Here is a 115,343-nt window from a genome sequence, read left to right on the forward strand (position 1 = left end):
GTCAGTTGGCCTTGCGCCAGGCCGTAGGCCCCGAGCATCAGCAGCACTGCCATGCCTAGCGTCGCGAGCAGCCCGGTGAACGGTGCAAACCAACCGGAGCGCAGGTTGCCGCCAATCAATGCCTCGTTGAAGTCTTCCAGCAGGCGTCGATAACGCAGGCGGTTGGGTTGCTGTTGCACGCACTGTTGGATCATGCGCGCACCGGCCACGGTTTCCACCAGGTGCGCGGTGAAACGGCTGCGGTTTTCCGCGACCTTGGCCCAGGTGCGCTGGGAGATTTTCTTGAAGCTCCAGGTGGCGAAAAACAGCAGCGGTACGATGGCGGCCAGGCTGAGGAAGAACACCGGGGAAATCAGCCACAACATGATCGACGCGACGCTACAACGCAGCAAAGCGCCGAGCAGCTCCGGCGGGCCCTGGATCAGCAACGCTTCCAGGCTGTCGACGTCGCGGTCTGCGCGGGAGATGATCCGCCCAGCCTTGGTCCGGTCAAAGTAACCGATGCTCAGCGCCTGCACATGGCTGAACACCCGCACCCGCAGGGCGTTCAGCACCCGAATCGCTGCGCTGCCGGCGATGTATTGCGAAACGCCGGCCAATACGAAACGTGCGCCCCAGGTGGCCGCCAGACCCAACCCCAGCAGACCGAGCAGTGTCGAATCCAGCAGCCATGTGTTGCCGTGTTGAACCAGGCCACGGTCGAGCAGTTCGCGCACAAACCAAGGGCGCAGGAACACGGCGAACACCAGCACCAGTTCCAGGGCGATCACCGCCAGAATGCGTGAACGCACCGGGCCCAGCAGTGGCAGCAGGCGGCTGAACATGCTGCGATCGAGGCCCTTCTTGGCCAGCGCCTCTTCGATTTCGATGTCGCTGAGGGCTTTGCCGGGCAATGGATTAGTCATGTTCGACTCCCAGCAGCTCGCAATAGAAGCCATTGCGCTCGACCAGTTCGGCGTGGGTGCCGCTGTCGGCGATGTGCCCGTCGTCGAGTACCAGGACGCGGTCCGCCAACTTGATGGTCGACAGCTTGCTGGAGACGATCAACAGGGTGGTGGTATGCCCATCGCCTTGCAGCAGATGGCGAATGTTATGGATCACCCGGCGCTCGGTGAGGGTGTCCAGCGCGCTGGTGGCGTCATCCAGGCAAAGAATATCGGGGCGCGCTAACAGTGCGCGGGCCAAGTTGATGCGTTGGCGCTGGCCGCCGGACAGCGTCACGCCACGGTCACCGAGTGCGGTGTCCAGTCCATGGGGAAGGCGTTCCAGCACATCCTCGGCGGCGGCCAGGTGCAAGCCTCGGCGCAGCGCTTCGTCACTGGCTTCGGGTGCGGCCAGGCGCAGGTTGGCGGCGAGGGTATCGGAAAACAGGAAGCTCTCCTGTGGCACCACCTGCACGCGGCGGCGCAGTGAGTCCAGGTCGAGCGAGCGCACGTCCTGCCAGCCCTCGCGGCTGGAGCCGAGCATCACCGCCCCGCGTCGGGCGTCGGCCAGGCGTGGCAACAGGCTCGCCAGCAGGCTTTTACCCGCACCGGTCGAACCCACCAAGGCTACGACTTCCCCAGGCTCCAGGGTGAAACTGCAATTGCGCAGGATGCTACGGCCACCTCCGGGTGCCTGGACGGTCACCTGCTCAAAGCGCACACCCAAAGGGCGTGGCGACAGGGCTTGAGTGCCGCTCTGGATCGCCGGCTGGGTATCGAGCAGTTGCCAGATCCGCTCGGCGGACGCGCGGGCATCGGCGAACACCTGCATCACGCGGCCGATGCCTTCGATGCGAAACACCAGAGTGGTCGCGATCAGCAACGAGGTCACCCATTCACCGATACCCAACTGCCCGTCGCGAACCAGCGTGGCGCCATAGATAAAGATCCACACATGGCCGAGTGCAACGATGACCTGCGGTAACGGAATGCGTGAACTGGCAAACGCCAAAGCAAGGCGCGCCTGCTCGGCAAAAAACGCCACTTGCTGGCTGAACCGCTCAATACGCCCAGCCTCCAGCGCAAACGACTTGATCACCCGCACACCGCCAATGCCCTCGCTGAGGTCCTGGTTGACGCGGTCATAGGCGGCGCCGACTTCACGGTCCAGAATCAGCAATCGCTCGGTCTGGCGCACGAAAATCCACAGCCCCAACCCGGTCAGCAACAATGGCATCAGCGCCAGCCAAGGGTCGTACCAGGCCAGCAGGCCGACAGTGGCCAGCAGGATCAGCGGGGTTTCCACCAACTGGCGCCAGAAGCTGATCAGGGCATCGCGCAGCTTGTCGGCATCGCGCGTGGTGCGGCTGATCATCTCGCCCATGCCATGTTCCCAGTGATAACCCAGGTGCAGGCTCTGCACTTGCACCAGGATGCGCTCGCGCAGGCGCGTCAACAGCGCCTGGCTGAGAATCAGCGACAACACCCCGCCAGCGTACTGGGCCACACCGCGTACCAGCGCCACGGCGAGCAGCGCCCACAACCAGAACCAGGCGCGGTGGGCATCCAGCCTCCCGTCGGCGAGTCGGGTGACGGCCTGGCCGCTGTTGACTTCATTCAGCGCATGCCCGATCAGCCACTGCTGGAGCGCCAGGCCTGCGCTGACGACGATGAACAACAAACCGGTCAACACAAAGCGCCCAGGCATTTCGCGATAGATGAGGAGGCTGCGTAGCAGCGGGTAGTGCTTGATCATGGATTCGCTTCTGAAAAGACGCCAAGCGTCGGAGCCGAGTTTTTGCTCTGTTGTTGATTTTGATCCCGGGCGCCCCGCCAACCACGCTGGCGGAACGCAGGGGGTGTCAGCTAGACACTGCTCAGCTTGATGGGCGTGACCGGTGCCAACTCCCTTGCCACAGGACGCTGGTGGACCAATGGCAACACTTCCTGGCCAATACGCAGCGCTTCTTCCAGGTGCGGATTGCCCGCCAGAATGAAGGTCGAAAACCCCGCGTCCCGATATTCCACCAACCGCTCTGCGACGTTCTCATGGCTGCCCACCAACCCAATTGTCGGTCCAGGCTTGGCCTTGCCGAACCCTGCCCACAGGTTGGGCCCGATGATCAGGTCTTCAAAGCGCTGGGAATTCTGGTGATACGCCGTCTGACGCGCCGCGCCCACCGAATCCGAGCCACTGGCAAAGCCCTTGATGAATTCACTGGTCTTGGCATCGATACGCTCGTACTGGCGCCGCAGCTCCGACCACGCTGCCTCTTCAGTCTCGCGGGCGAACAAGTCGATGCGAATCCCAAAGCGCACTTCACGGCCTTGTTTGTCCGCCAGTTCCCACACCCGCTCCATGTGCGGCTTGAGCTTGTCGATCGGCTCCGCCCAGTTCAGATACACATCGGCATGCCGTGCGGCAACGTCCAGTGCCGGGTCGGAAAAGCCGGAGAAGTACACGCTGGGTTTGCGCTCCTGGGTCAGGCCACGCGGCAGCGAGCCGTTCTCCAGTTGATAGATGTCGCCCTTGTACGAAAACGAGTCGTTCTCCCACAGGCCCTTGATGATGTCGAGGAATTCGCCGGTGCGCTGGTAGCGCAGGTCGTGCTCCAGGAAGTCACCGTTGGCCCGCTGTGACGCCGGGTTGCCGCCGGTGATGATGTTCCAGTCCAGGCGCCCGCGACTCAGGTTTTGCAAGATTGCTGCTTGCTGGGCGGCGTAGGCGGGCAGGGTCCAGGTGGCCTGGAAGGCGATCAGGAATTTGATCCGGCGGGTCTCACGCGCCAAGGCTGCGGCGGCAATCCACGGCTCCGGGCCGGTGGGCAGCAGGGCACCTTCGAAACCGGCGATTTCGGCGGCCTTGGCCACTTGGGCGATGTAGTCGATGTAGGTGAAGCCATCCGGCTCACCGTTCGGCAGCCGGCCGGGGGCGATATTGCCGGGGCGGTGAATCGCGCTGCCACGGGTGTTCTTGTCGGTAGCCAAGTGATGCCCGTCACTGCCCAGGGGCAGGCGCCAGAAAAATTCGGTACTCATTGCAAAACTCCAGGTTCACAAAACTCGGGCCTGTCGGGACGAGAGCCGCGTTATCGGAGTAATTGCAACGGCTGTGCCAAACGCCTGGAGCCCAGCGGGGCTGGAGTTACAGGGCACAGAGAGGCGCGACTGCTGATGTAGCAGCAGTTGATCAGCAGGTCATGCTGGTGTTGCAGCAAAAGTGTGCGGGCTTTCATTCATTATCGTTAAAAAGTCATTTAAAACATATGCTTATGCAGGTGGCACAGGAAATGCTCTGTCGCATGTCATGCCAGGGCTGCGGTCCGGCATTCTCAATCGATTAGCTGGAGTGTTTGCCATGACTCACGTGTTGACTGCCGAACAACTGACCTACCTGGACCAGGCCAAGCGCGATTTTGCCAAGGCTTTCCGCGTGCTGAAAAACACGCGCACCCTGACTGCCACCAACACGTTCCAGGCTTACCTGCGTGTACCTGAAACCCGCCTGGTGATCGCCCTGCATGCGCCTGGCCCATGGGCTGACGACGAGGAGATCCGTGCAGTGGTCGCCGACTACGACGGTGAAGTGCACCTGGACGAATCCATCGCCGGCAGCTCCCCCCTGAGTGGCAGGAAAGCCGGTGGCAACGGCAAGCGCTACGCGAAGATCTTCGCTGAGCGTCCGGAGGTCAACCTGGTGATCCATGTGCACACGCCATGGCTGGGCGGCTGGGCCAGTGCGCACCGGGTATTACCGATCCGTTATGCCGCGTCGCAGCGCGTGACGCTTGCCCGTGAACTGCCGATCTACGTGGACCGCCGTCAGCCGGAACCGGAGTTCATCATCGAGAGCCTTGAGCGCAACCCGCACCTGCAGGCGATTCTGGAAGCCAACGGTGGCGCGACCTTCTGGGGGCCGGACATCCTCTCGGTGGCCAAGCTGATTCTGCTGATCGAAGAAGGCGCCTGGTTCCAGGGCCTGGCCGAAGGGCTGGGGGGCTCGAAAGAGTTCGGCCCGGGCGTGATTGAACAGCAATGGAACATGACCGGCCTGTGGGAACAGGGCAAGAAGCTGCTGGAAAACGCCGCCTGAATTGCGCGGTGCAAGGCCCACCCGCGGGGTGGGTCTCACCGCCGCTGGTTTACTTCCACTCACCTTCCAGGTTCAAGTCCTTGAGGCCCTGTTCGACGAAGCGGTTATCGAGCAGGTCATCGACCTTGATGTCCTTGCGGATCAGCTTGGCCTGTAGGCTATAGGCGATTCCATCCTGATAATGCTGGCGCAGTGAGGCGTTGATCAGCGGGCTGAAATGATTTTTCCAGGACTCTCCCTCCACCTCCCGCAATAGCACGCTCTGCGGCTGTCCAGAGCGCGACAGCAGCTCGATGTATTCAGCCTTGTGTTGCTCCTCCGACGCCCATTTCAACGCTTTGAGATAGGCATCCACCACCAGTTGGGTAACTTCCGGCTGCTGGGCCACAAAGTCGCTGGCGCCGAACAGTTCAGCGCGCATCTTCCAGTCCGCTGGCGCCTCTTTGCTGGACCAGATGATCTTGCCGACCTTCTTGTCTTCCAGCAGATAGGCATCGCTCAAAGTGAAAAAGCCGTCCACCCGACCGGCACTGAGCGCCGCGCCGCCCGCCTGTGGGTTGAGGTTGAAGATGCGGAAGTCATCAAAGCCGAGCTTGCGTGATTCCAGCAATTTGGCGAACGATAATTCCCAAGGCCGTCCACGGTGCAGGGCGATGCGCTTGCCTTTTAAATCATCGATGGAGGTTGCAGTGGAGTCGGGCGGCACCACCAGGTACACGTTGTTGCCCAGGCCGCCTGCCGCCAGCAGTTTGGTCGAAATACCCGAGGCGTTGAGGATGATGGTCGGCAAGTCGCCATAGAACGCAAAGTCGATGCGCTTGTTGGCGAACTCTTCATTGACGAAGGTGCCCACCGACGCGGTCGCCGCCGGTACCCACTGCAACTCGATGCCGCGTTTGGCCAGTTGCTCCTTGAGCCAGGGGTCCTTGTCCATCAGATAGGTGGGGCCGTTGAAGGTGGTCTTGCCCGCGTTGGAAAACGCCACAGTGGCGATACGTACGGTTTTCAAGGGTTCGGCGGCCAGGCTTAACTGGCTGCCGAGCAGCCCGAGCACCAAGGACGCCGGCATCAGCAGCCGAGTAGACAGCAAACGTGAAAGCTTCATGAAGGTTCGCCTTATTGGGCAGTGGCCGACGGTGGTCGGCCACCAGGGTTGATCAGAATCGGCTGGTCAGCGACAGGCCAAAGGTGCGTGGGTCGCCAAACATCACGCCCGCGCTTTGGAAACCGCCCGGCAGGGTGTGGCTGCGGTACTGCTTGTCGGTGAGGTTGTGTACATAGGCGGTGATCTCGGTTTTATCTCCCGGCAGTTCATAGGTCAGCCGTGCATTGCCAAGGGTGTAGCCGCCACTGCGCATGTTCTGGGTTTGATCGTTGGTGAAAAAGTACTGGCGGCTACGGGTGTCCCAGTCGGTACCCACGACCACCGCGCCGCCCACACTCAGCGGGATGCGGTAATCGGCACCGAGCACCGCCGATACGTTTGGCGCGCGCACAAAGTTGTTGCCCGAGTAATCGTTGGGTCCGGAGGTGTAGTCGGTGAACTCGGTGTGCAGCAGGCCGAGGCCGAAGTTGACGTGCAGGTTGTCCAGCGGGATCGCCTCCAGTTCGAATTCGGCCCCGTAGGCTTCGCCTTGCGCACCGTTGGCCAGGCGCGAAACGGTCTGGTTGTTGACGGCCGTCACGATGTTTAGCTGGATGTCCTGGTAGTCGTAGTAGAACAGGTTGGCGTTGGCGTTCAGGCGGCCGTTGAACCACTCGGACTTGAACCCCAATTCGTAGGCGGTGAGGTATTCGGGGTTGACCGTGGCCACCGTCGATTGGGTGGTGACACCGGCGTTATAGCCGCCGGAGCGGAAGCCTTTGGAGTAGCGGAAATACACCCGGGCGTTTTCCGAGAGTTTGTATTGCGGGGTGAGGTCGTAGGTCCAGTCGCTCCAAGTATTGCTCTCATCCTGCAATGCAGTGACGGCCAGCGGTGAGGTGACGGTGCCTGGGTTCCACCAATCACCCGCGCCAAAGGTGGCAGCGCCGACGCTGGCGACTCGGTTCAGGTCGATGGACTTACGCTCCTGGGTCCAGCGCAGGCCGCCGGTGAGGCTGAAGTCGTCGGTGAAGTTGTAGGTGACGCTGCCGAATACCGCGTAGCTCTCGGTTTTTTGGTTGTACGCGGTGCGGTTGTAGCTGCGGTTGATGTAGGTGTTGTTCAGCGTGCCGTTGGCGCTTTTGGCATCGAGGTCTTCGTTGAAGTAATGCAGGCCCGCTACCCAGTTCAGGCGGTCGGTGCTGGGGGAGGCCAGGCGAAACTCCTGGGAAAACTGGCGGCTGTCTGCATAGCTATAGCCACGTTGCAGTTCCAGCGGGGTGCCGTCGCTGTCGCCAAGGGCGTCGCGCTTGAACGATTCGAACGCGGTGATCGAGGTCAGTTGCAGGCCACCCAGCTGCCAGATCAGGTTGAGGTTGCCACCGTCCTGCTCGACGCTCGCGGTGTTCTTGGCGTTGTAGTACACGTCGCCTTGCTTGGGGTCGACGTGGTAGCCGAACTGGTTATTCCCGTTCAGCCCAGTGCCGTAGTTCACGGTGCTGGAGCTGCCGGTGTCGTGGTAGCGGCGGCTGTGGAAGTTGACGTTGGCTTCCAGGTCATCCGACAGCACGGCGAGCAATTGCAGGCGGATCGCGTCATCTTCCAACGCGCCGCGATCGTTGCCATTGGCCTTGTTTTCGTTGTAGCCGTCGTTAGCCTGGTGACGGATCGACACCCGAGCAGCGAGCTTGTCATCTACCAACGCACCGCCAATCGCGCCTTCTACGGCGCGGTTGGCGTAGTTGCCCACGTCCAGCTTGTAATAGCCGTCTTCCTTGAAAGTCGGTTTTTTCGAAATGAAGTTGATCGCGCCGCCCGTGGTGTTCTTGCCCCACAAGGTGCCTTGCGGCCCGCGCAGCACCTCGACACGGTCCAGGTCGAACAAGGGGAAGCCGGTGGCGCTGATATTGGAGATGTACACGTCGTCCATGTAGATCCCCACCGGGCTGACGGTGTTGGCGCCCTGGTCGCCGGTGCCCAAGCCGCGAATCCACCAGCGTGGGCGGCCATGGCCATCGGTGGTACCTGCTGAGGCGTTGGGAATGTAGCGGGTGATCTCATTGGCGGAATTCAACGACGCCTGGCGGATTTTATCGCCGCTCAACACCGAGATTGGTGCGGGCACTTCCTGCACGGTTTCTTCGCGCTTCTGGGCGGTGACGGTGACCTTTTCCAGGGTTGATGTGTTGCCGGTGTCGAGGGTTTCTTCAGCCTGGACGGTGCCAAGGTAAAGGCTCCCCAGGCTGACGGCCACGGCCATGGATACGTGTGTGCGCTTGAACATAGTGCTCCCCATTATTGCTTTTGAAGAGAGATCAAAAAGCTCTCGAAAGGCTGGCGTCGGGTCTGTGTGGCAGCCCGTTTATGGGGGTATCGCAACAAACGTACCGGAAATGACAATGAACGAAATAAAACGTAAGTATCTGAAAAATATATAAAAAATATAATTTTTTAGGCGCGGTTGTACCGTTTTCGAAAGGCGGGCTGCTGGCCAGGAAGCACCTGCTGGGAGGCTGCTGCTACAGCAGCAATCGCTTGTAGTGAGCGGGCTTGTCCCGCGCTGGGGGGCGAAGCCGCCCCAACAAAACCTCCGCGCAGTATCTGTTAAGCCGCGGTGGCCGGTATTAGGGCGGCTTCGCCCCCCAGCGCGGGACAAGCCCGCTCACTACACATCGCGATGGGTTGATAGCGGTTAGGCATTGGTCGGCTTTGATGACGATATCAGACCAAAGTATGACGCTCCCAGGCTATTTTCGGACGACGCAGGCCGCGTAAGGTGACCCCATCATTAAAAATGATGATCGCCTGACTCTTTAGTCAGTAGGCCTTACGTCGATCACCGAGAATAAGAAAACAATGAATAGCCCGACCCCGAACCACTCCAACGCCCAGTTGGCGCAGGGCTTCAAGCCGCGCCATGTCACCATGCTGTCCATCGCCGGCATCATCGGTGCGGGGTTGTTTGTCGGCTCCGGGCATGCGATTGCAGCGGCTGGGCCGGCGGTGCTGCTAGCGTATTTTTTCTCCGGCCTGTTGGTGGTGCTGGTGATGCGCATGCTCGGGGAGATGGCGGTGGCCAACCCCGACACGGGGTCGTTCTCGACCTATGCCGACCAGGCCATCGGTCGCTGGGCCGGGTTCACCATCGGCTGGTTGTACTGGTGGTTCTGGGTGCTGGTGATTCCCATCGAGGCCCTGGCCGCCGGGCATATCCTCAACCAGTGGTTCCCGCAGATCGACGCTTGGCTGTTTGCCTTGTTGTCGATCTTTTTGTTGGTGGTCACCAATCTGTTCAGCGTTTCCAAATACGGCGAGTTCGAGTTCTGGTTTGCCATGGCCAAGGTGGTGGCGATCATCGGCTTTATCGGCGTGGGCTTCGCGGTGTTGATGGGTTGGGTGCCCGAGCGCGAGGCCAGTGGGCTCAGCCAGTTGATGCAAGACCATGGTGGTTTTGCACCCAATGGGTTGTCGGCGGTGGTGGGTGCGTTCATCACCATCATGTTCAGTTTTATCGGCACTGAGGCTGTGACCATCGCGGCGGCCGAGTCCAGCAACCCGGCGCAGAACATCGCCCGTGCCACGCGCTCTGTGATGTGGCGCATCGGTGTGTTTTACGTGCTGTCGATCTTCGTGGTCATTTCCGTGGTGCCATGGGATGACCCGCTGCTGGCGTCGGTCGGCTCTTATCAGCGGGCGCTGGAGCTGATGAACATTCCCCACGCCAAGTTGTTGGTGGACGTGGTGGTATTGATCGCCGTGGCCAGTTGCATGAACTCCTCTATCTACATCGCCTCGCGCATGCTGTTCTCCCTGGGCAAGCGCGGCGACGCCCCGGCGATGCTGAAGAAAACCTCGGCGGCCAGTGTGCCGAGGGCGGCGGTGATTGCCAGCACGATTCTGGGGGCAGGGGTGACGTTGTTGAGTTACTTCATGCCGGCCGGGCTGTTCCAGTTCCTGCTTGCCAGCTCAGGCGCCATTGCCTTGTTGGTGTATCTGGTGATCGCCGTTTCCCAGCTGCGCATGCGCAAGATCCTGCTGCGCCGCAACGTCAAATTGACCTTCAAGATGTGGCTGTTTCCTTGGCTGACCTGGCTGGTCATTGCCTTTATCTGCACGGCCTTGACGGTGATGTTGGTGACGCCCGAGCACCGCTTTGAAGTGTCCTCGACCATTGGCCTGGCCCTGATTATTTCCTTCATCGGGTTGATCACCGCGCGGCATCCTGAGGGTGCGCCAAAGTCGGTTGCCGCAGCCTCGCAGCCATGAGTGCAAGGCCTGTCAGCAGCCTGGTGTTTTTGCTGCTGGACCAATTCACCCTGATCTCGCTGGCGTCTGCGTTGGAGCCGTTGCGCATGGCCAACCAACTGTCGGGCCAGGAACTGTACCGTTGGCACACCGCAAGCCCGGACGGCAACCCGGTGTGGGCCAGCGACGGCGTGCCGGTCACCCCTGACGGTTCGATCACTGGGGTGCCGTCCGCGGACACCGTGATCGTGTGCGGCGGTATCGGTATCCAAGGCACGGTGACCGCCGAACTGGTCAAGTGGCTGCGCAGCCAGGCGCGTTATTCCAAGCGCCTGGGCGGCATCTGCACCGGCAGCTGGGTACTTGCCCGGGCCGGGCTGCTCGACGGCTTTGAGTGCAGCGTGCACTGGGAATGGTTGGCGGCCATGCAGGAAGCCTTTCCACGGGTGAGTGTCAGTTCCAGCCTGTTTACCCTCGACCGCGACCGCCTCACCAGTTCCGGCGGCACCGCGCCGCTGGACATGATGCTGCACCTGATTGGCCGTGATCATGGGCATGAATTGTCTGCGGCGATCTCCGACATGTTCGTGTACGAGCGCATCCGCAACGAACAGGACCACCAACGCGTGCCCCTCAAGCACATGCTCGGCACTCAACAACCGAAGTTGCAGGAAATCGTCGCGTTGATGGAGGCCAACCTCGAAGAACCGATCAACCTGGATGAACTGGCGGCGTATGTCGCCCTGTCGCGTCGGCAACTGGAGCGCATGTTCCAAAAGTACCTGCACTGTTCGCCTTCGCGCTACTACCTGCGGCTGCGACTGATTCGGGCACGGCAGTTGCTTAAGCAGACGCCCATCTCGATCGTGGAACTGGCGGTGCTCTGTGGCTTTATCTCCACGCCGCACTTTTCCAAGTGCTACCGCGAATACTTCGGCGTGCCGCCCAGTGATGAGCGTTCGGCGACAGACAGTGAGCGGTCTATCGTGGTTAAGCCGATCATTCACCGCCAGCCCGTGCCCGCGCCAATGAATCCATTGGAGCAGGCGCGGGGTGAGTCGACGTTTGCCAGCGTAAAGCGGTTGAAGTCCTGAGGCCCCCCGCAGCTAATCATTTGTTCTTAGCGGAGCGGGTTCAGGGGGCCTGGACCACGCGGTTTTCGATGTGGCCCAGTTGCTCGATTTCGGCGCGCACCACATCGCCCACCTGCAACAGCTTGCCCAGGGCCACGCCGACGCCCGACGGTGTGCCGGTGGCGAGGATGTCACCCGGCTCCAGGGTCATCACCGTGGAGAGGTAGGCAATTTGCTGGTAGATGTCGTAGATCATGTCACCGGTGCTCATATTCTGGCGCTCTTCGCCATTGACCGTCAGGCGCATGTTCAGGGCTAGCGGGTCTTTGATCTCGTCATCGGTGGTCAGCCACGGACCTACCGGGCCATGGCTGTCGAACGACTTGCCAAGGGTGAAGGTGGGCGAGCGTTGCTGCCAGTCACGGGCGCTGACATCGTTGGTCACCAGGTAGCCGGCGATCACGGCACGTGCGTCCGAGGCCTTGACGTTGCGGCAACGCTGGCCGATGACCACTCCCAGCTCGATTTCATAATCCAACTGCTTGACCGCCGAGGGGAACTGGATCGGATCGTAGGGGCCGCTCAGGCACGACACCTGTTTGTTGAACCACAACTGGCTGGTAGGAATCGGAATGCCAGCGACCCGTGCCTCCTCGGCATGGGCCTTGTAGTTGAGGCCAATCGCCAAATACTTCTGCGGGTCGTTGATCGGATTTTCCAGGCGTACCGCTGCCAGTGAATAAGCTGGCGTAACCGCCGCCTCAAGGGCAGGGCGCAGTTCGCCTAGGCGCCCCAGCAATTGGCGCATGGAGTCCCCGACGCCAGGCACAGGGGAAAGGTCAACGACATGATCGCCTTGCAGCTTGCCGATCCGCGTGCGGCCGTTCTCGGTGAAACGAACGATTTTCATAAGGTAACTCTGCTGTTTTGTTGTTGGTTTTATGACGCATGCGCGACCGTGAGTTGGAAACTGATGAACTTCCAGCCCGCTGCCGTATGCCGCAGGACTTGTGTAACGAAACCGCGCATCACTTCTTCGGCACCTTCAGCGGTGCGGATGTGATTGACGATAGGTCCGGTCATCACGGCCATGTCCGCGTCGCCACGAATCTGCAATGGCCCGCGCTGCACATCGACAAACCCGCGCTTGCGCCCGATGTGCGTGATCAGCTCAGCCTTGCCGTGCACCAGCCCGGTACTGTGGACATGCACCAGGTCGTCATCGAACAGTGCATCCAATGCCTCTAGATCCACCGCCACCAACGCCTGCTGCCGCCGACGCTCCAATGCCAGGATGTCAAGTTCCGTCTGTTGGTCGAGCATGTCAGATCAGCCCCTCGTACGAACCACCGTCCAATTGCAGGTTTTGCCCAGAAATATAACTGGCCTGGCTACTGCACAGGAACGCGCAGGCATCGCCAAACTCTTCGGGGCGGCCCAGGCGTTTGGCGCTGATGGTCGAGGCAATCTGGCGGCGTGCGTCTTCGTGGCTCACGCCTTGCTCTTTCATCAGGCGTTGGGCCATGAATTCCTGGCGTGGGGTGTCGATGCGCTCGGGCAGCAAGTTGTTGAGGGTCACGTTGTCCTTAACGACCTCGACGCTGATGGCCTTGCTGATGGCCGTCAGGGCGGTGCGTGCGGAGGTCGATAACCCCATGATGTAGTGCGGCGACTTCACCATGGCCGAGGTGATGTTGATGATCCGACCAAACCCGCGCGCCTGCATGCCTGGAATATAGGCGCGCATCAGTTGCACGGCGGGGATCATGTTGGCCTGCAGCGCGTCGAGCAGGGCGGTTTCGTCCCAATCCTGCAGACGCCCCGGAGGCGGGCCGGCGTTGTTGTTCACCAGGATATCGACCTCGGGTATCGCCTCGACGATCTCGGCGCGGCCTTGGGTGGTGCTCAGGTCGGCGACCACAATCAGCACCTTCGCGCCACTGACCTCGGTGCGCAACTGGTCGGCGGCGCGTTGCAGTTTTTGTTCATCGCGACCATTGAGGATCACCGTGACGCCCTCACGGGCCAGGGACCGTGCGCAGGCATAGCCCAGCCCTTGGGACGACGCCGAGATGAAAGCGGTGCGCCCTTTGATGCCTAAATCCATTGCTGTGTACCTCTAGTGGGAATGGTCATGACCGTGGGGGTGGCTGTGGTCATGGTCTTGCGGATGGTCATGGGAGTGATCGTGGGCATGCCGCGCGATGTGCGCCGAGCCGTGGCGGTGTTCCTTCTGATAGTGCTGGCGCAGCAGGTCCTTGCCGTAGTCGTTGCCGTTGGGCGTACGGACCACGGTGTGGATGTGGAATTTCTGCGGGGTGGTGTTGTTCAGCCACACGCCGCTGTGATGGTCGAACTCCACCATGATCAGTGGGCTGTGCACGCGGTAATAGAACGGGTCTTCGTCACCGTGGCCGCCGATCCAACTGAAATACGTGCGTTCCAGCATCGCCTCGACCTGGCGCAGTCGCACTTCCCGTGGCCCTTGGGGCAGGTATTCGATAAACGCGTCGACGATCTTCAGCAACTGCTCCTGCTGCCCGGATGAAAACTGCGTGGCACACACGCCTTCGTACGGGATGATCCGGTTGTCGCGGTACGCGGCGCCCAGCTGGCGCTCGTCGGCAAAGTGCCAACGGTCGTCGGGCATCGCGGGGTCTTTCATCTGGTGGTAGGTGGTGGCCTTTGCACGCAGGGTGGGGGAGAGCGAGCGCATCAATTGCAGGCCGAAGCTTTCTTCGTTCTGGAACAGTGAAAACGCGCGTTGGGCACCCCGGTCGATATGGGTGGGCTCGGCACCCATGAACGTGGGGGAAATGATCATCTGGCCGCCGATCATGAAGCAGTTCAACGCCAGGTGGTGCCCATACAGGCTCCAGCCCCAGGGCTCGGTGGTCGATGGCGTGCCGAACAACAGAAAGTGGTAGCTCCACTCGTTCATGATGTTGCGCAAGTCATACAGCTCGCCGAGGAACAGGTTGGCGATGCGGCAGCGTTCGGTCTTGAGGTAACCCTCTTCGCTCAAACTGGCGCGCAGCACGGCCATGACGGCTTCGCGGGCAGTGCCGGACAGGTAATCCAGGCGCACCCCATTGGCATTCATGGGGAACTCCGGGTTGTACCAGTCACGCCACTGCGGCGCGTCAATCGGGTACTGCAAGGCCTGGCGCTCGCCATCGGTCACGCTCGCCAGCAACGCCTGGGCGGTCGCCACCACTGTGCGCGTGTCGAGCCCTTCGTCGCCGAGCTGGAACAGCCCAGGCTCAACGTGGCCATCCGCCGTCAGCCCCTTGAACGGTTGCTGATACAGGGTTTGCCAGGTATCAATCAGCGCCTTGGCCTTGTCGGAAGCGATGATCGGCTTGGCGTATTCAAACGGGTCCAGGCCCCGGGCGTTGACGAGCCTGGGCGAGTCCAGGGCCAGTAGGTAATCGCGAAAGTGCTTGCTGCTCATGATGCCACCATCAGGCTTTCTTCAAGGAAACGCTGCAATGCGGCCCACGCACGCTTATCGCTTTGTGCGTGATAGGCGATGACCTGCGGCTTGTTGGCGCGGTCCGAGTCCGGGCGGGTGAAGCCGTGTTTGGTATGGCCGTACAGGTTGACCTCCCAATCCACACCGGCGTTGTTCATGCTCTGTTGCAGCGCCGCCAGCTTGGGTAATGCCGCCATCGGGTCTTCGAAGCCAGTGAGCAACAATGCCTTGCGCAGGGACGGGGCGTGCGTCCAGTCCTCCGATACCAGGTCGAGCCCGCCGTGAAGGCTCACGGCGCCGCGCACATCGCCTACGGTGCGCAAGTATTCCAGGGCTGAGGCGCCGCCGAAGCAGTAGCCGATGATGACGATCCGTTCGCCGTCCACCTCAGGTTGCGCGGCCAAGGCTGCACGAGCGGCCTGCAAGCGACCCATCCAGGCTTTGCGATCGCCAGCGAAGCGGCCGATCAGCGGGCCGATCTCGCTCTCGGCGGTCAACACTTTGCCCTCGCCCCAGACGTCGGCGGCCAAGGTGGCATAGCCTACGCCCGCGAGTTTTTCGGCGATGCCCTTGATGAAATCGCTGACGCCAAACGCATCGTGCACCAGCAACACGGCGGGCAGTCGGTCGCCCTCGGGCACGCTCAGGTAGCCGAGTAAGCGGGCATCGTCGTGGACGTATTCAAGGGCTTTGCTGACGGTGTGTTTCACGCGTGCTCTCCACTTTTTTATTTGAGTGAAGGCAACGATAACGTGGCTCAGCGCCGTATCGGCGGCGCTTTCCACTCTGCGGAAATCAAAAGTGTTCGATCAATACGCGGCGTGAAGCACGCATGGATTTTTCGATCAACAGCACCTGTTGCTTGAGCAGTTGCACGATGTTTTTGCGGCGTGGCTCCTGCAGCCTGGAATCAATCGTGCCGACACTGATGGCCCCGATAGGCCGCAGCATGGAGTCGCGAAAGGTCATGCCCAACGCAGTGACGCCCAGGTTCAGGCGATTGCGGATCAGCGAATAGTGCTGGTGGCGGGTTTCCAGGATCGCCTGGCGCTGTTGTTCAATCGTGAGTTGATGAAATTGCCCCAGGCGCGGTGCGGTGGCTTCGAGGATGCGCTCGCACTCGTCATCCGCGCATGCCGCCAGGATCGCCAGGCCGCCGGCGCCGACGCCCAGAGGCCGGCGACTGCCGATATCAAGGGAGATGGTGCGTGTGGAGAACGGCCCTTCGATGCGGTCCATGCATACGGCGTCGTAGCCGCTGCGCATCACAAAATACGCGGTGGCTTCACTCTCCTGGCACAGCCGCTCCAGGGCCGGACGGCACACACTGCGAAAATCGAAGATCTCGGCCGCCGCCAGGCCCAGCTCGTAGGCCACCGGCCCCAGCAGGTAGCGCCTGGACTCTTCGCTTTGAAAGGTGAGCCCGGTGTCGCCCAGTTGCTTGAGCAGGCGATGCACCGTGCCATAGGGCAGGGCGCTCCGGCTGGCGATATCCGTGAGGGCCAGCCCGCGCTTACCGGCCGTAGCCAGCAAACGCAAGATGGTGCTGGAGCGGTTGAGCGTTCCGATCTCGGTGGTGTTCGTCGACATGGCTAAACCTGCTTTGTAATTGTTGGTCAGGTGTGAGCGTTCCCCGCATACCGGTGGACCCCATGACGGGTTTGTCTTTAGGATGGGCGGGGATTTTAATTATGGAACCTTGTGGTTTCTTAAGTCAACGAGGTCGCAATGGCACGTACCGGACGTCCTTTGGCCATGCCGGCCGAGCAACGCAAACAAGAAATCTATGCGGCGGTTGAACAGCTGTTGGCCGAGCATGCCTATGAAAAGGTGACCATGGCCGAGATCGCAGCCAGGGCCGGCATGTCGAAAAAAACCCTCTACGTGTACTTCGCCGACAAGAACGCGCTGATGGAAGCGCTCGTCGCATCGTCCTATGCCTGGCCGCAGCAGACGGTGGAAGCGGTCGCTGCTGACCCGGTCGAAGCGCTGCGAGCCAAGTTGCAGGGCATCGCCGAACAGGTGCTCAGTGAGCAGCACCTGCGCCTGTGCCGCCTGGCGATTGCGGAGGGCGCCGGGCCCGGGAAGATTGCCGAAAGCTTCCAAGAGATGGGTATACGCGCCAGTCGTGCCTCATTGATTGCGGCCGTGGAGCGTATCGACCCGGCGCGGCGCCACCTGAACCTGGACAGCCTGCTGCTGGTGGAGATGATCTTTGGCGCGTCCATCGGGCACCACTTGATGGATGCCTTGCTCACCGGTTGCCTGCCAGATAAGCAGCCCACACTGGATGCTATCGACGCAATCATCGCGGCGCTGTTCCACCGGTAAAAATCGTTTCCACCAGATGGAAACGCTCCCAGGCGTGCTGCCTGTGCCACGTTATGGTCACGGCCCCTTTACTCGGAGCTGTCCCATGAAAAAGATCGTGACCTTCGTCCTGCTGTTGATTGCCATGCCGGTGTTTGCCCATCCCGGGCATGGCACCAGCCCATTGAGCGACGGCCTGTTGCATCCTTTGACCGGCCTGGATCATCTGCTGATGCTGCTCGGTACTGGCCTGCTGGCAGGCTGGTCCGGGCGCACACTCGCCGTGCCTGCTGCCACCTTGATGGCGATGGTTGGCGGGGCGCTGTTGGGGTATTTGCTGGGCGACGTGACGGGCGTGCAAAGCCTGATCTTCGCTTCGCTGCTGGCGCTGTGCGCGGGTGTGCTGCTACCCCAGCGTCGGGCGATGCTGGTGTTGGCCATGCCGGTGTTCGCGCTGTTCCACGGCTGGGCCCATGGCGCCGAGGCCAGCCCCGGCGGGTTCTGGTGGTTCAGTGCCGGGTTCACCCTGGTCAGCGGTTTATTGCTGTTGGCGGGCTTCGCGGCGGGTCGGTACGTCGAGCGGACGCAGCTGGCGGCGCCTGCTCGATCGACCGCGCGTTAGTCCATTCGATAGCTGACCGCCTGCGGCGTGTAGAACGGCGCAGGCGTGAGAATCTTGCTCTCCTGGTGCTGGATCAACGGCATCAACTGCGCCACATAGGTGTTCCAGCGCGGGTCGGCCTTGAGCCGGCTGCGCGCTTGCTGGCGTTCGTTCAAGTCGCTGTACCCCCACAAGTGAATGATCTGATTGAGCGGCCCGATCTCGGTGGTGTAGTAGCCCAATGGCTGGCGTAAATACTCCAGCTGGATGGGCAGGCCGCAGCCCCTGTACAGGTTGAAATAGGCAGGTACTTTGCCGGGGTGCAGCAGGTAGGTGCGGTGTTCGATCAGCATGGGGTCTTCCTGTGGTGGAGGGTTTCGCCGCGCCATCGTGGCCGTTCCCGAGGGGCCGTGCATGCTCGTTTCCGGCAGGCGGAAAAGCCGTATCTGCGCCGCATTTTGTCTCGTAAGTTAGTGATCAACCGCACTCACCCCGTGTGTGATCACCGTAACGTTCGACTACCGGAATGCATGTATGAAACTGGCTTCGCTCAACTCTGAAAACCGTGATGGTGCGCTGATTGTGGTGTCCCGCGATCTGTCCCGCGCCGTCTCTGCTGCTGATGTCGCACCCACGCTGCAATGGGCGGTCGAGCACTGGCAGTCGGTACAGCCGCGCTTGCAGGAACTCTCCGATGCGCTCAATGCCGGTGACGTGCCGGGCAGTTTCGCCTTCGACCAAACCCAGGTGGCATCACCACTGCCACGGGCATTTCAATGGTTGGACGGCAGCGCCTACCTCAGCCACGTCGAGCTGGTGCGCAAGGCACGTGGTGCGCAGATGCCGGAGTCGTTCCTGCAAGAGCCTTTGATGTACCAAGGCAGCTCCGACTACTTCACCGGCCCCCGCGACCCGGTGATCGTCGCCAGTGAAGACTGGGGTGTGGACCTCGAAGCCGAAGTGGCGATCATCACCGATGACGTGCCGATGCTTTGCACGCCCGAGCAAGCCAAGCAGCACATCAAGCTGGTGATGCTGGTCAACGACACCTCGCTGCGCCATATCATCCCGGCGGAGTTGAACAAAGGCTTCGGCTTCCTCAATGGCAAAGGCGTGACCGCGTTCTCGCCAGTGGCCGTGACGCCGGATGAGCTGGAGGCACACTGGGACGGCGCCAAGGTCGACCTGGCGCTGAGCGTGCATGTGAACGATGAACTGCTCGGCGCACCCCTGGCCGGGGTCGATAACTACTTCGACTTCTCCCGCCTGATCGCCCACGCCACCCAGACCCGCACGCTCACCGCTGGCACCATCATCGGCTCCGGCACCGTGTCCAACCACGACCGCAGCCGCGGCTTCTGCTGCCTCTCGGAAAAACGCGCGCTGGAAGTGGTGAACACCGGCAAGGCGAGCACGCCGTTCTTCAAGTTCGGTGATCGCGTACGGGTCGAGATGTTCGACGCGGCGGGCCGTTCGATCTTCGGTGCCATCGATCAGCAGGTTCAAGCCTTCAAGCACTGAGTCATGGCGGCGGCCGGCTCGTCGGGAGTTGGCCGCTTACTCCCACTCCTTTGAACCGTGTGGAATAACAATGACAACACCACCTCTGAGCTACATGAGCGGCTTCGGCAATCAGTTTGCCAGTGAGGCGCTGGAAGGCGCGTTGCCCAAGGGCCGTAACTCGCCACAAAACGCGCCCCATGGGTTGTATGCCGAGTTGATCTCCGGCAGTGCCTTTACCGTGGCCCGCGCGGAAAACCGCCGCACCTGGGTCTACCGCCTGTTGCCTTCAGCCGTACACGGCGCGTTTGAGCCGATGCCCCATGCCAGTTGGGAGTCGGCGCCGTTCAAGGCCGTGGCCACGCCGGCCAATCGGTTTCGCTGGGACCCGTGGCCGCAGCCGGCCCCTGGCACCGATTTTATCGATGGCATTGCCACGGTCGGCGGCAATGGTGATGTGGATGAGCAATCCGGCATCGTTGCGCATGTGTACCGGGCTAACGCGTCCATGCAGGATCGCTACTTCTTCAATGCCGATGGCGAGCTGCTGATCGTGCCGCAACAGGGCCGGTTGCTGATCCAAACCGAGATGGGGGCCCTGCAGATCGTCCCCGGAGAGATCGCGTTGATTCCCCGTGGCATTCACTTTCGCGTCGATCTGCCGGACGGCACGGCGGCGGGCTATCTCTGCGAGAACTATGGGTTGCCGTTCCGCCTGCCGGAGCTGGGCCCCATCGGCTCAAACGGCCTGGCCAACCCACGGGACTTCCTGGTGCCGGTCGCGGCCTATGAGGCGGGTACGCGCACTGTGCGCGTGGTGCGCAAGTTCCTCGGCCAGTTCTGGCAGGCTACCCAGGAGTATTCGCCGCTGAATGTGGTGGCCTGGCACGGCAACCTGGCGCCGTGCAAATACGACCTGGCCCACTTCATGGTGATCGGCAGCATTTCGTTCGACCACCCGGACCCGTCGATCTACACCGTGCTGACGGCTCCTTCGGTGCACCCCGGTACCGCCGACTGTGACTTCGTGGTGTTCCCGCCGCGCTGGCTGGTGGCCGAGGATACGTTCCGTCCGCCGTGGTTCCACCGCAACGTGATGAGCGAAATGATGGGCCTGATCAAAGGCATCTACGACGCCAAGGCCGAAGGCTTCGTGCCCGGCGGCGTGAGCCTGCACAACTGCATGCTGCCCCACGGCCCGGATGTCGCGACATTCGAAAAAGCCAGCACCGCCGAGCTGGTGCCGCACAAGGTGGATAACACCATGGCGTTCATGTTCGAAAGCCGGCGGGTGTTCCGCCTGAGCCGCCAGGCCCTCGACGCCGAGCATCGCCAGGGTGACTACGACGGAGTGTGGGACGGCTTTCACAGCCCGTTGACGACCCCAGTGCCTTGAACAAGAAGACGACCATCATGCAGACATTCGACGCAATCATCTCGGGCTACGGCCCCACCGGCGCCACCCTGGCCAACCTGCTGGGCAGCATGGGCATGCGCGTGGCAGTCATCGAGCGCGAGAACGCCATTTTCGACAAGCCACGGGCAATCACCGCCGACCACGAAGCAACCCGTGCCTTTCAGGCGGCGGGTCTTGCCGAGGCAATCATGCAAAGCACCTGCGCCCATCCCGGCACCGATTTTGTCGGGGTGCAGGGGCAGGTCATCAAGCGTTTCTATCCGATGCCGGCACCTGGTCCGTTGGGGTGGGAGCCCACCTATATGTTTTACCAGCCGGCGCTGGAAGCCACGCTGCGCGAGGGCGTTGCCCGCTTCAACGATGTGCAGGTGCTCCTCGGCCACAGCCTGGTGGAGTATCGCCAGTCTGAACACCGTGTCGAAGTGGATATCGTTGATGGCAACGGCCAAACGCAGACATTGGCCGGGCGCTATCTACTGGCCTGTGACGGTGCGCGCAGTGTGGTTCGCACACAGATGAATGCGGCCATCCACGACCTGGACTTTGATGAGTGGTGGGTGGTGGTCGACGTGCAATTGCTCGGCGATATCGAGCTGCCCGAGCGTTGCGTGCAGTACTGCCGGCCATCGCGGCCGGGCACTTACATCGTTGGGCCGGATCAGTTGCGCCGTTGGGAGATCAAGGTGCTGCCGGGGGAATCACCGGAGTCGTTCAACGATCCGGCGCACCTCGACGCGGTGCTGTCGATGTTTGTCGATACTGCGTCGGTGCAGGTGCAGCGTGTGGCCATTTATCGCTTTCATGCGGTGGTGGTCGAACAATGGCGCGATCGCCGGGTGTTTTTGCTGGGGGACGCTGCGCACCAGATGCCGCCGTTCATGGGCCAGGGCCTGTGTGCCGGGGTCAGGGATGCCTATAACCTAGCTTGGAAGCTCGACGCGGTGTCCCGTGGGTTGGCCGATCCCGCGATGCTCGACAGCTATACCGCCGAACGCCGCCCCCACGTGCAGCAGGTGGTCGCCACCGCCAAGTCCTTCGGGCTGATCATCGGCGAACTGGATGAAGACGCCGCCCGATTGCGCGACCAGCGCCTGCAAGCGGAGCTGGATTCGGGTGTCGCACAAACCGTGCGCCAGGCCTTTATTCCGGGGCTCAGCGCTGGCCTGTTGCATTTCGACGACAACGGTACGTTGGGCGCCGGGGCCGGCCAACTGTTCCCCCAACCCTGGGTCAGTGGGCCGGCGTTGCCACGGGCGCGTCTGGACGATGTTACCCGTGGCCAGTTTTACCTGGTGTGCCGGGACAGCCGTTGGGTTGAGCAGGCCAACGCGTTGTTTGCCGACAGCACCTGCCTGTTTGCCAGCGCCGTGGTGTGCCTCGACAAAAGGCGCCAGGGCGGTTTCGAAAACGACGCGGTGTATTGCACGGAAGAGGGCGGTTTCATCCAGCAATGGCTTGCCTCCTTCGAGGCTGGCGCCGTGTTGGTTCGCCCGGATGGCGTGGCGTTTGGCATTGCCCGCGATCCCGCAGGGTTGGCGGCATTGATCGTGGATGCCGATCAGAAAATGGGCAGTGTCTCGTTTGTTCGGGAACTGGCTATTTAAGTTGTGCTGTTAACGTTGTCTCAATAATAAAAATGATCGTTAAGGACAATAACAATGAATACCTTGTCGAAACAGGCCGTGCGCCTTGCGCGCCCTGCCAGCGTCACCCTGTTGGCTGCATTTGCCTTGGCGGCACAGGCTTCAAGTTATGAGCCGGTGGGGATTAACTTGGGCGGTACCAGTTTTATGGATGGTTTTGGTCGGTTTGATCCGGGCTTCACCATGATTGAACTGCTGCAATATAAAGCCATTGATAAGATCAGTGATCATGCCGGTGATCAAAAGCCGATCTTCAATGATCCGCGCGTGGACTCCACGGTATTGATCTCGCACTTGGCCTATACCACACCGTATAAGTTGTTTGACGGGCATATCGGTGTCGAAGCCCTGGTGCCATTGGTTTACAACAAGGCCCGGGAAGACGCCGGCAGCATGGTGGAGTTCAAGGATGACCCAGGCGTGAACTTCGGCGATATCACCTGGGGGGCGTTCTTGCAGATGGACCCGGTGATGCAGGACGGGCGCCCGGTGTTCGTACAGCGCTTTGCCTTGAACGTATTGTCGCCCACCGGCAGCTACGACAATGCCAAGGCAGTCAACGCCAGTTCCGGGTTTACTTCGATCAACCCGTACTGGGCCATGACGTACTTGCCGACGCCAAAAGTCGAGCTGTCGACGCGTATCAACTACCTCTACAACTTCACCAACAACGACCCGAACGCGGTACCGCCTGGGGTGGATGACTTCAAAGCGGGTGATGCGCTGTGGGCCAATTTTACCGCCTCTTATGAGTTCTGGCCGAGTGTCCGGTTGGGCCTCAATGGCTATTACTTCCAGCAACTTTCAGAAGACAAGGAAAACGGGCATCGCGCCACGGACAGTCGCACAACGGACTTTTCCATGGGCCCCGGCGGCGCCTGGCAGATTGATCGTAATAACGTATTGCTGAGTAACGTCTATCTACCGGTGACTGAGAAAAACACCATCTCCGGGTTTCATATGAATCTGCGCTTTATTCATATGTTCTGATCGTTTACCGCCTGCGGTAGATGTTATTGCGCTGCACTTTATCCTGGAGTCATACATGAACAAGTTGTTTGAGTCAGTGGTTTTTCGCGTGGCCGTAATTTATAGCCTCGGGGTATTGGCGGCCATGACCGTGGGCGGGGCGGTGCCACAACTGGATGCCATCGCGGGCGAGTTTCATCCCGACAGCCCTTCGGTGATCGGCCTGGTGATGTCGTTGCCTTCGGTGATGGTGGTGCTGGGGGCCTTGCTGGTGGGTTACCTGGTGGACCGTTTTGGTGACAAGTTGGTGCTGCTGATCGGCAGTGTCGCGCTGGTGATTGGCGATGGTGTAGTGGTGACGGCGCCAACCCTGCAGACCTTGTTGGTGGGGCGCGGTATTTCCGGCCTGGGCTATGTGTTGATGGCGGTGTCGGCGATTACCTTGCTGATCCGCATTACCCATGAAAAACAGCGGCACATGGCGATCGCCGTGTGGGCCACGTTTGTGCCGGTCAGTTTCATCATTCCGTTCCTGACCGCCGGCTGGGTCGCCAGTGCTGGCAGTTGGCGCTTTGCATTCACCGGGCATGCCGTGGTCACGGTGGTGGTCGCCCTGATCGCCTTCGTGGGTGTGCCGGCGCGGGCCAAGGTGTCGGAGCAACCATCGCGCACCAGTGGCTTGATGTCGGTGCTGCGCTCGCCGTGGCCTTACCTGCTGGGCATCTCGATTGGCGGCGATGCGTTCCTGCATGTCGGCGTGATTGCCACGCTAGCGCCTTACTTGCAAAGCCATTACGGCGCCGACCCGATGGCAATCAACGCCTGGAACATCGGCGCCATGGTGCTCAACGCCATGGGCTGCCTGCTGTTTGGCAAGTTGCTCAACCTGGGCTTCTCGCCAGTGCGGGTCGGCCTGGTCGCCATCGTGGCCACGGGTGTCCCAGCGTTCGCCATCTATGCCTTGCCCATTGGCATCGGTGCCTCGATTGCCTGTTCGTGGGTGCTGATGTTCTTCAGCGGCATTCTCACCGGCATGTGGTCGTTCGTGCCCAATGTTTCGCCGTCGGCGAACAGCATCGGTGCCACCAGCGGGCTGGTGACACAGTTGACGTTGCTGGGGGTGTTGCTCAGCGGGCCGGTCTGTTTTGCCGCGATGAGCGGGGACCTGCCGATTTCGATGCAGGGCGTGATCCTCATCGCGTTGCTGGCGTGTGTTGTGCGCCTGCCGATCCTGGCCAGGGGCATCGTGCCCAAATGGTCCGATGGCGCGCGCGTGGTGGCGGTCGGGCACTGATTCATTTATCCGGGCTGGCTTCCCAGGCGCATCCTGAGGAGGTTGGCCCACCCCTGAAAAGTATTGAGGTTGGCCAGTATCAACCTCGCCATTGGCTGGAGAGAACTGATGTTGAATATCGCGATAGTCGGTGCGGGTATCGGCGGCTTGATGACCGCGTTGCGCCTGCACGAGCAAGGCTTCAAACCGCGTGTGTATGAAGCGGCCCCGGAACTGCGGCCGCTGGGTGTAGGGATCGTCACCCAGCCCTATGGCACCCGTGAAATCACTGAGGTCGGGCTGTTGGACGAGCTCAATGCGCGTTCGGTGGATGCGGTGGAGTCCTCTTACTTCAACCAATATGGCCAGCAGATCTACACCGAGCAATGCGGCGTGCACATGGGCTATCCCCATGGCCAGCGCTTCGTGCATCGGGGCATCTTGCAGATGATCTTGTACAAGGCGGTGATCGAGCGCCTGGGTGCGGATTCGGTGGTCATGGGCGTGCGTTGTACCGGCTTCGACCAAGACGATACCGGCGTGACCCTGCGCTTTGCCTCCACCACCAACGATGCCATGAGCCTGCCCATCGAAGTACGCGCCGACATTGCTATTGCCGGTGACGGTATCAAGTCGGCGATACGCAACCAGATCTTCCCCGACAAAACCGAGCCGCATTACTCGGGCATCACCCTGTGGCGCGGTGTGACGTTGATGAAGCCGTTCAAACAAGGTGGCACCATCCTGCACATCGGTGCACCGAGCAAGGGCAGCCTGATCGTCTACCCGATCCTCGACCACGCCGACGACAGCGGCCTCACCCTGGTCAACTGGGTGGTGGAGCAGAACGGGCGCCCGGAAAGCATGGAAGACTGGAACCAGGAAGCCGATGTGGCCGAGATCGCGCACATGTTCGACGAGTGCGAGCTGGACTTCATTGATGTCGGCGAAATGCTGCGCAACGCCCGTGAGGTCTACCTGTTCCCGTTGGTGGACCACGACCCCTTGCCACAGTGGTCGTTCGGCCGCGTCACCTTGATGGGCGATGCCGCCCACGCCATGTACCCACGCGGCGGCAACGGCGCGTGCCAGGCACTGGTGGATGCCAAGGTCATCGCCGACGCCTTGGCGACCATCGCCGACCCGGTCGAAGCGCTGAAACACTACGAAGCGCAACGTCGTGAAACCGCCAACCGCATCGTCATGGCCAACCGCGGCGACGGCCCGGAAGTCGTACGTCGCATCGTCGAAGAACGCACCGGTGGCCAGCGTTTCGATGACATCGAGCACGTACTGCCGTTTGCCGAAGCGGACGCGATTTTCAACGAATACCACCGCATGGCCGGTATGAAGCGCCCAACGGAAGAAACCCCGTCTGGCACCTTCGCATCGGTGTTCTCCCACAGCGCGTGAGAACAAACGCTCTTGCTCTGCTTTTGATTTTGATCTCAGGCGCTCCGTCAACCACGCTGGCCGCAGCGAGGTGCTGAGTGGTGGGGCAAGAGCGTTTTCTTACGTTTGACCGTGTCATCCCAGACAAAAGCTGGCCAGCCATCAGGCCACCGCGCGAGCCTGCTCCCTCGCCACAGGATTGAAGGTGCATCCCATGATCGAACTTCGCAACATCAGCGCCTTTCAGCACCAAACCCAAGTACTGGACCACTTCTCGCTCAGCATAAAAGCCGGCGAACGCGTCGTGATACTGGGCCCGAACGGCGCAGGCAAAAGCACCTTGCTCAAACTCATCGCCCGCGAACTCTACCCCGTCGAACAACCCGGCAGCTCATTCAAACTGTTCGGCAGCGACCGCATCACCCTCTGGGAACTGCGCGAACGCATCGGCTTCATGTCTCAGGAATTCCAGGAAGACTACACCCCCTTCACCCAAGCCCTGGACGTGGTGGTGTCAGGGCTGTTTGGCTCAATCGGCTGCCACGAACGCTTCATTCCGTCACCCGAGCAATACGCCCACGCGCGGGCCATGTTGGCGCTGGTCGGCATGGCGGGTTACGAATACATGATGTTCCAGCGCTTGTCGGCCGGGCAGCAGCGCCGGCTGATCCTGGCCCGGGCATTCATTCACCGGCCTGAGCTGCTGATCTTTGACGAACCCACCAACCACCTGGATGTCGGCGCCAGTAAAATCGTGCTCAACCTGATGCGCGACTTTTGCCAGGCCAGCCGTGGCGTGATGCTCACCACCCATGATGTGCATGAAATCATCCCGGAAATCGACCGGGTGATCTTGCTGCAACACGGCCATATCCTGGTGGATGGTCCCAAGGATGAAGTGCTGACCGCGCATTATCTGTCCGAGCTTTATCAAGTGCCTTTGCGCGTCGAGAAGGACAGGGGTTGGTACCACCTGCGCCATGGGTAAATGTAGCCTGGATCTTTACCTTGGCTTACACACCCTTTACACCCATCGACGCTATCATCCCGCGCCCTCGAAACCCTGAATAACCACCCCGCAACCCTGGACGCCCCCGCCTTGAAAACCCTGATCCATCGCTACGCAACGCCCCTCACCACCGGCTTCTTCCTGGTCTCGACGATTTCCGGTGTCGCGCTGTTCTTCCACTGGTCTTCCGGGCTGTTCCACAGCATGCATGAATGGCTGAGCATGGTCTTGCTCGTGCCGATTGCGCTGCACCTGTGGAAAAACTGGGGCCCGTTGATGGGCTATATCAAGCGCAAGACGCTGTTCATTCCGCTGGTGTTATCGCTGGTGGTGGCGCTGCCGTTTGTGGTGGCCAATTTCAGCACGCGGTCAGCCGGCAACCCGGCAGTGGCGGTAGTGCAACTGGTGGGCAATGCGCCGTTGAGCGACAGTGCCGCACTGTTCAAGGCCACGCCGGATGAGTTGGTGGCGCGCATGCGTCAACATGGGTGGGCGGTGGAATCTGCCAGCGCCAGCCTCAACCAGGTGGCGCAGACCGCGCATATGCCGCCGGTGCAGATGATTGCCGCACTGTTGCGCGATCGTCCCTAAATAGCCTGGGTTGGCGAACACAAATCACCTGATACATGGCGATCAAAATGTGGGAGCGGGCTTGCTCGCGAAAGCGGTGTATCAGTCAAAGATATTTCGACTGACCCACCGCATTCGCGAGCAAGCCCGCTCCCACAGGTACAGTGTTCGCCCTTTAATACGCAGCCGTATAGATCGCCAACGCGTCCGCTTCACTCACTTCACGCGGGTTATTCACCAGCAGTCGCTGTTGCTGCATCGCACTGCGGGCCAACTCCGGAAGGCTTTCGAGGGTGACCCCGGCATCGCGCAGACGCAACGGCAAGCCCACAGCAGCGTGGATGCGCTGCATCTCGGCGATGAACTGCGCCGCGCCATCGCCCGCTTCCAACCGCTCACCTAATACACACGGCGCAAGCTGCGCATAAAGCGCCCCGGCATGGGACAAGTTGAACGCCAGCACCGGGTTGAGCACCAACGCGTTGGACAGCCCGTGGGGCAAGTGGAACGTAATCCCCAACGGATACGCCAGCGCATGCACCGCCGCCACCGGCGCGTTGGCGAAGGCTTGGCCGGCCAGGCACGCGCCTAGGAGCATGGCTTGGCGTGCCTCCAGGTTCTGTGGCTCACGTACTGCCAGCTCAAGGTTGGCACTGAGCAGGCGCAAGGCTTCACGGGCGAGAAGGTCCGAGATCGGGTTTTTGCGCAGCTTGCTGGTGTAGGCCTCGATGGCGTGCACCATCGCGTCGATACCGGTGGCGGCGGTGACCGGGCCGGGCAGGCCTACGGTCAGTTGTGCATCCAGAATCGCCAGGTCGGGCAGCAACTGCGGCGACACCACACCGGACTTGCCGGTGGCGGTGGTCACGATGGAAATCGGCGTGACTTCCGAGCCAGTGCCCGCCGTGGTCGGCACCTGGATCAGCGGCAGGCGCGTACCGCTGGCCTGGTTGACGCCGTAGATGTCGCTCAAGCCTTGGCGCTGACCGGGGTGGGCAAGGTAGGCCACCAGTTTGGCTGTGTCCATGGAACTACCGCCGCCGAAGCCGACGATCAGGTCGGCCGCCATTTCGCGGGCCTGGGCGGTGGCTGCCAGCACCAGTTCTTCGGCGGGGTCGGCGAGGACTTCGCTGTAGACCTGCAGGTTGATATCGGCGGCGGCAAAGCCGGGCAACACCGAATCCAGCAGGTTATGCCGCAGGATACCGGCGTCGGTCACCAGCAGCACATTGCGCGCGCCACGCGCAGCGCAATGCTCGGCCAGTTGGGCGGCAGCACCGCTGGCGCAGATCAGGTGGGCGGTGGTGCTGAAATTGAAGGCTTGCATAAGTAACCTCTGCTTATTCTGATAGTGGGGGCAGGCCGGCTTCGATGATGGCTTGGGCCACCGCCTCCATGCTGGTGCGGCTGGCCATGGCATCCCGTTGCAGGCGGCGGTGGGCGTCGTTTTCACCGATGCGATGGCGGGCCATGAGCAAGGCCTTGGCCATGGAAATCTTGGAAACCGCCGGTTGCCGAGTCTGCAACTTGCGCAGTTGTGCCAGCATGTCGATGCGTGCGCGCCAAGCAGCGCGAGCCATCAGCAATTGGGTCAACAGGCCGAACGGCCGAAGCGGGCGCTCGATGACCGCAGCCGGCTGGGTTTCCAGCACCAGTTGCAGCATCGAGGGGTTTTCATAGCCCACCACAGCGATGATCGGCGGCGCCTGTTCGCTGAGGCCTTCCACCAGCGCCTGGGTGTTCAGGCGCTGGCTGAGTTCCACGGCCAGCAGCACCACGTCGGTGTGTTCCGGCAAGTGCGCGGGCACTGGCCAGCATTGCTCGACGATGCAGCCGATGCGCTGCAACTGGTCCAGTACCACGCGGGCTTCGGCGTCCACCGGGTGAATCACCAGCACGCGCAGGCCCTTGAGTTCGCGCAGCAATGAAGGTGCGCTGCTGCCGCTCATGGCTGCCCATCCAGTTGGTAGTCGACCATATAGGGGCTGGGTTTGACCGGATGCTCGCTTTGCACCACCAGCTCGAAACGGCGCTGGTGGTCCAGGCGGGCAATGCGTGGCCAGAGCCAGGTGTGTTGGGTGTCGGCGTCGATCTGCACGCGGCCCTGGGGCGCGTCGAACTGCGCACCGGCCAACGCCTGGCGCAGTGCTTCGATAGATCCACCCTCTGCGCGCCGCGCTGCTTCGGCGAACAGATGCACCTGGAAATACGCGGCCTCGGCCCCCGCTGTCAGCGGTGCTTCATCACCAAAACGCGCCCGATAACGCGCCAAGAAGGCTTGGCTGGCGGGCGTCTGCAAGGTGGAAAACCACGGTGCCGCCGACACATGCCCTTCGGCCTCTTCGGTGCTCATGCGCAACACATCCACCTCGTTGGTGGCCAGGCTGACGATGGGCATGCGCGCCGGATCGAAACCAGCCTGGCGATAGGCCCGGTGCAGCGCCGGGATATCGCTGCCGACGATGGTCGAGTAGATCGCATCCGGTGCCGTGGCCCGCGCCTGTTGCATCACCCGTTCGAAGTCTTCGGCGGTGGCGTGGAACGGTAGGTAGATCTCGTCCACCACTTCGCCGCCGGCCTGTTCGAACAGCTCGCGCATGATGCGGTTGGACTCGAACGGGTACACGTAGGAACCGCCAACAAACAGCACGCGGTTGCCGAAGTGTTCCAGTACATAGCGCGCCAGTTGCACCGAGTTCTGGTTCGGTGCCGAGCCGGTGTAATAACACCACGGCGAGTATTCAAACCCTTCATAGAGCGTGGGGTAGAACAGCAGGCGGCGACGGCTCTCGACCACCGGCAGCACGGTTTTGCGCGTGCTCGACATATGAGTACCGAACAGCACTTGCACCTGGTGTTCGTCACACAGGCGCACGGCGCTGTCGCGATAGTCCGCAGGCTCGGCGCCGGGGTGGCCATCTACCGGCACCAGCAACCGGCCATGGATGCCGCCCGCGTCGTTGACCTCGGCGATGGCCAGGTGAGTGGCATTGGCCTGGGTGGTTTCCGAGGCAGCGGTGAGGCTGCTCTGGGAAAACAGCAGGCCGACTTTGTAGTCAGGGGTGCTCATGACGTCAGGCTTTCCCAGTCGATATGTTGTTCAAACGCGTGCGCCACTTGGTACAGCATGGCTTCATCGTAATCCCGCGCCACCAGCATCATGCCTACCGGCAGGCCACTGGCAAGCCCGCAGGGGATCGACAGCGCAGGGTGGCCGGTCACGTCGAATGGCGCGGTGTTGGCGTTCATTTCCAGGGCCCGTTGCACCCACTCGCTGGGCGAAGCGTCTGCTGTGGGCAGTTTGGGCGCCTTGAGCGGCACGGTGGGCATCAGCAACACGTCGAAATCCTGCAAGTGCTGGTCGTAAGCCGCACGCAGTTGTCGGGCGGCGTTCTGGGCCTTGGCGTAGTACTGGCCGCCAAAGCGCTGGTAGGCATACCCGCCGGCCAGCAGGCAAGTTTTAAGGTCGTGGGGAAATTGCCCGGCCTTGCTGTGCCAGTCCTGTTGGGCGCGCATCAGGCTTTCCACATACAGGCCTTTCCAGTTCGAGCCGTAATTGTAGCCGCGCAGCAATTGGGTGGTGCCTTCTACTGCAATCGGGGTCCAGATGGCGTGACCCAGGGCGTGCAGCGGGATCGAGATGCCCTCGACCCTGGCGCCGAGGCCTTCGAACATCGCCGCAGCACGCCGCACCGCCGCGTCCACATCGGCTTCGGAGTTGGCGTGGCCGAAGCCCTCGCGCACCACGCCGATGCGCAACCCCTTGCAGCCTTTGCCCAAGGCCTGGGTGTAGGCCTCGGTAGGCACCACCCGATCCTGGCGCGGGTCGAGGCCGTCGGTGCCGGCCAGCACCTCCAGCATCAGGGCGTTGTCGGCCAGGTTGGCGCTCATGATCCCGGCGTGGTCCAGGGTCATTTCGATGGGCATGATGCCGGTGTAGGGGATCAACCCGTGGGTTGGCTTCATTCCATAAATCCCTGAATAGGCCGCCGGAATGCGCACCGAGCCGCCTTGGTCGGTGCCGATGCCCAGGTCCACTTCGCCGGCGGCAATCAGCGCAGCGCAGCCCGACGACGAGCCGCCGGTGGAATGCCCCGGATTGCGCGGGTTGTGCACCGCACCGGTGGCGTTGGTATGGCTGCTGCCCGACACACAGAAAAACTCGCAATGGGCTTTGCCGAGGATCTGCCCGGCGGCGTCCAGCACGCGGGTGGCCACGGTGGCGTCGATGTCCGGCACATAGCCGTGCAGGGTGGAGGCCCCATTCATCATCGGCACGCCGGCCAGGCAGATATTGTCCTTGAGCGCCACGCGCTTGCCGGCCAGCTTGCCGGTGGCGGCGCCCTGGATATCGGTGCGCACGTACCAGGCGTTGTAGGGGTTGTGTTGCGGCACTTGGCCGGGCCCGCGTGGGTAGCGGGGCGGCGCGGGCGGGGTGGCGATGGCATCGAGGCGGTCGTAGTCCTGCCACACAGCTTCGAGGATGTGTGCGTACTCATTCAGCAGCGGCTCGGCCAGTTCCAGGCCAAGGCTGCGGCTGACTTCAGTGAGGTCGGCCAGGGTAGGGCGTTGAATCGACATAGCAGGTTCCTTATGCATGAAAGCCCATGAAGCGCTCGGCGATAGCCTCGGCACTGGTGTGGGCCGGGTCGACCTCGTCCACCAGTTGGCCGTTCTCGATGATCAGGATGCGGTCGGACAAGGCACTCAAGAATTCAATGTCCTGTTCCACCAGGATCACCGCCAGGTTTTGTTCCACTCGTAGCCGCTGCAGGGTTTCGATGATTTCGTCGCAGATCGAGGGCTGGATGCCTTCGGTGGGCTCGTCCAGCAGAATGATGTTCGGCTCGCCGCACAGGCAGCGGGCCAGGGCCAGCAGTTGCTGTTCACCGCCGGACAGCGCGCCACCGGGTTGGTCGAGCAGGCGTTGCAGGCGCGGGAAGTACGCGAGGATGCGTTCGATGGTGGCGTCGGCCTTGGCAAAGTCCTTCACGCAGCCCATGCGCAGGTTTTCACGCACGCTCAGGAACGGGAAAATCTGCCGACCTTGGGGCACATAGCCGATACCGGCGCGGGCGCGCTGGTGGGCGGCGGCGCGGCTCAAGTCCTCGCCATCGAAATGCAGGCTGCCCGCCATGGCGGGAATTTCCCCCATCAGCGCGCGCAGCAAGGTGGTCTTGCCCATGCCATTGCGCCCCAGCACGCCCACGCAGGTATTGGCAGCGCAGCTCAAGCGAATGTCGCGCAGCACCGGAATACGTCCGTAACCGGCGGATAAACCAATGACTTCAAGCATGTTTGATCTCCTGCTTGCCCAGGTACGCTTCGCGCACAGCGGGGTCTTGGGTCACGTCGGCAAAACTGCCTTGGGCCAGGATCGCGCCTTGGTTGAACACGGTGACAGTGCCGGCGATCAGGCGGATAAATTCCATGTCGTGCTCCACTACCACCACGGTGCTGTGGGCGTTGATTTCCTTGATCAGTGCGGCGGTCTTGCGCACTTCCTGGTAGGTCATACCCGCCGCCGGTTCATCCAGCAGCACCAACTCCGGGCGCGAGGCGAGAATCATCCCCAGCTCCACCCACTGGCGTTGGCCGTGGGCCAAATCGCCCACTAGGCGCGTGCGCAACTCGCTCAGGCCGATGCGTTGCAGGGTCTCTTCGGCGGTGGCGCGTGCCTCGCCAGGTGATTGTCGGCGACTGGCGGCCAGGCGCAGGTTTTCCAGCACATCCAGACCGTCGAACACGCTGGGGGCCTGGGTCTTGATGCCGATGCCGAGCTGGGCGACTTTATGCGGTGCCAGCCCTGAAATGCGCTGGCCCTTGAAGTGGCACACGCCACGGGTGGGTTTGAGCTGGCCGCTGAGCATCTTGAAAAAGGTGCTTTTGCCGGCGCCATTGGGGCCGATCAGGCAGCGCAGTTCGCCGCTTTCCAGGGTGAAATCCACTGCCTTCACCGCATGTACGCCGCCGAAGCTGACGCCCAAACCTTGGGTTTGCAACAGGCTCATAGTGCACGCTCCTGTGCCGGCAGCGCTTGCTGGCGACGTTGGAAAACACGGGATACCCAACCGCTCAAGGTCGGCAGCAAACCACGCGGCAGCAACATCACGAAGGCGAGCAGAATCAGGCCCAGTACGAAGCCGCTGTCCACCTGCTGTTGCTCACCCAGTCGCGCCATCAGCGCCTGAATGCCGATGCATGCCAGGATCGGCCCGAACAAGGTGCCGCGCCCGCCGACGATCACCCAGATGATGATCTGCGCCGACTGCGCCAGCCCGAACACGCCAGGGCTGACAAACGCGCCCCAGTTGGCGAACAGACAACCCGCCAGCCCGGCGATGCCACCACCCAGGCTGAATACGATCAGCTTATGCAGGCGCGTGTCATAGCCCAGCAGACCGGCGCGTTGTTCGTTCTCGCGAATCGCTACCACCACCTTGCCGAAGCGACTGGCGAGCAGTGCGCGCAGGCCCAGGTAGCAGAGGATCAACGCGCCACCGATCACCTGGAACAGGGTTTCCGGCTCCAGCACACGGTCCGGGTTGAACGGCACATTCAACGTGGGAATTGCCGGGATGCCGTTGAAGCCACCGAGCAAGGCACTGCCGATGTGGTACTCGGCGCCGGACGTGGAGTTCATCACATTGAACAAAATCAAGGTGACCGCAAGGGTAATCACCCCCAGGTACACGTCACTGATGCCGCCGTAGAACATGAAGTAGCCCATGGCCGCCGCCACCAGCGCGGGTACGGCGATGGCCAGCAACACCGGCCAGGTGCTGTCGCCGATGTTGAGCACACCGATGGCATAGGCGTAGGCCCCCAGGCCGAAAAACGCCGCCTGGCCAAAGCACAGGATGCCGCCAAACCCCCAGATAAACGCCAGGCTCAAGGCCAACAGCGCCATCACCAGGTAGATGGTCAGGGACAATAAGGTAAACAGGTCCAGCCACTGCGGCAGGACCGCCACCAGCACGGCGGCCAGGGCGCAGCCGAGCACCGGTAGCAGGGTGCGGGTATCAACAGGCATCAGAACGCCCTCCGAAAGAAACGACCGGTAATGCCCTGGGGCAGAACCCGGATCAACACAATGGCCGCCAACAGCAATGCCACTTCACCGAATACCGGGGTGCTGAAGAACGTCACCACCTGGCTGATCACCCCAAAGCCAGCGGCGGCGCTCAGCGTGCCGGTGATTACCGCACTGCCGCCGCCGATCACGGTGATAAACGCCTTGGCGATGTAGCTGGCGCCCAAGGTCGGAATCACTCCGGTAAGCGGCGCCAACACCGCACCACCCAGACCGGCCAGCGCCGCGCCCAGGCCAAACGTGAGGCTGTAGATGCGCCCCGGATTGGCCCCCAACGCCGCCGCCATCTTGGCGTTTTGCATGGTGGCGCGGGCACACAGGCCAAAGTGGGTAAAGCGCAGCAGCGCCCACATGCCCAGCAGTACGGCCACCGCCACGCCGATCACAAACAGGCCGTAGCCGCTGGTTTGATAAGCGCCGATGCTGATGCCCGGCAACGGCGAGCTAATGCCCACCGTGGTGTTGCCAAACAGCATGGTGGCGGCGCCAGTGAGCGCCAGGCTCAGGCCCCAGGTGGCGAGCATGGTGTCGATCATGCGGCCATACAGGTGACGCACCAGCAGGCGCTCCACCAGCATGCCGAACAACCCCACGGTCAAAGGCGCCAGCACCAGGATCGAAATCCAGATGGGCACATGCAGGTGGTGGGTGGCGAGCACGGCGACGTAACCGCCGAGCATCATGAATTCACCGTGGGCCAGGTTGATGATCTTCATCATCCCGAATACCACCGCCAGGCCGATGCTCAACAGCACCAGCGTGGCGATGGCGCCCACGATTTGCAGGGAGAAAATGGCAGCCCAATCCATGTCGGCCTCCTTACAGCGCGATGCTGTATTGTTTGGCGTCACGCGGGTTCTTCACCAAATCGCACACGGCGGCGGTGTCGGACGGCGCTTGTTGGGCAAAGCTTTCGACCACTTCCAGGCGGCGGTCGCGCACCTCGGCGATATGCACGTCGAGCACGCAGTGGTGGGTGGCCGGGTCAACGCTGACCTTGCCGCTGGGCAGGTCCAGGCTGATGCCTTTTTCCAGGGCCTGGGTCACGGCCATGCGCTCCACCGTGCCAGCTTGGCGCACACCTTCGGCCCACAGCATCATGCCTTGGTAGGCACCCATGGCCAGTTCGGTGATGTAGGGGTAGTCGGCGCCAAAGCGTTTGTGGAAACGCTCGACGAACGCCTGGTTCTGCAGCGTGGCCAGTTCCTGCACATAGTTCTGGCAGATCAGGATGCCATTGCATTCCTCTGGCGAGAGCACGATGTGTTCGTTGCCGCCAGCGAAGGTGGTGGAGGCAATCGGCAACTTGCCGGTCATGCCTGCGGCTTTCCATTGGCGGTAGAACGACATGTGCGCGCCACCCACCAAGGCGGACCAGACGAAGTCCGGCTTGGCCTCCTGGATCTTCGAGATGGTGGCGCCGAAGTTGGTCACGTCCAGCGGGAAGAACTCGATGCCCACGGTTTCGCCACCGGCTTGCTCGATATACTTCTTCACCCAGGCGGTGACGATCTGCCCGTAGTTGTAGTCGGCCGCGACGATGTAGACCTTCTTGCCCCACTTTTTCGTGACATGGGACACCAGCTTCTCCACGGTCTGGCCTGGGGTGACGCCGGTGGCGAACACGTTGCGGTCACACACGCCGCCTTCGTATTGGTTGTTGTAGAAGTACAGGGTCTTGTAGCGGTCGAGCACCGGGCGCACCACTTCCCGTGAGGCCGAGGTGATACCGGCGTGCACCACTGCGGCGCGGTCCTTGAGGGCCGCCTGCTGGGCGTATTGGGCGTAGAGCTGCATGTTCGACTGGGTGTCGTATTTGATCAGGTTGAGCGGCCGACCGAGCAGGCCGCCAGCGCCGTTGAGTTCTTCGACGGCGAAGGTGAGGGCGTCGACGATGGGCTTGCCATAGATGTCCAGGCCACCGGAGTTGTCGTAGAGCGAGGCGATATTGATCGCGTCATCGGCAGCAAACGCCGAAAAACTCTTCAAGCTCAAGGTGGACAATGCAGCAGCAGAAATAGCGGACGTACGCAGGAAAGCACGACGATTCATAGCCATTCGGAAGACTCCTGGAACCCAGGCCCAAACGTCCACCGCAGCCTTTGGGCAGGTGCGCTGAAAGAGGAAAGGTCTGGGAAGAAATGCAGGCGGGGGAAGGAGGGCCTGATTTCACATACCGACGACGCTGTCGGCTGAATGTGTGAGTCGTTTCGCTTGGAGACATCAGCCGCATCGTTGAGGCTGGGTCGCCCATCGCAAGGGGATGGGGGAAACGAGTACCGCAAGGCGCGGCGCTGTTTCAAAAGCAAGCTTCAGGCCATAAACCTTATGTTTATGTTTCTAAAGGGAAAGCCTGGTTTTTTGCGGCTGTAGCGACGCCCCTAAAATTGTCACCTGGGTAGAAACGACGCACGTTTGAGGTGCGCGTTTGTTAGAAGGTAGCAGGCGTGTTGATCCACAGAATGCGCACAACGCTGTCAGTCCCATTGCGATAACCATGGGGCACATTGCTCGGAAAGTGGAACGAATCTCCAGCGTTCAACGTGTACGTGGTTTCACCCAACGTCAGCTCCAGGCTGCCCTCGATCACGTAGCCCATTTCTTCACCGGCATGCTCGATCATCTCACTGACCATGCCGGGCGACACGATATGGATATCACCCTGCAACAATCCGCCTTTTTGCAGGTGGGTAATACGCTCCAGGTCGATGTAGCCTTTCTTCGCACCATTGGCGAAGCGGTTGACCTGCCGCGCACCGGCGCGCAGTACCGGCTCTTCGGATACCCACTCTTCAGACGTCAGCTCGGACACGTTGCTGCCCAGTGCGATGGCCAGGCGGTGCAGCATGGCCAGGGACGGCGAGGCGGCGTCGTTTTCCAGCTTGGAGATCAGGCTTTCGGAGCAACCGGCGGCCACTGCCACTTGCTTGAGGGTCAGTCCGGCCACTTTGCGCGCATGGCGCAGGCGCACGCTCAGGCTGGGCAAACCATCGGAATGCAGGGGTTTGGTGACGGGCGGTTTGCTGGGTGTGGACATGCAGGCCTCGGGTGAAAAGGGGCATTCAATGGTGCGACAGGCATCCTAGGGTCACGGATGCCTGTCGTCTAGTCAGGCGTGAACCGAGAAGGTCACTTCTACCGGGTTCAGGTCGTTGATCGGCACGATGTCCTGCGGGCAGGCCGACATCACCACCACCACATCCATCTCGGCGCGGATCTCCACGTAGTCACCGGCCTTGGACACCGGTGGCAGCCACTCGACGCTGTAGTCCGGCTTGACCGGAATGTTCATCCACAGGTTGAACGGCTGCGGCACTTCATGCGAGCGCAGGCCGATGGCGGCCAGGGCCAGGCGCATGTTGTCGGCGCAACTGTCGTGATACCCCACCACGCCGAGGTTGGTGTAGCGATGCAGGTCGCAGGCGGCCATCAGGGTGTCGTGGATGCCCGGTGAGGTGTCGACGAGCAGGGTGCCGATGCTGCGGCGGCGGTTGCTGAACAGCTCATCGCCGGCCTTGGGGATGATGCTGTTGCAGTGGGCGCGGGCGTGTTCCATGGAGAGGAATTCGCTCAGGTCTTCACTGTTGAACAGCCAGGTGTCGCACACCTGGGTGCCGTGGGTGTTGACGATCTTGATCACTTCACCGGCCTTGAGGCGCACGGCGCGGCCGCAGCGCGCGGGTACGGTGTAGGTTTCGCCGAGCACCGGGGTGCCGTCCAGCGAGATCGGTTCCTTGAGAGTGGCGTTGATGCCCAGGGAGTCGCCGTTGTCGGGTTGGCAGCAGGCTGGGTAGTCGTGGCTGTGGGTAGCGTGGCTCATAAAGATTCCTATGGGTTCAGGGTTGTTCGGCAAGTGCAACCAGGCTCCAGGCCAGAGCCTGGGCGCCCGCCAGCAGTTGCGTGGGTTCGGTGAATTCCAACGGGTTGTGGCTGATGCCGTCGCGGCTGGGGACGAACAGCATGGCGGTGGGGCAGTGCTCGGCGAGGTACATGGCGTCGTGGAACGCGCCGGAACGCAGGGTTTCCCAGGGCAGGCCGGAGGCGTCGCAGGCTTGCTCCAGTACGCTGAGGATCTTGGGGTCGAACGCGGTGGGCGCATGGCTGAACAGGCTTGTCAGCTCGGCCGTGGCCGGCAGGCAATCGCTCAACTGTGCATCGAACGCCGCGAGGACGGCCGGATCAGCGTGGCGGAAATCGATGCTGAAGGTGACTTCGCCGGCAATCGTATTGATCGCATTGGGGAACACATTCCAGCGGCCGAAGGTCAGGCGCTTGTCGTCGCGCGCCAGTGTGTCTGCCAGTGCATCGATGTGCCGGACAGTGTTCATCGCCAGCAGCATCGCATCGTTGCGCATCGCGTGCGGCGTGGTGCCGGCGTGGGCCGAGGCGCCTGTGCAGCGCACCTGGTACCAGCGCACGCCTTGGATGCCCGAGACCACGCCCAGGGGGATATCGGCCTGTTCCAGCACCGGGCCTTGTTCGATATGCAGTTCGACGAAGGCGTGGGTTTGGATCTTGTCGCGCAACGGGATGTCGGCAAATCGCAGGGCGTGGGCGTCCAGTGCCTGGCCCACCGACACGCCGTCCTTGTCCAAATTGTTGCGATAGGCAGCCAGCCGCGCCGGTTCGATGTAGGCGCTGGACCCCATGGCACCGGGGCTGAAACGGCTGCCTTCTTCGTTGGTCCAGACCACCACTTCGATGGGGCGGCGGGTGAGCACATTGGCGTCGTGCAAGGCATGCAGGCATTCGAGGCCGGCCATGACGCCGTAGCACCCGTCCAGCGTGCCGCCGGTGGGTTGGGTGTCGATGTGGCTGCCGGTCATCACCGGCGGCAGGTCTTCACGGCCGTCACGGCGCAAAAACAGGTTGGCGCAAGCGTCGGTCCACACGGTGCAGCCGAGCTTGCGCGCTTCGTCGATCAGCCAGGCGCGGGCCTGGAGATCTTCTTCCGACAAGGCCTGGCGGTTCATGCCGCCATTGGCGCTGGGGCCGAAGGTGGCCAGGGTATCCAGCAGGCCTTGCAAGCGCGTGGATGAAACGGCGAGTGCGGTCATGACGTCACCTGCAGGCTGCGGTTGAACCAGGGTTTGAGGAACTGTTGCAGGCGCTCGGTCTTCGGCGCATTGAACAGCCCTTGGGGCGCGCCGGTCTCGATGATCTGCCCGGCTTCCATAAACACCACCACATCGGAAATCTGCGCGGCGAAGCTCATCTCGTGGGTGACCATGACCATGGTCATGCCGTCGTCGGCGAGGCTGCGGATCACTTGCAGCACTTCTTCCACCAGCTCCGGGTCGAGGGCCGAGGTGGGCTCGTCCAGCAGCATCAGGCGTGGTTTCACCGCCAGTGCGCGGGCAATGCCGACGCGTTGCTGCTGGCCGCCCGACAGCCGCGCCGGGTAGGCATCGGCCTTGGCGGCCAGGCCGACGCGGGCCAGTGCATGATCGGCCAAGGTGCGTGCTTCGGACTTGGCCATGCGCTTGCCCAGTACCAGCGGGGCCATGACGTTTTCGCGCACGCTCATGTGCGGCCACAGGTTGAATTGCTGGAACACCATCGACAACGGGTTGCGCACTTCATCGACCTTGGCTTCGCTGTCGCAATCGCTGACTTGCCGGCCAGGGCCGCTGTAGCCCAGCAGTTGGCCGTCGATCCACACTTCGCCTTCGTCGTAGCGTTCCAGGAAGTTCATGCAGCGCAGGGCGGTGGTCTTGCCCGAACCCGAAGGCCCGATCAGCGAGACGATTTCACCGGCCTGCACCTGCAGGTCAAAGCCGCGCAGTACGCGGTTGGCGCCATAGGACTTGCCGACGCCGCGCAGTTCAAGAAGCGGTAGGTTGCTCATCCGGTCAGCCTCGTAGATGACGGGTCATGCGCCGCGCCAGGCTGCGGGCTACCGCCGCGACCGTGGTGGTCAGCAGCCAGTAGCTCAACACCAGCAGGGCGTAGGGCATGACATAGGAAAAGGTGGTGGACACGATGCGCCCGGCGGTCAGCGTCAGTTCCGGCACGGTGATGATCGAGGTCACGGCGCTTTCCTTGATGGTCAAGATCACTTGGTTGCCCAGCAAGGGCAGGGCGAAGGCCAGTGCCTGGGGCGCTTGCACATGCCAGAACACCTGGCGTTGCGACAGGCCGTGCACCCGCGCCGCTTCCACCTGGCCGTGGGGCACGCTGGCCCAGGCAGAGCGGAACAACTCGGCGAAATACGCTGCGCTGTACAGCGCCAACGCGAGGACGCTGGCCTCCACCGCCTCCAGGCGCAGGCCTATCGCCGGCAAGCCGAAATAGATCACCGCCAGTTGCGCCAAAAACGGCGTGCCACGGATCAGCCACACATACACGCGGTACACCAGGGCAAACCCCGGCACCCGCAGGCGCAAGGCGTTCAGGCCGAAGCCCAGGGCCAAACCGATCACGGCGGCAGCCAGGCTGATGCCCAGGGTCACCAGCAGTGCGTCGGCAAAATCCGGCAGGTAACTCAATACATCCTGCATCAGGTGCGCTCCTTCCAGCGGCGTTCCAACAGGCTGCCGAGCACGCTCAGCAGGCTGGTCAGCACCAGGTAAAACAGCGCTGCCACCAGGTACACCTCAAGCGGACGATAGGTCTGCGACACCAGCTGTTGGCTGACGCGCATCAGGTCGGTGATGGAAATCACCGAGACCACCGCCGACACCTTGATTACATCGATCAGCTCGGAAATCAGCGCCGGCAAGGTCAGGCGCAGCACTTGGGGCAACTGGATGTGCACCAGGGTGTTGTACTTGCCCAGGGCAAAGATCGATGCCGCTTCCAGTTGCCCACGCGGGATCGCCGCAAAACCGCTGCTGAGGATCTGCGACTGGTAGGCCGCCGTGTTCAAGGCCAGCGCCGCCGCTGCGGCGACCATGGGTGGAATGTCCAGGCCCAAGGCCGACGGCAGGTAAAACAGCAACAGCAGTTGCGCCAGCATTGGCGTGCCGCGAAAGAAACTCACGTAGACCCGGGTAAACGCCACGCCCACCCGGCTGTGGCCGTTGGCCAACAGGTGAATGAGCACTCCCAGCACAAAACCCAGCAGCATGCCGATGATGCACAGCCACAACGTGGTCCATGCGCCCTCGAGCAAGGCCGGCCAATACAGGGCGAGACGGCTGCTGAAATCGTTCATCAGATGCTCGGCACCGGCATGGCGTCGGTCGGCAGTTGCATGGTGAAGCCGAACCACTTGTCTTGCAGGGTCTTGAGGGTGCCATCCTTCGAGGCGCGGGCGATGCCGTCGCTGAACAGTTTGACCAGGCTGGCGCTGTCGGCGTCTTTGCGGCCGACCCAACCGAAGTAGGTCACTGGGCCGACCATCTCAGGCAGGGTACTGAACACGCCCGGACGGGCCTTCATCAGCGGGCCGAGGTTGGACAGTGATTGGGCCACGCCGTCGAGGCGACCGGTGGCCAAATCGGCATAGGCTTCGTCAAAGCCGACGTATTCCTTGATGCGCTTGAGGCCCGGCTGGCCTTCGGCCTTGAGCTTGGTATCCAGGGCCTGCAACACTGCCAGTTGGCCGGAGCCAGCTTGTGATCCGATCACACGGCCGTTGAGGTCGGCCAGGCTCTTGATGCCCGCGTCGTCGGCGCGCTTGAGCAAGGCCACGGTGGATTCGGCAATCGGCACGGTAAAGGCGAACTGTTCGAAGCGTGCCTTGTTGACGGTGACCGAGGTGACCACGAAGTCGAACTTCTTGGTGTCCAGGCCCGGCAGGATGCCCTGGAAGGGCAGGTCCAACTGGCGCACCTTGACCCCCGGCAGGTCGGCGTCGAGCACGTAGTGCATCAGGTCGGCGCCGTAGCCGACGATCTTGCCGTTCTCAACGGATTCGAATGGCGCGAAACGCGCTTCCGTCGCCACCACAATCTCGTTTTTCTGCTTGATCCGCTGCAACAGATCGTCGGCGTGGGCCACGGACACACTGCACAGCGCAGCCAGCGACAAGGACAGTGCTTTTAACGTGAATCGCATCATCGTCATTCCCCTTGAAAGGTCGGTAATTTCATTCAAGTAGCTTGAATAAATATACAGAGGCATGAAGTGTGCCAATTCTCCGGGGCCTTTGATTTACGGGAGAGGGAGGATTCAGGACGGGCGATAGGGCACTGAACGTGCACCGAAGAGAGGCTGTTGCTTTGTTGTGGTGCGCTGATACCTTGAGCGGGTGCATCCTTGCGGCCGTGCAGCGCCTACAACAAGAAGAGCAGAGTTTCCATGATCACCGAGCGTTCGCCGATTCCCAACATCAATATCGGCCAAGTCTATGACCAGCGTTACAGCGACGCCGACATCCACTACGACCGCCTCAGCAACCTTGCGGGGTTCTTCGGGCGCAATATGCCGGTGCATCGGCACGACCGGTTTTTCCAGATGCACTACGTGAAAAACGGTGCGGTGCGGGTGTACCTGGATGACCAGCAATACGTCGAACGCGGGCCGATGTTTTTCCTCACGCCGCCTACCATCCCCCATTCCTTCGCCACCGAGCCCGACAGCGAAGGCCATGTGCTGACGGTCAAGCAGCAGTTGGTATGGAGCCTGTTGGAACAGGACCCGAGCCTGGCACCTGCACCGAGTATGGCGCCGGTGTGCGTGGCGTTGGACAAGCTCGACGCCGCGTTCAAGCCCGAAGCCGAGCGCCTGAGCCTGCTGCTGGATGAACTGCGCCGTGAATTCGATGGCCGCGCCGTAGGCCGTGGGCCGGCGCTTGAGGCGCTGACGCGGTTGATCATGACCGGCCTGTTCCGCTTGGCTGGGCAGACGCTGGCGGCGCGTCCGGCGCGGCATGAGGACCTGCAGGTGTTTTATCGCTTCAATGCGCTGATTGAAGAGCGCTATCTGGAACACCTGCCGCTGGCGGTGTACGCCAGTAGCCTGGGGGTCAGCGAAGCACGCCTGAATGATATTTGCCGACGCGTCGCGGCGTTGTCGTCCAAGCGCCTGGTGCTGGAGCGCTTGATGCAGGAAGCCAAGCGGCTGCTGTTGTTCACCGGGCATTCGTCGAATGAAATCTGCTACCGCCTGGGCTTCAAGGACCCGGCGTATTTCAGTCGTTTTTTCCAGCGTTACGCGCACATGGCACCGGGTGAATACCGTGCGACCCAAGGCGGGTTCAAGTAGCCCTATGGAAAGTACAAGCGTCCCCATGGAACATCCATTCCGCCCCTGACCTACGCTGGCAATACTGGACACCAACTCCAATAACAACAGGTGTCCCATGCAACAGCCCAACCCCTTGCTTGAAGACCTCAAGGCCCTGCTGCCGACCATCGCGGCCAATGCAACGCAGGCCGAGAAAGATCGGAAAGTGCCAGAACAAAACATCGCCTTGCTCAAAAGCATCGGCCTGCACCGTGCCTTCCAGCCCCGCGTTTATGGTGGACTGGAGATGTCTCTGCCGGCGTTCTGTGACTGCATCGCCTTGCTGGCCGGAGCCTGTGCCAGCACCGCTTGGGCGATGAGTTTGCTGTGCACCCACAGCCACCAGTTGGCGATGTTTTCCAAGCAAATGCAGGACGAGTTATGGCTGGAAAACCCCGACGCCACTGCCAGCAGCAGCATCGCGCCGTTCGGCAAGGTCGAGGAGGTCGAGGGTGGCGTGTTGTTCAGCGGCCAGATGGGCTGGAGCAGCGGCAGCGACCACGCTGAATGGGCGATCATGGGCTGCCGTCGGCACAACACCGAAGGAGGCCAGGACTACTGCTTCGCAGTGTTGCCACGCAGTGATTACCAGATCCTGGATGACTGGTTTGCACTGGGCATGCGTGGCAGCGGCACCAAGACGCTGAGCGTCGACAACGTGTTTGTGCCCAACCATCGCATCCAAAAGGCCAAGGACATGATGGAAGGCAAATCCGCCGGGTTTGGCCTGTACCCCGACAGCAAGATCTACTACACGCCGTATCGCCCGTATTTCGCCAGCGGTTTCTCCACCGTCAGCCTCGGCGTGGCCGAGCGGATGCTGGAAGCGTTCCGCGACAAGACCCGCAACCGCGTGCGTGCCTACACCGGTGCCCAGGTCGGCGCGGCCACCCCGGCCCTGATGCGCCTGGCCGAGTCCACGCACCAAGTGGCGGCGGCTCGCGCGTTTCTCGAAAAGACTTGGCAGGAACATGCCGAACACGGCGAACGCCATGTGTACCCGTCCAAGGACACCCTGGCGTTCTGGCGCACCAACCAGGCGTACGCGGTGAAGATGTGCATCCAGGCCGTGGACCGCTTGTTCGAAGCGGCCGGTGGCGGCGCGTGGATGGAGAACAACGAGCTGCAACGGCTGTGGCGCGACGCGCATATGACCGGGGCGCATGCCTACACCGACTACGACGTCTGCGCGCAGATCCTGGGCCGCGAGCTGATGGGGCTTGAGCCTGATCCGACGATGGTCTGAGGGGTTTCTCAACAATAATAATCAAGGGTGCTGCGTGTGCGGCGCCAGGAGTCTTGCATGTCTACGCCATTTGATTCGCGCGCCTTTCGCCGTGCGCTGGGCAACTTCGCCACGGGGGTCACCGTGGTCACCGCCGCCACTGAGGGCGGTCAACAGGTGGGTGTGACCGCCAACAGTTTCAACTCGGTATCGCTGGATCCACCGCTGGTGTTGTGGAGCATCGACAAGCGTTCCACCAGCCATGGGGTGTTTGAGCAGGCCAGCCATTTTGCGGTGAACATCCTGGCGGCGAACCAGATCGACTTATCCAATAATTTCGCCCGGCCCCGGGAAGACCGCTTTGCCGGTATCGCCCATGAGCGCGGTGAAGGGGGTGCCCCGGTATTTGCCGATTGTGCGGCGCATTTTCATTGTGAGAAGTACCAACAGGTGGACGGTGGCGATCACTGGATCATGATCGGCAAGGTGGTGCGCTTTGACGATTTTGGCCGCGCGCCGTTGCTGTATCACCAGGGGGCTTATTCGATGGTGTTGCCGCATTCGCAACTGGCCCAGGGCGAATCCGTCGACCAGCCCGTCAGCGACTTCCAAGGGCGTTTGCGCGGCAACCTGTACTACCTCATGACCCAGGCGGTGCGCAGTTACCAGTGTGATTACCAACCCCGGCAACTGGCGACCGGCCTGCGCACCAGCGAGGCTCGCTTGTTGATGGTGTTGGAACGGGACGCCGGCCTGAGCCCGAGTGAACTGCTGCGGGAAGTCGCGATGCCCCAGCGTGAGGTGGACGAGGCTATCGTCAACCTGACCCGCAAAGGCTTGGTGAGCGAGGCGGGAGGGCGTGTGCACCTGACAGGGCAGGGCATCGAACAGACCGAAGGCTTGTGGGAGATTGCCCGACAGCAGCAAGAGCGGGTGTTTGGCGAGTTTGACGCGCAAGAGCTGGAGCACTTCAAGCAAGTCTTGCTCAAGGTGATCTTGTAGTGAGCGGGCTTGCCCCGCGCCGGGCTGCGAAGCGGCCCTAAAACCTGCCACCGCGATGTACCTGATACAGCGCGGCGGTCTTGTTGGGGCTGCTTCGCAGCCCAGCGCGGGGCAAGCCCGCTCACTACAGGGCAATGTTGCGCAGGTGACTTCTTACCCACCGCTTTCGCAGGCAAGCCACACAGTTGGATTGGTGCCAGGCTCGGGAACTGGGTACACCGCTGATCCCCTGTGGGAGCGGGCTTGCTCGCGAAGGCGGCGTGTCAGTTAATACAAGTGCTGGCTGACCGACCGCTTTCGCAGGCAAGCCAGCTCCCACATTTGGATTTGTGTCAGGCTCGGGAACTGGGTACACCGTTGATCCCTGTGGGAGCGGTGTGTTTGGGGATCAGTACACCCCACCTGCTGCGGGTGCAGGGGGTTCGATATTTTTGAAGCGACCCGCCAGGGTTTGCAGGCCGCGCATCAACACGGTGGTATCCACGCCGACGGCCACAAATGTAGCGCCCAATTCCAGGTAGCGGCGCGCCAACGTCTCATCAGCACTCAAGATACCCACGGCCTTGCCCGCTTTACGCACGCGTGCAATCGCATCCTCGATAGCCGCTTGCACGTCCGGGTGGCCAGGGTTGCCGCGATGGCCCATGGCGGCCGACAGGTCCGCAGGCCCGATGAACACGCCATCCACACCGTCCACTGAAGCAATCTCATCCAGGTTCGCAAGGCCCACGGTGTTTTCGATCTGCACCAGCAGGCACATTTCTTCATCGGCCTTATCCAAATAGTCAGGCACGCTGTTCCAGCGTGATGCCCGCGCCAGGGCACTGCCGACGCCGCGTACACCGTGGGGCGGGTAGGTGATGGCGCGCACCAGTTCGCGGGCTTGTTCGGCACTTTCAACCATGGGCACCAGCAGGGTTTGCACGCCAATATCCAGCACTTGCTTGATCAGCGCCGTGTCGCCCACCACCGGGCGGATGATCGGTTGCGACGGGTAGGGTGCAATCGCCTGCAACTGGCCAAGCAGGCTGCGCAAGTCATTGGGGGCGTGCTCGCCGTCGATCAGCAACCAGTCAAAGCCGGCGTTGGCCGCCAGCTCCGCGCAGTACGCATCGGCCAGGCCCAGCCACAGGCCGATTTGCGGTTCACCGGCCTTGAGGCGGGCCTTGAAGGCGTTTTTCAGCATGGTTCAACCCTCAGACGAAGCGGCAGGCGATGCTGCCCAGTTGGTCGTAGTCGACATGGAAGGTGTCCCCTGGATTGGCCGCTACCGGCCGGGTGAAGGAGCCGCCAAGGATGATCTGGCCCGCTTCCAGGGTCACGTCGTAGGCCGCCAGCTTGTTGGCCAGCCATGCCACGCCTTTGGCCGGGTGGTTGAGCACGGCGGCGCTGACACCGGATTCCTCGATCACTCCGTTGCGGTACAGCACCGCCGGAATGCGCCGCAGGTCGACGTCGGTGGGGCGCACGGGGCGGCCGCCCATCACCACGCCGGCGTTGGCGGCGTTATCGGAAATGGTGTCGAACACTTTGCGGGTCGTGCCGGTCTGCGGGTCGATCTGCTGGATACGAGCGTCGATGATTTCCAGTGCCGGGATCACCCATTCGGTGGCGTCCAGCACGTCGAACACCGACACGTTCGGGCCCTTGAGCGGCTTGCCGAGGATGAACGCCAGCTCCACTTCAACCCGTGGCACGATAAAACGCTCGAAAGGAATGTCGGTGCCTTCGTCGAAGAACATATCGTCGAGCAAGGCGCCAAAGTCAGGTTCGGTGATGTTCGATGACACTTGCATGGCGCGCGAGGTCAGGCCGATCTTGTGGCCGACGAGCTTGCGCCCGTCCTTGATTTTCTGTGCCACCCACGCGCGCTGGATGGCGTAGGCGTCTTCGATCGTGATGTCGGGGTAGGCCAGGGAAAACTGTGGCACCTGCTGGCGGGTGCGTTCGGCGGTGTTCAGGCGATCGGCCGCCTGTTGGATCAACGTTGAATCGAGCATGGCGGGTTTCTCTGCAAAGAAGCATTCAGCGGTTGAACAGCGGGTGCAGGCTGCTGTGTTTGCCGTCGTAGACTTGGCCTGGGCTTTCGTCGATCTGCAGGGTGATGCCGATCGGTCGTTCCAGCAGCAGGTGGCCCAGGCGCGCGTTCAACACCGCCAGCAACTGGTCGCCGACTTGCTTGTGCACCGTGGCGCTGCGGCCTGCGCCCATGCGCAGGTTGGCGTACAAAAAGCCGTAATTACCCTGGCCATCCGCCACGGCGCTGTGGGCGGCGGGGTAGGCCAGCACGCGGGTGCCGCCCTTTGGGAAAACGGTTTTGCCGCTTTCGTCGTGTTGTTCAAGCATGGTGTCGGCAAGTGCGCGGCACAGGCCTGGGATATCGGCGCAGTGTTCCAGATCGGCGGTGTAGAGCAGCACGAGATGGGGCATGTGAAGCTCCTGGTCAAAGGCGGCTGGTGGACGCCACGGCGGAAGGGTTGGACGCACTGGCCGGCGGCGTCGCCGAACCGTCTTGTGGCGTCACCGGGAACACTGCGTTGATCTGGCCGGTGCCGGAGGCGGCGAAGTAGGGCGTGAGCACCTCGACCTTGGCGTCGTAGTTCGACCAGCCCATGGCCCCCAGCAGCATCGCGGTGTCGTGCATGAAGCCCTCGCCATGCCCCTTGGCCGCATACTCCGGAAGCATGCCGCAGAACTCGGCCCACTCGGCGTGTTCCCACATCTGCACCACGCGCTCGTCGAGGGTTTCGAGGAACGGGCTCCAGATTTTGGTGGCGAACTCCGGTGCCTGGCCGTTCTGCGCAAAACGGTGCGACAGCGAGCCACTGGCGAGGAACGCCACGGTGCCGTCGTAGTGGTCTTCCACCGCCTTGCGCATGGCCCAGCCCAGACGCGCGCTGTCGTTGAGGTAGTGCGAGGTGCACAGCGACGACACCGAGATCACCTTGAAATGCTGGTCGGCGTTCATGTAACGCATCGGCACCAGGGTGCCGTATTCCGGTGCGAGGGTGGTGGCGTGGTGGGCCATGGTTTCCACGCCCAGGCGGTTGCATTCATCGGCGAGGATCTTGCCCAGCGCCGGGTTGCCCGGGAACTCGTATTCCATGTTGCTGATGAAATGCGGCAGTTCGTTGCTGGTGTACAGGCCTTTGAAATGCGGCCCGCAATTGATGTGGTAGTTGGCGTTGACCAGCCAATGGGTGTCGAACACCACGAGGGTGTCCACCCCCAGTTCGCGGCAGCGCCGGCTGATTTCGAGGTGGCCGTCGATGGCGGCCTTGCGAAACCCTTGGCGTGGGCCGGGCAGTTCCGACAGGTACATCGAGGGAACGTGGGTGATCTTGGCAGCGAGAGCAAGCTTGCCCATGACGGTTCTCCTGGCGGGGCCCTCGGGGGCCCGTATTCTTGTGATGGTCTGCGCGAAGGTAGCCGGTGACCCTTGCCGTTTTATAAACCCGGCAGGGTCACGATTGCGAGTCGATCGTTACACACCCCAGCGTGGAATGTGGTGGCTGCCCATGGAGATGCAGATGTTCTTCGCTTCAGTGAACACTTCGAAGCTGTACTCGCCGCCTTCACGGCCAGTGCCCGAGCCCTTCACGCCACCGAACGGCTGGCGCAGGTCGCGTACGTTCTGGCTGTTGATGAACACCATGCCGGCCTCGATGCCGTAGGCCAGGCGATGGGCCTTGCCGATGTCCTGGGTCCAGATGTAGGAGGCCAGGCCGTACTCGGTGTCGTTGGCCAGGCGCAGGGCCTCGGCTTCGTCCTTGAACTTGATCAGGCACACCACCGGGCCGAAGATTTCTTCCTGCGCAATGCGCATGCGGTTGTCCACATCGGCAAACACGGTGGGTTGGATGAACTGGCCCTTGGACAAGTGCGCCGGCAGGTTGGCCGGGCGCTCCAGGCCGCCGGCCAGCAGGTTGGCGCCTTCCTCGATGCCGATCTTGATGTAGCCGGTGACCTTGTCGTAGTGGGCCTGGGTGATCATCGAGCCGACCTGGGTTTTCGGGTCTTGCGGGTCGCCGACGATCAAGCGCTTGGCGCGGGCTACGAACTCGGCGACGAACTGGTCGTACACGGTTTCCTGGATAAAGATGCGGCTGCCGGCGGTGCAGCGTTCGCCGTTCAACGAGAAGATGGTGAACAGCGCCGCATCCAGGGCGCGATCGAGATCGGCATCGTCAAAGATCAGCACCGGGCTCTTGCCGCCCAGTTCCATCGAGTACTTTTTCAGGCCGCCTGTCTGCATGATCCGGCGCCCGGTGGCGGTGCCGCCGGTGAAGGAGATGGCGCGCACATCCGGGTGGCGCACCAACGCATCGCCGGCCGTGGCGCCGTAGCCTTGCACCACGTTGAGCACGCCGGGCGGGATACCGGCTTCGAGCGCCAGGCGCCCCAGTTCATTGGCGGTCAGCGGCGACAGTTCGCTCATCTTCAGCACTGCGGTATTACCCAACGCCAGGGCCGGCGCGGTTTTCCAGGTGGCGGTCATGAACGGCACGTTCCACGGCGACACCAGCGCACACACGCCCACCGGCTGGCGCAGGGTGTAGTTGAGCATCTGGTCGTCCACCGGGTAGCTATGGCCGTCCATGCGCGTGCAGACTTCGGCGAAGAAGTCGAAGTTGTGGGACGCGCGTGGGATCAGCACGTTCTTGGTCTGATGGATCGGCAGGCCGGTGTCCAGGGTTTCCAGTTCGGCCAGGTTGGGCACGTTCTGCTCGATCAACTCACCGAGCTTGCGCATCAACCGGGCGCGTTCCTTGGCCGGGGTGTTGGCCCACTTGGGGAAGGCTTCCTTGGCAGCAGCCACGGCCAGGTTGACCTCATCGGCACCACCGCTGGCGACTTCACCAAGGGCTTCGCCGGTGGCCGGGTTGTAGTTGGTGAAGGTGTCGGGGCTGTCGACTTCGCGGCCGTTGATCCAGTGCTTGATCATGCTGTTCTCTCTGTTGTTTTCAGCCGCGAGCGGCAAAGAATTCGGATTCACTGACAATGCGGTTGACCAGCCGGCCAACGCCTTCGACCTCCACCACCACCTCATCGCCCGGCACGACGTCGGCCAGGCCTTCGGGCGTGCCGGTGGCGATCATGTCGCCCGGTTGCAGGGTCATGAAGCTGGAGAAGTATTCGATCAGGTAAGGGATGTCGAAGATCATGTCGGCGGTGCTGCCTTCTTGTTTCAACTCGCCATTGATCCAGGTGCGCAACTTGAGGGCTGACGGGTCGGGCACATCGGCGGCGTCGACGATCCAAGGGCCGACCGGGGTGGTGCAGTCGCGGTTTTTTACGCGCAGGTTGGGGCGGTAGTAGTTTTCCAGGTAGTCGCGGATGGCGTAGTCGTTGCACACCGTGTAGCCAGCCAGGTAGCTCAGCGCGTCTTCACGCTTGACGTTGCGCGCCGGCTTGCCGATCACCGCCACCAGTTCGCACTCGTAGTGCATGTACTTGACGTTGTCGGGGCGCCAGGTGGTTTGTTTGTGTCCGGTGTAGGTGCCGGGGGATTTGATAAAGGCCAGCGGCTCGGTCGGCGCATTAAAGGCCAATTCAGCGGCGTGGTCGGCGTAGTTCAGCCCCAGGGCGAACATGCTGCCCTCGGCGGGCGGCAGCCATTCAACTTGCTGCTCGGCGAGTAGGCGGCCATCGGCGAGGCGGACGGCGTTGTCGGCCTCTACCGTGACCGCATGGATTTGGTTCTGATAGCGAATGCGTGCGTGCTTCATCGGTGTTTCCTCACTCGGCCACAATAGGGTTGGTCAGGCGACCCAGGCCGCTGATCTCGACGACAACTTCATCGCCGGGCACGACGTCGACGCGGCCTTCAGGTGTGCCGGTGATCAGCACATCGCCTGCGTGCAGGGTCATGAATTCACTGAGTTCGGCGATCAACCGAGGAATGCTGCGCACGAAATTGGCCGTGGTGTTTTCCTGGCGTACTTCGCCGTTGACCAGCAGCGTGAGCACCAGCCCGTGGACATCCGGCACTTCGCCAGTGGGGATCACTTCGCCGCTGAGCGCACAAAAACCATCGCGGCATTTGGCTTTGACGGAGGGGCGGTAGTAGCTGTCTTCCGGCAGGCTGAATTCGTTGACGATCACGTAGCCGGCGACATGCGCGAGGGCGTCCTGTTCGGCCACGCGGCTGGCGGTCTTGCCGATCACTACCCCCAGCGCCGGGCCAGGCTGCAGGCGCTCGCCAGTGGGGGCGATCACGGCTTGGCCGTCGACGGAGCGGGTGTTCGGCGTCTTGATGAACAGCACCGGTTTTTGCGGCGGCTTCTGGTAAGGCGGCTGGTTGAATTCGTCCAGTCGGCTGTGCAGCAGGCCTTGGTAGTTCAAGGCGATGCCGAACAAGGTACCGGTGGCGATGTCGCTGGCGGCGCGGCGCATGTCTGACTCCTGAATCTGGCTGGATTGATTAACATGTTAACCTTGTAATTAAGATGTTAACAATGGCCGTTCGGGATTTTTTTCGGGGTAAGTTTCAAGGGCACTGGATAGCGCCCTGTGGTGGGTCAAAAGGGCTTTATGGTGCGGGATAAACCTCTGGAATCCACACCGAAACACACAAGCCACGCTGTGCCGCCGGATCGCTGAATGCCAGTTCAACCCGTGCCCCGGTGCGCTCGGCGATCGCCTTGACGATCGACAGCCCCAGCCCGGAACCGGCTTCGTCGGTGCCCAGGCTGCGATAGAACGGGTCGAACACGCGGGCCTGTTCTTCCCCGGCAATGCCTGGGCCTGAGTCCTTGATTTGCAGGTGTACAGCGCCGGGCGTTGCTTGGACCGACAAGTCGATGCGCCCGCCCGCAGGGGTATAGCGGATGGCGTTGTCTACCAGGTTCTTCACCAAGGTAAACAGGTCCAACTCGTTAAAGACCACGTGCGCGTCCTGGGGACTGTCGACGCCGATGTCGATCTGCTTGCGTTCGGCCAGGGGCAGCAGGTCTTCCAGGACCTGTCGATACAACTCATGTACCGAAAGCCGGGTTTGTGCCCGTTCTGATGTCGATTGCGCCGCCGCCAGGCTCAACAGCTGATCAATCAGTTTGCGACCGCGCTCAATGCCCCGTGACAACGGGTCAAACCGCTCGCGGGTCGCAGGCAACATCTCGGTGGCGGCGAGCCGCTCGGCCTGCAAGGACAAGGCGGTCATTGGCGAGCGCAACTCATGGGCCGCATCGGCAACAAAGCGCCGCTGGCTGTCCATGGACTGGGCCACCCGCGCCAGCAGGCGATTGATGGCGACCACAAACGGGCGCACTTCGGTGGGCAGGTGCTGCTCCTGGATTGGATGCAACTCCTGCTCGGCCCGCTGATCGATCTCTGCCGCCAGCACGCCGATCGGGCGAAACAGCTTGCGCACCAGGTCGCCGACCACCAGCAACAGCACCGGAAACAGAATCAGGAACGGCAACAGGCTGCGCCAGGCACTTTCGCGGGCATCCTTGTCGCGGGCGTCCTGTTCCTGCGCTACGGCAATCCGCTGGCCCTGGGCGGTGCTGCGCACCAATACGCGAAAGGCCTCACCGGCCACTTCAACGGTGGACAGGCCATCGGTGAGCGTCGTTGGAAAGGGCAGGGGCAGCGCTTCATCGGTGGCGCCCGTCGCGTGCTGGCCGTCGCCCAGGTATTGGATGATCACCCGCGACTCTTCGTCATCACCGTCGATGGCCGGGCCTTGGGGGTATTGCAAGGTCATCTGCTGGCGGTCAAACAGCATCGCCACCTGGCGCAAGGTGTCGTCCTGCTGTTCGTGGGCCTCTTCAAACGCCGAGACAAAGGCGAATACGCTGGCCAGCAGCGCCACCAACAGAATTGCCAGTGACAGCGTCACCGACAGCCGCAGTTGCACCGACTCATTCAAACGCTTTTTGAAACCATCCATCCCATGCCCCTGACATTCTTGATCACGTGACTGCCCAACTTGCGCCGCAACGCATGGATCAGGAACTCGATGGCATTGCTCTCGACTTCGTTGCCCCAGCCATACAAGCGGTCTTCCAACTCGCTGCGTGACAGGATCGCCCCGGGGCGAATCAACAACGCCTGCAGCAGTGCAAACTCTCGGCCCGACAGCGCCACGCCGCTTTGTTCCTCAGTACTGGCCTCTTTGGACAGCAGGTCCAGCGACACCACGCCGTTGCCCAGCACCGACAACGCGCTGCCGCCTTTGCGCCGCAGCACGGCGCGGATGCGCGCGAGCAGCTCCGAGAGGTCGAACGGCTTGAGCAAATAGTCATCGGCGCCACCGTCGAGGCCGCGCAAACGGTCGTCGAGGTTGTCGCGGGCGGTGATGATCAGCAGGGGCACCGGGTTGTTGCGCGCACGGATTGTGTCCAGCACATCGAGGCCGTCCTTGCCGGGCAGGCCCAGGTCCAGCAGCACCAGGTCGTAGGGGTGGGTGTCGAGGGCGGCCAGGCCCGAGAGGCCGTTCTTGACCCAGTCGGCGGCGTAGCTCGCATCGCTGAGCGCGCGTTGGATCGCGTCGCCAATCATCGGGTCGTCTTCGACCAGCAGTATGCGCATGGCACTCTCCGCAGAAAAAAGCACACGCGGCGAGGTGATCGCCGCGTGTGTAGTGAAGCACCTGTGCCGACAAGCGTCAGCCTTTCATCGTGTCGAAGGCCTTGAGCAGGTCGTCCATCGAGGCCTTGCAGTCGGCCTGGTTCGGGTTGCCGTCACGCAATGCCGAAAGCGCGCGGTCGATGGCTTTGTCCAGCACATGCCAGTCGCTGGCGGCGCGGGGCTTGATGCCGGCTTCGGCGGCGTCCCAGCTGGTTTCCAGGTCTTTGATGCGGGCTTTGGCGCCTGCCAGGTCGTTGCTGACAACCAACGCCGAGACGTCCACTGCGATGTTGCGGAACTCCGACAGGTCGCCCAGTTTCGATGCCTGGCGTTGGCTGGTCGGCGCACCGGTGGCGTCCTTGGGTTTGTCGGCAGGTTTGGAGCAGCCGGTGGCGATGCCCAGCATCAGAATGGCTGAGGCGATGGCGACGCGGCGAATCAAGTTGTGTACAGGGCGCATGAGGTTTTCCTTGGGGTGAATAATCATTGGGTAATCGCTTTGCGGTTGCCGACGTTGAGCTGCGCGACGGCCACCAGCAGCACAATCACGCAGAGGAAGAGGGCGCTGGTCCAACTGGAGCCCATGCCCAGGCCGCCGTAGGTCTTGGCCTGGGTGAGCAGGTCGCCGAGGGAGGCGCCGAACGGGCGGGTGAGGATGTAGGCGACCCAAAACGTCAGCACGCTGTTGACGCCCACGCTCCAGGCCAGCATCGCGACGGCGATCAAAACTGCGAAGATCACTGCACCGAGGGTAAAGCCCAGGCCCAGCGCTTCGGTGGCCAAGTCGCCGGCGGCAGTGCCGAGGGCAAAGGTGCACAGCACCGTGGTCCAGTAGAACCACTCGCGGCGTGGTGTAACGATGTCGCGGATCGACAGGCTGCGCTCGGTGCGATACCAGACCATGAAATTAAGCGCCAACAGCACCGAGAAAATCGCCGTGCTGGTGTAAAGGCTGACGTCGAGTTTGTCGGTGAGGATGTCGGTGATCTGCGTGCCGACGATGCTCACCAGCACCACGGTCAGCCAGTAGATCCACGGGGTGTAGGCCTTGGTGCGCATCTGCCGGAACAAGGCGATGGCCAGCAGCGCAGCCATGCCGAGGCTGGTCCAGCCGGCACCGAAGCCGGCATCCACGGCGAGGTAGTCCGCGCCGGTTTCGCCCACGGTGGTGGACAGGATCTTGATCACCCAGAAGGACAGCGTCACCTCGGGTACTTTGTTCAGCCAACGGGCTGCTGTGGCATTCATCGGGTTTACCTCTCCTTGACCGCGCTGTGGTTGGCGCAGGGGAGAAGGTAAACCGCGAAACTTAGCTGGGACTGAGGGTGGCGGTTTTTTTCAGAACATGAGCCGTGCCCACGGTGGTGAGGTGCACCACGCTGCCCAGGGGCGGCGCCTGCAGGCCAGAGCTGCGCACCAGGATGGCTTGGCCGTCGGCTTGCAACTCCACGGTCAGGGTGCAGGTATTGCCACCGAATTCGCGCTCGGTCACCACGCCACGGCAACCGGAATCGTCGGTGGTACTGAGCTGCAACTGTTCAGGGCGCAGCATGATCCGGGTGGTGGCGTGGTCGAGCTTGCTGTCGACGGGCACGCGCCCCAGGCCGCAATGGGCCCAGCCGGCTTCGATCCTGGCGGGCATCACCACGGCTTCGCCCAGGAACAACGCGGTCTGCTCGTCGACGGGGTATTGGTACAGGTCCATCGGATGGCCCGACTGCACCAGCCGACCCTGGCGCATCACGGCCAGTTGATCGGCAAACGACAGGGCTTCGCTTTGATCGTGGGTGACCAGGATCGTGGTAATGCCCGCGTCACTGAGCAGGCGCGCGACCATTTTGCGCATGGCCGAGCGTAAGCCGGTGTCCAGTGCGGAGAAGGGTTCATCCAGCAGCATCAGGCGCGGCTGTTGCGCCAATGCGCGGGCCAGCGCCACGCGTTGTTGCTGACCACCGGAGAGTTCGTGGGGCCAGCGCCGCGCCATGGTGGTGTCGAGGGCCACGCTGTCCATCAGTTCGGCGATGCGTTCGTGGCGCGGTTCACCCTTGGTTGCCAGGCCGAAGCCGATGTTGTCGGCCACGGTCATGTGCGGAAACAGCGCGCCGTCCTGCGGCACATAACCGATCTGGCGTTGGTGCGCTGGCACGGCGTGGGTGTTGTCGACCAGGGTTTGCCCGTTCAGCGTGAGGCTGCCGGTGTCGGGGAATTCAAAGCCGGCAATCATCCGCAGCAAGGTGGTCTTGCCCGAGCCGGACGGCCCGACGATCACCGTACGGCTGCCGGTGGGCACCGACAGACTGACGTCCGCCAGGGCACGCTGGGCGCCGAAGGATTTGCAGAGTGCGTTCAGTTCGAGGGCGTTCATCGGCCTGCCGTGCGTTTGGATTGATGGTAGAGAAGGCCGGTCAACGGCAGAGACAGCAGGATCATGATCAGCGCGTAAGGCGCCGCCGCCGCGTAGTCGATCTCGCTGGTCATCGCCCAGAAGCCGGTGGCCAAGGTGCGCGTGCCGTTGGGCGCCAGCAGCAAGGTGGCGGTCAATTCATTGGTGATCGCCAGGAACACCAGCGCCGCACCGGCAGCGGCAGACGGTGCGGCCAGGCGCATCGTGATCAGCCACAACGCCCGACCTGGCGAGCGGCCGAGGCTGCGGGCCATGTTTTCCAGCTCCACGGGTGCCTGTGCGATGCCGGCGCGCAAGCTCACCAGGGCTCGTGGCAGGAACATCAGCAGGTAGGCGAGCAGCACGGTAATCGTGGTTTGGTAGATTGGCCGGGCGAAGTGGATGGTCACCGTAACCAACGCCAGGGCCACGACGATGCCGGGCAAGGAGCTGGTGATGTAGTTGCAGCCTTCCAGAATGCGCTGCAACCGCCCCGGCGCACGAATCGACAACCAGGCAATCGGCACCGCCGCGCAGGTGGTCAACACGGCACCGGCGATGCCCAGCAGCACGGTTTGCTCCAGCGCCGGCAACAGTTCGCCCAACTGCCAGACCTCGCGGCCACCGGCGATCAGCCATTTGCCCAAGGTAATCAGCGGAACGCCGAGGGCCAGTGCGCAGGTTGCCATTTGCAAGCCGAGGGAGAGCAGGGTGGTGCCGGTGCCCAGCACAACGATGCGCTGTTCACGGGCGCTGCCGGAACCGACCCGCGCATAACGCGCATGGCCGCGTGCGGCGGACTCGGCGGTGAGCATCGCCAGGCAACACAGTGCCAGCACGGCCGCGAGCATATTCGCTGCCGGGCCGTTAAACGTGGATTTGAACTGATCGAAAATCGCCGTGGTGAACGTATCGAAACGAATCATCGCGTACAGGCCGTATTCGGCCAGCAGGTGCAGGCCCACCAACAGCGCACCGCCGCAAATCGCCAGGCGCAACTGGGGCAAAACCACCCGAAAAAACACCGCCCAGGGCTTGAGGCCCAGGGACTCGGCCACGTCTTCAATCGCAGGATCAAGCCGGCGCAAAGTCGCCGCCACCGGCAAGTACAGAAAGGGGAAATAGGCAATCACCGACACCAGCACACCGGCTGGTAAACCGTGGATCGACGGCACCAGGCTGACCCAGGCGTAACTGTGCACAAACGCCGGCACCGCCAGTGGCGCAACGGCCAGCAGCGACCAGAAGCGGCGCCCCGGCAGGTCGGTGCGCTCGGTCAACCACGCCAGCGCAACACCCAACACAATGCACAACGGCAGTGTGAGTACCACCAGCAGCACGGTGTTTGTCAGCAATTCGCCGACACGAGGGCGCCACACCAACGCTTCGATCTGCGCCCAGCCGATCTGCCAGGACACGCCGATCACAAACGCAATCGGCAGCAGCGCCAGCAACGACACCAGCACCGATAAACCGGTGACCCACGTGCCCCCACGGCTTTTGAACAAACCGTGGGCGCGTTTGCGTGGCGCTGCGTGTGCAACACCTGGGAGGGAGGTTTCAGGCAACAATCAGAGCAGTCCGGCCTGGGTCATCAACTCCACCGCTTTCTTGCTGTTGAGCTTGGACGCATCGACCTTCGGCGCGTCCAGCTGTGCCAGCGGCGTCAGCTTGGGGTTGGACTGGGCGTTCTGGCCCACAGCGTATTCGAACGAAGTGCCGTCCTTGAGAATGGCTTGGCCGTCTTTGCCGGTGATCCACTTCACGAAGGCCTGGGCCTGTTCCTGATGCTTGCTGGACGCCAACACACCGGCCCCGGAAATACTCACAAACGCGCCTGGGTCCTGGTGTTTGAAGTAGTGCAGTTTGGTGTTCTTGCTGTTTTCGCCAGTCTTGGACTGGTCGACGAAGCTGTAATAGTGATAGATCACGCCGCTGTCCACCTGGCCAGCGTTGACGGCCTTGAGTACCGCGCTGTTGCCGCGATAAATGGTGGCGTTGGCTTTCATTGCCTTGAGCCAGTCGAGGGTGGCGGCTTCGCCTTTCAGCTCCAGCACGGCGGCGACGATTGCCTGGAAGTCGGCACCGGCCGGGGAGGCGGCCCAGCGGCCTTTCCAGCTTGGCGAAGCAAGGTCCAGCAGCGACTTGGGCAGGTCGGCTTCTTTGAGCGTGCTCGGGTTGTACACGAACACCGTGGAGCGCGCGGCGATGCCGATCCACTTGCCATGGGCCGGGCGATAGGCGGCGTCCACCTGTTCCAGGGTGGTCGGCGCTAACGGCGAGAACAGCCCGGCGTTGTCCACCAGCACCATCGCCGGGGAGTTTTCGGTGAGGAATACATCGGCCGGGGAGGCCGCGCCTTCCTGCACGAGCTGGTTGCCCATTTCGGTGTCGTCGCCGTTGCGGATCGTCACCGGAATCCCGGTCTCCTGGGTAAACCCTTCAACCCACGCCTTGGTGAGGCTTTCATGCTGGGCGTTGTACACCACAATGCCCACCGAGTCGGCGGCATACACGTGCCCGGCGCTGACCAATGCGGTGGCGAGCAGGGCTTTTTTGATAAAGGACGGAAGACGGGTGGTCATGCGGTGAGCGCTCCGGTTTTTATTAATGCACGGGAAATCCGCGAGAGGTCGATTGAGACTAGACCAATAGGAATCATTTGCATGTTTAGGCGCGGCGAATGTAGAGGGGGGAATGAGAAAAAAACGTCAAAGAAACGGTTAACAATTGTGATGAGGTCGAACAGACACTACAGATCAAATGTGGGAGCGGGCTTGCTCGCGAACGCGGTGTATCAGTCGCAGATTCATTGGCTGACACTCCGCTTTCGCGAGCAAGCCCGCTCCCACAATTAACCGAGTATGGGCCGTTAACGCATATGCAAAATAATCGGGCTGCTGCTCGCCGGGTCTGTATGCCCGCGCAGCTTGCCCACCGCTTGCGCGTCCACCGCGTCCCCTTTGTTGCCCCAGGTGCTGCGTACATAACTCAACACCTGGGCAATCTCCTGGTCAGACAGCTGTTCACGAAACGCGGGCATGCGATAGGCATCTGGCACTCCTGCCGTCACTACCCGCTGCGAACCATTTAAGGTGATGTTGATGGCCGAGGCGCTTTCCTTCGCAAGTGCCGAGGTGGCACCGGCCAACGGCGGCATCCACTCGGGCTGGCCCTTGCCGTCCAGGCCATGGCAGGACGCGCAGCGGGTGGCGTAGGTGTGGGCGCCCGGGCCGGTGTCGGCAGCGGCGGTCTGATATTGCCAAGGCGTGCCGTCGCGCTGCGGATCACCCGGCAAAGACTTGAGGTAGCGGGCGATGGCGGCCAAATCTTCATCGGCCATGAACTGCGTGGAGTTGTTGAACGCCTCGGTCATCGAGCCGAACACCACCGCATGTTGGTTACGCCCGGTTTTGAGGAACTGCACGATCTGCGGCTCGGTCCAGCGGCCCAGCCCGGTGTTGGGGTCTTGGCGCAGGCTGGGGGCGTACCAGCCGTCGAGCAGGGCGCCGCTGAGAAACGGCTTGCCGGAGTCATCCAGCGCCTTCTCGTTAAAGGCCAGGCCGCGCGGCGTATGGCAACTGCCGCAGTGGCCGGGGCCTTGGACGATGTAGGCGCCACGGTTCCACAGCGGGTCCTGGTCGGGCTTGGCGGCGTAGGGGTCGCTCGGGGCGAACACGCCGTTCCACAGCGCAATGGGCCAGCGCAGGTTGAGCGGCCAGGGGATGCTGCTGGGGATGTTCGGTTCGCTGGCCGGTTGTACGCCTTGCATGAAAAACGCGTACAGCGCGCGGATATCATCGTCGCTGAGCTTCACATAGGACGGGTAGGGCATGGCCGGGTAAAGCCTGCGGCCACCCGGTGCTACGCCGTGGCGCACCGCCCGGTCGAAGTCGGCCAAGGAGTAAGCGCCGATGCCGTGATCACGGTCCGGGGTGATATTGGTGGCGTGAATCGCCCCCAGCGGTGTGGCCATTTCCAGGCCGCCGGCAAACGGTGTCTTGCCCGGCAAGCTGTGGCAGGCCACGCAGTCGCTGAGCCGGGCGACGTACTCGCCGCGACTGACCAACGCGGCGTCCACGCTTTGTGCTTGTTCAAACGGGGAGGTGGGCTGGCGGGTGACGTACCAGGCCAACACACCTGCGGCGACCAGGCAGGGCAGCGCCAGCCAGCCTGCGGTTCTTACGAATCGACGGTTGTTCATGGGCGGTCTCTGTCGGTTAGCTGAAAGTGTGTCGGCTCAACGGCAAGCTGCGGATGCGCTGGCCGGTCAACTGCGCCACCGCATTGGCCACGGCCGGCGCCACAGCGGGCAACGGTGGCTCGCCAATGCCGCCCATCTTTTCGCCACTCTCGACAATCCGCACATGCACCTGCGCCATGCGCGAAGGCGGCAAAATCGGATACAGGTCGTAGTTGCGCGCCCGTGGCTTGCCGTCCACGTACACCGCTTCCTCCAGCAACGCCTGGGACAAGCCCAGGGCCACGGCACCATTCACCTGCGCCTCGACAATCGCCGGGTTGACGATGCTGCCGGGGTCGATGGCTTCCCAGATCTGGTGCACCTTGACCTGGCCACTTTCAATCGACACTTCGGCGATCACCGCCGCGTGGGAGCCGAACGGCGAGGCCATGGCCACGCCGCGTGCACGCCGAGTACCGTCTTCAGCCGTATACGGGCCGCGCTTCCAGCCACCAGACAACTCGCCCACCGCCTGCAACAGCGTGGTCAGCCGAGGGTTGTCGCGCAGCAAATGCAGGCGCAACTCGTAAGGGTCGTGACCGCCTTTGTCCGCCAGTTCATCGAGGAACGCCTCGTAGAAGAAGTCATTCAACGAATTGCCCACCGAACGCCAGTAACCGAGCATGGCCGGGCCTTTGACGTAGATCTGCGCGATACGTTTGTTGGGGATCGTATAGGACTTGCCCGACAAACCTTCAAGGGCAGTGGGGTCGAGTTTTTCGCCCTGTTTGCCGGCGATGGCTTCGGTCGGGCCTTCGGTTGCACTGACCGCTTCGATGGCCACCGGCAAACCTTTGGCATCCAGCGCGGCGCGGAACTTGACCACCGCCACCGGGCGCAGCACATCGCGCAGGAATTCTTCCTCGCGGCTCCAGATCAGCATGACCGGACGGCCCACCGCCTTGGCCAGTGCAATGGCCTGCGGGTACGGGCTGGCGGAGTCATACAGGAAATGCCGGCCGAAAAAACCGCCGAGCAACGGTGAATGCAAGTTGATTTTCGCGATGTCCAGGCCGGTGCGCTTGGCGATGTCGGCGCGGAACATGTCGGGCGCCTGGTTGGGCAGCCACACGTCCAACGTACCGTCGGGGTTGAACCGTGCCAGGGCCGACGGCGGCTCCAGTTGGGCGTGGTGCAGGTATTGGTTGTGGTAGGTGGCTTCGACTGTGGTCTTGGCACCCGCCAACGCGGCGGCTACATCGCCTTCGTTTTCGTCGTCCCGCGCCGGGCCTTGTTGGGCGGCGAGAAAGTCGCGAAAGCCGTCGCTGGAGAAATCCGCCGGCATCACCCGTACAGTCGCATCGGCACCGGGCTCCTGCCAGTCGACTTGAATCGCCTCGACTGCCCGCTTGGCGTGCCACCAGCGTTCAGCCACCACCGCCACGGCACCGGGCAGTTGGTGGACGGAATGCACGCCTTTCATGGCTTCGACCTGCGCCTGGTTACGCAGGCTGCCCACGGTCATGCCCAGGCGCGGCGCGTGCTGCACGGCGGCGTGGAGCATGCCGTCGACCTTCTGGTCGATGCTGTACAGCGCCTTGCCGGTGGATTTGTCGTAGGCGTCCAGGCGCTTCACCGGTTTGCCGATCCAGCGGAACTGGCTTGGGTCGCGCAGCTTTACGCTGGCCGGGTCGGGCACGGGCATATCCAGCGCGCGCCCGGCCAACTCACCGTAACCCAGCGACCGGCCCGATGCGGCGTGCACCACGCGGCCTGGCTGGGTGGTCAGTTCGGCCATCGGCACGCCCAGTTGCTCGGCGCCGGCCTGCAGCAACATGGTACGCGCCAGGGCGCCCAGGCGCCGCATGACCGGGTAACTCATGCGCACCGACATACTGCCGCCGGTGATGCGCATGCCGTTTTCCATCACCACATAGGCGTCGCCGGGCGGGGCGGCCTCGACCACGAAGGTGGCGGGGTCGGCATCCAGCTCTTCGCCGACAATCTGTGCCATGGCGGTGTGAGTGCCTTGGCCGCCTTCCATAAAGGGACTGAGCAGGCGCACTGTGCCGTCCGGGCGAATCTCCAGGAAGGCCGGCACCTGGGTGCCGCGTTCGGCAACCGGGCTAGTGGCTGCCTGGACTCTGGACGAACCCAGTGGCAGGCCGAAACCGATCACCAGCGCACCCACGGCCGTACTGGCCAGGAAACGTCGGCGCGACAGGTTCACTGGCGTATCGAATAACTCGGTGTGCGCACTCATCAGGCACGCTCCGGCTTGGCCAGGTCATGCACAGCAGTGCGGATAGCGTTGTAAGTGCCGCAACGGCACAGGTTGATCATCGCCGCTTCGATCTGCGCATCATTAGGGGTAGGGGTGTGCTTGAGCAGCGCGGTGGCTGCCATCACCTGCCCAGACTGGCAATAACCGCACTGCGCCACCTGATGTTCGACCCAGGCCGCCACCACGCGTTTGCCCACTGCGTCCTCTTCAACCGCTTCGATGGTGGTGATTTCACGCCCCACCACCCCAGCCACCGGCGTGACGCAACTGCGCACCACGTTACCGTCCACCAGCACTGAGCACGCGCCGCACTGGGCCAGACCGCAGCCGTACTTGGTGCCGGTCAGCCCCAGGTCATCGCGGATGACCCATAACAATGGCGTATCGGCGTCTGCATCAACCTGATAGGTCTTTTGATTAATCCGTAATTCCATGGCTCACCTGCTGATCGACGGTAGGTGCGGCCTTTTTTATGAAGACGTGATGGCCGCTTATGGTTGAACTCTAGTCCACGGCGCAAGGCGACAGTTATCCGCTAGTCGATAAGTCGGAGGATCAGGCAAGTATTCAACAGGATTAGGCGAGACAGCCGTTATTAGAAGTCGACTGTGGCCGACAGCAGCAGGGTACGCGGCGAGCCTTGTGAAAACGCCCCGTAGGACGCCACACCGGACCAGTATTCGCGGTCAAACACGTTCTGCACCGTGGCGCGAAACGTCGTCGGTCGCTCGACGATGCGCGTGGTGTAGCGTGCGCCTATGTCGAAGCGCGTCCAAGGGTCCAGTTGTTGGGTGTTGGCCTGGTCGACGTACTGGCTGGCGGTGTAGATCGCACCGCTGGTCAGCGTCAGGCCTTCGACCCAGGGCGTGTCCCATTCCGCCCACAGGTTGGCCTGCGCCTTGGGCACACCGACGGGGGTATTGCCCTGGTTGGCAGCGATGCCGGTGCGGGTCAACGTTGCATCCAGCAGGGTGACACCGCCGAGCAGGCGGGTGCCCGGGGCGATTTCGCCGAACACATTCAATTCCAGGCCTCGGTTGCGCTGTTCGCCCTGTACGGCAAACCGCCCGCCGGCCAGTTCGCCGCTGGGCTTCTGGATCTGGAACAGCGCCAGGGTGGACATGAAGGTGGCGTAGTCGAACTTGATGCCGACTTCGTGCTGCTTGGACACATAGGGGGCAAACACCTCGCCGGCGTTGGACGCGTTGGACGGCGCGACATCGCCCTTGCTCAGGCCTTCGAGGTAGTTGTAGTAGAACGCCATATGCGCCCAAGGCTTGAGCACCACGCCGAACAGCGGTGTGGTCTTGCCGTCGTCGTAGGCGCTGGTCACGGCGCCTGCGGCGTTGTAGTTGTTGGACTCGATGGTCTGTTTACGCAGGCCCAGGGTGACCTGCACACGTTGGTCCAGCACCGACAAGGTGTCGGCGATGGCCACGCCGGTCAGTTCGCTGGCGGACACCTTGGGGGCGCCCGGTTTGGGGATCGACGGCTTGGGGCTTTCGCTGGGGTGGTAGATATTCGACAGCACCGGCGCACCGGAAATAATCCCCCGCGACAGCTCATCGCGATAACGCGTGACCTGCACGGTACCGCTGTGGCTGATCGGCCCGGTATCAAAGCGCAGGCGCGCGCCGGCGTCGACGGTGTAGCGCTGCACTTCGAAGCGGTAATAACCTGGGATCGACGAGGTGTCACCGGCGCTGTTGACGATGCTTGGCGTCTGGTCGGACAGGCGCGCCACCGCTGACCGGCCGCCGCCGGCGTGGCCGAACACGGTCAGGTGGTCGGTGAGGTCATATTCGCCGCTGAGCAAGGCGGATTTGTCCCGCGTTTTCGACCAGCCCCAGTCCTGGCTAACGTTGGTACGACCATTGGCGGCGTCGGGGATCTTTATGCCGGCGGCGATCAGGAACGGCCGCGAGGCGCCGTCGAAGGTTTCCTCCTGGGCGATCAGGTCCAGGCTGGTGCGCAGGCGCTCGCCCTGATAGTCCAGGGACAGCGCGCCGATATCGACTGCCCGGTCCTGGTGCTCGATCACCGTATCGCCTTGCTGTACACCGCCGTTGAAACGCACACCGAAGCGGCGCTCCTCGCCAAAGCGCCGACTGATATCGATGCGGTTACCCAAATGCGCATCCTGGGCGTAGCTGGCGGTGTAGCGGGTGAGGTCTTCCTCCAGGGAGCGCTTGGGCACCACGTTGATCACGCCACCGACTGCGCTGTTGGGCGACATGCCGTAGAGCAGGGCGCCCGGCCCCTTGACCACTTCGACGCGTTCGGCGTACTCGGTGAACACTCGGTAGTTGGAGGCCACGCCGTACACCCCGTCGAACGCCAACTCGCCGAGGTTACCTTCGCCCACCGGGAAACCACGGATGAAAAACGAGTCGACAATACCCCCGGTCTGCCCGGTGGAGCGCACTGAAGAGTCGCGCTCCAGCAAATCGCCGACGGTGGTGGCCTGTTGGTCCTTGATCAACGCGGCGGTGTAGGTGCTGACGCTGAATGGTGCGTCCATTACATCGGTATTGCCCAGCATGCCCAGACGCCCACCCACTGCCACCTGGCCGCCGGAATACACCGGCGGCAGGTTATACGCGCGCTGGTCGACGCCATCGACCGTGGTGTTTTCCAGCGTGACGCGACGCTGTACCAAGGTGTAGGTGCCGTCACTGCGCAGCACCATTTCCAGGCCGCTGTCAGCCAGCAGCAGGTTGACCGCTTCCTGGGTCGAATACGTCCCGGACAGCCCTGGGCTGGTCAGGCCTTCGGTCAGGGCCGGTACAAACGACAATGCAATACCTGCGTCCACCGCAAAGCGCGACAGCGTAGCGCCGAGCGGGCCCGGAGCGATCTGATAAGCGTGCAGCGCAACAGCATCTAGCTGCGCAGCCATCGTGGCAGCGCTCAATACCAGACTGAACAACACGCTGCGAATCACAAGCATGAAAGGGGGAGCCTTTGGACGAGAGGTAAAGGAGTTCCAAGGTTTGCCAGTTGAGATTGGAAAAAGTATCAGCCAACTGCCATTTTATTTTCGCGCCCACCCAAGGCAGACGCAGCTTTGCTTTGCTTTGCTTTGGATCTTGATCTTGATCTTAGGCGCCCCGTTAAACCACGCTGGCCGAACGCAGGCTTGAATCCGTGGGTAACCCGGCAGGACGCCGGGTTAGCCGCCCCGCGCCATGGATGGCGCGTGGCGGCGGCCCACGGATTCAAGCCGGAGAGAGGGCACACCGAGCCTAGGCGAGGTGCCGAGTGGTGGGGCGAAGCGTTTTGCTTACTTTTGCGCTCTTCAAAAGTGAGCCGCTGTAAGAGCGGAACCCATATCAGCCTTCACCCAAATAACGGATATGTACTCCGAACCAAACCTTCTAGCGCCCAACACATAGCTATCGCAGGCAAGCCAGCTCCCACATTTGAATCTCTTCATAGATGATAAAACGCGGTGGCCTGGTAGGTTCAGGCAGGCGACAACGTCACCCAATACCCATTCAAATGCCCACTCACCCGCACCGGATACGTCTGCACCAACATACCCAACGCCCGCTGGCTATCACTCACCGGAAACGCCCCTGAAATCTTCAAATCGGCAATCGCCGGATCACACCGCACAAACCCCCGACGATAGCGCAACAGCTCAGCCACAAAATCCGCCAAGCGCATCTTGTCGGCCATCAACATACCCCGGGTCCAGGCATCCACATTGCCGTCAGCCGTGCCCAGCGCACCAAACGTCTGCGCAGAAAAATCCGTACGCTGCCCGGCATTAACGATCAGTGGCGCCGTTTGGCTATTCTCGGCCAGCATCACCTTGACGGTACCTTCCAACACCGCCAGATGAGTCCGCGCGTTCAGTTCGCGCACGGTAAAACGTGTGCCCAGGGCCTGCATGCGCCCCTGGCGAGTGCTGACCAAAAACGGGCGGGTGGCCTCATGCGCCGTCTGCACCAGTATTTCGCCTTCGCGCAGGTGTACCAGGCGCTGCTGGCTGTCGAACCGCACGTCGATAGCCGTATCGGTATTGAGCGTTATGCGCGAACCATCGGCCAACACAAGCTCGCGGCGTTCGCCCACGCGGGTGCTGTAGTCCGCCGTCCATTGCTGGTTTTGCGCCAGCTTCCAACTGCCCCAGCCCACCGGCATCACCGCCAACAGCAGCGCCAGTTTGCCCAAGGCTGCGCGACGCTCTGGGCTCGCAGGACGGTCCAGCGCCGACATTGCCAGCGACGGCGGCAGGCCGCCCAACTTGTTTTGCAGCAACTGCGCGCGGGCCCAGGCGCGGTCGCGTTCAGGGCTGCTGAGTTTCCAGTGTTCCCATTCGGCGCGCTCGCTGTCATTGAGGTCGCCTTCGCTGAGGCGCATCAGCCATTCGGCGGCTTCCTCGAGTGCTTTAGGAGACAGGGCGGGCATCTATTCCACCAGCATCAGGCACTGCACAAATGCCTGTTTCATGTAGCGTTTGACGGTGATCAGCGACACCTCCAATTGATCGGCGATGTCCTGGTATTTAAGGCCGTTGAGCTGCGAGAGCAGGAACGCGCGCTTCACCAGCGGCGGCAGCGAGTCGAGCATCGCGTCGATTTCATGCAGGGTTTCCAGCACCACGAAGTGGGCTTCCGGCGAGGGCACCTCATGAGCCGGTACGCAAGCCAGGGCTTCCAGATACGCGCGTTCCAGGGCCTTGCGCTGGTACCAGTTGACCAGGATGCCCTTGGCCACACAGGTCAGGTAAGCCCGTGGCTGGTCGATCACCGTGACTTGTGAAGCGAGGATCCGGGTGAAGGTGTCCTGGGCCAGGTCCGCTGCATCCATGGCGTTGCCGAGTTTGCGTTTGAGCGTGGCGTACAGCCAGCCGTGATGCCCGCTGTACAGGGCTTCGATCGCGCTCAGGTGCGGATTGTTATGGGTTTCGCTCATGGCGCAGGTCTGTGCAATTGAGAAGTATTCCCAATGCTAAGTGACAACCCATCGACAGCGCAACGTCGCAGCCAAGGAAAAAACTTACCGCAGGCTGATACTTTTTCGCGCGCCGGCTGGCATCAGGAGTAATTCCACCTTCTCTCGATGAAAGGACCCCCGACGCCATGCTTGTTGCCAGCCGGTTAACCCTCGCCATTCGAACTGCCTTGTTATTGGCCGCCGCCAGCACCACTGCCTGGGCGGCCGATGAGCCTTTGACGCTCGGTGAAACCAACGTCAACGCCGTGTACAACGGCCCCACCGATTTGCCCGACGTGCTCGCTGGCGGCCAAGTAGCCCGTGGCGCACGCCTGGGCATGCTGGGCAACAAGGACGTGATGGACACGCCGTTCAATGTCACCAGCTACACCGCCAAGACCCTTGCCGACCTGCAGACCGTCACCGTGGCCGACGCGCTGGAGCGTGACCCGTCGGTGCGCTCCACTGGGCAAACCGGTGGCATCGTCGACTCGTTTTTCATCCGTGGTTTTGCGATTGGCGAGGGCAACCTCGGCGAGCTCGCTTATGACGGCGTATACGGCGTGGCGCCCAACTACCGGGCGTTCACCGAGTACGCTGAGCGTGTCGAAGTGCTCAAGGGGCCGGGCGCATTGATGTACGGCATCTCGCCCAACAGCGGCGTAGGGGGTGTGATCAACATCGTGCCCAAGCGCCCGCTGGATCAGAACCTGACCCGTTTCACCGGCAGCTATGCGTCGGACAGCCAAGTCGGCGGCCACCTCGATATCAGCCGCCGTTTCGGTGATGAAAACCAGTTTGGCGTGCGCTTCAACGGCAGCCTGCAGGGCGGCGACACCGCCGTGGATGACCAGCATCGCGACGTGGGCATCGGCGCCATTGCCCTGGATTATCGTGGCGAGCGGCTGCGCCTGAACCTCGATTACATCAGCCAGAAAGAAAGCTACGACGGCGCTTCACGGCCGTTCACTATTGCGCCGAACGTGCAGGTGCCGTCCGCTCCCAATGGCCGTACCAGCCTGCCGCAGAAGTGGGGTTGGTCGGACACCAAGGAGCAATCACTGTTGCTCGGTGGTGAATACGACCTGAACGACAACCTCACCGCGTTCGCGCATGCCGGTGGTGGCCGCTCGGATGTGAAGCGCATGTCCGACCAGGTGCCGCGCATCCTCAATGACGCTGGCGACACCAGCAATATTCCCGGCTATTACAAGTTCAATGTCGACCGTTCCACTGCCGATGTGGGCCTGCGCGGTTTGTTTGCCACCGGTCCGGTGACCCATATGACCACGCTGATGGCGACCCGGTACGAGGATGAGTTATCCCGGGGCATCAACAATGGCACGACGATTCTGTCGAATATCTACCACCCGGTGGACACGCCCAAACAGTCCATCAACGCGCCGAAGGTACTGCGCATTTCCGAGACGGAGCTGTCAGGCGTAGCGCTCACCGACACCCTGGGCTTTCTGGATGATCGCCTGCAACTGACCCTGGGCATGCGCCACCAATCGATTGAGTCGCGTAACTACAACAGCACCGGCGGGGTCAGCTCGCGGTATGACGCCAGTGCCAATACACCGTTGCTGGGCGTGGTCATCAGGCCCTGGGATGACGTGTCGCTGTACTACAACTATGTCGAGGGCTTGAGCAAAGGCGATGCGGCGCCGGGGACGGCGAGCAATGCCGGTGAGACGTTCGCGCCTTATGAATCCAAGCAACACGAACTCGGCGTGAAGTATAAACACGGCACCTTCATGACCAGTGTGGCGTTGTTCCAGATCACCAAGCCCAGCGGCGAAGTGGGCGCCGATGGCGTGTATTCGGTGCAGGCCGAACAGCGCAACCGCGGCGTTGAGTTGAGCGTGTTTGGCGAAGTGGCGCCGGGCACCCGCTTGATGGGCGGCGTGACCTTCCTGGATGGCGAACTGACCAAATCCGCAACCCCTGCCAACCGTGGCAACAAGCCGGTGGGCGTGCCGGATATCCAGGCCAACCTGTGGGCCGAGTGGGATACGCCGTGGCTGGAAGGTTTCACCCTGACCGGCGGCGCGATCTACACCGACAGCCAGTATGTGAACCAAGCCAATACTCAGAAACTCGATTCATGGACGCGCATCGACGCTGGCGCGCGTTATGCGACGAAGATCGAAGGGCGGCCAACCACATTCCGCGCCACGGTGCAGAACGTGTTTGACCGGGAATACTGGTCGGGCGTGGCCTCGTATGGCGCGTTTTCGCCGGGGTATCCGCGCACGTTGCAGCTGTCGGCCACTGTCGATTTCTAAGCAGGGAATGACTGACACAACCCAATCCAAATGTGGGAGCGGGCTTGCTCGCGAATGCGGTCGTTCAGTTAGAACATCTCTGACTGACACACCGCCTTCGCGAGCAAGCCCGCTCCCACATTTTGAACCGCGCAAGGGAGTTAAACCGTGGGGGTGGTCACCGCGAAGTCCTCTTCGAAGTATTCCTGCTCCCCTCGCGTTTCACTCTGGCGCCGTACCACCTCCATCTGCCGCAGCTCCACGCGACGGATCTTGCCGGAGATGGTCTTGGGCAACTCGCTCACAAACTCAATGCGCCGTACACGCTTGTACGGCGCCAGGTTTTCACGGGCAAACGCCAGAATGTGGCGCGCCAGTTCATCACTGCCGGGGGCGTCGTGCGCCAGGATCAGGAAGGCTTTCGGCACGGCCAGGCGTAACGGATCGGGGCTGGGTACCACGGCCACTTCCATCACCGCCGGGTGCTCGATCAGCGCACTTTCCAGTTCGAAAGGGCTGATGCGGTAGTCGGAGGCCTTGAACACATCGTCGGCACGCCCGACAAAGGTGATATAGCCGTCGGCATCGATCTGCGCGGTATCGCCGGTGCGGTAGTAGCCGTCACGCATCACTTCGGCGGTCTTTTCCGGGCTGTCTTCATAGCACAACATCAGACCGAGTGGCCGTACAGCCAAGGGCAGGGCGACTTCGCCTTCGGTGCTGGGGATGCCATCCGGATCAAGCAACGCCACCTGATAACCCGGCAACGGACGGCCCATGGACCCCGGCTTGAGCAACTGCCCCGGCGTATTGCCCACCAGCGCGGTGGTTTCCGATTGGCCGAAACCATCGCGCAGTGGCAAGCCCCAGGCGTGCTGGATTTGCTCGATGATCTCCGGGTTCAGCGGCTCGCCGGCGCCTACCAGCTCACGCAGGCTCAGGCGCGGTTTATAGCTGGCCAGGTCTTCCTGGATCAACATGCGCCACACCGTGGGCGGCGCGCACAGGCTGGTTACGCCGTAGCGTTCCAGTGTGTTGAGCAACGCCGGTGCGCTGAACCGCGCGACGTTATGGATAAAGATGCACGCCCCGGCATTCCACGGCGCGAACAGGCAACTCCAGGCGTGTTTGGCCCAGCCAGGGGATGAGATATTCAGGTGCAGGTCGCCCGGTTGCAGGCCGATCCAGTACATCGTCGACAAGTGGCCCACCGGGTAGCTCTGGTGACTGTGCAGCACCATCTTGGGTTTGGAGGTGGTGCCGGAGGTGAAATACAGCAGCATCGGGTCGGTGGCTTGGGTCTGTCCTTCGGCTTCAAAGTGCTCGGGGTGTTCAAACGCGGCGTTGTGGGCGACCCAGTCGGCGGGTGCTTCGCCGACACAGACGCGACTGCAACCGTCCGCCAGGCCGGCAAACTTGCCGACATGCGCCTCGCCGACCACCAGATGACGCACTTGCCCGCGTTCGATACGGTCGCGCAGGTCATCGGCGTTGAGCAGGGCGGTAGCAGGGATAACCACGGCGCCCAGCTTGAACGCAGCGAGCATGGTGTCCCACAGCGCCACGTCATTGCCCAGCATCAACAGCACCCGATCACCACGCCGCACGCCCAGCGAGCGCAAGTGATTGGCCACCTGATTGGAGCGCGTGGCCAGTTGCTGGAAGCTGTAGCGTTGTTCGTTGCCGTCTTCTTCGACGATCCACAGCGCATTGGCCGAGTTGCCCTCGGCCATGACGTCGAAGTAGTCCAGCGCCCAGTTGAACGCGCCCAGTTGCGGCCAGCGAAAATCCCGTACGGCGGTGGCGTAGTCGGTGCGGTGGGCGAGCAGAAAATCCCGGGCGGCCAGGAAGGGGTGCGTCATGGTCGGTGTCCTTGATTATTGTTGTAGGGACTGACCCCCGGCTCAGCCGGGTGGCTGAACCGAGTATAGGCACGCATAAATCTAGAGATGAACGCCCAAAAACACCGATGGGTTGTGCAAAAAAGTCATGCTCAGTAGTTCCAGGAGACTGGTACGCCACCGGTTCAGTCGCAGAGGCGGTGCTCGATTGCCTCCAGCGTGCTGCCCCGGGTCTCCGGCATGCAGATCGCCCGAGAATCAGCGGCAGCACACCCTCAGCCACAGGGTTGGCTGAGGGATTTTCTGCGGCGCTAGATCGCCTGGGGTTTGAAGTCGCTGGCGGCGACGGGCATAACGCCTTTGAGCAGTGCGACGGATTTCTCCAGGCCTTCCAGGCTGTTAAGCAGTACGTCTTCGTGCTCGATGGACAGCCAGCCGTCGTAGCCGGCCATTTTCAGGCGGTAGCAGAACTGGCGCCACCACTCTTCACCATGGCCAAAACCGAGGGTGATGTAGGACCAACTGCGCGCCGTAACATCCATCAGCGAGCCGTTTTCCAGTAACGAGTCCACCGCCTGTACCGGCGTGTTGAGCATCGTGTCCTTGGCGTGCACGTGGTACAGCGCGTCGCCCAGGGCGTCGGCGGCGGCCAGCGGGTCGGCGCCCATCCAGAACAGGTGGGACGGGTCGAGGTTGGCGCCGATCACCGGGCCGATGGCGCCGCGCAGCTTGAGTAACGAACGCACGTTGTACACGCACTGGCTACCGTGCAACTCCAGGGCGATACGTTCTACACCGTTGGCCTTGGCCAGGTCGGCGATTTCGCTCCAGAACGGCAACAGGCGTTGCTCCCACTGATAGCGCAGGATGGTCTGGGTTTCTGGCGGCCACGAGGCAACCACCCAGTTGGGCATGCGGTCGCCCGCCTGGCCTTCGGGCAAGCCGGACATGGTGCACACGGTCTTGACCCCCAATTCGCCGGCCAGGCGAATGGTGTCTTTAAGGCACTGCGCCTGTTCCGGCTGCGTCGGGTGCAGCGGGTTGCCGTTAGCGTTGAGGGCGATGATCTCCAGGTTGTGCTGTTCGAAGCTGTGGGTGAAATCCCGGCGTGCGGCGTTGCTCTCGAGCATCTGCTTGAGATTGAAGTGCGGCGCGGTGGACCAGCCGCCGGTGTTCACTTCCAGGCCCGACAGGCCCATACGTTCAGCGTGCTTGAGCACATCGCCAAACGGCAGGTTGCCCAGGGTATCGGTGACAAATCCCAGCTTCATAGCGAGGCTCCTTCGCGTGGCAGGTAGAGTGACGGCGTGTCCTGACGACTTGTTGTGGTTGTTATGGAGCGATTATTGGCGGCGCCAAATCTTCGTTCAAGGACGAGCAAGGGCTAAATATGATGGGTATTCCATCAAATAATGCGCGGCGCAGGCGTCGATAAGTCAGGAATTACCCTTTATAAATGATGATATTCCTATCACTGGCAAGGCGCCCTTCATGGCCACTAAAACCCCTGCGCAACTTTGGAAAGGTCCCACCGTCGAGCAGATCGCCAAGGTCGCCAGGGTGGGCGTTGCCACGGTGGACCGTGTGCTCAACAACCGCTCGAATGTGCGGGAAAACACCCGGCTCAAAGTGCTGGCGGCGCTGGACAAGCTCAAGCAGGACCTGGCCAATGGCACCCCCACCTTGCACATCAAGTTGTTCTGCGATTCGGGCGAGACCTTCAACGCCACGTTGGCTAGCGCAGAGGCGACGATCAACAGTTCCACACCCGGCGTGGTCGTACACGGTCACTATGTGCCCACCAATCAGGTCGACCCGGCGGCCTTTGCCGACCAGGTGCAGGCAGAGGGGGCCTCGGCAGATGGCGTGATCGTGGTGTCCCGTGAGCACCCGGCGATCAACCGGGCAATCCGCGCCTTGTGCCGCCAAGGCATCCCGGTGGTGTGCCTGACCACCGACCTGCCCAACTCGGGGCGCAGCGCCTATGTGGGCAACGACCAGTACGCTGCCGGCAGCGTCGCCGGGTTGCTGATCGGCAATGCGCTGGCGCGGGAGAAGGCCAAGATTTTGCTGGTTACCAGCATGGCGTTTCGCTGCCAGCAGGAGCGTGAGATGGGCTTTCGGCGGGTGCTGCGGGCGGAGTTTCCCCACCTGAAAATCGATGAGCGGATGATGTCCGACGACCGTCCACAAACCACTGCCGAACAGCTGATGCGCTACTTCTCCAAGCACGATTACCCGGCTGCCATCTACAACGTGGCTGGCGCCAACCGGGGTGTGGCCCAGGCAATCAGTACCATCGCCCCCGAGCATCGCCCGGTATTTGTTGGTCATGAATTGACTGTACACACTCGCGGCATGCTGGAGTCCGGGGTAATGGACTACGTGGTGTCGCATGATGTTATCGGCGAGATGGCGGCGGCCGTGCGCTGGATTCGCGGGGCACGCGAAGGCGCCAGGGCGGCGCCACCGTTTACACGGGTGCTGGTGCATACGCGGTACAACTGTGATTGACGGGTAAGACGTAAAAGTCCAGTATGGAATTATAAGTACAAAAATCGCTGCGCCCGTTTCACCTTTTTCTTCACTCTTGCCAAATCAACAACAACTTGCGAGATCACCCCCATGAAGAAACTCCCCCTCATCACCGCCCTGGCCCTTGGCCTGATTGCGGCTGGCCCGCTGCTGGCGGCCGAGAAAACCCTGCGTATCGGCATCGAAGCGGCTTACCCGCCGTTCGCGTCCAAGACTGAAGACGGCAAGATTGTCGGCTTCGACTACGACATCGGCAATGCGTTGTGCGCCCAGATGAAGGTCAAGTGTGTGTGGGTCGAAGGTGAGTTCGACGGTCTGATTCCTTCCCTCAAGGTGAAGAAAATCGACATGGCGCTGTCGTCCATGACCATCAACGAAGACCGCAAAAAGTCGGTGGACTTCACTCACAAGTACTATTTCACCTCGTCACGCCTGGTGATGAAAGAAGGCGCGGTGGTGGATGACGGGTACGCCAGCCTCAAGGGCAAGACCGTCGGCGTGCAGCGCGCCACCACCACGGACCGTTATGCCACCGAGGTGTTTGAGCCCAAGGGCATCACCGTCAAGCGCTACAGCAACAACGAAGAAATCTACATGGACCTGGCGGCGGGGCGCTTGGATGCGATCTTTGCCGACACCATTCCTTTGAACGACTTTTTGCAGATGCCACGGGGCAAGGGCTATGCGTTCGTCGGGCCGGAGCTCAAGGACCCGAAATACGTGGGCGAGGGTGCGGGGATTGCGGTGCGCAAGGGCAATGAGGCGTTGGTCAGCGAACTGAACACGGCGATTGACGGGATTCGCGCGAACGGTGAGTACCAGAAGATTTCGCAGCAGTACTTCAAGTCCGATATCTACGGCGATTGAGGGGGCTCACTGATATCAAGTCAGCCTCGGTCAATGTGGGAGCGGCGGTGCGACGATTCGACTTGCTCGCGAAAGCGGTGGTTCAGTCACAACAACATTGATTGACACTCCGCATTCGCGAGCAAGCCCGCTCCCACATTTGGACCGCGTGCATCAATTAAATGTCGGCGTTAACCTTTCAATTCCTTGAGGTGCTTGTACACCGTCGCCCGGCCCATCCCCAGCACATTCGCCACATAGTTCGATGCGCTCTTGCCCTTGAACGCGCCCTCGGCATGCAGTGCCAGCACCAACTCGCGTTTATGGTCACGGGTCAGCAGATTCAGGCTCAACTGTCGCTCGCGCATCCACGCATGCAAAAACGTGTTGATACGTTCCTGCCAATCGTCGCGAAACAGCGAGTCCGGCTGTGGGATCAGTTTGCTCGGCGACAGGAACAAATCCAGCGCCGCCTTGGCGTTTTCGAACAGCGAAATATTCAGGTTGATGCACAACACCGCCAGCCGCTGGCCGGTGTGATCGTGCAGCACGGTGCTGAGGCTGCGGATTTTCTGGCCGTCCCAGTTGAGCTTTTCGTACGGGCCGATATTCACTTCGCTGACGTCGTCAGTGAGCATGTCCTCCAGCGCCGAGTCGTCGCCAATCGCTCGTTTTGACAGGTTGTTGGCGATGTAGTCGACCTTTTGCGAGCGCAAGTCGTGCAGCACCGCTTCGGCATGGGGAAAGAACAGCGTGGCGATGGCGTCGGCCATCGCACGGAAGTTCTGCATGACCTTGTCTTGTTCAGCGGTATTCATCAATGGGGCTCCAGGCGGGCGGGGGAGAGCATACCAGCGTCGAGGCCGAATCGCGCCAGGGCTTCGGGCAACTCCGCGTCGCGCACCAGGGCGGCGCTGGCCTGGCCCATGGCCGGTGAGGTCTGGATGCCGTAGCCACCCTGGGCTGCTACCCAGAACAGGCCGGGTACCTTGGGATCGAAACCGCTGATCAAGTCACCATCCGACACAAAGCTGCGCAACCCGGCCCAGGTGCGGGTAGGGCGGCGAATGGTCAGGGTGGTGGCTTCTTCGATCTGGTAGATGCCCATGGCGATGTCCAGCTCTTCGGGCTGGATATCCTGGGGTTCCACCGGGTCGGCATTGGCGGGCGAGCCGAGGAACATGCCGGCGTCAGGCTTCATGTAGAAGGACTCGTCCAGCGCCACCAGCATCGGCCAGTGGTGGGTGTCCACGCCTTCGGGGCCGGCGAAGATGAAGGCCGAGCGACGTTTGGGTTGCAGGCCGATGGCGGCGGCACCGGCCAGCGCGCCGATCGTGTCGGCCCAGGCGCCGGCGGCGTTGATGATGATCGGTGCGGTATAGGTGGCTTCGCCGGTGTTCACTTGCCAGACACCTGCGGCATCGCGGCTTAACCCAAGTACGGCGTGATCGGTCAACACCTCGCCACCGTTGCGACGGATGCCACGCAGGTAACCCTGGTGCAGGGCGTCGGTATCAATGTCGCTGGCGGTCGGGTCATACAGCGCGCCGTGGACTTTTTCGCGGCGCAGGATCGGCAGCTTTGCGCAGGCTTCGTCGGCGCTCAGCAGTTCGACTTGCGAGACGGTGGCCTTGGCGCTCAAGTACTGCGCGTTCAATTCGGCCGCATCGCCAATGAAATCCACGGTCATCTCGCCCCGTGGGGTCAGCAGTGGATGCTCGCAAAAACCTGGCGGTGGGTTGTCGAAAAACTCACGGCTGGCCAGGGTCAACGCGCGTACTTGCGGGGTGCCATAAGCGGCGGTATACAGCGCCGCCGAGCGCCCGGTGGAGTGATAGCCCGGATGACTTTCGCGCTCCAGCACGATCACCTTGCCGTGCTGCGACAACCAGAAACCGGTGGACGCACCGGCAATCCCGCCGCCGATGATGATGAAATCTGCGTGGCTCATAGCTGTCTCCAAAGGGCGTTGGCCAATGCAATGTCTTCCAGGCCCAGGCCGATGGAACGGAAGAATACAGGACGGTCGTAGGTAGGGCGTTGCACGTGTTCGCTGAGCAATTCCGGCAGGTCGCCGATGATGTCGCGCTTGTCCCAGCCGTGCTGTTCGGCGGCGATCAGCATCTCACCCGCCGCGCCCGGAGTGGTCTGGCGATAGTCGCAGAACACCTGCATGGCGTTAAGCGATTGGGGCGGTACTTCGTGGGCACGGGGCGCGTTGGTGCTGATGGAGGTGATCAATGCGGGTTTGCTCAAGCGGGCTGGATCGATCACCGGGCCGGCGGATGAGGTGCACAGCAGGATCACATCGGCGTCCGCCAGGGCGGTATCGCTGCTGTCGGCGATGACGACGCGCGGGTCCAGGCCTTTGAGATGCGCGATGGCCTCGGGCGTGGCATTGGCCAGGCTGGGCGAATACAGATGGATGGACTGCCAGTCCCGCAAGTCCTTGACGTAATGCAAGTGCGCCTGCGCCACCTTGCCACTGCCGAAAATCGCCAGGCGCTGCGCCGACAAGGGGGCCAGCGCATCGACTGCCAATGCCGTAGTCGCGGCGGTGCGTGCGGTAGTCAATTCGGCGGCGTCGCACAGCAGCACCGGTTGGCCGGTGTGCATCGACATCAACAGCGTCCATGCGGTCACCAGCGGCCCTTGTTCACGCACGATATAGGGCGAGGTCTTCACCCCATACACTCCGTCCTCGGCCAGCACGCCCAAGTAGTTGATAAAGTCCCCGGCGCCTTGCGGGAACTCCACCAGTTGCTGGGCCGGCTGCACCGCCAGCCCAGCGGCCAGATCGCGAAACAGCTTATGCAGAATCTGCGGCACATCAACCTGGGCGAGCAGTTCGCGGGCTTGGGCTCTGTTGATCACTTGAGGGGTGCTGGACATAGGAGTCTCCGTGACTAAACTATTTTGTCTATTATGGACTTTTAGTTCTGTCGAGCAAGAGGGAAACCTCAACCTTTGAAGCGAAACCCCCCCGACAGTTTTTCCTTCAAAAAGCTGACCAGCGCGCTCACCGACTTCGGCACGTGGGGCGAGTACGGGCGAATCAGGTAAATCTCATCGGCAAACGCTCCCTTGAGCGTCCAGTCCTTGAGCACCTGCACCAACTTGCCGCTGGCCAACGCGGCATGGGCGCTGAAATCCGGGAGCAGGGCGATGCCCAAGTGGTTGAGCGCCGAGTCGCGCAGGGCTTCGCTGTTATTAGTGGCGAAGCTGCCGGAGATAGGCACGGTGAGGCGCTCGACGTTTTTGGTGCCGCGTTCGAAGGTCCAGGCAGGTTGGTCGGTGCCGCGTGGATAGAACAGGCAGTTGTGGGCTGACAGTTGCGTCGGTTCGCGGGGCTCACCGTGGCGTTGCAGGTAGTCCTGGGTCGCGACCAGCACCGAGCCGGTGTCGCACAGCTTCCAGGCGACATGGGTTTCCGGTACCTGAAAGCCATGACGCACCGCCAGGTCGTAGCCTTCGGCGGCCAGCGAGCTCAAGGCGTCCGAAACGTCCAGCTGAATGCGTACTTGCGGGTAGCGCTGCAAAAACTCCGACAAATGCGGCACCAACTGCTGACGGGCGAACGCCACCGGCGCGGTCAGCCGCACCAACCCACGAATCTCCCCCACAGAATCGCGCACTGACGAGAAGCTGCGCGCGATCTGTTCGTAGGCGCTGCGCACTTCGCGGGTGAGCGACAGTCCGGCATCCGTCAGCCTGACGCTGCGCGTGGTGCGCGTCACCAACTGCGTGCCGGTGGCCTTTTCCAGGTCGGAAATACGCTGGCTTACAGCCGATTTACTCACCCCCAGGCGCGCCGCCGCAGCGGTATAGGTGCCTTGTTCTTCAAGCACTGACAGCCAATGGATATGGGTCCAAAGCCCCTCGATCTCAGCCTTTTCCATGGTTTGATTGTTCGTATATATGGACAATAAGTTCTGGATTCTGCTCTGGTTTGGAACAAAGCGAAAGCCTATCGTGTGTCCATCGCTTATCCACCTGGGATCGACTGCCATGACAACTACAATCGAGCACTACATCAACGACCAGCGCGTGTCCCGCGATGATCGCTATCAGGACGTCTTCAACCCGGCCACCGGCGAAAAAACCGGCCGCGTGGCCCTGGCCAGCCGCCAGACCGTTGGCGAAGCCGTCGCCGCCGCTCAGGCCGCCTTCGACGACTGGGCCGACACTCCGCCCATCCGCCGCGCCCGCGTGCTGTTCCAATACCTGCACCTGCTGCGTGAACGCAAGGACGACCTGGCCCGCATCATCGTGGCCGAACACGGCAAGGTCTTCACCGACGCCCAGGGCGAAGTGGACCGTGGTATCGACATTCTGGAGTTCGCCTGCGGCATTCCGAACCTGCTCAAAGGTGAACACTCGGACCAGGTTTCCCGAGGCATGGACAACTGGACGATGCGCCAGCCGCTGGGCGTTGTCGCGGGCGTGACGCCGTTCAACTTCCCGGTGATGGTACCGATGTGGATGTACCCGATCGCCATCGCGGCGGGCAACACCTTCATCCTCAAGCCAAGCCCGACTGACCCGAGTGCCTCGCTGTTCATGGCCGAACTGCTGCGTGAAGCGGGCCTGCCCAAAGGCGTGTTCAACGTGGTGCAGGGTGACAAGGAATCGGTGGACGCGTTGATCGAACACCCGGACGTCAAGGCCCTGAGCTTCGTTGGCTCGACGCCAATCGCCCAGTACATCTACGAAACCGGCGCCCGTAACGGCAAACGCGTACAAGGCCTGGGCGGCGCGAAAAACCACATGGTGGTGATGCCCGATGCCGACATCGAAAAAACCGTCGACGCCCTGATGGGCGCCGCCTACGGCAGTGCCGGCGAACGCTGCATGGCCATCTCCGTCGCGGTGCTGGTAGGCGATGTGGGTGACAAAGTCGTTGCAGCCCTGACCGAGCGCGCCAAGCAACTGCGCATCACCGATGGCCGCGATCTGAAAGCCGAAATGGGCCCGATTGTGTCCCGTGCAGCCCTTGAACGTATCAGCGGCTACATCGAACAAGGTGTGCAAGCGGGCGCCCAACTGCTGCTGGACGGGCGTGACTACGTGCCGACTGAAGCAGGCCTGGAAAACGGCTTCTGGCTCGGCGCGACGCTGTTCGACCACGTGACCCGCGAGATGAGCATCTACCGCGAAGAAATCTTCGGCCCGGTGCTGGCGTGTGTGCGCGTGAATGACTTTGGCGAAGCGATCAAACTGGTCAACGACCATGAGTTCGGCAACGGCGTGAGCTGCTTCACCCGCGACGGCAACATCGCCCGCGAATTTGCACGGCGCATTCAGGTGGGCATGGTCGGCATCAACGTACCGATCCCGGTGCCGATGGCCTGGCATGGTTTTGGTGGGTGGAAGAAGAGCCTGTTTGGCGACATGCACGCCTACGGCACTGAGGGGGTGCGGTTCTACACCAAGCAGAAGTCGATCATGCAGCGGTGGTCGGAGAGTATTGAGCAGGGCGCGGAATTCGCGATGCCGGTCTCCAAATAACCAAAGCCTGTACGCGGTTCAAAATGTGGGAGCGGGCTTGCTCGCGAAAGCGGTGGTTCAGTTGAAGTATCTGTGACTGACACCCCGCATTCGCGAGCAAGCCCGCTCCCACATTTTTTAACCCCTCTCCAGCAAATGCCCCAGCGCCCGGAGCGGGGCGCTTGCTCTACGGGGAGGAACTTGGCACGCTCACCCAGCGAGCGAACGCAGTCAAGTCAATTGCCTCGCCCATTGGAGAACGCTTTGAAAGCCATTATGGGTATCGCCTTATTGGGCACGTTGCTGGCCGGTTGTGCGCCGTCTTACTCGGTATGGACAGGTGGTATGAACGCATTTGTCGGCACGCGCTTCGATGTCCATCTCTATGACGATTGCAGCCGCGGCTGTGGCGATTCCTATTGGTCGCCGGTCAACAAGAACAAGGTCTATGACCAGGTTGTGAAGGAGGGCGACAGCCAGCGCTACTTCGTGACCTGGATCCGCGACTGTCGATACTCCGTGCTCGTCTCGGGTGAAGGCATCATCCAGTCGTGGCGCTATGAGACTGAAGACCGTAGCAGCTGTTACGTTTTTTAGTCGGTCTTTGTACGAACTTACATCCACTCAATAACCAAACCTATACGCGGTCAAATGTGGGAGCGGGCTTGCTCGCGAATGCGGAGTGTCAGTCGCCAGATGAGGTGACTGATCCAACGCTTTCGCGAGCAAGCCCGCTCCCACATTGGATCACCGGTGTTCTTGCGGTTGATTCACCGCCGCCCGGTGCGCGTACTCACATCCACCCACACCGCAACCACCAAAATGCTGCCCTTGACGATCATCTGCCAGTAGCTGTCCACGTCCAGCATCGACATCCCATTGTCCAGACTGGTAATCACCAGCGCCCCGAGCAACGCGCCATACACCGTGCCCGAGCCACCGCGCATGGACGTGCCACCGATAAAACACGCAGCGATGGCATCCAGTTCGCCCATGTTCCCCGCCGATGGCGACCCCGCCGCAAGCCGTGCCGTGTTGACCAAGCCGGCGAGGGCACACATCACGCCCATGATGCCGAAGATCCACAACTTCACCGCCTGCACGTTGATGCCCGACAGCCGCGTGGCTTCCATATTGCTGCCCACTGCATACACGCGACGGCCGAACACGGTCTGGCTGGTGACGTAGCTGAATACGCCCAACAGAACCAGCAACAGCAGCACTGGCACGGGAATGCCGTCATAGCTGTTGAGGGTGGTGACGAACCCGGCGAGCACCGCACCGATCACCGCAACACGCACCAGATCACGTACCAGCGAGTGCGCCGCCAACCCATGCAGTGCGCGATTGCGCCGCTGTTTCCAGGTTAAAAAAAGCGTCAACGCAAACAACAAAACGCCGAGCCCTATACCCACCGAATGCGGCAAATACCCCTGGCCCACATACACCAGCGATGGCGACACCGGCGCAATGGTTGTTCCCCCGGTAATCCCCAGCAGAATCCCGCGAAACGCGAGCATCCCGCCCAAACCGACGATAAAAGAAGGGATGCGCAAGTAGGCCGTCATATACCCATTGGCCAACCCAATCATCAGCCCACACAGCGCCACCAGACTCACGTTGGCCAGCAAGGGGATGTGATAAACCACGTCCAGAATCGCTGCCAACCCACCCAATAATCCCAGCAGTGAGCCCACCGACAAGTCGATCTCACCGCTGATAATCACCAGCACCATGCCGCACGCCAGAATCCCGGTGATCGACATCTGCCGCAGCAAGTTGGACAAGTTGCGTGGGGTGAGGAACCCGCCCTCGGTCTGCCAACTGAAAAACACCCAGATCACCGCCACGGCGATGATCAGGGCGAGCATTTTGTAGCGGGTAAACAGCTGTTTCACCTGATTCATCTACGCGGTCTTCCGATCGTTTTTATTGTGTTGGCTGAGCGCGGCGGCAAGCACCTGTTCTTGGGTAAGCCCTTGGTTGATGAAGTCGCCGCGCAGCTGGCCTTCGCCGATCACCAGCACGCGGTCGGACACCCCGAGCACTTCGGCCAGTTCCGACGAGACCATGATGATCGCCACGCCTTCCGCCGCGAGTAGGCCCATCAACTTGTAGATCTCATACTTGGCGCCCACGTCTACGCCGCGTGTGGGTTCATCGAGGATCAGTACGCGTGGCTTGGCCATGAGCATTTTGGCCAATACGGCCTTTTGCTGATTGCCCCCGGACAGGCTGGTGATCGGCAAGAACGGGCTTGAGGTTTTCAGGTGCATGCGGGCGATCTGCTGGTCAATGCTGCCCAGTTCGGCCTCGGCGTTGATGCGGGTCAGGTTGGCGTAGGTGTCGAGTACGGCCAGGGTGATGTTCTGGCCCACGCCGAAGTCGGGGATGATGCCTTGGCGCTTGCGGTCTTCGGGCACCATGCACAGCCCGGCGCGGATCGATTTGAGCGGGGTGCGCGTGTCGATCACCTGGCCGTCCAGCCACACCTCGGCGCTGTAGCGGCCGGGGTAGGCGCCAAATAGTGCCGACACCAGTTCCGTACGCCCGGCGCCCACCAGCCCGGCGATGCCGAGGATCTCCCCGCGCTTGAGCGAAAACGAAATATCGTCCACGCGCTTGCGCTTGGGGTTGTCGACGTCAAAGCAGGTGACGTTGCGCGCCTCGAAAATCACTTCGCCTACGTCGTGGGGTTCGGTGGGGTAGAGGTTGCTCATCTCGCGCCCGACCATTTGCGTAATGATCTTTGCAATGTCCATGTCGGCCATGGCCGTGGTCGCGATGTGCTTGCCGTCGCGGATCACCGCGATGGTGTCGCACACCGCCGCCACTTCATCGAGCTTGTGGGAAATGTATACGCAGGCCACGCCCTTGGCTTTCAGGCCTCGGATGATGTCCAGCAACACTTCGATTTCCGAGCGGGTCAGGGCCGAGGAGGGTTCGTCGAGGATCAACAGGCGCGCCTGTTTGTTGAGGGCCTTGGCGATTTCCACCAGTTGCTGGTAACCGCCGCCGTATTGCGACACTGGCAGCGCCACGTTCATGTCCGGCACCTTGAGCTCGCGCATCAAGGCTTCGGCGCGGTGGAGCATCGCCGGGTAGTTCATGCGCCCACCCGGAAGGGTCAGCTCGTGGCCCATGAAGATGTTTTCGGCCACCGACAGATCGGGCACCAGAGTCAGTTCCTGGTGGATGATCACAATACCGGCGGCCTCGGTTTCGCTGATGGACTGGGCCTTGAGGGGCTGGCCATCCCACAGAATCTCGCCCTCCCAGGTGCCGTGGGGATAGACCGCCGACAGCACCTTCATCAAGGTGGATTTACCCGCACCGTTCTCACCGCACAGGCCGACGCATTCCCCCGGCCGCACCTGGAGATCGATGCCGTTTAGCGCTTTGACACCGCCAAAGGTTTTGACGATGCCGTTCATTTGCAGCAGATAGTCGGCCATGGCGGTCACTGCCCGGCGATCTGCTCTTTGGTATAGAACCCGTCCTTCTCCAACAGGTCGATATTGGCCTTGGTCAGCGGGGTCGGGGTCAGCAGGATGGTGTCGACCTTTTTGCTGCCGTTGTCGTATTGCGAGCTGTAGGCCGGTTTTTCATTGCGCGCCAGTTGCACCGAGAGCTTGGCCGCTTCGGTGGCGATCAGCTTGAGCGGCTTGTACACGGTCATGGTCTGGGTGCCGTCGATCACACGCTTGACGGCCGCCAGGTCGGCGTCTTGCCCGGAGATTGGCACCTTGCCCGCCAGTTTCTGCGCGGCCAGCGCCTGGATCGCGCCGCCGGCGGTGGCGTCGTTGGAGGCGACGATGGCGTCGATCTTGTTGTCGTTTCGAGTGAGCGCATTTTCGACGATGCTCAGGGCTTCGGTGGGGTTCCATTCCTTGACCCACTGCTGGCCTACTACCTTGATATCGCCCTTGTCGATGGCCGGTTGCAGCACCTTCATCTGACCTTCGCGCAGCACCTTGGCATTGTTGTCGGTGGGCGCGCCGCCGAGCAGGAAGTAATTGCCCTTGGGCGCCGCTTGCAGCACGCCGTTGGCCTGCATTTCGCCGACTTTCTCGTTATCAAAAGAGATGTAGGCGTCAATGTCTGCGTTGAGGATCAGGCGGTCATAAGACACCACCTTGATCCCGGCCTTCTTGGCTTCGGCCACGGCGTTGGTGAGCACAGTGGCGTTGAACGGCACGATGACGATCACGTCGACGCCCCGGGAGATCAGGTTTTCGATCTGGGAAATCTGCTTTTGCTCGTTGGCATCGGCTGACTGCACAAAGACCTTGGCGTCGAGTTTTTCCGCGGCGGCGACGAAGTAGTCACGGTCGCGGGACCAGCGTTCCAGGCGCAGGTCGTCGATGGAGAAACCGATTTTCGGGTGGGCCGAGTCGGCCATCACCGGCAGGGCGAGCAGGGCCAGGGCAGTGGCGATAAGCGTGCGTTTCATGGTTATGCGTCCTTTTATTGTTGTTGGAAAGACACAGCGTGTTGCCGGTGGAACTGTAGAGCGTCGTTTTGACGCCCAGTGCACAGATTTGTCGCGCAATTGTCACCGGTAGATAAACCGATTCACGATGCCTTCAAGCATCTCCTGGCGACCACTGACGGCTTGGGGATTCAACTCATGGGCAAATGCATGCTCGGCCAGCGACTCCAGGCTGAATTCACCTGCCAATACCGCCTGGCCCAGCGGTTGCTGCCAACCGGCGTAACGCTGGTCCTTGAACTGCTGCAACCGATCGTTCTGCACCATCGCGGCGGCGCGTTCCAACGCCAGGGCCAGTACGTCCATCGCCTCTACGTGGCCATGAAACAGGTCCACTTCATCCAGGCTCTGGCGACGCACCTTGGAGTCAAAGTTATAGCCGCCATTTTTAAACCCGCCAGCCTTGAGGATTTCATAGGTGGCCAGGGTCATCTCCTCGACGCTGTTGGGGAACTGGTCGGTGTCCCAGCCGTTCTGCGGGTCGCCCCGGTTGGCGTCGATGCTGCCGAAGATTCCCAGGGACACGGCGGTGGCAATCTCATGATGAAAACTGTGCCCGGCCAGGGTCGCGTGGTTGGCCTCGATATTCACTTTGATTTCCTGCTCCAGCCCGTGCTCATGCAGGAAGCCGAACACTGTGGCGCTGTCGTAATCGTATTGGTGCTTGGTGGGCTCCTGGGGCTTGGGCTCGATCAGCAGGTCGCCCGCAAAACCGATCTTGTGTTTGTGCTCCACCACCATGCGCATAAAGCGCCCCAGTTGTTCGCGCTCGCGCTTGAGGTCGGTGTTGAGCAGGGTTTCATAGCCTTCACGGCCACCCCACAGCACATAGTTCGAACCCTTGAGCCGCAGCGTCGCATTCATCGCACTGAACACCTGGGCGGCCGCCACGGCAAACACTTCCGGGTCGGGGTTACTGGCAGCACCTGCCGCAAAACGCGGGTTGCTGAAGCAATTGGCAGTGCCCCACAGCAGCTTGATGCCGGTTTGTTCCTGGTGGCGCTCCAGATGGTCGACCATCTGCGCAAAGTGGTTGCGGTACTCCTTGAGCGAGCTGCCTTCGGGGGCGACGTCCGTGTCGTGAAAGCTGTAGTAGTCGATGCCCAACTTGGAGAAAAACTCGAACGCTGCCTCTGCCTTGCCGATGGCCACCTCCATGGGGTCGCCACTGCGCTGCCAAGGCCGTTTGAAGGTGCCCACCCCAAACATATCCGCCCCCGGCCACACAAAGGTGTGCCAGTAGCAGGCTGCCATGCGCAGGTGCTCGCGCATGGGTTTGCCGAGGATGAGTTTGTTGGCGTCGTAATGGCGAAAGGCGAGGGGGGAATCGCTGCTGGGGCCTTCGAAGCGAACCTTCTCGACACCGGGGAAGTACGGCATGGCGCTTTCCTTATTGTTCTTGGCGGTGTCTGGATACTAGCAACGGGGTTGGGCCGAAAATTATGAAAATCACCAAGTGGTGGTGCGATTTTGAGTGAGGGGGTCTAGTCTGTGGCGACCGGCCCCAGGACAAAAACAATGAAAACCCTACCGCCCGTGCACCGCATTGCCTTGCTGTTCAATGGCAGCAAGATCTATGACCGCGGCATCATCGCCGGCATCGGCAATTACCTGAGCAGCACGCGCGCGTCCTGGGACTTGTTTCTTGAAGAAGATTTTTTGTGCCGTCTCAAGGGCATCGAGCGCTGGCAGGGCGACGGCATCATCGCTGACTTCGACGACCCGTTGATCGGCGAGGCGCTGGCCGGGAGCAAGGTGCCGGTGGTGGCGGTGGGTGGCTCGTATGCCGATGCGCGGGCGTATCCGAAGGGCATTCCCTACGTGGCCACCGATAACCACGCGCTGATCAAGTTGGCCTATGAGCATTTGATTGAGGCCGGGCTGACCCGTTTTGCCTGTTTCAGCCTGCCCGAAGCGCAGGCCAATCGCTGGGCCCAGGAGCGGGAGAAGGCCTTTCGCAGCCTGATGCAACGCGATGGTTTGCCGGTTGAGGTCTATCGCGGCCTGGGCACCAGCGCGCCGTTGTGGGACAGCGCGGTAGAGCAGCAGATCGCCTGGCTGCAAAGCTTGCCCAAGCCCATCGGTATCATCGCGGTCACTGATGCCCGTGCCCGACAGTTGCTGCAAGCCTGTCTCACGGCAGGGATTGCAGTACCTGAAGAGGTGGCCCTGATCGGTATCGACAACGACCCGCTGACCCGCACCCTGACGCGGGTACCGCTGAGTTCAGTGATCCAGGGCACCGAAATCATGGGCCGCACCGCCGCCGCGCTGTTGCACCAGATGCTGCACGGCAAGCCTTGCACGGGTGAGCAGATCCTCGTGCCGCCGGATGCGATCAATGTGCAGGCGTCCAGCTTGCATCAACCCTTGGGCAACCCTTACGTGATGCAGGCGCTGCTGTTTATCCGCCAATACGCTTGCCAGGGTATCAAGACCGCCCAGGTGGCGGCCTATGTGGGCGTGTCGCGCTCATCGTTGGAGTCGCACTTTCGCAAGGAGCGCGGTTGCAGCGTGCATGACGAGATCCTGCGCTTCAAACTCGCCAGCGCTGCCAAGGGCCTGGAGGGCAACCGCTTGGCGATTGCCGATATTGCCCAGCAGTGTGGCTTCACCTCGGCGCAGTACCTGCACACGGTGTTCCTCCGTGAGTTCGGCTGTACGCCACGGCAATACCAGCGAGGCCGCTAGAAACTTTGCAGGCCAGGCCCATTCGCCGCTGGACTTGCACCGCACAGACTAGGGAGAATGGTTTTTTGTGGCGTAAATGGAAGCTCCCATGACCGACAGTGCCCAGCGTGCCGCCAGCGACATCGACCTGATGACCGAAGTGGCCATGCTTTATTACCTCGACAACATCACGCAGGAAGCCATCGCCAAGCGCTTCGACCTGTCACGGGTCAAGGTCAGCCGGTTGCTCAAGCGCGCCCGTGATGAAGGGGTGGTGGAGGTGCGGGTGTTGCAGCATCCGGCCTTGAACACTGAGCTGGAGCAGGCGCTGGTGGAGCGCTTCCAACTGGACCGGGCGTTGATCGCAGTCGACCATGGCGACCCCGACACCCAGCGCTCGGCCGTCGCCAGCCTGGTGGCCAACTACCTGAACAAGACCCTCAGTGACGGCATGATCGTCGCCGTGGGTATGGGCCGCAACGTCGGCGCGGTGGCCGAGAATGTGTTCCTGCCGGTGACGCGCAACTGCACCTTCGTGTGTGCGATTGGCGGCTCGCTCAAGGCCGGTGAATACATGAACCCCGACCACATCTGCCGACGCCTGGCCCTGCGTTTCGGCGCCGAAAGCGAAACCCTCTACGCCCCGGCCCTGGTGGCCAACCCGGAACTGCGCAGTGTGTTGATCAACAACGACACTGTGCGCTCGACCCTCGACCGTGCGCGCCGCGCCGATATCGCCTTGATCGGCATCGGTGACATGAGCGAGAACAGCAACATGGTGCGCATGGGCTGGTTCTCGCCCCAGGAAATCGCCCAGGCCCGGGTGTCTGGCACGGTGGGCGACATGATGGGTTATGACTTTATCGACATCCACGGCCAGCCGGCGGTCAACGCCATGCAGGGCAGGGTGATCGGCTTGACGGTGCAGGAGCTGGTGCGCATTCCCGATGTGGTAGCGATTGCCAGCGAGAACACCAAGGCGGCGGCCACCCTCGGCGCGTTGCGCTCCGGGGTGATCAACACCTTGGCGACAACCGTGTCGAATGCCTACACGATCCTCGCCCTGGATGATGCGACGCGGCGGTAGCTCTGGATATCTCTACCCGGCCAGGCGCAGAGCTAAATGTGGGAGCTGGCTTGCCTGCGAAGGCGGTGGGTCAGCTAGCATTTGTACCGACTGATCCGCCGCCTTCGCGAGCAAGCCCGCTCCCACAGGGGGGTGGCGGTGTGCTCGAATTCCTGCGCCGTCAGGCCACCAAGCGCGCTTCGACCGATTCGGCAAGGTCTGTGAGGATCAGGCAGCACGACACCGCGCCGGCATCCAGCACACCAAGAGAGCGTTCCCCCAGGCGACTGGCGCGACCAATCTTGGCCACCAGATCTCGGGTGGAATCACGGCCCTGGGACGCTGCGCTTTTCATCTGGTTCAGGGCCTCACGGAATGACGCACCGCTGGCCTCAGCGCGTTCAAACGCCTCCACCGCCGGGATCAACGTGTCCATCAGGCACTTGTCGCCCACCCCCGCATCACTGATGTCTTGCAACGACGTCAGGCCGCCGCGCAGCAGCTTGGCGAAGGTCGCCGCATCGATGCTGTCGCGTCCACGCACTTCATCCGCCATGCCGATAAACAGGCTGCCGTAGAGCGGGCCCATGGAGCCGCCGATGCCTTCCATCAGCGCCAGGGTCAGTTCGTCCAGCGCCTCGGCCAGGGACAACTCGCGACCTTCCAGGGTCTTGCCGCAGCGGGAGAAACCCTTTGCCATGTTGATGCCGTGGTCGCCGTCGCCAATGGCGCCGTCCACTTCACTGAGGTATTCGCGGTTGGCGACGATGATCGACACCAGGTTGGCGACAATGGCGCTGCCGGTATTGCTGGGGAAATATTCGCTCATGCTCTACTCCGACTGTGTCATGCCGATGGAGCGGCAAGGTTGGTCGATCAGGTTGCTCAGCTCCGCATCGAGGCCGAGCAGGGTCAAGGTCACGCCCATCATTTCCAAGGACGTGAAGTAGTTGCCCACGTAGCAACGGTGAATGCGCAGGCCCTTGGCGCGCAGTTGGCGCTCGACCTCGGCGTAGAAAATATACAGCTCCATCACCGGCGTGGCGCCCAGGCCCGACACCAGCACCACCACGCTCTGGTCCTGGGTGAAGTCGCGGTCGGCCAGGATCGGCGCCAGCATGCGTTCGGCCATCGCCGCAGCAGATTCCACCGGCACCACTTCGATGCCCGGCTCGCCATGGTGGCCGATACCGAGTTCCATCACACCATCGGCGATCTGGAAGTTGGGCTTGCCCACCGCCGGGATGGTGCAGGGCGTAAGGCCCACGCCGATAGAGCGGCAGTGGTCCACGGCTTTTTGCGCCACACGGATCACGCCGTCGAGGTCGTAGCCTTGGGCGGCAGCGGCACCGCCGATTTTCCACATGAAGATCTCACCGGCCACGCCGCGCCGCTTGGCGATATCCGCCGGTGGCGCCGAGGCCACGTCGTCGTTGGCGACCACGGTGCGGATGGTCATGTCTTTGCTGGCGGCCATTTTCATTGCCAGCTTCACGTTCATGTTGTCGCCGGCGTAGTTGCCGTACAGGCACGCTACGCCCGCGCCCTGGTCGGCGGCGCGGAACGCATCGAAGAAACTTTTGGCGGTGGGCGAGGAGAAGATCTCGCCCACCGCCACGGCATCCACCAGCCCAGGGCCGACATAGCCGAGAAACGCCGGCTCATGGCCCGAGCCGCCACCCGTGACGATGCCGACTTGGCCCTTTGGCGAGGTGTTGCGCTTGCGAATGACCCGTGGATTGCTCTCGTACTGCACCAGTTCCGGGTGCGCCAGGAGGATGCCGGCAAGCATGTCCTCGACCACCAGGTCCGGATCGTTGATGACTCGATTCATAGGGTGTTTCCTTGTTCTTATTCGTCTGGAATCGGTTTACTGAATGCTGTAGCCGCCGTCGATCACCACGTTTTCGCCGGTGATCATCTTGGCTGCGTCGCTGACCAGGTACAGCACCAGGCCGGCAATTTCTTCCGGTTGGGCGAAACGGCCCACCGGGATCTGCAACTTGGCCCGTTCCCCCAGCTCACCCGCCCAGGCCTTCTTGCCCAAGGCGGTCTCGACGATGGTGGGCGACACGGCGTTGACGTTGATGCCATGGGGCGCCCACTCCATCGCCAAGACCTTGGTCATGCCGACCACCGCTGCCTTGCTGGCGCAGTACGCAACGTGGCGGTCCAGGCCGATCACGGCGGCTTGAGAGGCAAGGTTGACGATGCGTCCGCCGCCGCTTTCGATCATATGTCGGGCGCAGGCCTGGGCCACGAAGAAACTGGCCTTGAGGTTGATATCCAGGGTGGTGTCCCAGGCGTTTTCGCTGACTTCCAAGGCCTTGTCCAGCAGGGCGACCCCGGCGCTGTTGACCAGGTAATCAATGCGCCCGAGCTTGGCGGCAGCCTCATCAACCGCAGTCTGTACGGACTCCAGCTGGCGCAAGTCAGCCACCAGCCCCACGTGACCGCTACCAAGGCTGGCAGCCACTTCGACCACCGCCGGATCCCGATCCAGCAACGCCACTCGGGCGCCACGTTCCACCAACAAATTGGCACACGCCAGGCCGATACCGGCGGCGCCCCCGGTGATCACGGCGCAACGGCCGGTGAGGTCGAACGCCTGGTTCCAGAAATTGGACATTGCACACACTCCACTTAGCGTTTTTTCTTGCGCCAGACGTCGATCAGCACCGCCAGCACGATGATCAACCCCTTGGCCACTTGTTGGTAATACGAAGACACCCCGAGCAGGTTCAAGCCGTTGTTGATCACGCCGATCAGCAGCGCGCCAAACAACGTGCCGACAATGCTGCCGGTGCCGCCCGACAGGCTGGTGCCGCCGATCACCACAGCGGCAATCGCGTCCAGCTCATAGGACACGCCCGCCTGGGGCAGCGCCGAGGTGGTGCGCGCCGCCAGCACCACGCCGGCCAACCCCGCCAACAGCCCGGAAATCACATACACCGAAAACGTCACCTTGCGCACGCCGATACCGGAGGTGCGAGCGCTCTTCTCATTGCCGCCCACCGCGTACACGTAGCGCCCGTAGGTGGTGTAGCGCAGCACCATCCAGAAGATCAGCGCGACCACCGCAAAGATAATGATTGGCACGCCAATGGGGCCAAGCTTGCCGATGCCCAGGGCCAGGAAGCTGTCCGGCAGGTCGGTGACCGGGCTGCCGTCGTTGAGGATAAAGGTCATGCCCCGCGCCACGCTGAGCATGCCGAGGGTGGCCACGAACGGCGGGATGCTCAGGTTGGCGACCATAAAACCGTTGACCACGCCGAGCATGGCCCCGGCAAACATCCCGGCGCTGACGGCCGCCAGCAGGCCATAGCCCTGGGTCGCGACCAAGGCGCTGCACAGACCGGCGAAGGCCAAGATCGAGCCCACCGACAGGTCGATGCCCTTGGTCAGGATCACGTACGTCATGCCCACGGCGAGGATGCCGTTGATGGAGGTCTGGCGCAGGATGTCCATCCAGTTGCGCCAGGTCATGAAGTATTCGCTGGAAAACGCCATCACCAGGCACAGCAGGATAAACACCAGCGGCAGGCCGAAACGGTCGAGGGACAGGCGCAGGCGGTTGCGCGACGGGGCGGTGACGGGGGCGGCAAGGACTTTACTGTTCATGAGGCAAGACTCAACAAGGCTTCCTGGGAAAGGGCGGTGTCGGTGCTGACGGTCACCAGGCGACCGCCCTTGAACACGGCGATTCGATCACTCAAATGCAGCAACTCCGGCGCCTCGGACGACACGACGATGGCCGCGCCCCCAGCCCGCACGAACTCGTCCAGCAGGTGATAGATCTCCTGCTTGGCGCCTTCGTCGATGCCACGGGTGGGCTCGTCGCACAGCAGGCAAATCGGCTGGGTCGACAGGCATTTGGCGAGCACCACTTTTTGCTGGTTGCCGCCGCTCATGGATTCCACCGGCAGGTCCAGGGACGAGACCTTGATCTGCAGCCGCTTGACCATGCTTTGGGCCAAGGCGTTTTCCTTGCGCGCGTTGATCACCGACCAACTCGACAGCTGCTTGTAGGCCGACAGCGCGATGTTGGCGAGGATGCTGCCACTGAGCACCAGGCCACTGTCTTTACGGTCTTCGGTGACGAGCGACATGCCCGCGCGAATCGTCGCGGCGGGCGTGCCGGTCGGCAGCGGTTGGCCTTGCAGGGTCGCGCTGCCGGCATCCGGCAGGGTCAGGCCGTACAGGCAGTTGAGGAATTCACTGCGCCCGGAGCCCATCAGCCCATAGATACCGAGAATCTCGCCCTGGCGCAGTTGCAGGCTGATGTCGTGGAACTCGCCGTCGCGGCTCAGGCCGCTGACGTCCAGGCAAGTGGTGGCGGCGCATTCGCGGCCCACTTTGTGGTCGATGCGTTGCAGCTCCTGGCCGACGATGCCGCGCACCAGGTGGGCGCGGTCGATGTCGGCCATGCGCCCGCTTTCCACGAAGGCACCGTCGCGGAAGATGCTGTACTCGTCGGCGATCTGCGCCAGTTCGCTGAGGCGGTGGGACACATAGATGATGCCGGCGCCACGGTCGGTGAGGCGGCGGATCGCCTTGAACAGGGTTTGTGCTTCGTGTTCACCGATGGCCGAGGTGGGTTCATCCATGATCATCACCTGGCAGTCATGGCTGAAGGCCTTGGCGATTTCCACCAGTTGAATCTGCGCCACGCTCAAGCGGTGCATGGGGCTGGTGGCGTCCACGTCGAACTCCAGGCTTTGCAGCAGCTCGCGGGTGCGCCGGTTCAATTCCTTGGTGTCGACAATGCAGCCGACGCGACGCGGCTCGCGGCCCAGCCAGATGTTCTCGGCCACCGTCATGTAGGGAATGGGTTCCAGCTCTTGGGTGATCATCGCCACCCCGGCAGCGAGCGCTGCACTGGGACGGTCGAATTGCACGGGCTGGCCGTTGAGCAAAATGGTGCCGGCGTCACGCTGGGTGATGCCCATGAGGATACTGAGGAAAGTCGATTTGCCCGCGCCGTTGCCGCCACACAGGGCGTGTACGCTGCCGGCCCGCAGGGAGAGGCGCCCGTCGCGCAGGGCAGGAACCCCGGCATAGGCCTTGGAAACGTGTTCAGCCTGGAGCAGTAATGGCGTGGCCATCGGTGTGTCCTCTTGCTGATTTTCTTATTAGAACTATCTGATCATATGATCGGATGGTGATCATATGTTTAAACCGGCCGTGGGCATTTTGTCAATGGCCTGGCATCGGGTCTTGCCGTCCTTTCACAGTTTTAATGTGGATAACCCTTTAAATAAGCCTTGACAGCGATGTGTCCGTCATCTGCTAATGTTTGTGCATATTTTCACTAATTGATCATTTGATCGGCATAAAAGGCGGCGGAGGAAGCGTGATGGGTGCACAAACAAGGTTTTCGGTGGCCGTCGGCTGCGATGAAGCCGGCTTCGAACTCAAGGAGTTGCTCAAGCGCTATATCGAAAGCTTGGGCTATGGGATTGAGGATTTCGGCTGCTATTCGTCCAGTCCGGTGCTGTACCCGGACATCGCGGCAGCCGTGGCGATGGCGGTGGGCGCGGGCGAGCAGCGCTTGGGCGTGCTGATTTGCGGCACCGGTATCGGCATGGCGATTTCAGCGAACAAGATCAAAGGCGTGCGGGCCGCCCAGGCTCACGACACGTACTCGGCCGAGCGTGCACGCAAAAGCAACGATGCGCAGATCCTGTCCATTGGTGCACGGGTGATCGGGCCCGAGCTGGCCAAGAGCATCGTCAAGGTGTTTCTGGAGTCGGAATTCGAAGCGGAGCGCTCGGGGGCGAAAGTCGAGCGCATTACTGCGCTCGAACAGGCGAACAGGGCCTTGCCGTCGGACGACAAGTGAGCCGGTTCAGAACACCGCTTTGACCTGCAGGCCAAGCACCAGGGCGTTGTCGATGTTGTCACCGGAAAACGCCCCTGGCTCGATGATGTATTGCACATCCGGGCGCAGGGTCAGCCATGGCGTGGCTTGATAACCGTAGCTGAGTTCGATCAGTTGTTCGGCATTGTTCAGGTTGGGATAGTCGTTACCCGCGTTGAAGGCGGCCGCTTCCTGCACATCACGACTGCGCGGGTTGGGTACAGCGCGACCGTAGCCCAGGGCCAGGGTGTCACGTGGTCGGCCTTCGAACGGTTTGTACAGCACCACGCCTGCGCCATACCACTTGGTGAACGGCGAGGCCGCTTCGCTGGCGGCGGAGTATTGGCCGAAGGCGTGCAGCACACGGCCAGCGGACGAGTCCGAGGCCCACACGGCCTGGTCGATCAGCAGGTAGTGGCCGCCGCGACCGCTGACGTCCTTGGTGCTGCCGATACGTTTTACGTCAGAGCTGTCGTAGTAATAGCCCAGCTTGTATTCACCCGGCAGTGGGCCTGCGTGCCTGTACACCAGTTCGATGGGCACCACGGTTCCGGTGGTGTGCTTGGGGCTGAGCTTCCAGGCGCGGCTGGAGTTGCCGTTGCTGTCGGGGTCGACGTTGAACGCGGCCACGCGCAGTTGCCAGCTTGGCGAAAAGTCATATTTGACCCGTGCGCCCAGGCGAGCATTGGGGTAGTTGGTCCAGCCGCTGCCGCCCGACATGTTCAGCGGGTGTCCGCAGAAGCCGGCGTTCATGAAGTTGCACAGAATGCCGCTGTCCAGGCCGCCGAGGTCATTGCCCATGGCCATGTAGCCGAGCTTCACATTGAGCGCCGGGGTAAACAGCGTGCGCTCGTAGCTCAGCTCGGTAAGACGGGTGTAGAGACCGCCGTAGTTTTCCTGGATCGGCAGGCGGTTACCCACCAGGTCCTCGGACGCGCTGTTGCCGCGACGGTCATTGATCGTGACCTGGATGCGATCGCCATTATTGAAACCGTATAACTTGCCCAGGTCGAACTGCACGCCGAGCTTGAGGTTTTGCGAGTAGCGCGCCGAGCGGTGTTGGCCGCCATGGGCGTTGTAGGCGGTTTCGCCGCTGTAGTCGCCGGTGAAGCGAATGCCTTGCGCGTCGAGTTCGCGGCGCAGGCCGCCCCAGTCGCCGGTCAGGGTGGTGTCATCGGCTTGCACGGGCAGGGCGACGCTCAGGGCTACGCCCAGCAGTAAGCGCCCAAAGGGAATATGAGAAGTGGGGGTCATGCGGGTCTTCCAAGTGAAAAGCGCGGTGCGGGGGCACCGCGCTGACAGAGGGTTATGGCAGGGCGTAGGCGATCACGTAGTCGCCACGGTCAGTGGACTGGCGTGCGCCGCCAGCGGTGATGACCACATACTGCTTGCCGGTTTTCGGCGATACGTAGGTCATCGGGCCGCCCTGGCTGCCGACGGGCAGGCGGGCTTTCCAGATTTCATCACCGTTGGCGCTGTTGAAGGCGCGCAGATAGAAGTCCTGGGTGCCGGCGATAAAGATCAGGCCACCTTGGGTCGACAGGGTGCCGCCCAGGGTTGGCAGGCCGATCTTGATCGGCAGGTGCATACGGATACCCAGCGGCCCGGTGTCTTCAACGGTGCCCACCGGTACTTGCCATGCGACCTTTTGGGTCTTCATGTCGATCGCGGTGAGGGTGCCGAACGGCGGCGCCTGGCACGGAATACCGGCCACCGACAGGAAGCGGTTTTTGTTCACCGCATACGGCGTGCCCTTGAGTGGTACGGCGCCCATACCGGTGTTCAGTGCTTCACCGCCGGACGAGGTTTGGGCCTTGTTCTGCGACGGCACCATCTGGATCCACAGGCCCAGGCGCATGTCGTTGACGAAGATAAAGCCGTGCACCGGGTCGGTGGAGATGCTGCCCCAGTTCATGCCGCCCAGGGAGCCTGGGAAACTCAGGGATTTATCGGTGCCCGGCGCGGTGTACAGGCCGTCGTAGCGCATGCCTTTGAAGTCGATGCGGCACAGCAGCTGGTCGTACGGCGTGGCGCCCCACATGTCCGATTCGGTCAGGGTTTGCGCGCCGATCTGCGGCATGCCCACGGATTTCGGCTGGGTAGGGGAGTACGGCTCGTTCGGGATGTTGGCGGCCTTGACCAGTACTTCTTTAACCTCGGTCAGCGGTTTACCGGTGGCGCGATCCAGCACGTAGATCTGCCCGGCCTTGGTGCCGATTACCACCGCAGGCACGGCTTTGTCGGTGCCTGGCGCGGTGAAGTCGATCAGGCTTGGCTGCATCGGCAGGTCGAAGTCCCACAGGTCATTGTGGACGGTTTGGTACACCCACGTTTCAGCGCCGGTAGAGGCGTCCAGCGCCAACACGGAAGCGCCGTATTTGTGGTTGAGCTGGGTGCGTTCCACGCCGTAGATGTCGGTGGACGAGCTGCCCATCGGCAGGAACAGCGTATTCATCAGCGGGTCGTAGGACATCGGCGCCCAGCTGTTCGGGGTGCTGCGCACGTAAGTGCTGCCCTCGGCCGGGGCTTTTTTGTCTTCCGGGTTGCCTGGGTCGAACGCCCAGCGCATTTGGCCGGTGATCACGTCAAAACCACGGATCACGCCGCCTGGCATGTCGGTTTGCACGTTGTCAGCGACGCGGCCGCCGACGACGACAGTGGTGCCGGCGATCAGTGGAGCAGACGACAGTTGGTAGTAGCTGTCGGGCACGTTGCCCAGGCCGGCTTTCAAATCCACTTGGCCGTGGGTGCCGAAGTCTTCGCAGAACTTGCCGGTGTCGGCGTCGACCGCGATCAGTCGGGCATCAATGGTGTTGGTCAGCAGGCGACGCTGGCACTGCGCACCGGCAGGCACGCTGGCAGCAATGATCGGCGAGCTGTTGGGCTGGGTCGGCTGGGCAATCGGCGCGGTGGCGTCGAAGTAAGCTATGCCACGGCAACGCTGCCAGACCGCCGATTTGGCGTTGACTTCGTTCTTCCACAGCTCTTTGCCGGTGTCGGCGTCGAGGGCGATCAAATTGTTGTGGGGCGTGCAGATGAACACTTTGTTGCCGATCTGCAGCGGGGTGAGCTGGTCTTCAGCGCCGTTGCCGTCGCTGATGGCCACGTCACCGGTGTGGTAGGTCCACGCCACCTTGAGCTTGTTGACGGTGTCACGGTTGATCTGGTCCAGCGCAGCGAAGCGGCTGCCACCTTCGGTGTTGCCGTAGTGCGCCCAGTCCTTCTGTGCATCGGCTGCCGCTACCGGCGTAATGCCCGGGCCGGTGCCGTTAGAGGCGACGCTTGGGTGGGCGACAAACATATTGCCGGCGGCCACTGCCACGCCGACGGCCAATACCGCAGCTACGCCATAGGCGCCGCGTGCAGGCCGTCCGACCAGTTGTGGGTAGACCAGCGCTACCACCATGCCGATGGCCGCAAACATGAACACGCGCGAGAACAGCGGCCAGAACACCAGGCCCACATCCGCTACCGCCCAAATGGCCGTGCCCACTAGGAAAGCGGCGAACAACCAGGCGCCCGCTGGCTTGCGGCAGGCGATCAGCAGGCCGGCAATCGCCATGGCCACGCCGCCGACCAGGAAGTACCAGGAACCTCCCAGGCTGACCAGTTTGACGCCGCCAACGGCCAGCGCCACGCCGAGCAGGGCGATGATCACGCCCAGGCCCAGCAGGATGAATCTAGAGACGCCAGCGGCGCGCGATGCTCGTTTCATATCGATAAATGCTCGAAGGTGAGAGGGCAAAGACGCGATTTTAGCAAGTAAAGTAACTGGTTAGTACATTAGAGTCCTGCAATAGACTATTACAGGTGCTGAGATGATGGGCTGAGGCTAAATGTCGCGTGGCGGGCGGGGCGTGATATTGCCTTGTAGTGAGCGGGCTTGCCCCGCGCTGCATAGACATCTACACAACGATTGGACCTGACCAACCCCTAGGCTCTGGCTTTTGATTTGGCTTTTGATCTTGATCTTAGGCGCCCCGTTAAACCACGCTGGCCGGAGAGAGGGCACACCGAGCCTAGGCGAGGTGCCGAGTGGTGGGGCAAGAGCGTTTTGCTTACTTTTGCGCTCTTCAAAAGTGAGCCGCCGTAAGGGCGGAACCTATATCAGCCATCACCTAAATAACGGATATGTACTCCGACCAAAAGGCTTCAGCGCCATACACACTGCCATCGCAGGCAAGCCACACATTAGAGCGATGTACATCCAAGAAAGCCCAGTCGCATGATAGGCCGCCTTCGCGAGCAAGCCCGCTCCCACAGGTTCAGGGCAACACTCAAAGTTGTGTAGATACCTATGCCCGCGCTGCGGTGTTTCAGATAAGCCTGAGACGCCCGATACACCGCCGCGCGGGGCAAGCCCGCTCACTACAAGAACGGGCTTGCGCTTTGTTTCTTAGCGAAACGCCGGCACTACCTGCTCGATAAACAGCGCCAACGACTTCTTCTTCTCGGCATGAGACAGGCTGTTGTCGCACCAAAAGCTGAATTCATCCACCCCCAGTTCCTGGTAGTACTGGATACGCGGGATGATCTCTGCAGCGGTGCCGATCATCGCGGTCTTGTGCAGGCTTTCCAGTTCGAACTCAGGACGACCGGCGAACTTCTCTTCCGGGCTTGGCTCAAGGAAGCCGTTGACCGGCACGGTCTTGTTGCCGAACCAGGCATCGAAGGTGCGATAGAACTTCGAGATCGCCTGAGCTCCGACTTTCCAACCCTCTGGGTCATTTTCGGCATGCACGTGGGTGTGACGCAGCACCATCAGTTGCGGGCGTGGTACGCCTGGGTTGTTGTCGAGGGCGGCCTGGAATTTGTTTTTCAGGTCCAGGACTTCTTCATCGCCCTTCATCAGCGGCGTGACCATCACGTTGCAGCCATTGGCCACCGCGAAGTTGTGGGAGTCCGGGTCGCGGGCGGCGATCCACATCGGCGGGTTAGGCTGCTGGATCGGCTTGGGCACGCTGGTGGAGGTGGGGAATTTCCAGATGTCGCCGTCGTGGGCGTAGTCGCCTTTCCACAGTGCACGCACCACCGGCACCATCTCACGCAGGGCCTGGCCACCGCTGGAAGCGGGCATGCCACCGGCCATGCGGTCGAATTCCACTTGGTAGGCGCCACGGGCAAGGCCGACTTCCATGCGCCCGTTGCTGATCACATCGAGCAATGCACATTCGCCCGCCACCCGCAGTGGGTGCCAGAACGGCGCAATGATGGTACCTGCGCCCAGGTGAATCGTGGTGGTCTTGGCTGCGAGGTAAGCCAGCAGCGGCATCGGGCTGGGCGAGATGGTGTATTCCATGGCGTGGTGTTCGCCAATCCAGACAGTGCTGAAACCACCGGCCTCGGCCATCAGGGTCAGTTCGGTCAGGTCTTCGAACAACTGACGGTGGCTGACGCTTTCATCCCAACGTTCCATGTGTACGAACAGGGAAAACTTCATGACGCTTACCTCGGATCTATTGTGATCGGCCTGTCGACTGCGGGCCCTTAAGTACTCTCGCCACTGTGAGGCCTGTCACGGATGACAGCTGTTCGGCGGATTGATTGTTGGTATACCATAATACGAAATATCCGCAAAACTTTTCTCTCCAACGGTTACACCCTCACCTCACAAGGAAGGCGAGCCTGATGAACATAAAACAAAAATTGATCCTGGCCTTTGCGGTCATCGCCAGCTTGCCGGTGATACTGGTGGCGGTGCTGATCATCCTCAATGTGCGTCACGAGGCACGGGACAGCTTTGTCGACAGCAGCGGGCGCGAGATCCGCCAGGTCGACAATGCCATGCAGCTGTTTTTCGAAGGCATCAGCCAGAACGTTGCCTACCTGGCGGCGCACCCGCAATTGCAGGGCATCAATGGCCAGGTGAAGCGCTACCTGGCCAGCGATGCGGCGCAGGTCGCGACCGGCGAGCGCGACCAACAGCTGTTCAAACTGTTCGAGGGGTTGGCCAAGAGTCATTCGGCCTACACCTACTTGTCTTTAGGCACCGAAGACGGCGGTTATGTGTTCTGGCCGGGCGACCCTGCACTGGCCAGCTACGATCCGCGCACACGCCCCTGGTACAAAACCGCCATGGCGCAGCCGGGCAAGACCCTGCGCACCGAAGCCTACTACTGGGCGGCCGACGATGTGGTGCTGGTCAGTACCGTACAAAGTTTCAATGACCGCAGCGGCGTGGTGAATATCGACGTGTCGCTCAAGCAGCTCACTGACTTGGTCAAGCAGATCAAGCTAGGGGAGAGCGGTTACCTGATGTTGATGGAAGCCAACAACACGGTGCTGGTGGACCCGAATGACCCATCCCACAACTTCAAAAAACTCGGCGACCTGGGCGAGGGTTATCGCCAGTTGAGCGAAGCCGGCCAGGGCCTGGTGCAAGTAGAGCTGGCGGGTGAGCGCTACATGGCGCTGGTGTGGCCGTCCAAGGCGTTGGGCTGGCGCTTTGTCGGGCTGGTGCGTGAGAGTGAAGTGATGGCCGGCGCGGCGCGACTCACGTGGTTGATCGCGGCCATCGCATTGGTGTGTGGTGTGTTGTTTGCGGTGGCGGGCGCTTGGTTCGCCGGGTTGATCGTCAAGCCGATTCGCGGCGTGGTCAGCGGTTTGGAGGGCATTGCCCAGGGCGAGGGCGATCTGACCGCGCGACTGGATGTGAAAGGCCGCGATGAAACCGCGCAGCTGGCTGGCTGGTTCAACCAGTTCTTGGAGGCAATCCGCACGCTGATCCAACGCATCGGCCAGGCCGCCGGACAGATCCACAGCAGCTCCGGCAGTGCCACCGAAGTGTCGGTGGAAATGGCCGAAGTTGCCGAGCGCCAGCGTGAGGCGGTGGACATGGTGTCCACGGCGTTCCATGAGATGGTTGCCACGTCCAACGAGGTGGCGCGTTCCTGCAGCCAGGCAGCCGACTCCGCCGACAACGGCCAGCGCCAGGCCCATACCGGGCAGCAGCAGATCGACGCGGCGGTGAACAGCGTCGGGCGCTTGAGCGAAGAAATCGGCCATTCCGCCCAGGCCATGGAGCAATTGGAGCGCGACAGCAACGACATCCAGTCGATCCTCGGCACCATCCGTTCCATCGCCGAACAGACCAACCTGCTGGCGCTCAACGCGGCCATCGAAGCCGCGCGCGCCGGCGAGCAGGGGCGTGGGTTTGCCGTGGTGGCAGACGAAGTGCGCGCATTGGCCAAACGCACCGCAGATTCCACCGGCGAAATTGACGGACTATTAGGCAACCTTGCGCGTCGTACCCACCAGATGGGCAAGCAGATGCATGCGAGCCTGGAGGTGTCCCAGGAGACGGTGGTGTCGATCAATGAGGCGCGAGAGAGCTTCGGTCTGATCCGTGAGTCGGTGGACGTGATCCGCGACATGAACACCCAGATCGCCACGGCGGCAGAAGAGCAGCACCAGGTCGCCGAGGACATCAACCGGCATATCAGCCAGATTCACGGGGACGCGCAGTTGGTGGCGAGCCTGGCCGACTCCACGCGCCAGGATGCGCAGCAGTTGACGGCGTTGTCGCAGACGTTGAACCAACTGGTCAGCCGGTTCCGGACCTGAGGTTTAACCCCCGCAGCCCTTTGAAATGCAATCAAGTGTGGGAGCGGGCTTGCTCGCGAATACAGTCTGTCAGTCACCGAATACATCGACTGAAACACCGTATTCGCGAGCAAGCCCGCTCCCACATTTTGATGTGTGTTGTCTTTGAAGGTGGCAGTCAGGCCACCACAGGCAGCGCGCCCATCTTGCCATTGCAATACACCAGCGGCCCGGCGTTCTGCGCGGGCACGATCAGGTTCTTTACCGAGCCCACCATGATCGCGTGATCACCGCCTTCATATTCACGCCACAACTCGCACTCGATCACCGCCGTGGCATTCGCCAGGATCGGGTTGCCCAATGCACTCAATGTCCACTCGATGCCTTGCGCCTTGTCCTTGCCCTTGCGTGCAAACGCATAGGCCTCGTTCTGCTGCCCGCCAGACAGTACGTGGATGGCAAAGCGCTTGTTCTTGATCAACACCGGGTACGAATCCGAGCTGTAGTTGGGGCAGAACAGCACCAGCGCCGGGTCCATGGACAACGAGCTGAATGCACTGGCGGTCAGCCCAACAATTTGCCCGTCGTCATCCAGGGTGGTGATCACGGTGACTCCGGACGGAAACGAACCCATCACTTGTTTGTAGATGGCGGCATCGATCATGGGGTGGTCCTCGAACGGTATAACAGTTTTTATGAGTTTGTAGGTCTGATGGTATACCGTAATACAATCGATGCAAGCGCTTTTTGGGGCGCCCGACAAGCGTCAACCTTTGGTCTTATAACCAATAAATACGGGGCTTTCAGCGAGAAATGGCAGTGGGCCATGTGGCACAATTGCAGATCAGATGCGTGCAAAGACTACGGATCAGTCTTGTGAAAATGTTGGAATACCATAATATGGTGTTCATCTGAGGGGGCGCCGTAGAGCTCCCCCGGTTTGGCGTCAAACAACTATAAGATCAGACAAACGCGAGTTCATTTCCATGCCCCAGATGTCACGGCAAGACCCCCTGATCGAGAATCACACGGTCGATTACGTTCCCCTCGCAGAGCGCCATGGAAAGGCCCGCGACCTGTTCACCTTATGGTTCAGCACCAACATTGCGCCGCTGCCTATCGTCACCGGCGCGATGGTGGCCCAGGTGTTTCATCTCAACTTGATGTGGGGGTTGCTGGCGATTGCCCTCGGGCACATGCTCGGCGGTATCGTGATTGCGCTCGCGTCAGCCCAAGGCCCGCGCATGGGCATTCCGCAGATGGTGCAGAGCAGGGGGCAGTTCGGGCGGTATGGCGCGCTGCTGATCGTGTTCTTCGCGGCGCTGATCTACATCGGCTTTTTCATTTCCAATATCGTGCTGGCGGGCAAATCCATCGTCGGCATCGTGCCATCGGTGCCGGTACCGGCGAGCATCCTGATCGGCGCCCTCAGCGCCACCGCCATCGGTGTGATCGGCTACCGCTTTATCCATAGCCTGAATCGCATCGGCACCTGGGTGATGGGCGGCGCGTTGCTCGCGGGGTTCATCTACATCTTCGCCCATGACTTGCCGGCAGATTTCCTCAGCCGTGGTGGTTTCAACCTGGCGGGCTGGCTGGCCACCGTGTCCCTCGGGGTGATCTGGCAGATCAGCTTCTCGCCCTACACCAGCGACTACTCGCGCTACCTGCCGGCGGATATCGGCATCACCCGACCGTTTATTGCCACCTACCTCGGCGCTACCCTCGGCACCATTCTGTCGTTTGCCTTTGGCCTGGTGGCCGCGTTGGCCACGCCAGAAGGCACCGAAGCCATGGTCGCGGTCAAGCAGGCCACCGGCTGGTTGGGGCCAATCCTGATGGTGCTGTTCCTGCTCAATATCATCAGCCACAACGCCCTGAATCTGTACGGCGCGGTGCTGTCGATCATTACTTCGATCCAAACCTTCGCCAGCCACTGGACCCCAAGCATCAAGGTGCGCGTGGTGCTCTCGGGTGTCGTCCTGATCGGTTGCTGCCTGGTGGCGCTGGGCGCGTCGGCCAACTTCATCTCGCAATTTATCGGCCTGATCCTCGCATTGTTGCTGGTGCTGGTGCCGTGGGCGTCGATCAACCTGATCGACTTCTACATCATCAAGCGCGGCCATTACGACATCGCTTCGATCTTCCAGGCGGATGGCGGCATTTACGGGCGCTTTAACCTGCATGCCATCGTCGCGTATTTCATCGGCATCCTGGTGCAACTGCCGTTCGCCAACACGTCGCTGTACGTGGGCCCGTACGCCAACCTGGTGGAGGGCGCCGACCTGTCGTGGCTGGTGGGGTTGGTGGTGACGTGCCCGTTGTATTACTGCCTGGCGACACGCCAGAAAACGCAGGAGAGCAGGGCGGTGAAGTTGGGTTACACCGACTGACTTATTCCTTGTCAGCCCCATAGTTCATGATCGACAACAGCCGGATCGGCACCTGCACCAGCTGTTCCGGCCCATGGGGCACCTCGCCTTCAAAGGTCAGGCTGTCCCCGGCCTCCATGCGATACAGCTGATTGCCATGCCGATAAATCAGCTCTCCCTCCAGCAGGTGCAAGAACTCCGTGCCTGGATGAGAGAACGTCGGAAACTCCTCGCTCGCGTCATCCATGCTCACCATATACGCCTCGAAACTCTTCTTCGGCCCGCGCGTATGGTTGAGCAGGTGATAGGTGTGGCCCTTCTCGGTGCCCCGGCGCACCACCTCCATGCCCTGGTCGGCCTTGACCAGTAAAGCACTGCCATCCTGCTGGTCATACTCACTGAACAATTTGGAGAGAGGCAGCCCCAGCACATCGCACAAACGGCTCAAGGTGTCGAGGCTGGTGGAGACCTGGGCGTTTTCGATCTTGCTCAGCATACCCTGGCTGATGTCGGCGATCTTCGCCACATCGGACAGCTTGAGGTCCTGTGCCTGGCGCTGGCGTTTGATCTGCAGGCCCAGGTATTGCTCGAGCTTGAGGCGTGGAGCGGTTTCGGTGGGCATTGTCATCAGATCCTGCACGGTTTCCGTTCGGTAATATTAGTTTCGCACTGGGAAAGTGCAATCGATGGCTCTTGGCGGCCGGCCCTGGGGGAGCGTATTCCCAAGGGGAAAAGAATATTCCCATATATATCGCACAATTGCGCTCTCAGCGGCGTTCGCTCGCCAATCTGGCAAGGCTATTGCATTCCTGTGATGAAACTAACTTTCTTTTTAGGAATAAAAAGACAGTTCGGCCCATCCACACTGTTTTGCCTTTTCGCGAGGAGTGACGAGCAATGTTGCCAGCAGAAACCCAGCGCATCATCGACAAGCACGGGATCAAGTACGTGCTTGCTCAGTTTGTGGATATACATGGCGCGGCCAAGACCAAGTCGGTGCCCATCTGCGGGCTGAAGACGGTGGCCGAAGAGGGCGCGGGGTTTGCCGGTTTTGCCATCAGTGGCATGGGCATGGAGCCCCATGGCCCGGACTTCATGGCCCGGGGCGACCTGGCCACGCTGACGCCGGTGCCGTGGCAACCAGGTTACGGGCGGGTGGTGTGTGTCGGCCACGTGGACGGCAAGCCCCATCCCTATGACAGCCGCTACGTGCTGCAACAACAGGTGCAGCGCCTGCAGGACAAGGGCTGGACCCTGAACACCGGCCTGGAGCCCGAGTTCAACCTGATGCGCCGCGACGAGCACGGCAAGCTGCAACTGGTGGACGCCAGCGATAACCTCGACAAGCCTTGCTACGACTACAAGGGCCTGTCGCGTTCACGGGTATTTTTGGAGCGCCTGACCGAGGCCTTGCAGGCGGTGGATTTCGAGGTCTACCAAATCGACCACGAAGACGCTAACGGCCAGTTCGAGATCAACTACACCTACAGCGACGCGCTGACCTCGGCTGACCGTTTCACGTTCTTCCGCATGGCTGCCGGCGAGATCGCTAATGATCTGGGCATGATCTGCTCGTTTATGCCCAAGCCGGACCCGAAGCGCGCCGGCAATGGCATGCACTTTCACCTGTCCATCAGCAGCGCAGAGAACAAGAACCTGTTCTTTGATGCCAGCGACCCCAGCGGCATGGGCCTGTCCAAACTGGCTTACCACTTCGCCGCCGGTTTGCTCGCCCATGGCCCGGCGCTGTGTGCGTTCGCCGCGCCCACGGTCAACTCCTACAAGCGCCTGGTGGTCGGTAACTCACTGTCCGGCGCCACCTGGGCGCCGGCCTTTATCGCCTTTGGCGCCAATAACCGTTCGGCCATGGTGCGGGTGCCCTATGGCCGCCTTGAATTCCGCCTGCCAGACGCCGGCTGCAACCCCTACCTGGTCAGCGCCGCGATCATCGCTGCCGGGCTGGACGGCATCGATCGCCAGTTGGAAATCGACCACGTCTGCAACGAAAACCTCTACAGCCTGAGCCTCGAACAGATCGCGGCGCGCGGCATCAAGACGCTGCCCCAATCCCTCAAGGAAGCCTGCGATGCGCTGGAAGCCGACCCGCTGTTTGCCGAGGTGCTGGGCCCGCAGATCGTGGGCGAGTTCATCAAGCTCAAGCGCATGGAGTGGGTGGAATACAGCCGCCATGTGAGCGACTGGGAAATCCAACGCTACACCGAATTTTTCTGACACCGTGTGACGGAGACTTGTTATGTGTGGAATCGTAGGTCTGTACCTGAAAAAACCGCAGCTGGAAGCCCAGCTCGGCCAGCTGTTTGAACCGATGCTGCAAGCCATGACCGACCGTGGCCCGGACAGCGCGGGCTTTGCCATCTACGGTGATGAAGTGGCCGACGGCTGGGTCAAGCTGACCCTGCAAGCCACCACCGATGGCTTCGACTGGCAGGCCCTGATGGGCGAGCTGGAAGGGCGCCTGGGCTGTTCGCTGGACTGGTTCCAGAACGCCAGTGCCGCCGTCTTGAAGGTCCACGCCGACGAAGCGCCAGTGCGCCTGGCCCTGGCGGAGTTGGCGCCGAGCGTGCGCATCATGAGCGCCGGGCAAAGCATCGAAATCCTCAAAGGCATGGGCCTGCCCAAGGAAATTTCCCAGCGTTTCGGCCTGGCTAACATGCAGGGCAGCCACATCATCGGGCACACTCGCATGGCGACCGAGAGCGCGGTGACCATGGAAGGCAGCCACCCGTTTTCCACCGGCGCCGACCTGTGCCTGGTGCACAACGGCTCGCTGTCCAACCACTTCCGTCTGCGCCAGGAACTCAAGCGCGAAGGCATTCATTTTGAAACCGACAACGACACCGAAGTCGCCGCCGGTTACCTGACCTGGCGCCTGCAACAGGGCGACTCGCTCAAAGAAGCGCTGGACCATGCCTTGGAAGACCTCGACGGTTTCTTCACCTTTGCCATCGGCACGCGCAACGGTTTTGCGGTGATCCGCGACCCCATCGCCTGCAAGCCGGCGATCCTCGCCGAAACCGACGACTACGTGGCCATGGCCTCCGAATACCAGGCGCTGTCGAGCCTGCCGGGCATCGAGAACGCCCGTATCTGGGAGCCGGCACCGGCCACGTTGTACATCTGGGAACGCCCATCAGCTTAAGGAGCGCACATATGCAAACCATCGATCTTTCCACCGCCACCGTGCGTGACCTCAACCAGGCGCTGCACGGCCAGGCTATCGACAGCGAATGGCGCGTCACCCATTCCAACGGCAAGCACAACCTCGCCGTGGGCGTGAACCAACCGGTGTCCATCGATATCGAGGGCCATGCCGGTTACTACTGCGCGGGCATGAACCAGCAGGCGTCGATCACCGTGCACGGCAACGTTGGCGTGGGCTGCGCCGAAAACATGATGTCGGGCTCGGTGCGCGTCAAAGGCAGCGCCTCCCAGGCCGCCGGGGCCACGGCCCATGGTGGCCTGCTGGTGATTGAAGGCGACGCGGGCGCGCGTTGCGGCATCTCCATGAAGGGCATCGACATTGTGGTGGGCGGTAGCATCGGCCATATGAGCTGCTTCATGGGCCAGGCCGGGCGTTTGGTCGTATGCGGCGATGCCGGTGATGCACTGGGCGACTCGCTGTACGAAACCCATATCTACGTCAAAGGCACGGTGGAGTCCCTGGGTTCCGATTGCATCGAAAAAGAGATGCGCAGCGAGCACCTGCAAGAGCTGCAAGCGCTGCTGGACCTGGCTGGTTTCGCCCATCAGGCGGCGGACTTCAAGCGCTATGGCTCGGCCCGCCAGCTGTACAACTTCAAAGTCGATAACGCTTCCGCGTACTGATCCAGGAGCTACACCATGAGCGAACAACACACTCCGGTCCTGCGCGAGTCGGCCACCTTCGACCGCCTGACCATCCAGGAAATCCAGCGTGCCGCCGAAACCGGCATCTACGACATTCGCGGCGGCGGCACCAAGCGCAAGCTGCCGCATTTCGATGACCTGTTGCTGCTCGGCGCCAGCGTGTCGCGCTACCCGCTGGAAGGCTATCGCGAGAAGTGCGGCACCGATGTAATCCTCGGCAACCGCTTTGCCAAGAAGCCGATCCACCTGAAAATCCCGGTGACCATCGCCGGCATGAGCTTCGGCGCACTCTCGGCCAATGCCAAGGAAGCCCTGGGCCGTGGCGCGACCATCGCCGGTACCAGCACCACCACCGGCGACGGCGGCATGACCCCGGAAGAACGCGGCCAGTCCCAGCACTTGGTGTATCAGTACCTGCCGTCGCGCTACGGCATGAACCCGGATGACTTGCGCAAGGCCGACGCCATCGAGATCGTCCTCGGCCAGGGCGCCAAGCCCGGCGGTGGCGGCATGTTGCTGGGCATGAAAGTGACCGAGCGCGTGGCCGGCATGCGCACCTTGCCGATCGGCGTGGACCAGCGCAGCGCCTGCCGCCACCCGGACTGGACCGGCCCGGATGACTTGGCAATCAAGATCGCCGAGCTGCGCGAGATCACCGATTGGGAAAAACCGATCTACGTGAAAATCGGTGCCAGCCGCCCGTATTACGACGTGAAGCTGGCGGTGAAAGCCGGTGCCGATGTGATCGTGCTCGACGGCATGCAAGGCGGTACGGCAGCAACCCAGGAAGTGTTTATCGAACACGTCGGCATCCCGATTCTGTCGGCCATCCCGCAGGCGGTACAGGCGTTGCAGGAGATGGGCATGCACCGCAAGGTGCAGTTGATTGTGTCGGGCGGCATCCGTAACGGCGCCGATGTGGCCAAGGCCATGGCGATGGGCGCGGATGCGGTGGCCATCGGCACGGCGGCGCTGATTGCCCTGGGCGACAACCACCCACGCTTGGACGAGGAGTTGAAAAAGATCGGCTCGGCGGCCGGTTTCTACGACGACTGGCAAAACGGCCGCGACCCGGCCGGCATCACCACCCAGGACCCGGAGCTGTCCAAGCGCCTGGACCCGGTGGAAGGCGGGCGCCGCTTGGCCAACTACCTGCGGGTGATGGTGCTGGAAGCCCAGACCATGGCACGCGCGTGCGGCAAGTCGCACCTGCACAACCTCGATCCCGAGGACCTGGTTGCTCTGACCGTAGAGTCCGCCGCCATGGCCCGTGTACCGCTGGCCGGCACTTCTTGGATCCCCGGCTCCGGCTATTAACCTTGTAGTGAGCGGGGCAAGCCCGCTCACTACAACACCCTCGTTCACCACAACCAGGCACTTCCCATTTCTTTTGCAGGAGCTTTGAACATGGTCAATCGTCTTCTTGCTGTATTGGCGGCCAGTGCATTCGTGCCGTTGGCCCAGGCTGCCGATGCCCCCGTCCTGAACACCGGCAGCACCGCCTGGATGGTCACCGCCGCCGTGCTGGTGTTGTTCATGTGCCTGCCGGGACTCGCGCTGTTCTACGGTGGATTGGTCCGCGCGAAAAACATGCTGTCGTTGTTCACCCAGTGTTTTGGTATCGCAGGACTCGTTGGCGTGCTGTGGGTGATCTACGGCTACAGCATGGTGGTCGACACCACGGGCATGGTTGAAGGGCAGGTGACCTTCAACAGTTTTGTCGGTGGTTTGAGCCGTGCCTTTCTGGCGGGTATGACGCCCGACAGCCTGGTGGGGGATATCCCGGAAGGCGTGTTCGTGACCTTCCAGATGACCTTCGCCATCATCACTCCTGCACTCATCGCAGGTGCCTTTGCCGAACGCATGAAGTTCTCGGCGGCGCTGCTGTTCATGGCCATCTGGTTCACCCTGGTGTACGCACCGGTGGCGCATATGGTGTGGGGCGGTTCGGGGGCCTTGATGCACAACTGGGGCGTGTTGGACTTTGCCGGCGGCACCGCGGTGCACATCAACGCCGGTGTGGCGGCGCTGGCCGCATGCCTGATCCTCGGCAAGCGCAAGGGCTACCAGAACACGCCGATGCCTGCGCATAACCTGAGCCTGACCATGGTCGGCGCGGCGATGCTGTGGGTCGGCTGGTTTGGCTTCAATATCGGCTCCGGTGGCGGGCTGAATGGCACCTCGGGCATCGTCATGCTCAACACCCAACTGGGAGCGTGTGCGGGCATTCTCGGCTGGATGTTCACCGAGTGGTTCAAGGTCGGCAAGCCGAGCGCGTTGGGTTTGGCCAGTGGTGCGCTAGCCGGTTTGGTAGGGATTACCCCCGCCTGCGCCTATGTCGGCGTCGGTGGTGCATTGGCCATTGGCCTGTTGTGCGGGGTGTTCTGCTACCTGAGCGTGACCGTGTTGAAACGCCGTTTTGGCTACGACGACAGCCTCGACGTATTCGGTTTGCACGGCATCGGCGGCATGATCGGCGCAGTGCTGACTGGCGTGTTCTGCGTACCGTCGATGGGCGGGCTGGTGGAAGGCGTGACCATGGGCGGCCAGGTAATCGCACAGATCAAAGGCGTGCTGTTGACCACGGTGTATTGCTTTGTGGTCAGTTGGATCATCCTCAAGGTGGTCAATGCGTTGATCGGCTTGCGTGCCCATGAGTCGGTGGAAGAAATGGGGTTGGACATGGCGGAGCACAACGAGCGGGCCTACAACCACTGAGCCTTACCCTGAATAAATGCAGTCTTTTTAATGTGGGAGCGGGCTTGCTCGCGAAGGCTCAGATCCCCGCCAGCGCGCGGGGCAGGGTGGTGCGCTGCAACTGGCTGGCACTCAGGGTGTTTTTCAGCAAGTAGGCAATGGTCATCGGCCCCACGCCGTCAGAACGCACCCGGCTACAGACCTCCCAGGCACCACCAGATCCCCTGTGGGAGCTGTCTTGCCTGCGATGGCTCAGATCACCGCCAGCGCGCGGGGCAGGGTGGTGCGCTGCAACTGGCTGGCAATCAGGGTGTTTTTCAGCAAGTAGGCAATGGTCATCGGCCCCACGCCGCCAGGCACTGGGGTGATGGCGCTGGCCACGGTGCGGGCGCTGGCGTAATCAACATCCCCCACCAGGCGTGTGCCGGTGTCGGTGTTGATGCGGTTGATCCCCACATCAATCACCACCGCACCGGGCTTGAGCCAACTGGCGTCGATCAATTGCGGGCGACCCACGGCCGCCACCACGATATCGGCCAAACGGCACAACGCCGCTGCATCGCGGCTACGCGAGTGCACCACGCTGACTGAGCAGTTGGCCTGCAGCAGCAAGGTCGCCATCGGCTTGCCAACAATGTTCGAGCGCCCAATCACCACCGCGTGCAAACCGCTCAGGTCGCCACAGGTTTCATACAGCAGGCGCATGCAGCCGCTGGGAGTGCAGGGCGTCAGTACTTCGATGCCTTGCACCAGGCCGCCGACGTTTTCGCGATGGAACCCATCCACGTCCTTGATCGGATCAATGGCGTGGATCACTGCCTGCTCGTCGATATGCGCCGGTAATGGCAACTGCACCAGAATGCCATTCACGGTGGCATCTGCGTTGAGTTGTGCAATCAACGCCAGCACCTGTTGTTGACTGGCATCCTGCGCCAAACGGTACTCCAGCGAGCGAATGCCTACGTCCTTGGCCCGTAGCAGTTTATTGCGCACGTACACTTCGCTGGCCGGGTCTTCGCCTACCAGCAGCACCGCCAGGGCCGGGAAGACCTGCTGGGTAGCGAGTGCCTGGACCTCTGCGCGAACCTCGTCGAGCACCAGGGCAGAGATGGCCTTGCCGTCGATATCGCGGGCAAGGGCAGGGAGGGGACTGGTCAAGAGCGTCACCGTTATCAGGAGGAGTAGGAGAGGGCTGAGGGACGGATCCCTCAGCGATAAACAGGCCAGGCAGCTCAGGCTACCAGTTGATGGCAACCGTACACCACCAGCACGCCAGCGATCAGCGTGGCATAGGGCAGCCAGCCGGCGCGGCGTTGGCCGTCATCGGCCTGGATATACAGGTCGGTGAGCATGGCGGCGGGGAAGCGGCCCTTGTCCTGCACATAGTGGCGGTAGCAGAACACCGGCAAAATCAGCAGTGCCAACAGCAGGCCGGTGACCAATGTGCCCGCGCCCCAGATGTCCGCGCCCAGGCCCATGCAGGCCAGGTTGACGAAGCTCAGCACGCCGCCGGCCGCGAGCAAGAGCGTCGGGGCCTTGTACGGGCGCACCCAGTCGGGGCGGTCCAGGCGATGGATCCAGCCAGCATTGAGGTTGAGGAAGTTGAAGATGATGTAGCTGACGTTGGACGCCGCCAGCACAAACACGTAGTCGGACATCAGCAACAGCAGCAGGTTGAACGACAAGTCGGTCCACATCGCCGCCGTCGGCGCGCCGTGTTCGTTGGTGCGCCCCAGGTACTTGGGCAGCCAGCCATCCACCGAGGCTTGGTACAGGGTGCGCGACGAACCGGACATCGACGTCATGATCGCCAGCAACGTCGCCAGCACCAGCATGATCAGCACGATATTGGCTACCACCTTGCCGCCGCCGATGCTGTCGGCCATTACCTGGCCAACGCCCATGCCGCTGTAGATCGCCGGCGACAGCAAGCCGCTGTACACCGCTGGCGTGACCACTGCGCCGCTGGCATCGAGCACTGCCGGGGTGACCAATTGGCCCAGCCCGAGGCTGCCCTGGAATGCCAGCGGTACCAGGGTGAACACCAGGATGCACAACAACCCGGCGTAGAAGATCGCCTTGAAGGTGTCACGCTTGGGGTCCTTGAATTCACGGGTGTAGCACACCGCCGTTTCGAAGCCGTAGGTGGACCACGCCGCCATGAACAACCCGCCGGCCATCAGCGACCAGCCCGAAATGTCCCATGGGCCGTCGATGACTTGCCCGGCCGCATCATGGGCCAAGGGGTACAGCGGCAGGAAGTTGGCCTGGGCCGCATCCCCGGTAAACAACGGCACCACGCCCACCAGCAACAGCGGAATCAACGAGGTGACGCCGAGTACCAACGTCAGGCGCGCCGAACGCAGGATGCCGCCATGCTGCACGGCAAACACCGTCAGCAGGATCAGCAGGCCAATGCCGAAGGTCGCATTGATACGCAGCGACAGCCCGCTCTTGATCCAGCCCAGGTCCAGCAGGGTCAGTTGCCAGGTATTGATCAACGCATCGGCAGGAAACAGCGCGGTGAGGATGTACCCCGCCGCCAGCCCCGAACCGATGGACAGCACCGGCGACCAGGCCAGCCAGTTGCACCACACCGACACCGGCGCAATCAGCTTGCTGTAGCGTACCCAGGCCACTGCGCCATACACCGAGGCGCCGCCGGATTTATGCGGGAACAGCCCGGCAATTTCGGCATAGGTAAAGGCCTGGATGAACCCGAACAGGATCGACACGATCCATACGATCCACGCCGGCTTGCCCACGGTGGCGGCAATCGCGCCGATGGAAAACAGCACCAGCGCGGGCACGCCGCTGGCAACCCAGAATGCCCCGCGCCAATCGATCTTGCGGTGCAGGCTGCCCACTGAGCTGGCAGCCTGCGGAACGGCCTCGAATGTAGTCGCTTCCATCTTTGTATTCCCATGTCTGAATAGCGGTTAAGTGGGGGCAGTCAAAGTAGGGTGGCGCACGCGGTGTTCGGGACGATCAGCTACGCACCCGGCTCTTGTCCGGGTCGTAGAAAATCGCTGCGCTGACCGTGGCGCTGATGCGCTTCTGCAGGCCATCGACTTTGCCAATCTCCACCACGCTGCCAGGCTCGGCGCACGTGACGTCCACCCGGCACAACGCGATGTTGCTGGCCAGCAGCGGGGAACGGCAGGCACTGGTGATGACCCCGACCTGGGCGCGGCCGCGGTAAACCGGGTCGCCATGGTGCGCGGCCTCATTGCCATCCAGGTGCAGGCCGACCAGCTTGTGGGTGGGGTGGGCGCTGCGGCGCAACAAGGCGTCACGCCCGATAAAGTCATCGGTCTTGCTTTTCAGCGGCACGCTGAACCCGATGCCCGCCTCGAAGGGATCGG

Annotated in this window: 102 protein-coding genes and 1 pseudogene (2 of these 103 cut by a window edge); 32 read left to right on the forward strand and 71 right to left on the reverse strand. The window is 61.9% G+C overall.

Translation table 11 applies throughout. The features are described from left to right. From HF257_RS23670 to HF257_RS23680, 3 genes are all read right to left on the reverse strand, one after another. On the reverse strand, positions 1-905 hold the 5' end (the start) of the coding sequence (locus HF257_RS23670; RefSeq protein WP_185710135.1) for an ABC transporter ATP-binding protein. It extends 925 nt beyond the left edge of the window; only the first 905 of its 1,830 coding nucleotides appear in the window; the start codon lies at positions 903-905; its stop codon lies off the left edge, out of view. Beyond that, the gene (locus HF257_RS23675) at positions 898-2,679 is read right to left on the reverse strand and encodes an ABC transporter ATP-binding protein (protein WP_185710136.1); all 1,782 of its coding nucleotides are present in this window, start codon (positions 2,677-2,679) and stop codon (positions 898-900) included. The genes HF257_RS23670 and HF257_RS23675 overlap by 8 nt, the downstream gene beginning before the upstream one ends. 110 nt (positions 2,680-2,789) lie before the next feature. Further along, positions 2,790-3,962, reverse strand: coding sequence for an LLM class flavin-dependent oxidoreductase (locus HF257_RS23680; protein WP_185710137.1), 1,173 nt, complete (start codon positions 3,960-3,962; stop codon positions 2,790-2,792). A gap of 319 nt (positions 3,963-4,281) precedes the next feature. On the opposite strand from HF257_RS23680, the gene HF257_RS23685 reads away from it, so the two are divergent. Next, positions 4,282-5,016 (forward strand): class II aldolase/adducin family protein, encoded by a 735-nt coding sequence (locus HF257_RS23685; protein WP_198913745.1) that lies wholly within the window; start codon positions 4,282-4,284, stop codon positions 5,014-5,016. A 49-nt stretch (positions 5,017-5,065) separates the two neighbouring features. Here the strand turns inward: HF257_RS23685 and HF257_RS23690 are convergent, their stop codons facing one another. Both HF257_RS23690 and HF257_RS23695 read right to left on the reverse strand, forming a co-directional pair. Then, the gene (locus HF257_RS23690) at positions 5,066-6,121 is read right to left on the reverse strand and encodes an ABC transporter substrate-binding protein (RefSeq protein WP_185710139.1); all 1,056 of its coding nucleotides are present in this window, start codon (positions 6,119-6,121) and stop codon (positions 5,066-5,068) included. 52 nt (positions 6,122-6,173) lie between these two features. Next, positions 6,174-8,384: a TonB-dependent receptor gene (locus HF257_RS23695; protein ID WP_185710140.1), complete on the reverse strand. Its 2,211-nt coding sequence runs from the start codon at positions 8,382-8,384 to the stop codon at positions 6,174-6,176. A 572-nt stretch (positions 8,385-8,956) separates the two neighbouring features. Here HF257_RS23695 and gabP point away from each other — a divergent pair. Beyond that, entirely contained in the window at positions 8,957-10,366 is a 1,410-nt protein-coding gene (gene gabP, locus HF257_RS23700) for a GABA permease (RefSeq protein WP_185710141.1), read from the forward strand. Then, positions 10,363-11,439 carry a choline metabolism transcriptional regulator GbdR gene (gene gbdR, locus HF257_RS23705; protein WP_185710142.1) on the forward strand — a complete coding sequence of 359 codons (1,077 nt, stop codon included), beginning with the start codon at positions 10,363-10,365 and terminating at the stop codon, positions 11,437-11,439. The genes gabP and gbdR overlap by 4 nt, the downstream gene beginning before the upstream one ends. A gap of 40 nt (positions 11,440-11,479) precedes the next feature. Here the strand turns inward: gbdR and HF257_RS23710 are convergent, their stop codons facing one another. The 6 genes from HF257_RS23710 to HF257_RS23735 all read right to left on the reverse strand — a co-directional run bounded on the left by HF257_RS23710 (position 11,480) and on the right by HF257_RS23735 (position 16,483). Continuing rightward, positions 11,480-12,328, reverse strand: a complete 849-nt coding sequence (locus HF257_RS23710; RefSeq protein WP_185710143.1) for a fumarylacetoacetate hydrolase family protein — start codon at positions 12,326-12,328, stop codon at positions 11,480-11,482. Between the two features lie 29 nt (positions 12,329-12,357). Further along, complete coding sequence (locus tag HF257_RS23715) at positions 12,358-12,741, reverse strand: nuclear transport factor 2 family protein (protein ID WP_185710144.1); 384 nt, start codon at positions 12,739-12,741, stop codon at positions 12,358-12,360. A gap of 1 nt (position 12,742) precedes the next feature. Further along, complete coding sequence (locus HF257_RS23720) at positions 12,743-13,525, reverse strand: SDR family oxidoreductase (RefSeq protein ID WP_185710145.1); 783 nt, start codon at positions 13,523-13,525, stop codon at positions 12,743-12,745. 12 nt (positions 13,526-13,537) lie between these two features. Then, positions 13,538-14,872 (reverse strand): DUF3500 domain-containing protein, encoded by a 1,335-nt coding sequence (locus HF257_RS23725; protein ID WP_185710146.1) that lies wholly within the window; start codon positions 14,870-14,872, stop codon positions 13,538-13,540. Further along, positions 14,869-15,603: a dienelactone hydrolase family protein gene (locus HF257_RS23730; protein ID WP_185710147.1), complete on the reverse strand. Its 735-nt coding sequence runs from the start codon at positions 15,601-15,603 to the stop codon at positions 14,869-14,871. Before HF257_RS23730 ends, HF257_RS23725 begins: the two co-directional genes overlap by 4 nt. Positions 15,604-15,688: 85 nt before the next feature. Next, on the reverse strand, positions 15,689-16,483 hold the full coding sequence (locus HF257_RS23735; RefSeq protein WP_185710148.1) for an IclR family transcriptional regulator: 795 nt from the start codon (positions 16,481-16,483) through the stop codon (positions 15,689-15,691). Positions 16,484-16,621: 138 nt separating this feature from the next. Between HF257_RS23735 and HF257_RS23740 the strand changes: the two genes are divergently transcribed. Both HF257_RS23740 and HF257_RS23745 read left to right on the forward strand, forming a co-directional pair. Further along, on the forward strand, positions 16,622-17,224 hold the full coding sequence (locus tag HF257_RS23740) for a TetR/AcrR family transcriptional regulator (protein ID WP_185710149.1): 603 nt from the start codon (positions 16,622-16,624) through the stop codon (positions 17,222-17,224). Between the two features lie 85 nt (positions 17,225-17,309). Further along, entirely contained in the window at positions 17,310-17,825 is a 516-nt protein-coding gene (locus HF257_RS23745; RefSeq protein WP_185710150.1) for a HupE/UreJ family protein, read from the forward strand. Here HF257_RS23745 and HF257_RS23750 read toward each other — a convergent pair. After that, on the reverse strand, positions 17,822-18,157 hold the full coding sequence (locus tag HF257_RS23750) for an NIPSNAP family protein (protein ID WP_185710151.1): 336 nt from the start codon (positions 18,155-18,157) through the stop codon (positions 17,822-17,824). The genes HF257_RS23745 and HF257_RS23750 overlap by 4 nt on opposite strands. A 181-nt stretch (positions 18,158-18,338) precedes the next feature. On the opposite strand from HF257_RS23750, the gene HF257_RS23755 reads away from it, so the two are divergent. The 8 genes from HF257_RS23755 to HF257_RS23790 all read left to right on the forward strand — a co-directional run bounded on the left by HF257_RS23755 (position 18,339) and on the right by HF257_RS23790 (position 27,598). Next, entirely contained in the window at positions 18,339-19,325 is a 987-nt protein-coding gene (locus HF257_RS23755) for a fumarylacetoacetate hydrolase family protein (RefSeq protein ID WP_185710152.1), read from the forward strand. 70 nt (positions 19,326-19,395) lie between these two features. After that, positions 19,396-20,700: a homogentisate 1,2-dioxygenase gene (hmgA, locus tag HF257_RS23760; RefSeq protein WP_185710153.1), complete on the forward strand. Its 1,305-nt coding sequence runs from the start codon at positions 19,396-19,398 to the stop codon at positions 20,698-20,700. Between the two features lie 17 nt (positions 20,701-20,717). Continuing rightward, the gene (locus tag HF257_RS23765; RefSeq protein ID WP_185710154.1) at positions 20,718-22,325 is read left to right on the forward strand and encodes a bifunctional 3-(3-hydroxy-phenyl)propionate/3-hydroxycinnamic acid hydroxylase; all 1,608 of its coding nucleotides are present in this window, start codon (positions 20,718-20,720) and stop codon (positions 22,323-22,325) included. 54 nt (positions 22,326-22,379) lie between these two features. Next, positions 22,380-23,354, forward strand: a complete 975-nt coding sequence (locus tag HF257_RS23770) for a SphA family protein (RefSeq protein ID WP_185710155.1) — start codon at positions 22,380-22,382, stop codon at positions 23,352-23,354. A 55-nt stretch (positions 23,355-23,409) separates the two neighbouring features. Beyond that, the gene (locus HF257_RS23775) at positions 23,410-24,627 is read left to right on the forward strand and encodes an MFS transporter (protein WP_185710156.1); all 1,218 of its coding nucleotides are present in this window, start codon (positions 23,410-23,412) and stop codon (positions 24,625-24,627) included. 108 nt (positions 24,628-24,735) lie between these two features. Next, entirely contained in the window at positions 24,736-26,019 is a 1,284-nt protein-coding gene (locus tag HF257_RS23780) for an FAD-dependent monooxygenase (protein WP_185710157.1), read from the forward strand. 193 nt (positions 26,020-26,212) lie between these two features. Next, positions 26,213-26,986, forward strand: coding sequence for an ABC transporter ATP-binding protein (locus HF257_RS23785; RefSeq protein ID WP_185710158.1), 774 nt, complete (start codon positions 26,213-26,215; stop codon positions 26,984-26,986). A gap of 111 nt (positions 26,987-27,097) precedes the next feature. Beyond that, on the forward strand, positions 27,098-27,598 hold the full coding sequence (locus HF257_RS23790; protein WP_233081621.1) for a DUF4405 domain-containing protein: 501 nt from the start codon (positions 27,098-27,100) through the stop codon (positions 27,596-27,598). A gap of 154 nt (positions 27,599-27,752) precedes the next feature. Here the strand turns inward: HF257_RS23790 and HF257_RS23795 are convergent, their stop codons facing one another. From HF257_RS23795 to HF257_RS23870, 16 genes are all read right to left on the reverse strand, one after another. Continuing rightward, a complete protein-coding gene (locus HF257_RS23795; RefSeq protein ID WP_185710159.1) occupies positions 27,753-28,904 on the reverse strand; it encodes an iron-containing alcohol dehydrogenase in 1,152 nt (383 codons plus the stop codon). A 13-nt stretch (positions 28,905-28,917) separates the two neighbouring features. Continuing rightward, a complete protein-coding gene (locus tag HF257_RS23800; protein ID WP_185710160.1) occupies positions 28,918-29,526 on the reverse strand; it encodes an ANTAR domain-containing response regulator in 609 nt (202 codons plus the stop codon). Continuing rightward, positions 29,523-30,647, reverse strand: a complete 1,125-nt coding sequence (locus tag HF257_RS23805) for a transporter substrate-binding domain-containing protein (protein ID WP_185710161.1) — start codon at positions 30,645-30,647, stop codon at positions 29,523-29,525. The genes HF257_RS23800 and HF257_RS23805 overlap by 4 nt, the downstream gene beginning before the upstream one ends. Next, positions 30,644-32,158, reverse strand: coding sequence for an amidase (locus tag HF257_RS23810; RefSeq protein WP_185710162.1), 1,515 nt, complete (start codon positions 32,156-32,158; stop codon positions 30,644-30,646). Before HF257_RS23810 ends, HF257_RS23805 begins: the two co-directional genes overlap by 4 nt. A 10-nt stretch (positions 32,159-32,168) precedes the next feature. Further along, a complete protein-coding gene (locus HF257_RS23815) occupies positions 32,169-32,873 on the reverse strand; it encodes an ABC transporter ATP-binding protein (RefSeq protein WP_185710163.1) in 705 nt (234 codons plus the stop codon). Beyond that, on the reverse strand, positions 32,866-33,588 hold the full coding sequence (locus HF257_RS23820) for an ATP-binding cassette domain-containing protein (protein ID WP_185710164.1): 723 nt from the start codon (positions 33,586-33,588) through the stop codon (positions 32,866-32,868). The genes HF257_RS23815 and HF257_RS23820 overlap by 8 nt, the downstream gene beginning before the upstream one ends. Continuing rightward, entirely contained in the window at positions 33,585-34,610 is a 1,026-nt protein-coding gene (locus HF257_RS23825) for an ABC transporter permease subunit (RefSeq protein ID WP_185710165.1), read from the reverse strand. The genes HF257_RS23820 and HF257_RS23825 overlap by 4 nt, the downstream gene beginning before the upstream one ends. After that, positions 34,610-35,479 carry an ABC transporter permease subunit gene (locus HF257_RS23830; protein ID WP_185710166.1) on the reverse strand — a complete coding sequence of 290 codons (870 nt, stop codon included), beginning with the start codon at positions 35,477-35,479 and terminating at the stop codon, positions 34,610-34,612. Before HF257_RS23830 ends, HF257_RS23825 begins: the two co-directional genes overlap by 1 nt. 10 nt (positions 35,480-35,489) lie before the next feature. Continuing rightward, positions 35,490-36,728 carry an urea ABC transporter substrate-binding protein gene (locus HF257_RS23835; RefSeq protein ID WP_185710167.1) on the reverse strand — a complete coding sequence of 413 codons (1,239 nt, stop codon included), beginning with the start codon at positions 36,726-36,728 and terminating at the stop codon, positions 35,490-35,492. A 373-nt stretch (positions 36,729-37,101) separates the two neighbouring features. Next, positions 37,102-37,707 (reverse strand): cupin domain-containing protein, encoded by a 606-nt coding sequence (locus HF257_RS23840; protein ID WP_185710168.1) that lies wholly within the window; start codon positions 37,705-37,707, stop codon positions 37,102-37,104. Between the two features lie 72 nt (positions 37,708-37,779). Continuing rightward, positions 37,780-38,490, reverse strand: coding sequence for a DUF1989 domain-containing protein (locus HF257_RS23845; protein ID WP_185710169.1), 711 nt, complete (start codon positions 38,488-38,490; stop codon positions 37,780-37,782). 16 nt (positions 38,491-38,506) lie between these two features. Continuing rightward, entirely contained in the window at positions 38,507-39,727 is a 1,221-nt protein-coding gene (locus tag HF257_RS23850; RefSeq protein ID WP_185710170.1) for a M20 family metallo-hydrolase, read from the reverse strand. Continuing rightward, positions 39,724-40,518, reverse strand: a complete 795-nt coding sequence (locus tag HF257_RS23855) for an amino acid ABC transporter ATP-binding protein (protein ID WP_185710171.1) — start codon at positions 40,516-40,518, stop codon at positions 39,724-39,726. The genes HF257_RS23850 and HF257_RS23855 overlap by 4 nt, the downstream gene beginning before the upstream one ends. Positions 40,519-40,522: 4 nt before the next feature. Then, on the reverse strand, positions 40,523-41,170 hold the full coding sequence (locus tag HF257_RS23860) for an amino acid ABC transporter permease (RefSeq protein WP_185710172.1): 648 nt from the start codon (positions 41,168-41,170) through the stop codon (positions 40,523-40,525). Then, positions 41,170-41,826 (reverse strand): amino acid ABC transporter permease, encoded by a 657-nt coding sequence (locus tag HF257_RS23865; protein WP_185710173.1) that lies wholly within the window; start codon positions 41,824-41,826, stop codon positions 41,170-41,172. The genes HF257_RS23860 and HF257_RS23865 overlap by 1 nt, the downstream gene beginning before the upstream one ends. Further along, positions 41,826-42,674 carry a transporter substrate-binding domain-containing protein gene (locus tag HF257_RS23870; protein ID WP_198913746.1) on the reverse strand — a complete coding sequence of 283 codons (849 nt, stop codon included), beginning with the start codon at positions 42,672-42,674 and terminating at the stop codon, positions 41,826-41,828. The genes HF257_RS23865 and HF257_RS23870 overlap by 1 nt, the downstream gene beginning before the upstream one ends. A 243-nt stretch (positions 42,675-42,917) precedes the next feature. Between HF257_RS23870 and hpaA the strand changes: the two genes are divergently transcribed. The 3 genes from hpaA (at position 42,918) to HF257_RS23885 (ending at position 46,068) form a co-directional block, all read left to right on the forward strand. Further along, complete coding sequence (gene hpaA, locus HF257_RS23875; protein ID WP_185710231.1) at positions 42,918-43,820, forward strand: 4-hydroxyphenylacetate catabolism regulatory protein HpaA; 903 nt, start codon at positions 42,918-42,920, stop codon at positions 43,818-43,820. 97 nt (positions 43,821-43,917) lie between these two features. Then, positions 43,918-45,087, forward strand: coding sequence for a p-hydroxyphenylacetate 3-hydroxylase oxygenase component (locus HF257_RS23880; RefSeq protein WP_185710175.1), 1,170 nt, complete (start codon positions 43,918-43,920; stop codon positions 45,085-45,087). A gap of 57 nt (positions 45,088-45,144) precedes the next feature. Beyond that, entirely contained in the window at positions 45,145-46,068 is a 924-nt protein-coding gene (locus HF257_RS23885; protein WP_185710176.1) for a p-hydroxyphenylacetate 3-hydroxylase reductase component, read from the forward strand. A gap of 388 nt (positions 46,069-46,456) precedes the next feature. Here the strand turns inward: HF257_RS23885 and hpaI are convergent, their stop codons facing one another. The 20 genes from hpaI to HF257_RS23985 all read right to left on the reverse strand — a co-directional run bounded on the left by hpaI (position 46,457) and on the right by HF257_RS23985 (position 68,415). Then, positions 46,457-47,254 carry a 4-hydroxy-2-oxoheptanedioate aldolase gene (gene hpaI / locus HF257_RS23890; protein WP_185710177.1) on the reverse strand — a complete coding sequence of 266 codons (798 nt, stop codon included), beginning with the start codon at positions 47,252-47,254 and terminating at the stop codon, positions 46,457-46,459. 10 nt (positions 47,255-47,264) lie between these two features. Beyond that, positions 47,265-48,068, reverse strand: coding sequence for a 2-oxo-hept-4-ene-1,7-dioate hydratase (gene hpaH / locus HF257_RS23895; RefSeq protein ID WP_185710178.1), 804 nt, complete (start codon positions 48,066-48,068; stop codon positions 47,265-47,267). A 25-nt stretch (positions 48,069-48,093) separates the two neighbouring features. Continuing rightward, positions 48,094-48,498, reverse strand: a complete 405-nt coding sequence (locus tag HF257_RS23900) for a 5-carboxymethyl-2-hydroxymuconate isomerase (RefSeq protein ID WP_185710179.1) — start codon at positions 48,496-48,498, stop codon at positions 48,094-48,096. 13 nt (positions 48,499-48,511) lie between these two features. Beyond that, on the reverse strand, positions 48,512-49,435 hold the full coding sequence (gene hpaD / locus HF257_RS23905) for a 3,4-dihydroxyphenylacetate 2,3-dioxygenase (protein WP_185710180.1): 924 nt from the start codon (positions 49,433-49,435) through the stop codon (positions 48,512-48,514). A 117-nt stretch (positions 49,436-49,552) separates the two neighbouring features. Then, on the reverse strand, positions 49,553-51,013 hold the full coding sequence (gene hpaE / locus HF257_RS23910) for a 5-carboxymethyl-2-hydroxymuconate semialdehyde dehydrogenase (RefSeq protein WP_185710181.1): 1,461 nt from the start codon (positions 51,011-51,013) through the stop codon (positions 49,553-49,555). Positions 51,014-51,032: 19 nt separating this feature from the next. Beyond that, positions 51,033-51,797: a fumarylacetoacetate hydrolase family protein gene (locus tag HF257_RS23915; RefSeq protein WP_185710182.1), complete on the reverse strand. Its 765-nt coding sequence runs from the start codon at positions 51,795-51,797 to the stop codon at positions 51,033-51,035. Positions 51,798-51,807: 10 nt separating this feature from the next. Then, on the reverse strand, positions 51,808-52,464 hold the full coding sequence (locus tag HF257_RS23920; RefSeq protein ID WP_185710183.1) for a fumarylacetoacetate hydrolase family protein: 657 nt from the start codon (positions 52,462-52,464) through the stop codon (positions 51,808-51,810). A gap of 136 nt (positions 52,465-52,600) precedes the next feature. Further along, entirely contained in the window at positions 52,601-53,962 is a 1,362-nt protein-coding gene (locus HF257_RS23925; protein WP_185710184.1) for an ATP-binding protein, read from the reverse strand. Then, positions 53,938-54,603, reverse strand: a complete 666-nt coding sequence (locus HF257_RS23930) for a response regulator transcription factor (RefSeq protein ID WP_185710185.1) — start codon at positions 54,601-54,603, stop codon at positions 53,938-53,940. The genes HF257_RS23925 and HF257_RS23930 overlap by 25 nt, the downstream gene beginning before the upstream one ends. A 76-nt stretch (positions 54,604-54,679) precedes the next feature. Further along, positions 54,680-55,102 carry a hypothetical protein gene (locus HF257_RS23935; protein ID WP_185710186.1) on the reverse strand — a complete coding sequence of 141 codons (423 nt, stop codon included), beginning with the start codon at positions 55,100-55,102 and terminating at the stop codon, positions 54,680-54,682. Positions 55,103-55,125: 23 nt separating this feature from the next. Beyond that, complete coding sequence (locus HF257_RS23940) at positions 55,126-55,890, reverse strand: COG4705 family protein (RefSeq protein WP_185710187.1); 765 nt, start codon at positions 55,888-55,890, stop codon at positions 55,126-55,128. 61 nt (positions 55,891-55,951) lie between these two features. Then, entirely contained in the window at positions 55,952-57,007 is a 1,056-nt protein-coding gene (locus HF257_RS23945) for an ABC transporter ATP-binding protein (protein WP_185710188.1), read from the reverse strand. Then, positions 57,004-58,596: an ABC transporter permease gene (locus HF257_RS23950; RefSeq protein ID WP_185710189.1), complete on the reverse strand. Its 1,593-nt coding sequence runs from the start codon at positions 58,594-58,596 to the stop codon at positions 57,004-57,006. Before HF257_RS23950 ends, HF257_RS23945 begins: the two co-directional genes overlap by 4 nt. Beyond that, positions 58,597-59,610: an iron ABC transporter substrate-binding protein gene (locus tag HF257_RS23955; RefSeq protein ID WP_185710190.1), complete on the reverse strand. Its 1,014-nt coding sequence runs from the start codon at positions 59,608-59,610 to the stop codon at positions 58,597-58,599. A gap of 287 nt (positions 59,611-59,897) precedes the next feature. Then, complete coding sequence (locus HF257_RS23960; RefSeq protein WP_185710191.1) at positions 59,898-61,229, reverse strand: c-type cytochrome; 1,332 nt, start codon at positions 61,227-61,229, stop codon at positions 59,898-59,900. A gap of 16 nt (positions 61,230-61,245) precedes the next feature. Continuing rightward, the gene (locus HF257_RS23965; protein WP_185710192.1) at positions 61,246-63,471 is read right to left on the reverse strand and encodes a xanthine dehydrogenase family protein molybdopterin-binding subunit; all 2,226 of its coding nucleotides are present in this window, start codon (positions 63,469-63,471) and stop codon (positions 61,246-61,248) included. Next, positions 63,471-63,926 (reverse strand): (2Fe-2S)-binding protein, encoded by a 456-nt coding sequence (locus HF257_RS23970; protein ID WP_185710193.1) that lies wholly within the window; start codon positions 63,924-63,926, stop codon positions 63,471-63,473. The genes HF257_RS23965 and HF257_RS23970 overlap by 1 nt, the downstream gene beginning before the upstream one ends. 161 nt (positions 63,927-64,087) lie before the next feature. Continuing rightward, entirely contained in the window at positions 64,088-66,442 is a 2,355-nt protein-coding gene (locus tag HF257_RS23975; RefSeq protein ID WP_185710194.1) for a TonB-dependent receptor, read from the reverse strand. A 515-nt stretch (positions 66,443-66,957) separates the two neighbouring features. Continuing rightward, positions 66,958-67,908, reverse strand: coding sequence for a FecR domain-containing protein (locus HF257_RS23980; RefSeq protein WP_185710195.1), 951 nt, complete (start codon positions 67,906-67,908; stop codon positions 66,958-66,960). After that, positions 67,909-68,415, reverse strand: coding sequence for a sigma-70 family RNA polymerase sigma factor (locus tag HF257_RS23985; RefSeq protein WP_185710196.1), 507 nt, complete (start codon positions 68,413-68,415; stop codon positions 67,909-67,911). It lies immediately after the preceding gene. Between the two features lie 167 nt (positions 68,416-68,582). On the opposite strand from HF257_RS23985, the gene HF257_RS23990 reads away from it, so the two are divergent. Then, entirely contained in the window at positions 68,583-70,724 is a 2,142-nt protein-coding gene (locus tag HF257_RS23990) for a TonB-dependent receptor (RefSeq protein ID WP_185710197.1), read from the forward strand. Between the two features lie 140 nt (positions 70,725-70,864). On the opposite strand, the gene HF257_RS23995 is transcribed toward HF257_RS23990, so the two are convergent. Together HF257_RS23995 and HF257_RS24000 are read right to left on the reverse strand one after the other, a co-directional pair. Beyond that, on the reverse strand, positions 70,865-72,565 hold the full coding sequence (locus HF257_RS23995) for an AMP-binding protein (protein ID WP_185710198.1): 1,701 nt from the start codon (positions 72,563-72,565) through the stop codon (positions 70,865-70,867). Positions 72,566-72,855: 290 nt separating this feature from the next. Then, positions 72,856-73,815, reverse strand: coding sequence for a sugar phosphate isomerase/epimerase family protein (locus HF257_RS24000; RefSeq protein WP_185710199.1), 960 nt, complete (start codon positions 73,813-73,815; stop codon positions 72,856-72,858). Positions 73,816-74,035: 220 nt separating this feature from the next. On the opposite strand from HF257_RS24000, the gene HF257_RS24005 reads away from it, so the two are divergent. Both HF257_RS24005 and HF257_RS24010 read left to right on the forward strand, forming a co-directional pair. Next, positions 74,036-75,058: a LacI family DNA-binding transcriptional regulator gene (locus HF257_RS24005; protein WP_185710200.1), complete on the forward strand. Its 1,023-nt coding sequence runs from the start codon at positions 74,036-74,038 to the stop codon at positions 75,056-75,058. Between the two features lie 111 nt (positions 75,059-75,169). Then, a complete protein-coding gene (locus HF257_RS24010) occupies positions 75,170-75,946 on the forward strand; it encodes an ABC transporter substrate-binding protein (protein ID WP_185710201.1) in 777 nt (258 codons plus the stop codon). A gap of 170 nt (positions 75,947-76,116) precedes the next feature. Here the strand turns inward: HF257_RS24010 and HF257_RS24015 are convergent, their stop codons facing one another. From HF257_RS24015 to HF257_RS24030, 4 genes are all read right to left on the reverse strand, one after another. Continuing rightward, positions 76,117-76,743, reverse strand: coding sequence for a helix-turn-helix transcriptional regulator (locus HF257_RS24015; protein WP_185710202.1), 627 nt, complete (start codon positions 76,741-76,743; stop codon positions 76,117-76,119). After that, positions 76,743-77,876, reverse strand: a complete 1,134-nt coding sequence (locus HF257_RS24020) for an NAD(P)/FAD-dependent oxidoreductase (RefSeq protein ID WP_185710203.1) — start codon at positions 77,874-77,876, stop codon at positions 76,743-76,745. The genes HF257_RS24015 and HF257_RS24020 overlap by 1 nt, the downstream gene beginning before the upstream one ends. Continuing rightward, a complete protein-coding gene (locus tag HF257_RS24025) occupies positions 77,873-78,817 on the reverse strand; it encodes an ornithine cyclodeaminase family protein (protein ID WP_185710204.1) in 945 nt (314 codons plus the stop codon). Before HF257_RS24025 ends, HF257_RS24020 begins: the two co-directional genes overlap by 4 nt. Positions 78,818-78,885: 68 nt before the next feature. Further along, on the reverse strand, positions 78,886-79,824 hold the full coding sequence (locus HF257_RS24030; protein ID WP_185710205.1) for a LysR family transcriptional regulator: 939 nt from the start codon (positions 79,822-79,824) through the stop codon (positions 78,886-78,888). Positions 79,825-79,933: 109 nt separating this feature from the next. Between HF257_RS24030 and HF257_RS24035 the strand changes: the two genes are divergently transcribed. Together HF257_RS24035 and HF257_RS24040 are read left to right on the forward strand one after the other, a co-directional pair. Then, positions 79,934-81,433: a CoA-acylating methylmalonate-semialdehyde dehydrogenase gene (locus HF257_RS24035; RefSeq protein WP_185710206.1), complete on the forward strand. Its 1,500-nt coding sequence runs from the start codon at positions 79,934-79,936 to the stop codon at positions 81,431-81,433. A 243-nt stretch (positions 81,434-81,676) separates the two neighbouring features. Further along, on the forward strand, positions 81,677-82,009 hold the full coding sequence (locus HF257_RS24040; RefSeq protein WP_233081623.1) for a hypothetical protein: 333 nt from the start codon (positions 81,677-81,679) through the stop codon (positions 82,007-82,009). 173 nt (positions 82,010-82,182) lie between these two features. On the opposite strand, the gene HF257_RS24045 is transcribed toward HF257_RS24040, so the two are convergent. From HF257_RS24045 to xylA, 4 genes are all read right to left on the reverse strand, one after another. After that, entirely contained in the window at positions 82,183-83,319 is a 1,137-nt protein-coding gene (locus HF257_RS24045) for a sugar ABC transporter permease (RefSeq protein WP_185710207.1), read from the reverse strand. Then, positions 83,320-84,867, reverse strand: a complete 1,548-nt coding sequence (gene xylG / locus HF257_RS24050) for a D-xylose ABC transporter ATP-binding protein (RefSeq protein ID WP_185710208.1) — start codon at positions 84,865-84,867, stop codon at positions 83,320-83,322. A 5-nt stretch (positions 84,868-84,872) separates the two neighbouring features. Continuing rightward, positions 84,873-85,865, reverse strand: a complete 993-nt coding sequence (xylF, locus tag HF257_RS24055) for a D-xylose ABC transporter substrate-binding protein (protein WP_185710209.1) — start codon at positions 85,863-85,865, stop codon at positions 84,873-84,875. Between the two features lie 102 nt (positions 85,866-85,967). Next, on the reverse strand, positions 85,968-87,284 hold the full coding sequence (xylA, locus tag HF257_RS24060) for a xylose isomerase (protein WP_185710210.1): 1,317 nt from the start codon (positions 87,282-87,284) through the stop codon (positions 85,968-85,970). 138 nt (positions 87,285-87,422) lie between these two features. Here xylA and HF257_RS24065 point away from each other — a divergent pair, with 138 nt between their 5' ends. Together HF257_RS24065 and HF257_RS24070 are read left to right on the forward strand one after the other, a co-directional pair. Then, positions 87,423-88,595 carry a XylR family transcriptional regulator gene (locus HF257_RS24065; protein ID WP_185710211.1) on the forward strand — a complete coding sequence of 391 codons (1,173 nt, stop codon included), beginning with the start codon at positions 87,423-87,425 and terminating at the stop codon, positions 88,593-88,595. Between the two features lie 88 nt (positions 88,596-88,683). Next, a complete protein-coding gene (locus tag HF257_RS24070; protein WP_093513751.1) occupies positions 88,684-89,661 on the forward strand; it encodes a sugar-binding transcriptional regulator in 978 nt (325 codons plus the stop codon). Positions 89,662-89,821: 160 nt separating this feature from the next. Here HF257_RS24070 and dhaL read toward each other — a convergent pair whose 3' ends face one another. Genes dhaL through HF257_RS24095 form a run of 5 tightly spaced genes read right to left on the reverse strand, consistent with a single transcriptional unit; the run spans position 89,822 to position 94,745 of the window. Beyond that, on the reverse strand, positions 89,822-90,469 hold the full coding sequence (dhaL, locus tag HF257_RS24075) for a dihydroxyacetone kinase subunit DhaL (protein ID WP_185712115.1): 648 nt from the start codon (positions 90,467-90,469) through the stop codon (positions 89,822-89,824). 3 nt (positions 90,470-90,472) lie between these two features. Beyond that, positions 90,473-91,474, reverse strand: coding sequence for a dihydroxyacetone kinase subunit DhaK (locus tag HF257_RS24080; RefSeq protein WP_185710213.1), 1,002 nt, complete (start codon positions 91,472-91,474; stop codon positions 90,473-90,475). Positions 91,475-91,510: 36 nt separating this feature from the next. Beyond that, positions 91,511-92,269, reverse strand: a complete 759-nt coding sequence (locus HF257_RS24085; protein WP_185710214.1) for a GolD/DthD family dehydrogenase — start codon at positions 92,267-92,269, stop codon at positions 91,511-91,513. Positions 92,270-92,283: 14 nt separating this feature from the next. Next, positions 92,284-93,261 carry an ABC transporter permease gene (locus HF257_RS24090; protein WP_185710215.1) on the reverse strand — a complete coding sequence of 326 codons (978 nt, stop codon included), beginning with the start codon at positions 93,259-93,261 and terminating at the stop codon, positions 92,284-92,286. Next, entirely contained in the window at positions 93,258-94,745 is a 1,488-nt protein-coding gene (locus HF257_RS24095) for a sugar ABC transporter ATP-binding protein (protein WP_185710216.1), read from the reverse strand. The genes HF257_RS24090 and HF257_RS24095 overlap by 4 nt, the downstream gene beginning before the upstream one ends. A 251-nt stretch (positions 94,746-94,996) precedes the next feature. Between HF257_RS24095 and rpiB the strand changes: the two genes are divergently transcribed. Next, positions 94,997-95,482, forward strand: coding sequence for a ribose 5-phosphate isomerase B (rpiB, locus tag HF257_RS24100; RefSeq protein WP_185710217.1), 486 nt, complete (start codon positions 94,997-94,999; stop codon positions 95,480-95,482). Positions 95,483-95,488: 6 nt separating this feature from the next. On the opposite strand, the gene HF257_RS24105 is transcribed toward rpiB, so the two are convergent. The 3 genes from HF257_RS24105 to HF257_RS24115 form a co-directional block, all read right to left on the reverse strand. Beyond that, entirely contained in the window at positions 95,489-96,754 is a 1,266-nt protein-coding gene (locus tag HF257_RS24105; RefSeq protein WP_185710218.1) for a carbohydrate porin, read from the reverse strand. A 52-nt stretch (positions 96,755-96,806) separates the two neighbouring features. Next, on the reverse strand, positions 96,807-99,215 hold the full coding sequence (locus tag HF257_RS24110; protein ID WP_185710219.1) for a glucose/quinate/shikimate family membrane-bound PQQ-dependent dehydrogenase: 2,409 nt from the start codon (positions 99,213-99,215) through the stop codon (positions 96,807-96,809). A 681-nt stretch (positions 99,216-99,896) separates the two neighbouring features. Beyond that, positions 99,897-100,940: an LLM class flavin-dependent oxidoreductase gene (locus HF257_RS24115; RefSeq protein ID WP_185710220.1), complete on the reverse strand. Its 1,044-nt coding sequence runs from the start codon at positions 100,938-100,940 to the stop codon at positions 99,897-99,899. 188 nt (positions 100,941-101,128) lie between these two features. Between HF257_RS24115 and HF257_RS33660 the strand changes: the two are divergent. Both HF257_RS33660 and HF257_RS33665 read left to right on the forward strand, forming a co-directional pair. Further along, a pseudogene (locus HF257_RS33660) lies at positions 101,129-102,205 on the forward strand (cache domain-containing sensor histidine kinase); the annotation flags it as partial. Between the two features lie 129 nt (positions 102,206-102,334). Then, the gene (locus tag HF257_RS33665; RefSeq protein WP_408635726.1) at positions 102,335-103,063 is read left to right on the forward strand and encodes a methyl-accepting chemotaxis protein; all 729 of its coding nucleotides are present in this window, start codon (positions 102,335-102,337) and stop codon (positions 103,061-103,063) included. Positions 103,064-103,220: 157 nt separating this feature from the next. On the opposite strand, the gene HF257_RS24125 is transcribed toward HF257_RS33665, so the two are convergent. Beyond that, entirely contained in the window at positions 103,221-103,706 is a 486-nt protein-coding gene (locus HF257_RS24125; protein ID WP_185710222.1) for a flavin reductase family protein, read from the reverse strand. A 322-nt stretch (positions 103,707-104,028) separates the two neighbouring features. Between HF257_RS24125 and HF257_RS24130 the strand changes: the two genes are divergently transcribed. Further along, the gene (locus tag HF257_RS24130; protein ID WP_185710223.1) at positions 104,029-105,435 is read left to right on the forward strand and encodes a purine-cytosine permease family protein; all 1,407 of its coding nucleotides are present in this window, start codon (positions 104,029-104,031) and stop codon (positions 105,433-105,435) included. A 1-nt stretch (position 105,436) separates the two neighbouring features. Here HF257_RS24130 and HF257_RS24135 read toward each other — a convergent pair whose 3' ends face one another. Beyond that, positions 105,437-106,042, reverse strand: coding sequence for a helix-turn-helix domain-containing protein (locus HF257_RS24135; protein WP_446677026.1), 606 nt, complete (start codon positions 106,040-106,042; stop codon positions 105,437-105,439). Positions 106,043-106,311: 269 nt separating this feature from the next. On the opposite strand from HF257_RS24135, the gene glnT reads away from it, so the two are divergent. The 5 genes from glnT to HF257_RS24160 all read left to right on the forward strand — a co-directional run bounded on the left by glnT (position 106,312) and on the right by HF257_RS24160 (position 111,999). Further along, on the forward strand, positions 106,312-107,646 hold the full coding sequence (gene glnT, locus HF257_RS24140) for a type III glutamate--ammonia ligase (RefSeq protein ID WP_185710225.1): 1,335 nt from the start codon (positions 106,312-106,314) through the stop codon (positions 107,644-107,646). A gap of 22 nt (positions 107,647-107,668) precedes the next feature. Next, positions 107,669-108,574: a class II glutamine amidotransferase gene (locus tag HF257_RS24145; protein ID WP_185710226.1), complete on the forward strand. Its 906-nt coding sequence runs from the start codon at positions 107,669-107,671 to the stop codon at positions 108,572-108,574. 11 nt (positions 108,575-108,585) lie between these two features. Then, a complete protein-coding gene (locus tag HF257_RS24150; RefSeq protein WP_185710227.1) occupies positions 108,586-109,260 on the forward strand; it encodes a GltB/FmdC/FwdC-like GXGXG domain-containing protein in 675 nt (224 codons plus the stop codon). A 15-nt stretch (positions 109,261-109,275) separates the two neighbouring features. Next, complete coding sequence (locus tag HF257_RS24155) at positions 109,276-110,598, forward strand: FMN-binding glutamate synthase family protein (protein ID WP_185710228.1); 1,323 nt, start codon at positions 109,276-109,278, stop codon at positions 110,596-110,598. Positions 110,599-110,688: 90 nt separating this feature from the next. Next, complete coding sequence (locus HF257_RS24160) at positions 110,689-111,999, forward strand: ammonium transporter (protein ID WP_185710229.1); 1,311 nt, start codon at positions 110,689-110,691, stop codon at positions 111,997-111,999. Positions 112,000-112,230: 231 nt separating this feature from the next. On the opposite strand, the gene folD is transcribed toward HF257_RS24160, so the two are convergent. The 3 genes from folD to HF257_RS24175 form a co-directional block, all read right to left on the reverse strand. Further along, positions 112,231-113,145 carry a bifunctional methylenetetrahydrofolate dehydrogenase/methenyltetrahydrofolate cyclohydrolase FolD gene (folD, locus tag HF257_RS24165; RefSeq protein ID WP_185710968.1) on the reverse strand — a complete coding sequence of 305 codons (915 nt, stop codon included), beginning with the start codon at positions 113,143-113,145 and terminating at the stop codon, positions 112,231-112,233. 65 nt (positions 113,146-113,210) lie between these two features. Beyond that, positions 113,211-114,890 (reverse strand): APC family permease, encoded by a 1,680-nt coding sequence (locus HF257_RS24170; RefSeq protein ID WP_185710969.1) that lies wholly within the window; start codon positions 114,888-114,890, stop codon positions 113,211-113,213. A gap of 76 nt (positions 114,891-114,966) precedes the next feature. Further along, positions 114,967-115,343 carry the 3' portion of a DUF1989 domain-containing protein gene (locus HF257_RS24175; protein ID WP_185710970.1) on the reverse strand. 1,966 nt of this gene lie beyond the right edge of the window, so only the last 377 of its 2,343 coding nucleotides appear in the window; its start codon lies beyond the right edge, outside the window; it ends in the stop codon at positions 114,967-114,969.

Source organism: Pseudomonas cremoris (genome assembly GCF_014230465.1).

Coding starts and splice junctions, on each gene's coding strand:
- hmgA (WP_185710153.1), top strand. CDS start 19,396: ATGACAACACCACCTCTGAGCTACATGAGCGGCTTCGGCAATCAGTTT.
- HF257_RS24090 (WP_185710215.1), bottom strand. CDS start 93,261: ATGAACAGTAAAGTCCTTGCCGCCCCCGTCACCGCCCCGTCGCGCAAC.
- HF257_RS33665 (WP_408635726.1), top strand. CDS start 102,335: ATGGTGTCCACGGCGTTCCATGAGATGGTTGCCACGTCCAACGAGGTG.
- xylF (WP_185710209.1), bottom strand. CDS start 85,865: ATGAAACGCACGCTTATCGCCACTGCCCTGGCCCTGCTCGCCCTGCCG.
- hpaI (WP_185710177.1), bottom strand. CDS start 47,254: ATGCTGAAAAACGCCTTCAAGGCCCGCCTCAAGGCCGGTGAACCGCAA.
- HF257_RS24150 (WP_185710227.1), top strand. CDS start 108,586: ATGCAAACCATCGATCTTTCCACCGCCACCGTGCGTGACCTCAACCAG.
- hpaD (WP_185710180.1), bottom strand. CDS start 49,435: ATGGGCAAGCTTGCTCTCGCTGCCAAGATCACCCACGTTCCCTCGATG.
- HF257_RS24070 (WP_093513751.1), top strand. CDS start 88,684: ATGACCGACAGTGCCCAGCGTGCCGCCAGCGACATCGACCTGATGACC.
- HF257_RS23725 (WP_185710146.1), bottom strand. CDS start 14,872: ATGAGCAGCAAGCACTTTCGCGATTACCTACTGGCCCTGGACTCGCCC.
- HF257_RS23820 (WP_185710164.1), bottom strand. CDS start 33,588: ATGAGCCTGTTGCAAACCCAAGGTTTGGGCGTCAGCTTCGGCGGCGTA.
- HF257_RS23865 (WP_185710173.1), bottom strand. CDS start 41,826: ATGAACGATTTCAGCAGCCGTCTCGCCCTGTATTGGCCGGCCTTGCTC.
- HF257_RS24110 (WP_185710219.1), bottom strand. CDS start 99,215: ATGAAACGAGCATCGCGCGCCGCTGGCGTCTCTAGATTCATCCTGCTG.
- glnT (WP_185710225.1), top strand. CDS start 106,312: ATGTTGCCAGCAGAAACCCAGCGCATCATCGACAAGCACGGGATCAAG.
- HF257_RS24045 (WP_185710207.1), bottom strand. CDS start 83,319: ATGAATCAGGTGAAACAGCTGTTTACCCGCTACAAAATGCTCGCCCTG.
- HF257_RS23720 (WP_185710145.1), bottom strand. CDS start 13,525: ATGGATTTAGGCATCAAAGGGCGCACCGCTTTCATCTCGGCGTCGTCC.
- dhaL (WP_185712115.1), bottom strand. CDS start 90,469: ATGAGCGAATATTTCCCCAGCAATACCGGCAGCGCCATTGTCGCCAAC.
- HF257_RS23945 (WP_185710188.1), bottom strand. CDS start 57,007: ATGAACGCCCTCGAACTGAACGCACTCTGCAAATCCTTCGGCGCCCAG.
- HF257_RS23985 (WP_185710196.1), bottom strand. CDS start 68,415: ATGAGCGAAACCCATAACAATCCGCACCTGAGCGCGATCGAAGCCCTG.
- HF257_RS23980 (WP_185710195.1), bottom strand. CDS start 67,908: ATGCCCGCCCTGTCTCCTAAAGCACTCGAGGAAGCCGCCGAATGGCTG.
- HF257_RS23925 (WP_185710184.1), bottom strand. CDS start 53,962: ATGGATGGTTTCAAAAAGCGTTTGAATGAGTCGGTGCAACTGCGGCTG.
- HF257_RS23695 (WP_185710140.1), bottom strand. CDS start 8,384: ATGTTCAAGCGCACACACGTATCCATGGCCGTGGCCGTCAGCCTGGGG.
- HF257_RS23850 (WP_185710170.1), bottom strand. CDS start 39,727: ATGACCGCACTCGCCGTTTCATCCACGCGCTTGCAAGGCCTGCTGGAT.
- HF257_RS23795 (WP_185710159.1), bottom strand. CDS start 28,904: ATGCAAGCCTTCAATTTCAGCACCACCGCCCACCTGATCTGCGCCAGC.
- HF257_RS23735 (WP_185710148.1), bottom strand. CDS start 16,483: ATGTCGACGAACACCACCGAGATCGGAACGCTCAACCGCTCCAGCACC.
- HF257_RS23880 (WP_185710175.1), top strand. CDS start 43,918: ATGCAACAGCCCAACCCCTTGCTTGAAGACCTCAAGGCCCTGCTGCCG.
- HF257_RS23710 (WP_185710143.1), bottom strand. CDS start 12,328: ATGAAAATCGTTCGTTTCACCGAGAACGGCCGCACGCGGATCGGCAAG.
- HF257_RS24125 (WP_185710222.1), bottom strand. CDS start 103,706: ATGATCGATGCCGCCATCTACAAACAAGTGATGGGTTCGTTTCCGTCC.
- HF257_RS23900 (WP_185710179.1), bottom strand. CDS start 48,498: ATGCCCCATCTCGTGCTGCTCTACACCGCCGATCTGGAACACTGCGCC.
- HF257_RS23800 (WP_185710160.1), bottom strand. CDS start 29,526: ATGAGCGGCAGCAGCGCACCTTCATTGCTGCGCGAACTCAAGGGCCTG.
- HF257_RS23995 (WP_185710198.1), bottom strand. CDS start 72,565: ATGACGCACCCCTTCCTGGCCGCCCGGGATTTTCTGCTCGCCCACCGC.
- HF257_RS23965 (WP_185710192.1), bottom strand. CDS start 63,471: ATGAGTGCGCACACCGAGTTATTCGATACGCCAGTGAACCTGTCGCGC.
- HF257_RS23935 (WP_185710186.1), bottom strand. CDS start 55,102: ATGCGCCCTGTACACAACTTGATTCGCCGCGTCGCCATCGCCTCAGCC.
- HF257_RS23785 (WP_185710158.1), top strand. CDS start 26,213: ATGATCGAACTTCGCAACATCAGCGCCTTTCAGCACCAAACCCAAGTA.
- HF257_RS23855 (WP_185710171.1), bottom strand. CDS start 40,518: ATGAGCAACCTACCGCTTCTTGAACTGCGCGGCGTCGGCAAGTCCTAT.
- HF257_RS24095 (WP_185710216.1), bottom strand. CDS start 94,745: ATGGCCACGCCATTACTGCTCCAGGCTGAACACGTTTCCAAGGCCTAT.
- HF257_RS23990 (WP_185710197.1), top strand. CDS start 68,583: ATGCTTGTTGCCAGCCGGTTAACCCTCGCCATTCGAACTGCCTTGTTA.
- HF257_RS24035 (WP_185710206.1), top strand. CDS start 79,934: ATGACAACTACAATCGAGCACTACATCAACGACCAGCGCGTGTCCCGC.
- HF257_RS24115 (WP_185710220.1), bottom strand. CDS start 100,940: ATGAAGTTTTCCCTGTTCGTACACATGGAACGTTGGGATGAAAGCGTC.
- HF257_RS24025 (WP_185710204.1), bottom strand. CDS start 78,817: ATGTCCAGCACCCCTCAAGTGATCAACAGAGCCCAAGCCCGCGAACTG.
- HF257_RS23680 (WP_185710137.1), bottom strand. CDS start 3,962: ATGAGTACCGAATTTTTCTGGCGCCTGCCCCTGGGCAGTGACGGGCAT.
- HF257_RS23835 (WP_185710167.1), bottom strand. CDS start 36,728: ATGGCTATGAATCGTCGTGCTTTCCTGCGTACGTCCGCTATTTCTGCT.
- HF257_RS24105 (WP_185710218.1), bottom strand. CDS start 96,754: ATGACCCCCACTTCTCATATTCCCTTTGGGCGCTTACTGCTGGGCGTA.
- HF257_RS24145 (WP_185710226.1), top strand. CDS start 107,669: ATGTGTGGAATCGTAGGTCTGTACCTGAAAAAACCGCAGCTGGAAGCC.
- HF257_RS23830 (WP_185710166.1), bottom strand. CDS start 35,479: ATGGATTGGGCTGCCATTTTCTCCCTGCAAATCGTGGGCGCCATCGCC.
- HF257_RS23920 (WP_185710183.1), bottom strand. CDS start 52,464: ATGCGCCGCGCCGCCAGCGACATCGCCACCGGTACCTTGTTCGGCATC.
- HF257_RS24160 (WP_185710229.1), top strand. CDS start 110,689: ATGGTCAATCGTCTTCTTGCTGTATTGGCGGCCAGTGCATTCGTGCCG.
- HF257_RS23915 (WP_185710182.1), bottom strand. CDS start 51,797: ATGAAGCACGCACGCATTCGCTATCAGAACCAAATCCATGCGGTCACG.
- HF257_RS23840 (WP_185710168.1), bottom strand. CDS start 37,707: ATGTCCACACCCAGCAAACCGCCCGTCACCAAACCCCTGCATTCCGAT.
- HF257_RS23780 (WP_185710157.1), top strand. CDS start 24,736: ATGTTGAATATCGCGATAGTCGGTGCGGGTATCGGCGGCTTGATGACC.
- HF257_RS23845 (WP_185710169.1), bottom strand. CDS start 38,490: ATGAGCCACGCTACCCACAGCCACGACTACCCAGCCTGCTGCCAACCC.
- HF257_RS23885 (WP_185710176.1), top strand. CDS start 45,145: ATGTCTACGCCATTTGATTCGCGCGCCTTTCGCCGTGCGCTGGGCAAC.
- HF257_RS23825 (WP_185710165.1), bottom strand. CDS start 34,610: ATGCCTGTTGATACCCGCACCCTGCTACCGGTGCTCGGCTGCGCCCTG.
- HF257_RS24085 (WP_185710214.1), bottom strand. CDS start 92,269: ATGTCCAATTTCTGGAACCAGGCGTTCGACCTCACCGGCCGTTGCGCC.
- HF257_RS24000 (WP_185710199.1), bottom strand. CDS start 73,815: ATGAAGCTGGGATTTGTCACCGATACCCTGGGCAACCTGCCGTTTGGC.
- HF257_RS23715 (WP_185710144.1), bottom strand. CDS start 12,741: ATGCTCGACCAACAGACGGAACTTGACATCCTGGCATTGGAGCGTCGG.
- HF257_RS24065 (WP_185710211.1), top strand. CDS start 87,423: ATGAAAACCCTACCGCCCGTGCACCGCATTGCCTTGCTGTTCAATGGC.
- hpaH (WP_185710178.1), bottom strand. CDS start 48,068: ATGCTCGATTCAACGTTGATCCAACAGGCGGCCGATCGCCTGAACACC.
- gbdR (WP_185710142.1), top strand. CDS start 10,363: ATGAGTGCAAGGCCTGTCAGCAGCCTGGTGTTTTTGCTGCTGGACCAA.
- HF257_RS23690 (WP_185710139.1), bottom strand. CDS start 6,121: ATGAAGCTTTCACGTTTGCTGTCTACTCGGCTGCTGATGCCGGCGTCC.
- HF257_RS23750 (WP_185710151.1), bottom strand. CDS start 18,157: ATGCTGATCGAACACCGCACCTACCTGCTGCACCCCGGCAAAGTACCT.
- HF257_RS24005 (WP_185710200.1), top strand. CDS start 74,036: ATGGCCACTAAAACCCCTGCGCAACTTTGGAAAGGTCCCACCGTCGAG.
- HF257_RS23685 (WP_198913745.1), top strand. CDS start 4,282: ATGACTCACGTGTTGACTGCCGAACAACTGACCTACCTGGACCAGGCC.
- HF257_RS23870 (WP_198913746.1), bottom strand. CDS start 42,674: ATGATGCGATTCACGTTAAAAGCACTGTCCTTGTCGCTGGCTGCGCTG.
- hpaE (WP_185710181.1), bottom strand. CDS start 51,013: ATGATCAAGCACTGGATCAACGGCCGCGAAGTCGACAGCCCCGACACC.
- HF257_RS23740 (WP_185710149.1), top strand. CDS start 16,622: ATGGCACGTACCGGACGTCCTTTGGCCATGCCGGCCGAGCAACGCAAA.
- xylA (WP_185710210.1), bottom strand. CDS start 87,284: ATGCCGTACTTCCCCGGTGTCGAGAAGGTTCGCTTCGAAGGCCCCAGC.
- HF257_RS23955 (WP_185710190.1), bottom strand. CDS start 59,610: ATGACCACCCGTCTTCCGTCCTTTATCAAAAAAGCCCTGCTCGCCACC.
- HF257_RS24155 (WP_185710228.1), top strand. CDS start 109,276: ATGAGCGAACAACACACTCCGGTCCTGCGCGAGTCGGCCACCTTCGAC.
- HF257_RS23960 (WP_185710191.1), bottom strand. CDS start 61,229: ATGAACAACCGTCGATTCGTAAGAACCGCAGGCTGGCTGGCGCTGCCC.
- HF257_RS24130 (WP_185710223.1), top strand. CDS start 104,029: ATGCCCCAGATGTCACGGCAAGACCCCCTGATCGAGAATCACACGGTC.
- HF257_RS24020 (WP_185710203.1), bottom strand. CDS start 77,876: ATGAGCCACGCAGATTTCATCATCATCGGCGGCGGGATTGCCGGTGCG.
- HF257_RS24170 (WP_185710969.1), bottom strand. CDS start 114,890: ATGGAAGCGACTACATTCGAGGCCGTTCCGCAGGCTGCCAGCTCAGTG.
- HF257_RS23770 (WP_185710155.1), top strand. CDS start 22,380: ATGAATACCTTGTCGAAACAGGCCGTGCGCCTTGCGCGCCCTGCCAGC.
- HF257_RS23775 (WP_185710156.1), top strand. CDS start 23,410: ATGAACAAGTTGTTTGAGTCAGTGGTTTTTCGCGTGGCCGTAATTTAT.
- HF257_RS24030 (WP_185710205.1), bottom strand. CDS start 79,824: ATGGAAAAGGCTGAGATCGAGGGGCTTTGGACCCATATCCATTGGCTG.
- HF257_RS23810 (WP_185710162.1), bottom strand. CDS start 32,158: ATGTCGATTCAACGCCCTACCCTGGCCGACCTCACTGAAGTCAGCCGC.
- HF257_RS23675 (WP_185710136.1), bottom strand. CDS start 2,679: ATGATCAAGCACTACCCGCTGCTACGCAGCCTCCTCATCTATCGCGAA.
- HF257_RS23930 (WP_185710185.1), bottom strand. CDS start 54,603: ATGCGCATACTGCTGGTCGAAGACGACCCGATGATTGGCGACGCGATC.
- HF257_RS23975 (WP_185710194.1), bottom strand. CDS start 66,442: ATGCTTGTGATTCGCAGCGTGTTGTTCAGTCTGGTATTGAGCGCTGCC.
- HF257_RS24135 (WP_446677026.1), bottom strand. CDS start 106,042: ATGACAATGCCCACCGAAACCGCTCCACGCCTCAAGCTCGAGCAATAC.
- HF257_RS23755 (WP_185710152.1), top strand. CDS start 18,339: ATGAAACTGGCTTCGCTCAACTCTGAAAACCGTGATGGTGCGCTGATT.
- HF257_RS23765 (WP_185710154.1), top strand. CDS start 20,718: ATGCAGACATTCGACGCAATCATCTCGGGCTACGGCCCCACCGGCGCC.
- gabP (WP_185710141.1), top strand. CDS start 8,957: ATGAATAGCCCGACCCCGAACCACTCCAACGCCCAGTTGGCGCAGGGC.
- HF257_RS23860 (WP_185710172.1), bottom strand. CDS start 41,170: ATGCAGGATGTATTGAGTTACCTGCCGGATTTTGCCGACGCACTGCTG.
- HF257_RS23805 (WP_185710161.1), bottom strand. CDS start 30,647: ATGAGCACCCCTGACTACAAAGTCGGCCTGCTGTTTTCCCAGAGCAGC.
- HF257_RS24015 (WP_185710202.1), bottom strand. CDS start 76,743: ATGAATACCGCTGAACAAGACAAGGTCATGCAGAACTTCCGTGCGATG.
- rpiB (WP_185710217.1), top strand. CDS start 94,997: ATGGGTGCACAAACAAGGTTTTCGGTGGCCGTCGGCTGCGATGAAGCC.
- HF257_RS23940 (WP_185710187.1), bottom strand. CDS start 55,890: ATGAATGCCACAGCAGCCCGTTGGCTGAACAAAGTACCCGAGGTGACG.
- HF257_RS24010 (WP_185710201.1), top strand. CDS start 75,170: ATGAAGAAACTCCCCCTCATCACCGCCCTGGCCCTTGGCCTGATTGCG.
- HF257_RS24080 (WP_185710213.1), bottom strand. CDS start 91,474: ATGAATCGAGTCATCAACGATCCGGACCTGGTGGTCGAGGACATGCTT.
- HF257_RS23815 (WP_185710163.1), bottom strand. CDS start 32,873: ATGCTTGAAGTCATTGGTTTATCCGCCGGTTACGGACGTATTCCGGTG.
- HF257_RS23745 (WP_185710150.1), top strand. CDS start 17,310: ATGAAAAAGATCGTGACCTTCGTCCTGCTGTTGATTGCCATGCCGGTG.
- xylG (WP_185710208.1), bottom strand. CDS start 84,867: ATGGCCGACTATCTGCTGCAAATGAACGGCATCGTCAAAACCTTTGGC.
- HF257_RS23970 (WP_185710193.1), bottom strand. CDS start 63,926: ATGGAATTACGGATTAATCAAAAGACCTATCAGGTTGATGCAGACGCC.